At 37.6% G+C, this 115,343-nt stretch carries 107 protein-coding genes, 23 tRNA genes, 6 rRNA genes and 1 pseudogene (1 of these 137 only partly in view); 119 read left to right on the forward strand and 18 right to left on the reverse strand.

From position 1 onward, the window contains the following. The 17 genes from map to LPC09_RS00915 all read left to right on the forward strand — a co-directional run. Positions 1-629, forward strand: partial view of a type I methionyl aminopeptidase gene (gene map / locus LPC09_RS00830; RefSeq protein WP_098798307.1) — the 3' portion only. It extends 118 nt beyond the left edge of the window; the window shows 629 of its 747 coding nt (coding positions 119-747); the start codon falls outside the window, past its left edge; its stop codon occupies positions 627-629. Positions 630-913: 284 nt separating this feature from the next. After that, the gene (gene infA / locus LPC09_RS00840; RefSeq protein WP_003348578.1) at positions 914-1,132 is read left to right on the forward strand and encodes a translation initiation factor IF-1; all 219 of its coding nucleotides are present in this window, start codon (positions 914-916) and stop codon (positions 1,130-1,132) included. 36 nt (positions 1,133-1,168) lie between these two features. Then, positions 1,169-1,282 (forward strand): 50S ribosomal protein L36, encoded by a 114-nt coding sequence (rpmJ, locus tag LPC09_RS00845; RefSeq protein WP_003156543.1) that lies wholly within the window; start codon positions 1,169-1,171, stop codon positions 1,280-1,282. Between the two features lie 22 nt (positions 1,283-1,304). Continuing rightward, entirely contained in the window at positions 1,305-1,670 is a 366-nt protein-coding gene (gene rpsM, locus LPC09_RS00850; RefSeq protein ID WP_098798306.1) for a 30S ribosomal protein S13, read from the forward strand. 22 nt (positions 1,671-1,692) lie between these two features. After that, positions 1,693-2,082 (forward strand): 30S ribosomal protein S11, encoded by a 390-nt coding sequence (gene rpsK, locus LPC09_RS00855; protein ID WP_098798305.1) that lies wholly within the window; start codon positions 1,693-1,695, stop codon positions 2,080-2,082. A gap of 176 nt (positions 2,083-2,258) precedes the next feature. Then, positions 2,259-3,203: a DNA-directed RNA polymerase subunit alpha gene (locus LPC09_RS00860; RefSeq protein WP_098798304.1), complete on the forward strand. Its 945-nt coding sequence runs from the start codon at positions 2,259-2,261 to the stop codon at positions 3,201-3,203. Positions 3,204-3,305: 102 nt separating this feature from the next. Further along, positions 3,306-3,701, forward strand: coding sequence for a 50S ribosomal protein L17 (rplQ, locus tag LPC09_RS00865; protein WP_098798303.1), 396 nt, complete (start codon positions 3,306-3,308; stop codon positions 3,699-3,701). Between the two features lie 165 nt (positions 3,702-3,866). Next, a complete protein-coding gene (locus LPC09_RS00870) occupies positions 3,867-4,706 on the forward strand; it encodes an energy-coupling factor ABC transporter ATP-binding protein (RefSeq protein WP_098798302.1) in 840 nt (279 codons plus the stop codon). Next, positions 4,682-5,548: an energy-coupling factor ABC transporter ATP-binding protein gene (locus LPC09_RS00875; protein ID WP_098798301.1), complete on the forward strand. Its 867-nt coding sequence runs from the start codon at positions 4,682-4,684 to the stop codon at positions 5,546-5,548. The genes LPC09_RS00870 and LPC09_RS00875 overlap by 25 nt, the downstream gene beginning before the upstream one ends. After that, a complete protein-coding gene (locus LPC09_RS00880; RefSeq protein ID WP_098798300.1) occupies positions 5,545-6,342 on the forward strand; it encodes an energy-coupling factor transporter transmembrane component T family protein in 798 nt (265 codons plus the stop codon). Before LPC09_RS00875 ends, LPC09_RS00880 begins: the two co-directional genes overlap by 4 nt. A 9-nt stretch (positions 6,343-6,351) precedes the next feature. Continuing rightward, positions 6,352-7,092: a tRNA pseudouridine(38-40) synthase TruA gene (gene truA, locus LPC09_RS00885; RefSeq protein ID WP_098798299.1), complete on the forward strand. Its 741-nt coding sequence runs from the start codon at positions 6,352-6,354 to the stop codon at positions 7,090-7,092. Between the two features lie 155 nt (positions 7,093-7,247). Continuing rightward, a complete protein-coding gene (gene rplM, locus LPC09_RS00890) occupies positions 7,248-7,685 on the forward strand; it encodes a 50S ribosomal protein L13 (protein ID WP_098798298.1) in 438 nt (145 codons plus the stop codon). 22 nt (positions 7,686-7,707) lie between these two features. After that, complete coding sequence (gene rpsI / locus LPC09_RS00895) at positions 7,708-8,100, forward strand: 30S ribosomal protein S9 (RefSeq protein ID WP_098798297.1); 393 nt, start codon at positions 7,708-7,710, stop codon at positions 8,098-8,100. Positions 8,101-8,273: 173 nt separating this feature from the next. After that, complete coding sequence (locus LPC09_RS00900) at positions 8,274-8,534, forward strand: CotD family spore coat protein (protein WP_176551138.1); 261 nt, start codon at positions 8,274-8,276, stop codon at positions 8,532-8,534. Between the two features lie 194 nt (positions 8,535-8,728). Next, positions 8,729-9,166, forward strand: coding sequence for a DUF2521 family protein (locus LPC09_RS00905; RefSeq protein WP_098798295.1), 438 nt, complete (start codon positions 8,729-8,731; stop codon positions 9,164-9,166). Positions 9,167-9,241: 75 nt separating this feature from the next. Continuing rightward, entirely contained in the window at positions 9,242-9,955 is a 714-nt protein-coding gene (gene cwlD / locus LPC09_RS00910; RefSeq protein ID WP_098798294.1) for an N-acetylmuramoyl-L-alanine amidase CwlD, read from the forward strand. 86 nt (positions 9,956-10,041) lie between these two features. Further along, entirely contained in the window at positions 10,042-11,103 is a 1,062-nt protein-coding gene (locus LPC09_RS00915; protein ID WP_098798293.1) for an Mrp/NBP35 family ATP-binding protein, read from the forward strand. Between the two features lie 29 nt (positions 11,104-11,132). Here LPC09_RS00915 and gerD read toward each other — a convergent pair whose 3' ends face one another. Continuing rightward, a complete protein-coding gene (gene gerD / locus LPC09_RS00920; RefSeq protein ID WP_098798292.1) occupies positions 11,133-11,765 on the reverse strand; it encodes a spore germination lipoprotein GerD in 633 nt (210 codons plus the stop codon). 146 nt (positions 11,766-11,911) lie between these two features. Here gerD and LPC09_RS00925 point away from each other — a divergent pair, with 146 nt between their 5' ends. Further along, entirely contained in the window at positions 11,912-12,517 is a 606-nt protein-coding gene (locus LPC09_RS00925; protein ID WP_098798291.1) for a KinB-signaling pathway activation protein, read from the forward strand. Positions 12,518-13,131: 614 nt separating this feature from the next. Here the strand turns inward: LPC09_RS00925 and pdaB are convergent. Beyond that, positions 13,132-13,896 (reverse strand): polysaccharide deacetylase family sporulation protein PdaB, encoded by a 765-nt coding sequence (pdaB, locus tag LPC09_RS00930; protein ID WP_098798290.1) that lies wholly within the window; start codon positions 13,894-13,896, stop codon positions 13,132-13,134. Positions 13,897-14,008: 112 nt separating this feature from the next. On the opposite strand from pdaB, the gene LPC09_RS00935 reads away from it, so the two are divergent. The 20 genes from LPC09_RS00935 (at position 14,009) to glmS (ending at position 27,925) form a co-directional block, all read left to right on the forward strand. Beyond that, positions 14,009-14,203 carry a hypothetical protein gene (locus tag LPC09_RS00935; RefSeq protein ID WP_098798289.1) on the forward strand — a complete coding sequence of 65 codons (195 nt, stop codon included), beginning with the start codon at positions 14,009-14,011 and terminating at the stop codon, positions 14,201-14,203. A gap of 265 nt (positions 14,204-14,468) precedes the next feature. Then, positions 14,469-16,019: ribosomal RNA gene (locus LPC09_RS00940) — 16S ribosomal RNA — on the forward strand. A 178-nt stretch (positions 16,020-16,197) separates the two neighbouring features. Beyond that, positions 16,198-19,129 (forward strand): 23S ribosomal RNA (locus LPC09_RS00945). 119 nt (positions 19,130-19,248) lie between these two features. After that, positions 19,249-19,364, forward strand: a 5S ribosomal RNA gene (rrf, locus tag LPC09_RS00950). The 16S, 23S and 5S rRNA genes sit together here with 10 tRNA genes alongside, the layout of an rRNA operon. Before the next feature lie 10 nt (positions 19,365-19,374). Further along, positions 19,375-19,449: transfer RNA gene (locus LPC09_RS00955), tRNA-Asn, on the forward strand. 2 nt (positions 19,450-19,451) lie between these two features. Next, a tRNA-Thr gene (locus LPC09_RS00960) sits at positions 19,452-19,524 on the forward strand. Positions 19,525-19,544: 20 nt separating this feature from the next. Further along, a tRNA-Glu gene (locus tag LPC09_RS00965) sits at positions 19,545-19,619 on the forward strand. Between the two features lie 62 nt (positions 19,620-19,681). Continuing rightward, positions 19,682-19,757 (forward strand) — tRNA-Val (locus LPC09_RS00970). Between the two features lie 36 nt (positions 19,758-19,793). Then, positions 19,794-19,866, forward strand: a tRNA-Thr gene (locus tag LPC09_RS00975). An 11-nt stretch (positions 19,867-19,877) separates the two neighbouring features. Next, positions 19,878-19,961, forward strand: a tRNA-Tyr gene (locus LPC09_RS00980). 270 nt (positions 19,962-20,231) lie between these two features. Further along, positions 20,232-20,306 (forward strand) — tRNA-Gln (locus LPC09_RS00985). A gap of 3 nt (positions 20,307-20,309) precedes the next feature. Next, positions 20,310-20,382 (forward strand) — tRNA-Lys (locus LPC09_RS00990). A 6-nt stretch (positions 20,383-20,388) separates the two neighbouring features. After that, a tRNA-Gly gene (locus tag LPC09_RS00995) sits at positions 20,389-20,463 on the forward strand. Between the two features lie 11 nt (positions 20,464-20,474). After that, positions 20,475-20,550, forward strand: a tRNA-Ala gene (locus LPC09_RS01000). 252 nt (positions 20,551-20,802) lie between these two features. Beyond that, positions 20,803-21,366, forward strand: coding sequence for an RNA polymerase sigma factor SigW (gene sigW, locus LPC09_RS01005; RefSeq protein WP_098798136.1), 564 nt, complete (start codon positions 20,803-20,805; stop codon positions 21,364-21,366). A 13-nt stretch (positions 21,367-21,379) separates the two neighbouring features. Continuing rightward, positions 21,380-21,991: an anti-sigma factor family protein gene (locus LPC09_RS01010; RefSeq protein ID WP_098798135.1), complete on the forward strand. Its 612-nt coding sequence runs from the start codon at positions 21,380-21,382 to the stop codon at positions 21,989-21,991. 212 nt (positions 21,992-22,203) lie between these two features. Beyond that, the gene (gene cdaA, locus LPC09_RS01015; RefSeq protein WP_098798134.1) at positions 22,204-23,025 is read left to right on the forward strand and encodes a diadenylate cyclase CdaA; all 822 of its coding nucleotides are present in this window, start codon (positions 22,204-22,206) and stop codon (positions 23,023-23,025) included. Continuing rightward, a complete protein-coding gene (locus tag LPC09_RS01020) occupies positions 23,018-24,265 on the forward strand; it encodes a CdaR family protein (RefSeq protein WP_098798133.1) in 1,248 nt (415 codons plus the stop codon). Before cdaA ends, LPC09_RS01020 begins: the two co-directional genes overlap by 8 nt. Positions 24,266-24,293: 28 nt before the next feature. Further along, positions 24,294-25,640, forward strand: coding sequence for a phosphoglucosamine mutase (gene glmM / locus LPC09_RS01025; protein WP_231308806.1), 1,347 nt, complete (start codon positions 24,294-24,296; stop codon positions 25,638-25,640). Positions 25,641-26,119: 479 nt separating this feature from the next. Next, entirely contained in the window at positions 26,120-27,925 is a 1,806-nt protein-coding gene (glmS, locus tag LPC09_RS01030) for a glutamine--fructose-6-phosphate transaminase (isomerizing) (protein ID WP_098798131.1), read from the forward strand. A 925-nt stretch (positions 27,926-28,850) separates the two neighbouring features. On the opposite strand, the gene LPC09_RS27530 is transcribed toward glmS, so the two are convergent. After that, complete coding sequence (locus LPC09_RS27530) at positions 28,851-28,931, reverse strand: YnfA family protein (protein ID WP_311226016.1); 81 nt, start codon at positions 28,929-28,931, stop codon at positions 28,851-28,853. Between the two features lie 1,241 nt (positions 28,932-30,172). On the opposite strand from LPC09_RS27530, the gene LPC09_RS01040 reads away from it, so the two are divergent. From LPC09_RS01040 to LPC09_RS01055, 4 genes are all read left to right on the forward strand, one after another. Continuing rightward, the gene (locus LPC09_RS01040) at positions 30,173-30,994 is read left to right on the forward strand and encodes an MIP/aquaporin family protein (RefSeq protein WP_098799332.1); all 822 of its coding nucleotides are present in this window, start codon (positions 30,173-30,175) and stop codon (positions 30,992-30,994) included. Positions 30,995-31,026: 32 nt separating this feature from the next. Beyond that, complete coding sequence (gene glpK / locus LPC09_RS01045) at positions 31,027-32,553, forward strand: glycerol kinase GlpK (RefSeq protein WP_231308807.1); 1,527 nt, start codon at positions 31,027-31,029, stop codon at positions 32,551-32,553. 167 nt (positions 32,554-32,720) lie between these two features. After that, a complete protein-coding gene (locus tag LPC09_RS01050) occupies positions 32,721-34,412 on the forward strand; it encodes a glycerol-3-phosphate dehydrogenase/oxidase (RefSeq protein ID WP_098799330.1) in 1,692 nt (563 codons plus the stop codon). 14 nt (positions 34,413-34,426) lie between these two features. Further along, positions 34,427-34,978, forward strand: a complete 552-nt coding sequence (locus LPC09_RS01055) for a glycerol-3-phosphate responsive antiterminator (protein WP_098799343.1) — start codon at positions 34,427-34,429, stop codon at positions 34,976-34,978. 999 nt (positions 34,979-35,977) lie between these two features. Here the strand turns inward: LPC09_RS01055 and LPC09_RS01060 are convergent. Beyond that, the gene (locus tag LPC09_RS01060) at positions 35,978-36,301 is read right to left on the reverse strand and encodes a thioredoxin family protein (RefSeq protein WP_231308808.1); all 324 of its coding nucleotides are present in this window, start codon (positions 36,299-36,301) and stop codon (positions 35,978-35,980) included. A gap of 253 nt (positions 36,302-36,554) precedes the next feature. Between LPC09_RS01060 and LPC09_RS01065 the strand changes: the two genes are divergently transcribed. From LPC09_RS01065 to LPC09_RS01080, 4 genes are all read left to right on the forward strand, one after another. Continuing rightward, positions 36,555-37,310, forward strand: a complete 756-nt coding sequence (locus tag LPC09_RS01065; protein ID WP_098797574.1) for a GTP cyclohydrolase II — start codon at positions 36,555-36,557, stop codon at positions 37,308-37,310. Next, positions 37,303-38,400, forward strand: coding sequence for a bifunctional diaminohydroxyphosphoribosylaminopyrimidine deaminase/5-amino-6-(5-phosphoribosylamino)uracil reductase RibD (gene ribD, locus LPC09_RS01070; protein WP_098797575.1), 1,098 nt, complete (start codon positions 37,303-37,305; stop codon positions 38,398-38,400). Before LPC09_RS01065 ends, ribD begins: the two co-directional genes overlap by 8 nt. A 156-nt stretch (positions 38,401-38,556) precedes the next feature. Then, positions 38,557-39,333 carry an alpha/beta hydrolase gene (locus LPC09_RS01075; RefSeq protein WP_231308809.1) on the forward strand — a complete coding sequence of 259 codons (777 nt, stop codon included), beginning with the start codon at positions 38,557-38,559 and terminating at the stop codon, positions 39,331-39,333. Between the two features lie 233 nt (positions 39,334-39,566). Beyond that, positions 39,567-40,052 carry a GNAT family N-acetyltransferase gene (locus LPC09_RS01080; RefSeq protein ID WP_231308810.1) on the forward strand — a complete coding sequence of 162 codons (486 nt, stop codon included), beginning with the start codon at positions 39,567-39,569 and terminating at the stop codon, positions 40,050-40,052. Positions 40,053-40,164: 112 nt separating this feature from the next. On the opposite strand, the gene LPC09_RS01085 is transcribed toward LPC09_RS01080, so the two are convergent. Then, positions 40,165-41,148, reverse strand: a complete 984-nt coding sequence (locus LPC09_RS01085; protein WP_231308811.1) for a DMT family transporter — start codon at positions 41,146-41,148, stop codon at positions 40,165-40,167. 186 nt (positions 41,149-41,334) lie between these two features. Here LPC09_RS01085 and LPC09_RS01090 point away from each other — a divergent pair, with 186 nt between their 5' ends. Then, entirely contained in the window at positions 41,335-41,853 is a 519-nt protein-coding gene (locus LPC09_RS01090) for a YfiT family bacillithiol transferase (protein WP_231308812.1), read from the forward strand. A gap of 152 nt (positions 41,854-42,005) precedes the next feature. Then, complete coding sequence (locus LPC09_RS01095; RefSeq protein WP_231308813.1) at positions 42,006-42,629, forward strand: LysE family transporter; 624 nt, start codon at positions 42,006-42,008, stop codon at positions 42,627-42,629. 316 nt (positions 42,630-42,945) lie between these two features. Here the strand turns inward: LPC09_RS01095 and LPC09_RS01100 are convergent, their stop codons facing one another. Further along, entirely contained in the window at positions 42,946-44,385 is a 1,440-nt protein-coding gene (locus LPC09_RS01100) for a DDE-type integrase/transposase/recombinase (RefSeq protein ID WP_098795475.1), read from the reverse strand. Positions 44,386-44,549: 164 nt separating this feature from the next. Here LPC09_RS01100 and LPC09_RS01105 point away from each other — a divergent pair, with 164 nt between their 5' ends. Then, complete coding sequence (locus LPC09_RS01105; RefSeq protein ID WP_231308814.1) at positions 44,550-45,158, forward strand: class I SAM-dependent methyltransferase; 609 nt, start codon at positions 44,550-44,552, stop codon at positions 45,156-45,158. 53 nt (positions 45,159-45,211) lie between these two features. Here LPC09_RS01105 and LPC09_RS01110 read toward each other — a convergent pair whose 3' ends face one another. Together LPC09_RS01110 and LPC09_RS01115 are read right to left on the reverse strand one after the other, a co-directional pair. Further along, positions 45,212-45,667, reverse strand: a complete 456-nt coding sequence (locus LPC09_RS01110; RefSeq protein WP_331275792.1) for a divergent PAP2 family protein — start codon at positions 45,665-45,667, stop codon at positions 45,212-45,214. A gap of 142 nt (positions 45,668-45,809) precedes the next feature. Continuing rightward, positions 45,810-46,391: an LOG family protein gene (locus LPC09_RS01115; protein WP_231308815.1), complete on the reverse strand. Its 582-nt coding sequence runs from the start codon at positions 46,389-46,391 to the stop codon at positions 45,810-45,812. Positions 46,392-46,656: 265 nt separating this feature from the next. Between LPC09_RS01115 and LPC09_RS01120 the strand changes: the two genes are divergently transcribed. The 5 genes from LPC09_RS01120 (at position 46,657) to LPC09_RS01140 (ending at position 52,860) form a co-directional block, all read left to right on the forward strand. Beyond that, on the forward strand, positions 46,657-47,409 hold the full coding sequence (locus LPC09_RS01120; RefSeq protein WP_231308816.1) for a class I SAM-dependent methyltransferase: 753 nt from the start codon (positions 46,657-46,659) through the stop codon (positions 47,407-47,409). Positions 47,410-47,630: 221 nt separating this feature from the next. Further along, positions 47,631-48,713: a D-alanine--D-alanine ligase gene (locus tag LPC09_RS01125; protein WP_098797584.1), complete on the forward strand. Its 1,083-nt coding sequence runs from the start codon at positions 47,631-47,633 to the stop codon at positions 48,711-48,713. 111 nt (positions 48,714-48,824) lie between these two features. After that, positions 48,825-50,189: a UDP-N-acetylmuramoyl-tripeptide--D-alanyl-D-alanine ligase gene (locus LPC09_RS01130; RefSeq protein ID WP_231308817.1), complete on the forward strand. Its 1,365-nt coding sequence runs from the start codon at positions 48,825-48,827 to the stop codon at positions 50,187-50,189. Positions 50,190-50,253: 64 nt separating this feature from the next. Then, positions 50,254-50,967, forward strand: a complete 714-nt coding sequence (locus LPC09_RS01135; protein WP_231308818.1) for an alpha/beta hydrolase — start codon at positions 50,254-50,256, stop codon at positions 50,965-50,967. Positions 50,968-51,339: 372 nt separating this feature from the next. Further along, positions 51,340-52,860, forward strand: coding sequence for a degradosome RNA helicase CshA (locus tag LPC09_RS01140; RefSeq protein ID WP_098797587.1), 1,521 nt, complete (start codon positions 51,340-51,342; stop codon positions 52,858-52,860). Positions 52,861-52,903: 43 nt separating this feature from the next. Here LPC09_RS01140 and LPC09_RS01145 read toward each other — a convergent pair whose 3' ends face one another. Beyond that, positions 52,904-54,079 (reverse strand): DUF418 domain-containing protein, encoded by a 1,176-nt coding sequence (locus LPC09_RS01145; RefSeq protein ID WP_231308819.1) that lies wholly within the window; start codon positions 54,077-54,079, stop codon positions 52,904-52,906. A 159-nt stretch (positions 54,080-54,238) separates the two neighbouring features. On the opposite strand from LPC09_RS01145, the gene LPC09_RS01150 reads away from it, so the two are divergent. From LPC09_RS01150 to LPC09_RS01165, 4 genes are all read left to right on the forward strand, one after another. Next, entirely contained in the window at positions 54,239-55,891 is a 1,653-nt protein-coding gene (locus LPC09_RS01150; protein WP_231308820.1) for a hybrid sensor histidine kinase/response regulator, read from the forward strand. Positions 55,892-56,472: 581 nt separating this feature from the next. Further along, positions 56,473-57,438, forward strand: coding sequence for a UV DNA damage repair endonuclease UvsE (gene uvsE / locus LPC09_RS01155; protein WP_231308821.1), 966 nt, complete (start codon positions 56,473-56,475; stop codon positions 57,436-57,438). Positions 57,439-57,603: 165 nt separating this feature from the next. Next, on the forward strand, positions 57,604-58,083 hold the full coding sequence (locus LPC09_RS01160) for a PH domain-containing protein (RefSeq protein WP_098797592.1): 480 nt from the start codon (positions 57,604-57,606) through the stop codon (positions 58,081-58,083). Then, complete coding sequence (locus LPC09_RS01165) at positions 58,073-59,512, forward strand: PH domain-containing protein (protein ID WP_098797593.1); 1,440 nt, start codon at positions 58,073-58,075, stop codon at positions 59,510-59,512. Before LPC09_RS01160 ends, LPC09_RS01165 begins: the two co-directional genes overlap by 11 nt. A gap of 168 nt (positions 59,513-59,680) precedes the next feature. On the opposite strand, the pseudogene LPC09_RS01170 reads toward LPC09_RS01165, so the two are convergent. Continuing rightward, a pseudogene (locus tag LPC09_RS01170) lies at positions 59,681-60,274 on the reverse strand (rhomboid family intramembrane serine protease); the annotation flags it as partial. A gap of 133 nt (positions 60,275-60,407) precedes the next feature. Here LPC09_RS01170 and acpS point away from each other — a divergent pair. From acpS to LPC09_RS01245, 15 genes are all read left to right on the forward strand, one after another. Next, positions 60,408-60,773 (forward strand): holo-ACP synthase, encoded by a 366-nt coding sequence (gene acpS, locus LPC09_RS01175; protein WP_098797595.1) that lies wholly within the window; start codon positions 60,408-60,410, stop codon positions 60,771-60,773. A 216-nt stretch (positions 60,774-60,989) separates the two neighbouring features. Next, positions 60,990-62,009: a LolA family protein gene (locus LPC09_RS01180; RefSeq protein WP_269217413.1), complete on the forward strand. Its 1,020-nt coding sequence runs from the start codon at positions 60,990-60,992 to the stop codon at positions 62,007-62,009. Positions 62,010-62,275: 266 nt separating this feature from the next. After that, positions 62,276-63,421 carry an alanine racemase gene (gene alr / locus LPC09_RS01185; protein WP_231308823.1) on the forward strand — a complete coding sequence of 382 codons (1,146 nt, stop codon included), beginning with the start codon at positions 62,276-62,278 and terminating at the stop codon, positions 63,419-63,421. Between the two features lie 328 nt (positions 63,422-63,749). Beyond that, entirely contained in the window at positions 63,750-64,031 is a 282-nt protein-coding gene (locus LPC09_RS01190; protein ID WP_098797598.1) for a CopG family ribbon-helix-helix protein, read from the forward strand. 4 nt (positions 64,032-64,035) lie between these two features. After that, the gene (gene ndoA / locus LPC09_RS01195; protein ID WP_026562078.1) at positions 64,036-64,386 is read left to right on the forward strand and encodes a type II toxin-antitoxin system endoribonuclease NdoA; all 351 of its coding nucleotides are present in this window, start codon (positions 64,036-64,038) and stop codon (positions 64,384-64,386) included. 335 nt (positions 64,387-64,721) lie between these two features. Next, a complete protein-coding gene (locus LPC09_RS01200) occupies positions 64,722-65,564 on the forward strand; it encodes an STAS domain-containing protein (RefSeq protein WP_231308824.1) in 843 nt (280 codons plus the stop codon). Further along, entirely contained in the window at positions 65,564-65,926 is a 363-nt protein-coding gene (locus LPC09_RS01205) for an STAS domain-containing protein (RefSeq protein WP_098797600.1), read from the forward strand. Before LPC09_RS01200 ends, LPC09_RS01205 begins: the two co-directional genes overlap by 1 nt. A gap of 3 nt (positions 65,927-65,929) precedes the next feature. Beyond that, positions 65,930-66,331, forward strand: coding sequence for an anti-sigma regulatory factor (locus LPC09_RS01210; protein ID WP_098797601.1), 402 nt, complete (start codon positions 65,930-65,932; stop codon positions 66,329-66,331). 10 nt (positions 66,332-66,341) lie between these two features. Then, positions 66,342-67,349 carry a PP2C family protein-serine/threonine phosphatase gene (locus LPC09_RS01215; protein ID WP_098797602.1) on the forward strand — a complete coding sequence of 336 codons (1,008 nt, stop codon included), beginning with the start codon at positions 66,342-66,344 and terminating at the stop codon, positions 67,347-67,349. A 55-nt stretch (positions 67,350-67,404) separates the two neighbouring features. After that, positions 67,405-67,737, forward strand: coding sequence for an anti-sigma factor antagonist (locus LPC09_RS01220; protein WP_098797603.1), 333 nt, complete (start codon positions 67,405-67,407; stop codon positions 67,735-67,737). Continuing rightward, a complete protein-coding gene (gene rsbW / locus LPC09_RS01225) occupies positions 67,734-68,216 on the forward strand; it encodes an anti-sigma B factor RsbW (protein WP_098797604.1) in 483 nt (160 codons plus the stop codon). Before LPC09_RS01220 ends, rsbW begins: the two co-directional genes overlap by 4 nt. Further along, a complete protein-coding gene (gene sigB, locus LPC09_RS01230) occupies positions 68,182-68,973 on the forward strand; it encodes an RNA polymerase sigma factor SigB (RefSeq protein WP_098797605.1) in 792 nt (263 codons plus the stop codon). Before rsbW ends, sigB begins: the two co-directional genes overlap by 35 nt. Next, a complete protein-coding gene (locus LPC09_RS01235) occupies positions 68,970-69,569 on the forward strand; it encodes a PP2C family serine/threonine-protein phosphatase (protein ID WP_098797606.1) in 600 nt (199 codons plus the stop codon). The genes sigB and LPC09_RS01235 overlap by 4 nt, the downstream gene beginning before the upstream one ends. 145 nt (positions 69,570-69,714) lie before the next feature. Next, positions 69,715-71,877, forward strand: coding sequence for a Tex family protein (locus tag LPC09_RS01240; RefSeq protein WP_098797607.1), 2,163 nt, complete (start codon positions 69,715-69,717; stop codon positions 71,875-71,877). 147 nt (positions 71,878-72,024) lie between these two features. Next, entirely contained in the window at positions 72,025-73,482 is a 1,458-nt protein-coding gene (locus LPC09_RS01245; protein ID WP_231308825.1) for an IS1182 family transposase, read from the forward strand. Between the two features lie 123 nt (positions 73,483-73,605). Here LPC09_RS01245 and cmpA read toward each other — a convergent pair whose 3' ends face one another. Then, on the reverse strand, positions 73,606-73,719 hold the full coding sequence (cmpA, locus tag LPC09_RS01250) for a cortex morphogenetic protein CmpA (protein WP_098799762.1): 114 nt from the start codon (positions 73,717-73,719) through the stop codon (positions 73,606-73,608). Positions 73,720-73,812: 93 nt separating this feature from the next. On the opposite strand from cmpA, the gene LPC09_RS01255 reads away from it, so the two are divergent. The 22 genes from LPC09_RS01255 (at position 73,813) to tsaD (ending at position 85,337) form a co-directional block, all read left to right on the forward strand. Beyond that, positions 73,813-74,277 (forward strand): SprT family protein, encoded by a 465-nt coding sequence (locus LPC09_RS01255; protein WP_231308826.1) that lies wholly within the window; start codon positions 73,813-73,815, stop codon positions 74,275-74,277. A 125-nt stretch (positions 74,278-74,402) separates the two neighbouring features. Further along, positions 74,403-74,477: transfer RNA gene (locus LPC09_RS01260), tRNA-Asn, on the forward strand. A 3-nt stretch (positions 74,478-74,480) separates the two neighbouring features. Then, a tRNA-Ser gene (locus LPC09_RS01265) sits at positions 74,481-74,571 on the forward strand. 9 nt (positions 74,572-74,580) lie between these two features. Beyond that, positions 74,581-74,652: transfer RNA gene (locus LPC09_RS01270), tRNA-Glu, on the forward strand. Positions 74,653-74,794: 142 nt separating this feature from the next. After that, positions 74,795-74,871 (forward strand) — tRNA-Asp (locus LPC09_RS01275). A gap of 100 nt (positions 74,872-74,971) precedes the next feature. Continuing rightward, positions 74,972-75,046 (forward strand) — tRNA-Gln (locus LPC09_RS01280). A gap of 175 nt (positions 75,047-75,221) precedes the next feature. Further along, positions 75,222-75,297 (forward strand) — tRNA-Lys (locus LPC09_RS01285). A 12-nt stretch (positions 75,298-75,309) separates the two neighbouring features. Further along, positions 75,310-75,395, forward strand: a tRNA-Leu gene (locus LPC09_RS01290). A 30-nt stretch (positions 75,396-75,425) separates the two neighbouring features. Continuing rightward, a tRNA-Leu gene (locus tag LPC09_RS01295) sits at positions 75,426-75,511 on the forward strand. Between the two features lie 95 nt (positions 75,512-75,606). After that, positions 75,607-75,683 (forward strand) — tRNA-Arg (locus LPC09_RS01300). Between the two features lie 4 nt (positions 75,684-75,687). Then, positions 75,688-75,764 (forward strand) — tRNA-Pro (locus LPC09_RS01305). A gap of 13 nt (positions 75,765-75,777) precedes the next feature. Further along, positions 75,778-75,851, forward strand: a tRNA-Gly gene (locus LPC09_RS01310). Between the two features lie 106 nt (positions 75,852-75,957). Then, positions 75,958-77,509, forward strand: a 16S ribosomal RNA gene (locus LPC09_RS01315). 178 nt (positions 77,510-77,687) lie between these two features. Then, positions 77,688-80,619, forward strand: a 23S ribosomal RNA gene (locus LPC09_RS01320). 346 nt (positions 80,620-80,965) lie between these two features. Beyond that, positions 80,966-81,081 (forward strand): 5S ribosomal RNA (rrf, locus tag LPC09_RS01325). 170 nt (positions 81,082-81,251) lie between these two features. Further along, positions 81,252-81,328 (forward strand) — tRNA-Met (locus LPC09_RS01330). Positions 81,329-81,384: 56 nt separating this feature from the next. Then, positions 81,385-81,461 (forward strand) — tRNA-Asp (locus LPC09_RS01335). Positions 81,462-81,699: 238 nt separating this feature from the next. Beyond that, positions 81,700-82,686 carry a thiamine-phosphate kinase gene (gene thiL, locus LPC09_RS01340; protein ID WP_098798899.1) on the forward strand — a complete coding sequence of 329 codons (987 nt, stop codon included), beginning with the start codon at positions 81,700-81,702 and terminating at the stop codon, positions 82,684-82,686. Positions 82,687-82,699: 13 nt separating this feature from the next. After that, positions 82,700-83,173: a tRNA (adenosine(37)-N6)-threonylcarbamoyltransferase complex ATPase subunit type 1 TsaE gene (tsaE, locus tag LPC09_RS01345; RefSeq protein ID WP_098798900.1), complete on the forward strand. Its 474-nt coding sequence runs from the start codon at positions 82,700-82,702 to the stop codon at positions 83,171-83,173. Next, positions 83,154-83,843, forward strand: coding sequence for a tRNA (adenosine(37)-N6)-threonylcarbamoyltransferase complex dimerization subunit type 1 TsaB (gene tsaB, locus LPC09_RS01350; RefSeq protein ID WP_098798901.1), 690 nt, complete (start codon positions 83,154-83,156; stop codon positions 83,841-83,843). The genes tsaE and tsaB overlap by 20 nt, the downstream gene beginning before the upstream one ends. Before the next feature lie 13 nt (positions 83,844-83,856). Further along, positions 83,857-84,309 carry a ribosomal protein S18-alanine N-acetyltransferase gene (gene rimI, locus LPC09_RS01355; RefSeq protein ID WP_442920009.1) on the forward strand — a complete coding sequence of 151 codons (453 nt, stop codon included), beginning with the start codon at positions 83,857-83,859 and terminating at the stop codon, positions 84,307-84,309. After that, the gene (tsaD, locus tag LPC09_RS01360) at positions 84,306-85,337 is read left to right on the forward strand and encodes a tRNA (adenosine(37)-N6)-threonylcarbamoyltransferase complex transferase subunit TsaD (RefSeq protein WP_098798903.1); all 1,032 of its coding nucleotides are present in this window, start codon (positions 84,306-84,308) and stop codon (positions 85,335-85,337) included. The genes rimI and tsaD overlap by 4 nt, the downstream gene beginning before the upstream one ends. A 440-nt stretch (positions 85,338-85,777) precedes the next feature. Here tsaD and LPC09_RS01365 read toward each other — a convergent pair whose 3' ends face one another. Continuing rightward, a complete protein-coding gene (locus LPC09_RS01365) occupies positions 85,778-87,712 on the reverse strand; it encodes an ABC-F family ATP-binding cassette domain-containing protein (RefSeq protein ID WP_098798904.1) in 1,935 nt (644 codons plus the stop codon). Between the two features lie 224 nt (positions 87,713-87,936). On the opposite strand from LPC09_RS01365, the gene moaC reads away from it, so the two are divergent. From moaC to tatC, 4 genes are all read left to right on the forward strand, one after another. Beyond that, positions 87,937-88,425, forward strand: a complete 489-nt coding sequence (gene moaC / locus LPC09_RS01370; RefSeq protein ID WP_231308827.1) for a cyclic pyranopterin monophosphate synthase MoaC — start codon at positions 87,937-87,939, stop codon at positions 88,423-88,425. A gap of 73 nt (positions 88,426-88,498) precedes the next feature. Beyond that, positions 88,499-89,143, forward strand: a complete 645-nt coding sequence (locus LPC09_RS01375; protein WP_098798906.1) for a redox-sensing transcriptional repressor Rex — start codon at positions 88,499-88,501, stop codon at positions 89,141-89,143. A 29-nt stretch (positions 89,144-89,172) separates the two neighbouring features. Continuing rightward, complete coding sequence (locus LPC09_RS01380) at positions 89,173-89,367, forward strand: twin-arginine translocase TatA/TatE family subunit (RefSeq protein WP_098798907.1); 195 nt, start codon at positions 89,173-89,175, stop codon at positions 89,365-89,367. A 16-nt stretch (positions 89,368-89,383) separates the two neighbouring features. Then, complete coding sequence (tatC, locus tag LPC09_RS01385) at positions 89,384-90,133, forward strand: twin-arginine translocase subunit TatC (RefSeq protein WP_231308828.1); 750 nt, start codon at positions 89,384-89,386, stop codon at positions 90,131-90,133. A gap of 15 nt (positions 90,134-90,148) precedes the next feature. Here the strand turns inward: tatC and LPC09_RS01390 are convergent, their stop codons facing one another. Beyond that, complete coding sequence (locus tag LPC09_RS01390; protein ID WP_231308829.1) at positions 90,149-90,352, reverse strand: YdiK family protein; 204 nt, start codon at positions 90,350-90,352, stop codon at positions 90,149-90,151. Continuing rightward, a complete protein-coding gene (locus LPC09_RS01395; RefSeq protein WP_231308830.1) occupies positions 90,349-91,074 on the reverse strand; it encodes a CPBP family intramembrane glutamic endopeptidase in 726 nt (241 codons plus the stop codon). Before LPC09_RS01395 ends, LPC09_RS01390 begins: the two co-directional genes overlap by 4 nt. Before the next feature lie 313 nt (positions 91,075-91,387). Here LPC09_RS01395 and groES point away from each other — a divergent pair, with 313 nt between their 5' ends. The 14 genes from groES to LPC09_RS01465 all read left to right on the forward strand — a co-directional run bounded on the left by groES (position 91,388) and on the right by LPC09_RS01465 (position 103,674). Further along, positions 91,388-91,672 (forward strand): co-chaperone GroES, encoded by a 285-nt coding sequence (gene groES / locus LPC09_RS01400; RefSeq protein WP_026561982.1) that lies wholly within the window; start codon positions 91,388-91,390, stop codon positions 91,670-91,672. Between the two features lie 54 nt (positions 91,673-91,726). Next, positions 91,727-93,361: a chaperonin GroEL gene (gene groL, locus LPC09_RS01405; RefSeq protein ID WP_121664262.1), complete on the forward strand. Its 1,635-nt coding sequence runs from the start codon at positions 91,727-91,729 to the stop codon at positions 93,359-93,361. Between the two features lie 336 nt (positions 93,362-93,697). Next, positions 93,698-94,060 (forward strand): YwqH-like family protein, encoded by a 363-nt coding sequence (locus LPC09_RS01410; RefSeq protein WP_176551190.1) that lies wholly within the window; start codon positions 93,698-93,700, stop codon positions 94,058-94,060. After that, complete coding sequence (locus LPC09_RS01415) at positions 94,057-94,344, forward strand: DUF5344 family protein (RefSeq protein ID WP_098798913.1); 288 nt, start codon at positions 94,057-94,059, stop codon at positions 94,342-94,344. The genes LPC09_RS01410 and LPC09_RS01415 overlap by 4 nt, the downstream gene beginning before the upstream one ends. A 3-nt stretch (positions 94,345-94,347) precedes the next feature. Beyond that, the gene (locus LPC09_RS01420) at positions 94,348-95,820 is read left to right on the forward strand and encodes an LXG domain-containing protein (RefSeq protein ID WP_098798914.1); all 1,473 of its coding nucleotides are present in this window, start codon (positions 94,348-94,350) and stop codon (positions 95,818-95,820) included. A 35-nt stretch (positions 95,821-95,855) separates the two neighbouring features. Then, positions 95,856-96,101, forward strand: coding sequence for a hypothetical protein (locus tag LPC09_RS01425; protein WP_098798915.1), 246 nt, complete (start codon positions 95,856-95,858; stop codon positions 96,099-96,101). Beyond that, positions 96,094-96,393, forward strand: coding sequence for a DUF4176 domain-containing protein (locus LPC09_RS01430; RefSeq protein WP_098798916.1), 300 nt, complete (start codon positions 96,094-96,096; stop codon positions 96,391-96,393). Before LPC09_RS01425 ends, LPC09_RS01430 begins: the two co-directional genes overlap by 8 nt. Next, positions 96,390-96,779, forward strand: coding sequence for a DUF4176 domain-containing protein (locus tag LPC09_RS01435; protein ID WP_098798917.1), 390 nt, complete (start codon positions 96,390-96,392; stop codon positions 96,777-96,779). The genes LPC09_RS01430 and LPC09_RS01435 overlap by 4 nt, the downstream gene beginning before the upstream one ends. A gap of 282 nt (positions 96,780-97,061) precedes the next feature. Beyond that, positions 97,062-97,631: a Uma2 family endonuclease gene (locus LPC09_RS01440; protein ID WP_231308831.1), complete on the forward strand. Its 570-nt coding sequence runs from the start codon at positions 97,062-97,064 to the stop codon at positions 97,629-97,631. Positions 97,632-97,937: 306 nt separating this feature from the next. Continuing rightward, positions 97,938-98,789, forward strand: coding sequence for a DegV family protein (locus LPC09_RS01445; RefSeq protein ID WP_098798919.1), 852 nt, complete (start codon positions 97,938-97,940; stop codon positions 98,787-98,789). Positions 98,790-99,701: 912 nt separating this feature from the next. Further along, positions 99,702-100,649: a carbohydrate ABC transporter permease gene (locus tag LPC09_RS01450; RefSeq protein WP_098798920.1), complete on the forward strand. Its 948-nt coding sequence runs from the start codon at positions 99,702-99,704 to the stop codon at positions 100,647-100,649. Continuing rightward, entirely contained in the window at positions 100,650-101,489 is an 840-nt protein-coding gene (locus LPC09_RS01455; RefSeq protein WP_098798921.1) for a carbohydrate ABC transporter permease, read from the forward strand. It begins immediately after the preceding gene. Between the two features lie 34 nt (positions 101,490-101,523). Continuing rightward, on the forward strand, positions 101,524-102,156 hold the full coding sequence (locus LPC09_RS01460) for a YesL family protein (protein WP_098798922.1): 633 nt from the start codon (positions 101,524-101,526) through the stop codon (positions 102,154-102,156). A gap of 183 nt (positions 102,157-102,339) precedes the next feature. After that, on the forward strand, positions 102,340-103,674 hold the full coding sequence (locus tag LPC09_RS01465) for an ABC transporter substrate-binding protein (protein ID WP_442920010.1): 1,335 nt from the start codon (positions 102,340-102,342) through the stop codon (positions 103,672-103,674). Positions 103,675-104,048: 374 nt separating this feature from the next. On the opposite strand, the gene LPC09_RS01470 is transcribed toward LPC09_RS01465, so the two are convergent. From LPC09_RS01470 to LPC09_RS01485, 3 genes are all read right to left on the reverse strand, one after another. Continuing rightward, positions 104,049-104,939 (reverse strand): manganese catalase family protein, encoded by an 891-nt coding sequence (locus LPC09_RS01470; protein ID WP_098798923.1) that lies wholly within the window; start codon positions 104,937-104,939, stop codon positions 104,049-104,051. A gap of 23 nt (positions 104,940-104,962) precedes the next feature. Then, a complete protein-coding gene (locus tag LPC09_RS01475) occupies positions 104,963-105,169 on the reverse strand; it encodes a YuzF family protein (protein ID WP_098798924.1) in 207 nt (68 codons plus the stop codon). Positions 105,170-105,728: 559 nt separating this feature from the next. Further along, positions 105,729-106,112 carry a hypothetical protein gene (locus LPC09_RS01485; protein WP_098798925.1) on the reverse strand — a complete coding sequence of 128 codons (384 nt, stop codon included), beginning with the start codon at positions 106,110-106,112 and terminating at the stop codon, positions 105,729-105,731. Between the two features lie 255 nt (positions 106,113-106,367). Here LPC09_RS01485 and LPC09_RS01490 point away from each other — a divergent pair, with 255 nt between their 5' ends. The 3 genes from LPC09_RS01490 (at position 106,368) to LPC09_RS01500 (ending at position 110,243) form a co-directional block, all read left to right on the forward strand. Further along, positions 106,368-107,324: a glycine-rich domain-containing protein gene (locus LPC09_RS01490; protein WP_098798926.1), complete on the forward strand. Its 957-nt coding sequence runs from the start codon at positions 106,368-106,370 to the stop codon at positions 107,322-107,324. 242 nt (positions 107,325-107,566) lie between these two features. Further along, positions 107,567-109,000, forward strand: a complete 1,434-nt coding sequence (locus LPC09_RS01495; protein WP_098798927.1) for a glycoside hydrolase family 1 protein — start codon at positions 107,567-107,569, stop codon at positions 108,998-109,000. Between the two features lie 289 nt (positions 109,001-109,289). Then, the gene (locus tag LPC09_RS01500) at positions 109,290-110,243 is read left to right on the forward strand and encodes an alpha/beta fold hydrolase (protein WP_098798928.1); all 954 of its coding nucleotides are present in this window, start codon (positions 109,290-109,292) and stop codon (positions 110,241-110,243) included. A 206-nt stretch (positions 110,244-110,449) separates the two neighbouring features. Here LPC09_RS01500 and LPC09_RS01505 read toward each other — a convergent pair whose 3' ends face one another. Continuing rightward, the gene (locus tag LPC09_RS01505) at positions 110,450-111,634 is read right to left on the reverse strand and encodes a DUF4317 domain-containing protein (RefSeq protein WP_098798929.1); all 1,185 of its coding nucleotides are present in this window, start codon (positions 111,632-111,634) and stop codon (positions 110,450-110,452) included. 253 nt (positions 111,635-111,887) lie between these two features. Between LPC09_RS01505 and LPC09_RS01510 the strand changes: the two genes are divergently transcribed. The 3 genes from LPC09_RS01510 to LPC09_RS01520 all read left to right on the forward strand — a co-directional run bounded on the left by LPC09_RS01510 (position 111,888) and on the right by LPC09_RS01520 (position 115,317). Further along, positions 111,888-113,459, forward strand: a complete 1,572-nt coding sequence (locus tag LPC09_RS01510; RefSeq protein WP_231308832.1) for a sensor histidine kinase — start codon at positions 111,888-111,890, stop codon at positions 113,457-113,459. Between the two features lie 19 nt (positions 113,460-113,478). Beyond that, positions 113,479-114,159 carry a response regulator gene (locus LPC09_RS01515; RefSeq protein ID WP_098798931.1) on the forward strand — a complete coding sequence of 227 codons (681 nt, stop codon included), beginning with the start codon at positions 113,479-113,481 and terminating at the stop codon, positions 114,157-114,159. Between the two features lie 186 nt (positions 114,160-114,345). Then, positions 114,346-115,317, forward strand: coding sequence for a tripartite tricarboxylate transporter substrate binding protein (locus LPC09_RS01520; RefSeq protein ID WP_098798932.1), 972 nt, complete (start codon positions 114,346-114,348; stop codon positions 115,315-115,317). Positions 115,318-115,343 lie beyond the last annotated feature (26 nt).

Genomic DNA, 115,343 nt, shown 5'->3' on the forward strand with positions numbered 1-115,343 from the left:
TGGATGTAATTGCCGAAAAATTTATTCGTGCACATGATGCAATTCCTTCATTTAAAGGGTATAATGGTTTCCGCGGAAGCATATGTGCTTCAGTAAATGAAGAGCTCGTTCACGGAATACCGGGTGATCGTGTATTAAATGACGGGGACATCATTAGTATCGATATTGGTGCGAAATATAATGGATATCATGGTGACTCAGCTTGGACCTATCCTGTTGGTAAGATTTCTGATGAAGCTCAAAGATTATTAGATGTTACTGAAGAATCTTTATTCAGGGGTCTTAAAGAAGCAAAGCCAGGCGATCGATTATCTAACATTTCTCATGCTATCCAAACATATGTTGAAGAGCATGGCTTCTCAGTTGTGAGAGAGTATGTTGGTCACGGTGTCGGGCAGGAGCTTCATGAAGATCCTCAGATCCCTCATTATGGTCCACCAAATAAAGGTCCTAGGTTAAAACCAGGAATGGTACTAGCGATAGAACCGATGGTTAATGCAGGTACCCGTTATGTAAGAACCTTGGAAGATGATTGGACTGTTGTAACAGTTGATGGAAAATACTGTGCTCATTTTGAACACACTATTGCTATTACTGAAGATGGTTTTGAGATTCTGACTAAGGCATAATCGATAGGTGACATTGCTTAAAATGATCCGATTATCGTTACCACGTGTGTTTAGTTGACTAAGCAAATTGTTTGATCAGCTATAAAAAATGCGCCAAGATAAGAGGGATATCGTTTTAGCTGACGGAGAAAGCGAGAGTTTTTCTTCATCACCAAGAATGATCTATTAGCGTATCTCCAGAAGTTCAGAACAGTATATTAGAAGCAGGTCGTGTGACAATTAGGTAATTAATCCTGAGTTTGTCGATGAGCAAGTTACTGATTTGAAGAAGGGAGAACAGTTCAATGGCGAAAGACGATGTAATTGAAGTAGAAGGAACTGTTGTTGAAACATTACCAAACGCAATGTTTAAGGTAGAACTTGAGAACGGTCATACGGTATTAGCGCATGTATCCGGAAAGATTCGCATGCATTTCATTCGTATTTTACCTGGAGACAAAGTTACGGTAGAATTATCTCCATATGATTTAACTCGTGGTAGAATTACGTACCGTTTTAAATAATTTAGCACTCCGTACTACTAAGGAGGTATTAAAATCATGAAGGTCAGACCATCTGTTAAACCGATCTGTGAGAAATGTAAAGTTATCCGCAGAAAAGGCAAAGTCATGGTTATATGTGAGAATCCTAAACATAAGCAAAAACAAGGTTAATATATAAGGAGGTGCAAGCATAATGGCTCGTATTGCAGGTGTTGATATTCCTCGCGACAAACGTGTTGTTATTTCATTAACGTATATTTTCGGGATCGGACGTTCTACTGCTGAAAAAGTTCTAGCTGAAGCTGGAGTTTCTGAAGATACTCGTGTACGTGATTTAACTGAAGAAGAGTTAGGGAAAATTCGTGATGTAATCGATAAGCTTAAAGTTGAGGGTGACCTTCGTCGTGAAATCTCTCTTAACATTAAACGTCTAATCGAGATCGGTTCATTCCGTGGTATCCGTCACCGTCGTGGCTTACCAGTTCGCGGACAAAACACGAAAAACAATGCTCGTACACGTAAGGGACCACGTCGTACAGTAGCAAACAAGAAAAAATAAGGTAAAAGGAGGTTAACCAATAATGGCACGTAAAACGAACACTCGTAAACGTCGTGTGAAAAAGAATATTGAAAGTGGTATTGCTCATATCCGTTCAACATTCAATAACACGATCGTTACTATTACTGATACTCATGGTAATGCAATTTCATGGTCAAGTGCTGGTGCGTTAGGTTTTAGAGGTTCTCGTAAATCCACTCCTTTCGCTGCACAAATGGCTGCAGAAACAGCTGCAAAAGCATCTATGGATCACGGTTTAAAAACTCTAGAAGTTACTGTTAAAGGACCAGGTGCAGGACGTGAAGCTGCAATCCGTTCTCTTCAAGCTGCAGGTCTAGAAGTAACTGCAATCAGAGATGTTACTCCAGTACCACATAATGGATGCCGTCCACCAAAACGTCGTCGTGTGTAAATTTTCTGTATAGATTTTGTATCCCTGTCAATAATGGGTTATGATACAGTATATAAGTTCTAGCAGAAACATTCTGTTGTTGTGCACATTCGGGAACTTTTGAATGAGGAATTTCGGTTAGACATGAATCTATAGAGTCTAGCCGGGGTTTCGACGTTTTGAAGGAGGGTTTATAGATGATAGAAATTGAAAAACCAAAAATCGAAACGGTTGAAATCAGCGATGATGCCAAATATGGTAAATTCGTCGTCGAGCCACTTGAGCGTGGATATGGTACAACTTTGGGTAACTCCTTACGTCGTATTCTTTTATCCTCACTCCCTGGTGCCGCTGTAACATCGATCCAAATAGATGGCGTACTTCATGAGTTTTCAACGATCGAAGGTGTTGTTGAAGATGTTACTTCGATTATCTTAAACATTAAAAAGCTTGCTCTTAAAATCTATTCAGATGAAGAAAAGACGCTTGAAATTGATGTTCAAGGCGAAGGTAGTGTAACTGCATCCGATATTACTCATGATAGTGATGTAGAGATTTTAAATCCAGATCTTCATATTGCAACTCTAGCTTCAGATGCTAGCTTTAGAATGAGGCTAACAGCTAAGCGCGGACGTGGTTATACACCAGCTGATTCAAACAAACGTGAAGACCAGCCGATAGGGGTTATTCCTATTGACTCTATCTTTACACCAGTAGCGCGTGTTTCCTACCAAGTAGAAAAAACACGTGTAGGTCAAGTTGCTAACTATGATAAGTTAACGTTAGATGTTTGGACAGATGGAAGTACAGGGCCGAAAGAAGCAATTGCTTTAGGTTCTAAGATCCTAACAGAACACCTTAATATCTTTGTAGGGCTTACTGATGAAGCTCAAAACGCAGAAATTATGGTTGAAAAAGAAGAGGATCAAAAAGAAAAAGTTCTTGAGATGACGATTGAAGAATTAGATCTATCTGTCCGTTCATACAACTGTTTAAAACGTGCTGGAATTAATACAGTGCAAGAGTTAGCTCATAAAACAGAAGAAGATATGATGAAGGTTCGAAATCTAGGTCGTAAATCTCTTGAAGAAGTTAAGGCAAAATTAGAAGAACTAGGTTTAGGTCTTCGAAAAGACGACTGATGACTAGTTTGTAAAAACTAGCATTTTCGTATGCTATCGGTAAAAATAGCTTGCCTCTATTAAATAACAACATACATTATACAACGAAGGAGGGGACATCTCATGTCATACAGAAAATTAGGCCGTACTAGTGCTCAACGTAAAGCAATGCTACGTGACTTAACTACTGACTTAATCATTAGTGAGCGCATTGAAACAACAGAAGCTCGTGCAAAAGAATTACGTTCTACTGTTGAAAAGATGATCACACTAGGAAAGCGCGGAGACCTTCATGCTCGTCGTTTAGCTGCAGCTTATGTACGTAATGAAGTAGCTGAAGTTGTATCTGTTACAACTGAAGAAGGTAAAGAAAAGGATAAGCCAAAATATGCTTTAGAAAAACTTTTCAGTGATATCGCTCCACGTTACGAAGACCGTCAAGGTGGTTACACTCGTATTATGAAACTTGGACCTCGTCGCGGAGACGGTGCTCCAATGGTCATCATTGAATTAGTTTAATAAGTTTCTTACAAGGGCGTGACAGTTTCATAACTGGATCAATGCCCTTTTTTTATAGGGAAGGAAAATACATTAATAGATTCATCATTAATCACTTTCCTTCCCTTGATGCTGTACGAAGAGCTGTGGTCATGATCACGTATAGAAAGATTAGGAGAGACGAGGATGGGTCAGACAATCATCGATGTTGAAAATATAACATTTCACTATCATCAAGAAGCTGCTCCTGCGTTAGAGAATGTATCTATACAGGTTAATAAGGGAGAATGGCTTGCTATTGTTGGTCACAACGGCTCAGGTAAATCAACTCTAGCACGTATATTAAATGGACTATATGTTCCTGATAAAGGAAAGGTTCGAGTATGTGGAATTGAATTATCTGAAGAGACGATTTGGGATATACGGAAACATGTTGGAATGGTTTTTCAGAATCCTGATAATCAATTTGTTGGCACCACTGTTAAAGATGATGTAGCCTTTGGATTAGAGAATCACGGAGTTGCTAGGGATGAAATGGTAAGGAGAATTGATTGGGCGACAAAAAAGGTTAGCATGGATCAATTTCTTGAACATGAACCGCATCATCTTTCAGGTGGACAAAAACAACGTGTTGCTATTGCAGGAGTCATAGCAGTTCAGCCGGATATCATTATTCTTGATGAAGCCACTTCAATGTTAGATCCATTAGGAAGAGATGAAGTTATTCAAACTGTTCGTGATCTTAATGCTCAAGGAACATTAACGGTTATCTCAATCACACATGATTTAGAGGAAGCATCTAAAGCCGATCGAATCATTGTAATGAATGGTGGTAAGAAGTTTGCCGAAGGAACTCCAGATGAAGTGTTTAAACTTGATGATGAGTTAGTTAAAATCGGTTTAGACTTACCATTTCCCCTACAGTTAAGCAAAAAGTTAAGAGATCAAGGTATTCCAATTAAGGGTAACCATTTGACTGAAGAAGGGCTGGTGGAAGAGCTATGGACATTACGTTCAAAGATGTAGAACATCGTTATCAAGCAAGAACCCCATTTGAACGACTTGCACTATATGATGTAAACCTTTCTATTAAAAAGGGAACCTATTTGTCCATTATAGGTCACACTGGCTCAGGAAAGTCCACCATTCTCCAGCATTTAAATGGGTTGTTAAAGCCTACTGTTGGTTCTGTTCAGATTGGTACTCACATTATTGAGGCAGGTAAAAAACAGAAGAACCTTAAGGAAGTAAGAAGGCTAGTAGGAATTGTATTTCAATTTCCTGAACATCAGCTTTTTGAAGAAACTGTTGAGAAAGATATAGCTTTTGGTCCAATGAATTTCGGTGTAAGTGAAGAGGATGCTTTTAAGAAGGCAAAGAAATCACTAGAAATAGTAGGATTACCTGAATCGATTTTACAGAAGTCACCGTTTGATTTAAGTGGTGGACAAATGCGGAGAGTTGCTATTGCTGGTGTTTTAGCTATGGGTCCTGAGGTTTTAGTTCTTGATGAACCTACTGCGGGTTTAGACCCTAAAGGTCGTAAAGAAATGATGGACTTATTCTATAGACTTCGTCGTGAGCAAAATCTAACGATTATTTTGGTTACTCACAGCATGGAGGATGCCGCAAAATATTCTGACGAAATTATTGTTATGCATAAAGGCACCATTGAAATGAGAGGAACTCCAAGAGAGATTTTTAGTCAAGGAGAGAAGCTTTCAGCATTAGGTTTAGATTTACCTGAAACAGTTAAACTCCAGCAAAAGCTTGCTGCAAAAGGAATACCTTTAGGTGATATTCCACTAACATTAGAGGAAACAGTTGATCAATTGACCTCTCTTATGAAAGAGGTGGGGCAGGTTTGATGAACAATATCATTATTGGTAAATATGTACCAGGCTCTTCTCTTATTCACAGAATGGATCCTAGGGCTAAATTAATCCTAATTTTTGCTTTTGTGTTTATTGTATTTATTGCCAATAATTTTCTCACTTATGCTCTATTGGGAGTTTTTACCCTCTTCGTTGTTATGATGACAAAGCTACCTCTTAGGTTTTTAATAAGGGGACTTAGACCTGTTTTATGGATTATTCTTTTTACCTTTATTCTGCATCTTATAGTGACAAAGGAAGGCGAAGTCTTGATTGACTTAAGATTTCTTAAGATTTATGAAGAGGGGCTAAAACAGGGTATATTTATTTCACTAAGATTTTTATATCTTATTTTAATTACCACTATACTAACTTTAACTACAACTCCAATTGAAATTACTGATGGTATGGAAAGTCTTTTAGGTCCATTTGGTAAACTTGGATTACCTGTTCATGAACTTGCTTTAATGATGTCGATTTCTTTAAGATTTATTCCAACATTAATGGAGGAAACGGATAAAATATTAAAAGCGCAAATGGCAAGAGGTGTAGACTTCACAGGAGGCCCTTTAAAGGATCGATTTAAGGCTGTTGTTCCTTTGCTTGTCCCTCTCTTTATTAGTGCCTTTAAAAGGGCTGAGGAGCTTGCTACAGCCATGGAAGCTCGTGGATATAATGGAGGAGAAGGACGAACAAAGTTGCGTCAGTTGAAATGGGGGTTAATGGATACCTCTCTTTTAGCACTCTTAGTAGTTTTAGGACTAGTCTTACTATATTTACGGGCATAGGAGCAAAAGATGAGAGTAAAATGCATTGTATCTTATGACGGAACACAATTCAGTGGATATCAGGTACAACCAAATAAAAGAACAGTTCAAAGTGAAATAGAGAATTCTCTATTAAAACTTCATAAAGGGCAGGCTGTTAGAATTTATGCGTCTGGTAGAACAGACGCACAGGTACATGCATTAGGCCAAGTTTTTCACTTTGATACAAATTTAACCATACCTGAGGGAAAGTGGCCATATGCATTAAACAGTTTGCTGCCAGATGATATATCAATTAAAGAGGCTGTATATGTAGATGATGATTTTCATTCTCGGTTTCATGCGCTAAAGAAAGAATATCGTTACCAAATTAATACTGCTAAGATCCAAGATGTATTTAAACGACATTATATGTATCATTTCCCATATCACTTAGATGTGGAGTTAATGAGGAAAGCATCTCAATATCTTTGTGGTACGCATGATTTCACGAGTTTTTGTGTAGCAAAAACAGAAGTGGAAGATAAAGTTAGAACCATATTTTCTATAGATATTGTTAAAGAGGAATCTGACATTATATTTTCTTTTATTGGAAATGGCTTTTTATATAATATGGTGAGAATTTTAGTAGGAACATTATTAGAGGTAGGCCAAGGGATAAGAACCCCTGAAAGTATATCTTCAGTAATAAAAGGAAGAGACAGGAGTTTAAGTGGAAAAACTGTCCCAGGTCATGGTTTATATTTATGGAAAGTTTACTATGACAACTAAACCAGGTGTAACATTCCCTTGACATTAGGTTATATACAGTATATTATATCTAATGGTATGTATTTCAACCCCACGAATAAGCCCCGGAAACTTATCGTGTTATGAAATAGAATAGGAACCATCTTTTATTTTAACTAACTAGGAGGAAGAAAATAATGCGTACAACGTTTATGGCAAACGCTGCAAATATCGAACGTAAATGGTACGTAGTAGATGCTGAAGGCAAAACTTTAGGTCGCCTTTCAAGTGAAGTTGCATCTATCCTACGTGGTAAGCACAAACCAACTTACACACCACACGTTGACACTGGAGATCATGTAATTCTAATCAACGCTGATAAAATTGAATTAACAGGTAAAAAATTAACTGATAAAATTTACTACCGTCACAGCCAATTCCCAGGTGGTTTAAAATCTAGAACTGCTTTGGAAATGCGTACGAACTATCCTGAGAAAATGCTTGAATTAGCAATCAAAGGAATGCTTCCAAAAGGTTCATTAGGTCGTCAAATGGCTAAGAAATTACATGTATATGCTGGTAGTGAACATCCACACCAAGCACAACAACCTGAAGTTTACGAACTTCGCGGATAATTATTAAGAGGAGGTAATTAATTTGGCACAGGTTCAATATTACGGTACTGGTCGTCGTAAAAGCTCAGTTGCTCGTGTACGTCTAGTTCCAGGCGAAGGCCGTATCGTTGTAAACAATCGTGATATTAAAGAATATATCCCATCAGCTGCACTTATCGAAGATATTAAACAACCATTACACTTAACTGAAACTGCAGGTAACTATGATGTTCTTGTTAATGTTTCAGGTGGTGGATATGCTGGTCAAGCAGGCGCTATCCGTCATGGTATCTCTCGTGCTTTATTAGAAGCAGATCCAGAATACCGTGCATCACTTAAACGCGCTGGTTTATTAACTCGTGACGCTCGTATGAAAGAACGTAAAAAATACGGTCTTAAAGGCGCTCGTCGTGCACCTCAGTTCTCAAAACGTTAATATTACGTTTCAAAGACTCTCAACCAATTGGTTGGGGGTTTTTTTATTTGTCTAATCGACAACTATCTGGGGGCAACTTTGCTAAATAAATTCTAAGCATAGTTTTTCTGCATATACAGCTTCTTTCAATTAAGCATACATTGTAATATCTTACTTGAAAGGAGCTGTTTCTTTTGTTTAGAGGCCCTGCTAAAAAAGTTGTTTATCCTACCAGAGTCAATGTAAGAGATGTATTCTACCCCCAAACGATTCAACATATTAAACCAGTTGAGACAATCGTTCGTCACAATTATATTAATCGTCACCAATCTTTATATCCTCATACTGTAAGAAATGTTGCGACAGTTAGAAATGTAACATTACCACCAAGGTCTTGGTTTGCTGGTAATAGTCCAGGAAGAGGTTTTACTGGTCCCCGACGTGGATTCTTCTAAATTCTGAAAAGAAGAACTATTCTTTATGAATGGTTCTTCTTTTTTTATATAACACTTCAATTAGTAAACAGTTTTATTCATTTCTTGGGAAATAATTTTTATTTCTCATTTCTTAATCTTAGCTGAAATTGGCAGCATTTTTACGAATGAGAAACAGGTAGTGATAAACAATACATATAAGGGAGGCATCTACTATGAATGAAATTATTTCTTTAAAGCAGAAGAGACATCAGAAAGAATTAAAATATGAAAGAAAGATGTTAAGAGAACTTTCTTTAACAGAGATTAAAGGAAAAATTGACGATTGTTTTGGAAGCTTTAATAGTAATTTTAAAAAATCAGTGGTTGAAGATGGTTGTATCGATTTTGCAATAGAGGCATTTTTACTCGGTGCCAAGTACAGTAAGTTTGGCTATTACGGTGAATCTATGCAATCAGCCCATAAAAGATGTCAATTAGAAGAAAAAAGATTAATCGATGATTTATTTGACTACTTTCTTACATGGGGCAAAGTAAAAGAAGGAGATCTATCCTTTGAAGAAATTCACTTAGCCTGTGAATATTATATTCATATTTGGTGGAAAGAAGGATATTTAAAAGGTGAAAAAAGATACAAATTAAGACTTCATTAGTTTCTAATAAGATTAATCATATTCCCATCGGTTGTCCCATATATTGAAATTGAGGACGAGCAGGAGGGAATAGGGATGGATAAAAAAATAAAATGGTTAAGCTTTATTGGGGGCTTTGTTTTATTACTTATACTATTTCAGTGGCAATTTTCGGATAACAAATCGTTTGAATCATGGAATTTACCGCTCACTGGTAAGGTGATTTATATTGACCCTGGTCATGGAGGACCAGATGGGGGGGCAGTTGGAAGTGATACCTTAGAAAAGGATATATCTTTAAGTATTTCGTTAATTATAAGAGATTACCTCCAAGAACAAGGTGCACTTGTATTGCTTACGAGAGAAGAAGATGTAGATTTAGCAGATGAAGATACCTCAGGATATAGTCGGAGAAAAGCCGAGGATCTAAAAAAACGGGTAAAGATAATAAATGAATCTGAAGCAGATTTATTTTTGAGTATTCATTTAAATGCAATTCCTTCAGCAAAGTGGAGTGGAGCTCAAACTTTTTATAGCGGAAGATATATTGAGAATGAAAATATTGCAAAGTATATACAAGATGAATTAAGAAGAAATCTTGAAAATACAGAGCGAGTTGCCAAGCCAATTGATGGAGTATATCTTCTTAAAAATCTTGAAAAGCCAGGTGCTCTAGTTGAAGTAGGGTTTTTATCAAATCCGCAAGAAGAAAAATTACTTCAGACCAAGAGTTATCAAGATAAAGTTGCTGCCTCTATCTATAATGGAGTTTTAAGATATTTTTCAAATGAGAAAAATCCTCCAGAATAATGAGCATAGCTAAGCCCTGATTTCTTACCTTATCAGAAAATTATGTTATACTGATGTAAACGACTTCATAATAAGGGTGGAATATTATGCTAAGAGAAGAAGCAATAAAAACAGCAATAGGAAAACTAGAAGATCCCTTCTTACATATATCATTAGAAGAATTAAATGCTATTGAGGAAATAAACATAAAGCAGGAAAAACAACATGTTAGCCTGAGAATAGGCATTTCAAAACTAAATACAGCAGAGCAACTTCAATTACAACAAAAGGTTGTTGCGATAGTAAAAGAGCTAGGAGCAGAATCAGTTGGACTTCGCTTTCACGAACTTTCTCAAGAAACAATTGCTGCCTATCAAGATACTAATGGAAATCAGTCAGATTCTTTATTATCCCCTGGAAATAAAACAACATTTCTTGCGATCGCAAGCGGTAAAGGTGGAGTAGGAAAATCAACAGTGTCGGTTAATCTTGCTGTATCTCTTGCACGTCTAGGGAAAAAGGTAGGATTAATAGATGCAGATATATACGGATTTAGTGTACCTGATATGATGGGAATAACAAAGAGACCTGCTGTTAAAGGTGAGAAAATCATCCCTGTTGAGAGATTTGGAGTAAAGGTTATTTCAATGGGATTTTTTGTGGAAGATAACGCACCTGTTATTTGGAGAGGCCCAATGCTTGGGAAAATGTTAAATAACTTCTTTAATGAAGTTGAATGGGGAGATTTAGATTATCTCTTATTAGACTTGCCTCCAGGAACAGGTGATGTTGCATTAGATGTTCACTCAATGCTTCCTTCATGTAAAGAAATCATAGTGTCAACGCCTCATCCTACTGCAGCATTTGTAGCCGCTAGAGCGGGGGCTATGGCATTACAAACTGATCATGAAGTAATTGGTGTTGTAGAAAATATGGCTTATTTTGAAAGTGCCAAAACAGGCGAAATAGAATATGTATTTGGCCGTGGCGGCGGTGAGAAATTAGCTGAAGAGTTAAGAGTACCCCTACTAGGGAAAATTCCTTTACAACAACCAGACTGGAATGACGAAGATTTTGCTCCATCTGTATATGCTGCAGACCATCCGATAGGAAAGATATACGATTCCATTGGACAACAATTGACTAAGTTAATTCCAGTTAAAGCATAAAAAAAGCGCTATATAAGCGCTTTTTTATTTTAACTTCCTCCACCGCCACTTTCTTCTCCACTTCCACCACTTTGTCCGCCGCCACCTTGCTCAGCTTCTTTGCCACCACCACTTTGTTGGCCTGCTTCTTCTGCTGCTTTTAACAGAGTTTCCTGAATTTGTGCCTTATATAGTGGACTAGAAAGGGTTTCTGTAATGACTTCTTGAAGATGTTTTCTGAATTCTTGACTTTTAGCAGCGGTAAGGAAATTCTTTTCCATTTCTGGATCTTTAAATACATCGATAAGCAATTTCTGATAGTCAGGATCTTTCATTAGTTCTTTAATAACCTTCTCGTGTTCATCCTTAATACTTGTAGCAAAGCTTTCTACAAATTTTGGATCTTCAAATACTTTTTGCCAAAATTTAGTTCCTTCTTCAGAAGTTAGCGTTGTTTTAATCGTTTCTTTCACAACGCTTTGGTCCATGATTAAGACCTGTTTCATTTCTTCATCTTTCATGACTTCCTGTAACGCCTTTTTCCCATCGTCTGTTTTTAATATATCAACAACCATCTTTTTAGTTTCCTCATAGTCCATCTGTGTGCCTGATTCTTCTCTTGGAGCACACCCAGACATAAAGATAAAAACAGCTAAAGTCATGAGGAGCGAGTATCTCTTCATGGTAATCCAAGCTCCTTTCTATTTGCGTGATACTATTTATATTTTGATTTAGATGAGAGAATTTATACGAGGAAAATCGTTACGTATGGCTTTTTTAATAAAGGATTGGTAAAATCATAAGGAGTAATATGATGGAGGATATATAAGTGAAAAGTAGAAATTGGGTTCGATTATTTTTAAGTACTTTGCTAGTTGGTGGAGTAGCTACAAGTATTATTGGCTTTCTCTTGAAATGGGAAGAATATAAAGAATTATTTATTACTTTTGATGTACTTGAGATTCTATCTGTTTTATTCTGGTTATTCGGAGTAGGTTTAATTTTTAGCGTTATATCTCAAATGGGTTTTTTCGCTTATTTAACCATACATAGGTTCGGGTTAGGAATATTTAGATCAACTTCTTTATGGAATATTGCTCAGCTCTTTTTAATTATTTTTGTTTTATTTGACCTAGTTTACTTCAGATATCAGTTATTCAGTAAAGAGAATGAAGCGTTAACATCTTATATCTTAATAGCAGGTTATGTCTTTATTGTTGGACTTATAGTTGCTTTCATGAAAAGAAAAGATACGAATAAAGAGGCATTTGTACCTGCTTTATTCTTTATGATTGTCGTAACTGTTATTGAATGGTTTCCAGCATTGCGCGTTAACGAAGAGGACTGGCTACTACTCATGCTTATTCCTATTCAAATCTGTAATGCCTACCAGTTATTAATGCTTCCTAAATTTCTTCAGCAAAAAAGGAGCTAACTCCCAGTTTAGGATCTAACTCTAAGGTAAAGGGATACAAATCACATGATTTGTATCCCTTTTATTTATAATGGCATTTTGAGGGATGATAATTAAACATAAAGGGGATGAAGACCAGAATTAGTGTGAGGAACAAGAGAAATGGTCTTCATAAGGGAGATGAAGACTAAAAGTAGTATGAGGAACGAGAGGAATGGTCTTCATAAAGGGTATGAAGACTAAAAGTAGTATGAGCAACGAGAGGAATGGTCTTCATAAGGGAGATGAAGACCAGAATTAGTGTGAGGAACAAGAGAAATGGTCTTCATAAAGGGGATGAAGACTAGAAATAGTATGAGGAACGAGAGGAATGGTCTTCATAAGTGAGATGAAGACCAAAAGTAGTATGAGGAACGTAAAAAATGGTCTTCAAAAGGAGATGAAGACCAAAGTCAGCATGAAGTCCAAGGGAATGGTCCTCATAAAAGTCATATAGATCTATAATTAATTAAGACTAACTTCAGCGCCTTCATACTGAAGCGGATAGTCCCATTATACATAACTTTAAATAAAGTAATCGCTCAACGCTTCTTCACATGAAACTAAGAAGAAACGCAATATACTTTAAAAAGAAACTATTTAACTTCAGAAGACTTTGTTTGAGCATTAGCAATTAATTCATCGACTGTAACATTTTTTAATCCTTTACTTCTTATTTCCTTAATAATTGTGGGAAGAGCCTCATTTGTTTGTTTAGCTGAATCAGATGCATGCAATAGAACAATATCTCCACCTTTAATAGAAGAAGTAGCGTTCTGTACAATTGCTTCAACACCAGGGTTGGTCCAATCATCTGAATCAACACTATAATGCACTACTGTATACCCTTGCTGTGAAGCAATTTTAAGAACATCTTTATTAAAGCCTCCACTTGGTGGGCGGAGCAATTTAATATCCTTTACACCAAGTTTAGTGAATACCTCTTGAGCCATGGATAGGTCTTTTCTCACTTCATTTGGCTCCAAATCTCGATAATCTTTGTAGTTATATCCCATGCTTCCAATCTGGTGCCCATCTTCTTTAATCCGTTTTACAACATCAGGATGTCTTTCAGCCCATGAAGCAGATAAAAAGAATGTGCTATTTTTTATGTTCTGCTTTTTTAATGTATCAAGAATACTCTCGGCTTTAACATCTCCCCAGCTTATATCAAAGGTTAAAGCAATTTCATTGTTTTTCGTTTCTCCTCGATAAATCGCTTTTGGGCCATCTGATGTTGAGAAAACAGGATAGTTTAATACATTCTCAACATATAGAATTCCGGCAGTGAAAAATGCAGCCAACATAATTAAGGCCAATTGTTTAATTTTCTTAATATGAAATACGTGAAATTGATTCATAACGGTCCTCCTCAGACAACATACTCTTGAGACAAGTCTATGCTTGGACTCTTATTTACATGATTAAAAATAAAATTATATAGAAAGAATGAGTAGGTAGGAGGAGAAATGAATGATCTACTACTTATTTCATGAGAAGGAAAGGCAAGAAATTGAGCAAATGTTAATAAGGGAGTTATCGGAATTAGATGAGCTTATATACATTAGAGCGTCACTCAGTGAGGGAAACTGTGTAAAAGAAAGAGCATTAAAAGAAAAAAGAGATATACTAGTAAATGTGATGTCTAAAATAACAAAAAAACTTTAATGATTTTGTTGACCTTCTTTCAAAATGGTGATATATTATAAAACGTCGCTGCTGAGCGACAGTGTTTATCTCTTTTATAAAAAAACTTTTTTAAAAAGATGGTTGACACTAACTTAGTTAAAATGTTATATTAATAAAGTCGCTTCTGAGAGAACGACATTAAATGATCTTTGAAAACTAAACAAAACCAAGCGTGCAAATGTTAATTTCGATTAACAAAAAAACGTACTATATAGTACAAACTTTTATGAGCTATATCAACTCTTTATTGGAGAGTTTGATCCTGGCTCAGGACGAACGCTGGCGGCGTGCCTAATACATGCAAGTCGAGCGAACCAATGGGAGCTTGCTCCCTGAGGTTAGCGGCGGACGGGTGAGTAACACGTGGGTAACCTGCCTGTAAGATTGGGATAACTCCGGGAAACCGGAGCTAATACCGGATAACATTTTGAACCGCATGGTTCGAAATTGAAAGACGGCTTTTAGCTGTCACTTACAGATGGACCCGCGGCGCATTAGCTAGTTGGTGAGGTAACGGCTCACCAAGGCGACGATGCGTAGCCGACCTGAGAGGGTGATCGGCCACACTGGGACTGAGACACGGCCCAGACTCCTACGGGAGGCAGCAGTAGGGAATCTTCCGCAATGGACGAAAGTCTGACGGAGCAACGCCGCGTGAACGATGAAGGCCTTCGGGTCGTAAAGTTCTGTTGTTAGGGAAGAACAAGTACCAGAGTAACTGCTGGTACCTTGACGGTACCTAACCAGAAAGCCACGGCTAACTACGTGCCAGCAGCCGCGGTAATACGTAGGTGGCAAGCGTTGTCCGGAATTATTGGGCGTAAAGCGCGCGCAGGCGGTTTCTTAAGTCTGATGTGAAAGCCCACGGCTCAACCGTGGAGGGTCATTGGAAACTGGGGAACTTGAGTGCAGAAGAGGAGAGTGGAATTCCACGTGTAGCGGTGAAATGCGTAGAGATGTGGAGGAACACCAGTGGCGAAGGCGACTCTCTGGTCTGTAACTGACGCTGAGGCGCGAAAGCGTGGGGAGCGAACAGGATTAGATACCCTGGTAGTCCACGCCGTAAACGATGAGTGCTAAGTGTTAGAGGGTTTCCGCCCTTTAGTGCTGCAGCAAACGCATTAAGCACTCCGCCTGGGGAGTACGGTCGCAAGACTGAAACTCAAAGGAATTGACGGGGGCCCGCACAAGCGGTGGAGCATGTGGTTTAATTCGAAGCAACGCGAAGAACCTTACCAGGTCTTGACATCCTTCGCTACTTCTAGAGATAGAAGGTTCCCCTTCGGGGGACGAAGTGACAGGTGGTGCATGGTTGTCGTCAGCTCGTGTCGTGAGATGTTGGGTTAAGTCCCGCAACGAGCGCAACCCTTGATCTTAGTTGCCAGCATTAAGTTGGGCACTCTAAGGTGACTGCCGGTGACAAACCGGAGGAAGGTGGGGATGACGTCAAATCATCATGCCCCTTATGACCTGGGCTACACACGTGCTACAATGGATGGTACAAAGGGCTGCAAGACCGCGAGGTCAAGCCAATCCCATAAAACCATTCTCAGTTCGGATTGCAGGCTGCAACTCGCCTGCATGAAGCCGGAATCGCTAGTAATCGCGGATCAGCATGCCGCGGTGAATACGTTCCCGGGCCTTGTACACACCGCCCGTCACACCACGAGAGTTTGTAACACCCGAAGTCGGTGGGGTAACCGTAAGGAGCCAGCCGCCTAAGGTGGGACAGATGATTGGGGTGAAGTCGTAACAAGGTAGCCGTATCGGAAGGTGCGGCTGGATCACCTCCTTTCTAAGGAAAATGGAGCACGCTTGGTATTTTGTTTAGTTTTGAGAGATCATATTGATCTTTCTTTACTATGTTCCTTGAAAACTAGATAACGAAAACAATTCAAGTAATTCACTGAGTTTAAACGCTTAGTTTAGTGATTCTCTTAATAATTGATTTAAACGACATCTTCGATGTCAAAGGTTAAGTTGTTAAGGGCGCACGGTGGATGCCTTGGCACTAGGAGCCGATGAAGGACGGTACTAACACCGATATGCTTCGGGGAGCTGTAAGTAAGCTTTGATCCGGAGATTTCCGAATGGGGAAACCCACTGCTCGTAATGGAGTAGTATCTTCACCTGAATTCATAGGGTGATGATGGCAGACCCGGGGAACTGAAACATCTAAGTACCCGGAGGAAGAGAAAGCAAACGCGATTTCCTGAGTAGCGGCGAGCGAAACGGAAGAAGCCCAAACCAAGAGGCTTGCCTCTTGGGGTTGTAGGACACTCATGTACGGAGTTACAAAGGAACGGAGTAAATGAAGAGGTCTGGAAAGGCCCGTCAAAGAAGGTAACAACCCTGTAGTTGAAACTTCGTTCCCTCCAGAGTGGATCCTGAGTACGGCGGGACACGTGAAATCCCGTCGGAAGCAGGGAGGACCATCTCCCAAGGCTAAATACTCCCTAGTGACCGATAGTGAACCAGTACCGTGAGGGAAAGGTGAAAAGCACCCCGGAAGGGGAGTGAAAGAGATCCTGAAACCGTGTGCCTACAAGTAGTCAAAGCCCGTTAATGGGTAATGGCGTGCCTTTTGTAGAATGAACCGGCGAGTTACGATCCCGTGCAAGGTTAAGTTGATAAGACGGAGCCGCAGCGAAAGCGAGTCTGAATAGGGCGTGCATAGTACGTGGTCGTAGACCCGAAACCAGGTGATCTACCCATGTCCAGGGTGAAGTTCAGGTAACACTGAATGGAGGCCCGAACCCACGCACGTTGAAAAGTGCGGGGATGAGGTGTGGGTAGCGGAGAAATTCCAATCGAACTTGGAGATAGCTGGTTCTCTCCGAAATAGCTTTAGGGCTAGCCTTGAAATGAGAGTCTTGGAGGTAGAGCACTGATTGGACTAGGGGCCCCCATCGGGTTACCGAATTCAGTCAAACTCCGAATGCCAAAGACTTATGTTCAGGAGTCAGACTGCGAGTGATAAGATCCGTAGTCAAGAGGGAAACAGCCCAGACCACCAGCTAAGGTCCCAAAGTATACGTTAAGTGGAAAAGGATGTGGAGTTGCTTAGACAACCAGGATGTTGGCTTAGAAGCAGCCACCATTTAAAGAGTGCGTAATAGCTCACTGGTCGAGTGACTCTGCGCCGAAAATGTACCGGGGCTAAACGTATCACCGAAGCTGTGGACTGTTCTTTTAGAACAGTGGTAGGAGAGCGTTCTAAGGGCTGTGAAGCCAGACCGTAAGGACTGGTGGAGCGCTTAGAAGTGAGAATGCCGGTATGAGTAGCGAAAGAGGGGTGAGAATCCCCTCCACCGAATGCCTAAGGTTTCCTGAGGAAGGCTCGTCCGCTCAGGGTAAGTCGGGACCTAAGCCGAGGCCGAAAGGCGTAGGCGATGGCCAACAGGTTGAAATTCCTGTACCACCTCCTCACCATTTGAGCAATGGGGGGACGCAGAAGGATAGGGTAAGCGCGCTGTTGGATATGCGCGTCCAAGCAGTTAGGCTGACAACGAGGCAAATCCCGTTGTCGCGAAGGCTGAGCTGTGATGGCGAGGGAACTATAGTACCGAAGTTCCTGATTCCACACTGCCAAGAAAAGCCTCTAGCGAGGTGAGAGGTGCCCGTACCGCAAACCGACACAGGTAGGCGAGGAGAGAATCCTAAGGTGAGCGAGAGAACTCTCGTTAAGGAACTCGGCAAAATGACCCCGTAACTTCGGGAGAAGGGGTGCTTTTTAGGGTGAATAGCCCGGAAAAGCCGCAGTGAATAGGCCCAGGCGACTGTTTAGCAAAAACACAGGTCTCTGCGAAGCCGCAAGGCGAAGTATAGGGGCTGACGCCTGCCCGGTGCTGGAAGGTTAAGGGGAGAGGTTAGCGCAAGCGAAGCTTTGAACCGAAGCCCCAGTAAACGGCGGCCGTAACTATAACGGTCCTAAGGTAGCGAAATTCCTTGTCGGGTAAGTTCCGACCCGCACGAAAGGCGTAACGATCTGGGCACTGTCTCAACGAGAGACTCGGTGAAATTATAGTACCTGTGAAGATGCAGGTTACCCGCGACAGGACGGAAAGACCCCGTGGAGCTTTACTGTAGCCTGATATTGAATTTTGGTACAGCTTGTACAGGATAGGTAGGAGCCTGAGAAGCCGGAGCGCTAGCTTCGGTGGAGGCGTCGGTGGGATACTACCCTGGCTGTATTGAAATTCTAACCCACAGCCCTGATCGGGCTGGGAGACAGTGTCAGGTGGGCAGTTTGACTGGGGCGGTCGCCTCCTAAAATGTAACGGAGGCGCCCAAAGGTTCCCTCAGAATGGTTGGAAATCATTCGTAGAGTGTAAAGGCACAAGGGAGCTTGACTGCGAGACCTACAAGTCGAGCAGGGACGAAAGTCGGGCTTAGTGATCCGGTGGTTCCGCATGGAAGGGCCATCGCTCAACGGATAAAAGCTACCCCGGGGATAACAGGCTTATCTCCCCCAAGAGTCCACATCGACGGGGAGGTTTGGCACCTCGATGTCGGCTCATCGCATCCTGGGGCTGTAGTCGGTCCCAAGGGTTGGGCTGTTCGCCCATTAAAGCGGTACGCGAGCTGGGTTCAGAACGTCGTGAGACAGTTCGGTCCCTATCCGTCGTGGGCGTAGGAAATTTGAGAGGAGCTGTCCTTAGTACGAGAGGACCGGGATGGACGCACCGCTGGTGTACCAGTTGTCTTGCCAAAGGCATAGCTGGGTAGCTATGTGCGGAAGGGATAAGTGCTGAAAGCATCTAAGCATGAAGCCCCCCTCAAGATGAGATTTCCCATCACATTAGTGAGTAAGATCCCTGAAAGATGATCAGGTAGATAGGTCAGAGGTGGAAGCGCGGTGACGTGTGGAGCTGACTGATACTAATCGATCGAGGACTTAACCTAATTAAAGTGTAAGCTTAGTGAATTGAATTGTGATTCGTTATCTAGTTTTGAAGGAATATATAAGTGAAAAAACACTTGAAATCTTCTTATAATTTAGTATAATAGTTTTTGTCACATTGTCTGGTAATGATGGCGAAGAGGTCACACCCGTTCCCATGCCGAACACGGAAGTTAAGCTCTTCAGCGCCGATGGTAGTTGGGGGTTTCCCCCTGTGAGAGTAGGACGTTGCCTGGCTTTGGATTGTTCCGCAGTAGCTCAGTGGTAGAGCTATCGGCTGTTAACCGATCGGTCGCAGGTTCGAGTCCTGCCTGCGGAGCCATTGCTTCCATAGCTCAGTTGGTAGAGCACTTCCATGGTAAGGAAGAGGTCACCGGTTCGAGCCCGGTTGGAAGCTTAGATGAAAAGATTAAATATGGCCCATTGGTCAAGCGGTTAAGACACCGCCCTTTCACGGCGGTAACACGGGTTCGAATCCCGTATGGGTCACCATAGTTTTTCGCGCTAGCGGAAATAACTTGCCTTAATGAAATTCATAAATTATATGTTATTTTGGAGGATTAGCTCAGCTGGGAGAGCACCTGCCTTACAAGCAGGGGGTCGGCGGTTCGATCCCGTCATCCTCCACCATATTTTTTTCGCACTAGCGAAAAAAACTTTCCATATGCCGGTGTAGCTCAACTGGTAGAGCAACTGACTTGTAATCAGTAGGTTGGGGGTTCAAGTCCTCTCGCCGGCACTCTTACAAATGGAGGGGTAGCGAAGTGGCTAAACGCGGCGGACTGTAAATCCGCTCCTTAGGGTTCGGCAGTTCGAATCTGCCCCCCTCCACCATTTTATAGATAGACAGCAAAATGGAGACATTTGAAGTTTATCGTAAAAATGTTTCATGGTTTGTGAATAATTTCACTAACGAGTGGAAATAATGAAATTAAAGTAATAAAAACTGAAGTGAAATATTGAACAACAGTATAAAAAGCTATAAACAATACTTAGTTGTCGACGATATTTCGCAATATTTACTGCCAGAAATATTAAAAATATTCTCTTGCGGTGAGGATTCATGAAGAAGTTTCGAAGAAGCTATTCATGAAGGTTAATCATTGGGCTATAGCCAAGCGGTAAGGCATCGCACTTTGACTGCGACATGCGTTGGTTCGAATCCAGCTAGCCCAGCCATTAGAGCCATTAGCTCAGTTGGTAGAGCATCTGACTTTTAATCAGAGGGTCGAAGGTTCGAGTCCTTCATGGCTCATTATTTGCGGAAGTAGTTCAGTGGTAGAACACCACCTTGCCAAGGTGGGGGTCGCGGGTTCGAATCCCGTCTTCCGCTCCATACGGCACCATGGGGCCTTAGCTCAGCTGGGAGAGCGCCTGCTTTGCACGCAGGAGGTCAGCGGTTCGATCCCGCTAGGCTCCACCATAAATTTAATAATTATAACTTTGATACAAAAAGCGATAAACACTGTTTATCGCTTTTTTAATGTATTAGAAGCTACTCTAAACAATTTGAAAGAAGAATACTGAAAAAGTATATCTAAATAGCAAAAAAACTAGAAACTTTTCTCCTTTCATTCTCCAAAATTTGTTAAAATAAGGATTGTGAAAAAAAGTGAAACCTTAGTGGTTTTTAATTCGTATAAAAAGAGACCCGCAGAGTGCGGAGGTATGATAAATGGAGACAATAGTAAAAAAACGAATTAAACAGGTGAAAAAAGGTGATCAAAATGCTTTTGCTGAGATTGTCGATTTGTACAAGGATAAAATCTATCAACTTTGTTACAGGATGCTAGGAAATGCGCATGAAGCAGAAGATATTGCACAGGAAGCCTTTATAAGAGCATATGTAAATATTCACACATATGATATGAATAAAAAGTTTTCTACATGGTTATACCGTATTGCAACGAATCTTTCTATAGACCGTATTCGTAAAAAAAAGCCAGATTATTATCTGGATGCTGAGGTTTCCGGAACAGATGGTTTAAATATGTATTCACAGGTAGCTGCCGATGTAACACTACCTGAAGAGGAACTTGAAACATTGGAATTGCAAGAGACCATTCAAAAGGAAATATTAAAGCTTCCGGATAAGTATAGAACTGTAATTGTCTTAAAGTATATAGATGAGCTTTCTCTTATAGAAATAAGCGAAATCCTGAATATACCTGTTGGAACCGTTAAAACTCGTATACATCGAGGTAGAGAGGCTTTAAGAAAACAATTAAGGCACTTATGATGAGGTGATGATAATGAGCTGTTCTTCAGAATATGTTCAACTATTGCATAAATATTTGGATCTTGAATTAACATCAAGTGAGGAAAAAATGGTTAAGGACCATCTTCATACATGTGAGTCTTGTTATCAACATTTTCATGAACTTGAAAAGGCTGTTGCTCTAGTCAAAAGCACATCACATATTGAAGCTCCTCTTAATTTTACTGAAGCTGTTATGAATAATCTTCCACGAGAAAAAAGAACTGTTTCATGGAATCGTTGGTTAAAAAGTCACCCACTATTAACGGCAGCTTCTCTTTTTATTGTTTTGATGACAGGGAGCTTGCTTTCTGCTTGGAATGAAGATCAACATTTTAGTGTATCGAGACAAAGTAATTTAGTTGTTGAAAATAGTAAAGTGATCGTTCCTAAAAATGAAGTTGTTAAAGGTGATGTAATTGTTAAAAATGGAACATTAACGATTGAGGGTACAGTTGACGGAGATGTGACAGTTATAAATGGAGAGCAATACATGGCTTCGGCTGGTCAAGTGACTGGAGAAATTGAGGAAGTTGATGAAATGTTTGAATGGTTATGGTATCACATGAAATCTGTTTCTAAAGAAGTCGTAGAGGTTTTTAACTAGAATGTTGTAATGGTTGGAATATAGGATTCTTCCTGCCACTGCCTATGAGAAATAAATACACATGGTTTAACAAGGATATATAGTAAAGGTCATCCACTTGGTGACCTTTTTACATTACTAATAATGAAGTGATATAATAATAAAGTTACATACACAACAAAAAATAGACAATGTCTATTCATAATTAGAGTGAACTCATGGAGGACGAGTGAATGGGTTATGAGGATTTACCAATATTGCAATACCTCCGTATAGCTGTTGACATTCTCCTTGTATGGTACGTTATCTATAAATTAATAATGGTAGCAAGGGGAACTAAGGCTGTACAGTTGTTAAAAGGAATTACCGTGATTATCGTTGTTCGAATGCTTAGTCATTATTTTGGGCTAAGTACTTTGCAATGGTTAATGGACCAGGCAATAACATGGGGATTTCTAGCTATTATCATAATATTTCAACCAGAGCTTCGTAGAGCCTTGGAACAATTAGGAAGAGGCCGCTTATTTTCTAGAAGTGGTCAGCCGGGTGAAGATGACCCTGAAATAATAGTCGAGTCTATTGTGAAGGCAACAGACTATATGGCAAAACGTCGCATTGGGGCACTTATGTCAATAGAGAAAGAAACTGGGATGAGTGATTACATAGAAACAGGAATTGCCTTAAATTCAAGAATCTCATCTGAGTTATTAATTAATCTCTTTATCCCTAATACACCTCTTCATGATGGTGCTGTTATTATTCAAAAAAATCAAGTAGCTGCGGCAGCATGTTACCTGCCTTTATCAGAAAGTCCATTCATATCCAAGGAATTGGGTACACGACATCGTGCAGCACTTGGAATCAGTGAGGTTACTGATAGTCTTACAATTATAGTTTCAGAAGAAACAGGAAGCGTTTCTGCTGCTAGAAACAGTGAGCTGCATCGAAACTTAAATCAAGATGAATTAAGAGAGATTTTACAAAAAGAATTACATTCTACAACAAAAACCGTTTCCTCAAACCGTTGGCATTGGAGGGGGAAAAAAGATGGATAGGTTGATGAATAACCATTGGGTAATGAGGATAATTGCCTTGTTCCTCGCAATCATGCTGTATGCATCTGTTAACATAGAATCTGGATCTCAAGGAGGAACCCAATCAACAAATCCTTTTAGTTCTTCTCCCTCATTGGATAAGGCAACTGTCACGGATGTGCCAGTCGTTACATACTTTGATCAAGAAAATCTTGTTGTTACAGGGGTACCAGAAACAGTTAATGTAACATTAGAAGGTCCAACGGTTGCATTGACAAAAGCAAGGACAGTTAAAGACTTTGAGATATATGCTGATTTAAATAATTTATCTATAGGTACTCATCGTGTTCAACTTAAAATTAAAAACTTATCCGAGGATTTAGAGGCAAGTATTAATCCTTCTACTATCACAGTTTCAATTGAAGAGAAGGTTACAAAGGATTTCCCAGTTGAGGTTGATTTTACTAATGAAGATAAATTAGAGGAAGGTTACACACCTGATCAGCCAATTGTAAATCCAAACAGTATTCGCGTTACGGCATCAAAAGAGGTTATTGACCGTATTGAAACAGTTCAGGCAACAGTGAATTTAGAAACTGCCAAGGAAACGATTAACCAGGAATCTAGAATTACGATTTATGATAGCGATGGAAACATTCTTCCAGTGGAAGTAGAACCATCTGTTGTAGATGTGACAGTACCAATTAAAAGCCCAAGTAAAACTCTCCCTTTTAAGATAAGCAGGGAAGGAGAGCTTGAAAAGGGTTTAAGTATCTTAAGTATAGAACCTAATCCGAAAGAAATTACGGTATACGGACCACTTGATGTTCTTGAAAAATATGAATTTCTAGATGGTATAAAAGTAGATCTTTCAGAGATCCAAAAGGATACAACTATAGAAGTTGATGTCCCGGTACCGGAGGGCATCACGAAAGTTAGTCCAGAAAAAATTAAGATCGAAATAGATGTGGAAGAGCAACAAGAAAAGGTGTTTTCCAGTCAAAAAATACAGGAAGTAGGGCTTTCTGAAGGAAAGGTCTTCGACTATATTGATCCTGATTCAGGAGCGATGGACCTTACCGTTTACGGTGCTACGAGTGTGATTAATGAGATAAAATCAGATGATATTGAATTATATATAAACCTGTCAGATTTAGCGGATGGTGAACATGAGGTGGAAGTTCAAGTTAATGGTCCTCAAAATCTTACTTGGTCATTGCAAAAAGAAAAGGTAAAAGTGAGAATTTCTTCAGCCTCTTAAGGCAGATTTGTATAAAGGAGCGAAACCAATGGGAAAGTATTTTGGTACAGATGGAGTACGAGGAGTTGCAAATAGTGAATTAACACCTGAATTAGCCTTTAAAATTGGTCGATTTGGTGGATATGTTCTAACAAAGGATAAAGAAAGACCAAAGGTTATTATCGGCAGAGATACTCGTATCTCAGGTCATATGTTAGAAGGGGCTCTTGTAGCAGGACTACTGTCAATAGGAGCCGAGGTGATGCGTTTAGGTGTTATCTCAACACCAGGTGTAGCTTTCTTAACCAAGGCTCTTGGTGCTGAAGCAGGGGTCATGATTTCAGCATCACATAACCCTGTAGAAGACAATGGAATTAAATATTTCGGTCCAGACGGTTTCAAACTTTCTGATGAGCAAGAGCTTGAGATCGAAAGACTAATGGATGAAGAAGAAGATACATTACCTAGACCTGTTGGTAAAAATTTAGGACAAGTAAATGATTATTTTGAAGGTGGCCAAAAGTATTTACAATTCCTAAAACAAACAGTTGATGAAGACTTCACTGGTATACATGTAGCATTAGATTGTGCACATGGAGCAACATCATCTCTTGCTACTCATTTATTTGCAGATCTTGATGCTGATGTTTCTACGATGGGAACATCGCCTAATGGGTTAAACATTAATGACGGTGTAGGATCGACACATCCAGAAGCACTGGCTGAATTCTTAAAGGAGAAAAATGCTGATATTGGTTTAGCATTCGATGGAGATGGTGATCGCCTCATTGCTGTTGATGAAAACGGTGATATTGTTGATGGTGATCAGATTATGTACATTTGTGCAAAATTCTTAAATAGTGAAGGCCGTTTAAAAAAGAACACTGTTGTTTCAACGGTTATGAGTAACTTAGGCTTTTACAAAGGGTTAGAAGAGCATTCTATTAATAGCATTCCGACTGCTGTTGGAGACCGTTATGTTGTAGAAGAAATGAAAAGAAATGATTATAACCTCGGTGGAGAGCAATCAGGTCATATTATCTTCCTTGACTATAACACAACGGGTGACGGTCTTCTTACGGGATTACAATTAGTTAATATTATGAAGTTAACAGGTAAAAAATTATCTGAACTTGCAAATGAAATGACAAAGTACCCACAGTTGTTGATAAATGTAAAAGTAACGGATAAATATAGAGTAACTGAAAATGAAAAGGTAAGTGAAATCATTTCTGCTGTTGAAGAAGAAATGAACGGAAACGGCCGTATATTAGTACGTCCTTCAGGAACAGAACCACTTGTCCGTGTTATGGCTGAAGCTCCAACAGAAGAGCAATGTCGTGACTATGTTAATCGAATTGTTGCTGTAGTAAAAGAAGAAATGGGTATGGAATAAAAGACGGGGAAACCCGTCTTTTTATTTAATTTTTATCGAAACTTGAAGACAAGTTTATGTTAACGTTTATAGGTTATTGAACATATACTTAATATATAACAGCTCAAAAGAGTTGTTATCGATTGGAAAAACAATTGACGATTGTTTTTAACTTGTGTATTATTAATTTTGTTAAAAATACTCATACTAGAAAGGAGTACATTTTATTTAATAGTAAAGTATCACTCAAAGCGCCTGAACTAAGTGGTCGATAAAACTTAGTTGACGAGGATGGAGGTTATCGAAAATATCGGCGGATGCCTCCCGGTTGTTCTTGGTTACAGCCGTAAGCTATTCCTTAAAACAAAAAGGTAACTTTTTGAACAAAGGGAATGGTATAGCCTTCCAATAAAAAAGACATGTGTGAGGGGACAGTGATGTCTCCGTTTGTTTAAAAAAGACTTCCTGTCCCTGTAGCACGCTATGGGAGGAAATGAATTATGTGCGGAATCGTTGGTTATATTGGCAAACAGGACTCTAAAGAAATTTTATTAAAAGGTTTAGAAAAATTAGAATACCGTGGATATGATTCAGCAGGTATTGCTGCTATGAATCAAGATGGCGTTCATATTTTTAAGGAAAAGGGTCGTATTGCTAAGCTACGTGAAATCGTTGATGAAAAAGTTGAAGCAACTACTGGGATTGGTCATACTAGATGGGCAACACATGGTGTTCCAAGTCAAGTAAATGCACATCCACATCAAAGTACTTCATCAAGATTTACACTTGTTCATAATGGTGTTATTGAGAATTACTCAATCATAAAGCGTGAACATTTAACTGGTGTTGATTTTAAAAGTGACACAGACACAGAAATTATTGTTCAAGTGATTGAGAAATTTGTTCATGAAGGATTAGAGGTTGAAGAAGCGTTCCGTCAAACGTTATCAATCTTAAAAGGCTCATATGCAATTGCGTTATTAGATGAGCAAAATCCGGATATGATCTATGTAGCTAAAAATAAAAGTCCACTACTTGTTGGTTTAGGAGACGGTAGCTTTAATGTTGTTGCTTCAGATGCAATGGCAATGCTGCAAGTAACAGATCAATACGTAGAAATTATGGATAAAGAAATGGTGTTCGTTGAACGCGAAACAGTTACGATTAAAGATTTAAAAGGTAACGTAATTGAACGTGCTCCTTATAAAGCAGAGCTTGACGCAAGCGATATTGAAAAGGGCACATATCCTCACTACATGTTAAAAGAAATTGATGAACAGCCATTAGTAACTAGAAAAATCATTGCTAAATACCGTAATGAAAATGGTGGGCTAACGGTTGATGAAGATATCGTAAATGCAGTTAATGCAGCAGATCGAATTTATATTATTGCAGCTGGAACTAGTTACCATGCTGGTTTAATTGGAAAGCAGTTTATCGAAAATTGGGCTAAGATTCCAGTAGAAGTGCATATTGCAAGTGAGTTTTCTTATAATATGCCATTATTATCAGCAAATCCATTATTTATCTTTATCTCACAAAGTGGTGAAACGGCAGATAGCCGCTCAGTACTAGTACAAATTAAAGAACTAGGTCATAAGGCGTTAACGGTAACGAATGTGCCTGGATCTACTTTATCTCGTGAAGCGGATTATACGATGTTATTACATGCAGGTCCTGAAATTGCTGTTGCTTCTACAAAAGCATATACAGCACAATTAGCTGTTCTTTCCATTCTTGCAGCAGTTGCAGCTGAAGGAAAAGGCCGCTCATTGGAATTTGATTTAACAAAAGAACTTGGTATTGTAGCAAATGCAATGGAAGTACTTTGTGATCAAAAAGAAGAAATGGAAGAAATTGCGAAAGAATACTTTGCAACAACTCGAAATGCTTTCTTTATCGGACGCTCTGTTGACTATTATGTTGGCTTAGAAGGCGCGTTAAAGCTGAAAGAAATCTCTTACATTCAAGCAGAAGGTTTTGCTGGTGGAGAATTAAAGCATGGTACAATCGCTCTTATTGAGAATGGTACACCAATTATTGCTTTATCAACTCAAGAGCATGTAAACCTAAGTATTCGTGGGAATGTAAAAGAAGTTGTGGCACGTGGTGCAAATCCATGTATCATTTCTATGAAAGGCTTAGAAGAAGAAGACGACCGCTTCGTTCTTCCACTTGTTCATGAACAGCTTGCACCTCTAGTATCAGTAGTACCACTACAACTGATCTCTTACTATGCAGCATTACACCGTGGTTGTGACGTTGATAAGCCACGTAACCTTGCTAAAAGTGTTACAGTTGAGTAATTTTAAATAGACAAAAAGAAAACCCAGTTTTTAAAACTGGGTTTTTGTTATGTAGGTGTACACCCTTAAAAAACATTGGGTTTACACAATAATGTATGTCCTTAAATAAAAAAGTTTGGTCAAGACTGGAGGAAAATCAGGTGAAAACCTGGTGTTGAATCAGAATAAAGTTTGCAGAATGAGAAAAAAGTCTGCATAAGAAGAAAAAAGTTTGCACGAAGTCTCGTGGGTGTATCCATAGTATGGGTATATTCACGGGGTTTTTTTATGTTTTTTATAGGCTAGCAAAGGTTTTTCGTGGGGGTTAAGGTATCCCTTTCGGGTTAGATAATATCTAAGAATAAAGACATCACAAGGGGTGTTCGTGTATCACTTTGAATGAGTAGTAATAGAACCAAACCAATTAAGGAAAGCCCACGTCCAGCAACGTGCAACACGCCACAAGCAAGGTTCTCGCCCATAAAAAAACAAATAAATATATAAATAATTAGGCATAGGTCAATTTGGTAAGTATGGGGAATGGCGGTGGTACAGGGGAAACCGCAAGGTATAGTAGAGTGCTCCATCTTTCAAGGGAAGCCCACGTCCAGCAACGTGTAACATGCCCCAAGCAAGGTCCTCGCCCTTAAAAATAAATATATATAAATAATTAGGTATGGGGTCAGGAGGTAAGTATGGAAACGGCGGTGGTACAGGCAAAACCGTAAGGTATAGTAGAGTGCTTCATCTTCCAAGGAAAGCCCACGTCCATGAAGGTATACCGTGCTTCAGACATAAGCACTCGCCCATAAAGAAATTATTAAAAAATAAAAATAAATAATTATGTATGGGTAACGTGGAAAGTATGGGATTGACGGTGGTATATGAGAAACCGTAAGGTGCTATGTATGAGGCCGATGGATTAAAGGTATCTTCGATACCTCATTTATTGGCGAGGTGCGAATATCATTACTGAAACACCCACTAAACAGATACCAGCATCTATCCAATCGTATAAATAAGGTATACCCCATCCTCAAATACGGAAGGACTCCTCCATAGCAGCATATACTCCGCATGGGAATGTTCGAAATGTAGTAATTACCACCTTATTACGCCAAGGCAACTCCTCCGAAAACACCCCATTAATGGCTTATCTTCTCTTAACCATAGCCAATTAAGATCCCCCTCCACCAATTTCGGCAATTCCAACAAATTTAAAAAATACAATTGCATAGGCACCAGATTAGAAGGCAAGAATCGGTTATGGTACAGGGGGCACCGTTAGGTGCCCTAATTGGGTTTTGGTCACTCCCCTAGTATGGTGGTCTCTCCACTATGTTTAAGCAAACTTTATTCTTATCTTTTTTACTTTTAGAGTTACTTTTCGGCTGAAAATGGGCAAATCTTTGAGCAAACTTTATTCTCATGAAATAAGTTGGGTAATGCCTTTGAAGTCAGATGTGGCAAGGGGTGAACGTGATTCCTCGCTTCTGCAAACTTTATTCTAATTTAACACCTGGTCGCCCTTCGGTCTTTTTTGTATGAAAAAAGGCAGGAGAAAAAGCGAGGATACGTACCGTTGGTATGTTAGCAAGATTTAATCAAACGTTTGATTAAAAGCCTGAAAAATACCGATAAACCAAGTGTTTGGGTAGGAAAGTGCATGAGAAAAATGGCGAAGAAAGTCAGGAGAAAATGCAGGAGGAAGACAAGAAAGGCAGGGGAAAAAGCGTGAGAAAAAGCAGGAGAAATACAGGATGTTTGGACAAAGTTTTTTATGTCTGAGACCTTGAAAATTCGGTACAAGTTTGAGCAAAAGTGGGGGAAAAGGAAGGACAAACTTTTTTGTATTCCAGAAGATGGAGAAAGGGCGTGAGCCTAAACAGGACAAGGATTTGAGGGGGAGAAGGCAGGAGGAAGAGAAGGGACATTGTTTTTTATGTGTGAACAGTAGGCGGTTCATTGTTTACTTATCGAGAAAAGACTGCTTTTTACCTTTTTCACAATAAAAAGAGGGTAAAACTAGTGTATTCTTATTCAGTCAATCTATTAGTATATAATTTTTTTGTAAAAAAGCGTTTACAAAATAAACCACTACACTTATAATAATGTTAACAAGTTAAGAATCGTGCTGATGAGTTATTGAGAGACAGCCATTTGCTTTAATAGGGGATTTTGTATCCTATTAATGCAGGTGGCTGTCTTTTTCTTTTCAGCACAATGCATTCAAGTTTTTTTATAAAAGAAAATGAAGGGGGATTCACAGTGTCAGCATTTTTAGGGGAAGTTATAGGAACAATGATTTTGATTATTTTCGGTGGTGGTGTAGTAGGTGGTGTTGTGCTTAATAAATCAAAAGCACAGGACTCTGGTTGGATTGTCATTACTCTAGGTTGGGGGTTTGCAGTAGCATTTGGAGCTTATGCGGTTGGAAGTGTAAGCGGTGCACATTTAAATCCAGCGGTTACAATTGGTTTCGCCTCTATTGGCGAGTTCCCATGGGCAGATGTTCCATCATATATCGCGGGGCAAATGATCGGGGCATTTCTAGGTGCTACGATTGTATGGTTATACTATTACCCGCATTGGCAGGCAACAGAAGATAAAGCTGCAAAATTAGCAGTGTTTTCTACAGACCCAGCCATTGCACATACACCTTCTAACTTTATAAGTGAAGTGTTAGGTACAGCTGTTTTAATTTTTGGTCTCTTATCTATTGGTGCTAACGAGTTTACAGAAGGGTTAAATCCAATTATAGTTGGTTTCTTTATCACAGCCATTGGATTATCACTAGGTGGTACAACAGGGTATGCCATTAATCCAGCACGTGACTTAGGTCCACGTATTGCACACTTTTTACTCCCGATTGCAGGGAAAGGCTCTTCTAACTGGAAATATGCTTGGATTCCTGTTATTGGTCCAATCGTTGGTGGTGTTCTTGGTGCTCAATTTCATCACGCTGTGTTTGTTGGTGGAACTAATAACGCCCTTTATATTTTAATAGGAATATTAGCAGTTATTGCGTTAGTTGTAAAAGTATCTCACACAAATAAAGGATTTGAAGCAAAAAAACAAGAAGTAATGTAAATATATAAACTACGAATATCGGAGGTAATCATATGGAAAAGAAGTATATTTTATCATTAGATCAGGGTACAACAAGCTCTAGAGCTATTCTATTTAATAAAAAGGGTGAAATTGTTGAGGTAGCTCAAAGAGAGTTTCCACAATATTTTCCTAAACCAGGCTGGGTGGAACATAATCCACAAGAAATTTGGAGTTCGATCTTAGCAGTTATTGCAGAAGTTCTTGCTAAAAAGGATATTTCGCCAAAAGAAATTGCTAGTATTGGAATTACAAATCAACGGGAAACAGCTGTCGTATGGGACCGTGAGACTGGCAAGCCTGTCTACAATGCTATTGTCTGGCAATCAAGGCAAACTGCGGACATTTGTGAAGAGTTAAAAGAAAAAGGTTATAATGATCTTTTTCGTGAAAAAACAGGATTATTAATAGATGCCTATTTTTCAGGAACAAAGGTAAAGTGGATTTTGGATCATGTTGAAGGTGCAAGAGAAAAAGCGAACGAAGGGAAACTTTTATTTGGAACAATTGATACATGGTTGATATGGAAACTATCAGGTCGGCAGAAGCATGTTACTGACTATACAAATGCGTCTAGAACACTTATGTATAATATATACAGTCTAGAATGGGATAAAGAAATCCTAGACATTCTAGATATTCCACAATCAATGCTACCTGAAGTTTGTTCTTCATCAGAAGTTTACGCAGAAACTGTTGATTATCACTTTTTTGGTGAAGCTGTTCCAATTGCAGGGGTGGCAGGTGACCAGCAGGCTGCATTGTTTGGGCAGGCCTGCTATGAAAAAGGAATGGCGAAAAACACATATGGAACAGGCTGCTTTATGTTAATGAATACAGGTGAAAAAGCAGTTCCATCAGCAAATGGATTGTTAACAACAATCGCTTGGGGCATTGATGGGAAAGTGGAGTATGCTCTAGAAGGAAGTATCTTTGTTGCAGGGTCTGCCATTCAATGGTTACGTGATGGAATTAAAATGATTGAAAATGCTCCACAATCTGAAGACTATGCTTCAAAAGTCGATTCGACTGATGGCGTATATGTGGTTCCTGCTTTCGTAGGATTAGGTACACCTTATTGGGATAGTGATGCACGTGGTGCAGTGTTTGGTTTAACTCGTGGAACAACGAAAGAACATTTTGTACGTGCAACCCTTGAATCTCTTGCTTATCAAACAAAGGATGTTTTAACAGCAATGGAAGCAGACTCAGGAATTGAACTGAAAAAGTTACGCGTAGATGGTGGAGCAGTGAAAAACAATATGCTCATGCATTTCCAAAGTGATCTTCTCAATGTTCCAGTAGAACGTCCAGTAATAAATGAAACAACAGCTTTAGGAGCTGCATATTTAGCAGGTTTAGCAGTAGGCTTCTGGAAGGACCGCGAAGAAATTGCCTCACAATGGAAGGTAGACCAATCATTTGATCCTACTATGGATGAGGATCAAAGAAATGAGTTATATGAAGGCTGGCAGGAAGCAGTAAAGGCAACAATGAGCTTTAAGCCAAATAAAAAGGGTAAAAGCAAACAACTTAATTGAAAATTAAGAAAAAAACTGCTATACTATATATAACTAAAAGTTAATAAATAATTGGTCTTGAGACGTTTTGAGGGGACCACAACAAAGCTGTAAAAGGATTTCTTTACAGTTCATGTTGTGGTCCCCTTTTTTGTTGTTTTACCTACAATTTGAAAGGATGATAAACAATGACACAGTTTTCTAGCATAAATCGTTCAAAATATTTAGAAGAAATGGAAGCAAACTCTTTGGATCTACTAGTTATCGGTGGGGGAATTACAGGAACAGGAATTGCTTTAGATGCCCAGGTTCGTGGTTTAAAAACAGGGTTGATTGAGATGCAGGATTTTGCTGCAGGGACTTCTAGCCGATCTACTAAACTAGTACATGGAGGCTTGCGCTATTTAAAGCAATTTGAGGTAAAGCTTGTAGCAGAGGTTGGGAAAGAGCGGGCAATTGTCTATGAAAATGCCCCTCATGTCACAACACCTGTTTGGATGATGTTGCCGATCATTGAAAATGGAACATTCGGTAAGTTTTCCACTTCTATAGGCCTAAAAGTTTACGATTATTTAGCCGGAGTTAAGAAGGTTGAAAGAAGGAAAATGCTGAACAAAACAAATTCAATCGAACGCGAGCCTCTCTTACGTGAACAGGGTTTAAAGGGATCCGGAGTGTATGTTGAGTATCGAACAGATGATGCGCGACTAACATTAGAAGTAATGAAAGAAGCGGTAAACAGAGGGGTTTTGGCTGCAAATTATACAAAAGCAGAAGAATTTATTTATAACAAAGGAAAAGTTGTTGGAGTTCACATTCAGGATTTACTAACTGGTGAAAAGCGGAAGATTTACGCAAAGAAAATCGTAAATGCTGCAGGTCCATGGGTTGATACGTTAAGAGAAAAAGACAAATCAAAGAAAGGGAAATATTTACACTTAACAAAAGGTGTTCATCTTGTTATTGATTCGTCACGTTTTCCTCTAAAAGAAGCAGTGTATTTTGACACCCCTTTTAAAGACGGTAGAATGATGTTTGCTATACCACGTGATAACAAAGCGTATGTAGGCACAACTGATACAAATTACAAAGGCTCAATTAGCCACCCAAGAATGACAGTAGAGGACAGAGATTATATTCTAAAAGCTACTAATTATATGTTTCCCAATCTAAACTTAACAACGAATGATGTTGAGTCAAGCTGGGTAGGCTTACGTCCACTTATTCACGAAGAAGGAAAAGATCCTTCAGAGATTTCTAGAAAAGATGAAATCTTTGTCTCACCATCTGGCTTAGTGACAATTGCTGGAGGGAAGCTAACAGGTTATCGTAAAATGGCGGAAGGTGTTGTAAACCTTGTATTAGAAGAACTAAGAGGAAAAAATTACCCTGCATGTACCACAGACCAGATTGTTCTTTCGGGTGGAGATGTTGGTGGTTCTAATCAGTATCCTACTTTCGTGAAAGAACAGGTTCAAAAAGGGATAAATTTAGGTTTAACAGAGGAAGAAGCAACGAAGCTAGTAAAACGATATGGATCAAACATTTCTGCCCTCTATGAAGTAATCAAACATAGTGGACATGAAGCGGAGGCTGCTGGACTTTCGTTAGAAGTATATGCATCCCTTATTTATGGAATTGAACAAGAAATGGTAGGAACACTATGTGATTTCTTCATTAGAAGAACTAGTGCCCTTTTCTTTGATATAAATTGGGTGATCAAGTGGAAAGAACCGGTTACAAAGTACATGGCAACTATTTTCTCTTGGTCGCTTGAAGAAGAACAACGTTTCCGCGATGAGTTAGAAAAGCACATATATGATGCAACTGTTCCTGTAGAATATGATGAAGATGAACACCCACATGCTAAAAGTGTATAGAAAGGGTGAGGTCCCTGATGTTTGAAAATCAACAGGTGTTACCCGCGACTAAATCAATGAAGGACTTTGAGCAGGTCCTTTCTAATAGAAATGTAGAGTTTATCGTTATGCTAGAAGTGCATATTGCTCAATTAGATAATATTATGAAGCTAGCTAAGACATATCATAAAAAAATCCTCTTACATGCAGACTTAATTCAAGGTTTAAAAAACGATGAGTACTCAGCAGAATTTTTGTGTCAAAAAATAAAGCCTGATGGAGTTATTTCAACAAGAGCAAGTGTATTAAAGACAGCCAAGAAAAATGGTATTTTATCGATTCAGCGGCTATTTTTGCTTGATACGTTGGCAATTGATACAAGTTACAGCTTAGCGCAAAAGGTTCAGCCTGACTTTATAGAAGTTCTACCAGGCTGTGTACCACATTTGATTCAAAAAGTAAGTCAGGAAACAAATATTCCTGTAATAGCAGGCGGTTTAATAACAAGTCATGATGAAGTAACTAGTGTGTTAAAAGCGGGGGCACATGCTGTAACAACGTCCCGAAAGGAATTGTGGAGGATATGATTTGTAAGGAGGGAGATTTACCTCGATTTTTATTGGAAATAATGATATTAAAAATAGCCTGAAAAGTTGCTACGATATAAGCGGAATCGGACACAAATGCAGTAAACAAGCTAAGATCTGTCTCGATACAAGAGGTATCGGGACATAAATGGACCAATAAGCGAAGATCTGTCTCGATACAAGAGGAATCGAGACACAAAAGGATCAAACAAGCGAAGATCTGTCTCGATACAAGAGGAATCGGGACACAAAAGGATCAAACAAGCGAAGATGTGTCTCGATACAAGCGGAATCGGGACATAAATGGATCAAACAAGCGAAGATCTGTCTCGATACAAGAGGAATCGGGACATAAATGGACCAAATAAGCAAAGATCTGTCTCGATACAAGAGGAATCGGGACATAAATGGACCAAATAAGCAAAGATGTGTCTCGATACAAGAGGAATCGAGACACAAAAGGATCAAACAAGCGAAGATCTGTCTCGATACAAGAGGAATCGGGACATAAATGGACCAAATAAGCAAAGATCTGTCTGGATACAAGAGGAATCTAGACCCAAAAGTATCAAACAAGCGAAGATGTGTCTCGATACAAGAGGAATCGGGACATAAATGGACCAATAAGCGAAGATCTGTCTCGATACAAGAGGAATCGAGACCCAAAAGGATTAAACAAGCAAAGATGTGTCCCGATACAAGAGGAATCGGGACACAAATGCAGTAAACAAGCAAAGATCTGTCTCGATACAAGAGGAATCGAGACCCAAAGGATCAAACAAACAAAGATCTGTCCCGATACAAGCGGAATCGAGACCCAAAAGGATCAAAGAAGCAAAGATCTGTCTCGATACAAGCGGAATTAGGACAAAAAACATCAAACAATCAAAAAGCTGTCCCGATACAAGCACAGCCGGGACAGCTTTCTGTATTTAAAAAATTCATACCTCTTCAATAAACCTCTAGTACAGACAACATAAAAAAATTCTTAATTAAGGATTATTTATTTAGAGATTCCGATAAAAAATCAATCACTTGATCTGGAGTTTTTGCATTTGCGCTATGTAAGTGTGCTTGTTTTTCACCATTTTTAAATACTAATAAACTCGGAATACCCATTACATCATATTTTTCTGCAATTTCGGGAAGGTCATCTTTGTTTATTTCATACATTGATACATTTCCTACCTCTTCGAATACAGTTGGTAGAAACATGTCCATTCTTTTACAGTCAGGGCACCAGTCTGTAAAAAATTTAAGGACTACTGGTTCATTACCATTAATAAGCTCTTGAAATTGATCTTCTGTTTTTACGTGTTCCATGCTATCACCTCTACACTTATTTTATCCAATACTGGACGAAAAAACAGTAGTTTGTTTACTTAAACTAAATATAGGAAAAAACTAGATGGTCATCCACCTATCATAGCTTGATTCTTTAGAAAGTAGGGTATAAAGTATTGATGACAAAAGAATAGCTCAGTTCAAGTTAGTTGACGACATTCCATTTCAACCTTATACTCACTTACAATAAGTAAGTTTAAAGAATAGACAGCCTATAAAGGGGAGAAACCTAATGGTAGAAACAATAAAAGATATCCCTCTAAATATAATAAAAGAAAAAGTAAAGATTGTTCCTCATAAAGAAGGAGCTACGTATATTGTGGGACCAATTAACCTCCCAATTCAACTAGATGGCAAAACAGAATTCTTCAAGTGGTATTGCTGGATGGAGGCTGAGGCCGAACAGGATTCAGCTGAAACATTTGAATCAATCATAAGAAAATTACCTAGTGCAGACTTAGCTAAGCATCAGCAATCAAGTGTGCTTGTTTATGGTGACTTTGCTCAGAATGATGAAGCACTAATACGTATGCATAGTATATGTCATACAGGTGATATTTTTGGAAGTAAAAGATGTGATTGTGGATATCAGCTTAATCAATCTTTAAAAATGATTACAGAACATGGTACAGGAGCTTTATTTTATCTTGCTGATCATGAAGGTAGAGGTATTGGTTTATTCAGTAAGGCTCTTGCTTACCTTCTACAAGAAGAAGGCTTAGATACAGTTGAGGCAAATGAGGAGCTTGGCTTCTCTGATGATCAAAGAAAATATGATGATGCGATTCGAGTTTTGAAAACTCTTCGTCAATTACCTGTAACGCTAATTACAAATAACCCACTTAAACTAAAGGCTTTGCAAGATTCAGGTGCAAATGTTACAGACCGTATTCCTTTATGGGGAGATGTATCAAGCTTTAATCAACGTTATTTAGAAACAAAAATGGAAAAGGCTGGCCACTTTAGAGGAGGCTATACCGTTGAATGAACATGAGTTTTACATGAAGTTGGCAATCGAAAATGCGGCAGCTATGAAGGGGCAAACAGACCCGAATCCATTGGTAGGGGCTGTGATTGTAAATCATAATCGAATTGTTGGTGTAGGAGCTCATTTAAAGGCTGGAGGACCACATGCAGAAATACATGCACTAAATATGGCAGGAGAGCAGGCAAGAGGAGGCACAATGTACGTAACGTTAGAACCATGTTCTCATTATGGACGTACAGGACCATGTGCTGTTGCAATTGTTGAAGCGGGAATAAAGAAAGTATATGTGGCTACTCTTGACCCTAACCCTATTGTTGCTGGAAATGGAGTTAGCATTCTAAAAGAAGCAAACATAGAAGTAGTAGTGGGAATTTGTGAAAAAGAATCACGTGAAATGAATGAAGTGTTTAATAAATTTATTGTTTCAAAAATGCCTTTTGTGACGTTAAAATCTGCTACAACATTAGATGGTAAAATTTCATCTTTTACATCTGATAGCAAGTGGATTACTTCTGAAGAAGCACGTAAGGATGTTCATCAATTACGTCATGAACATACCGGGATTTTAGTAGGGGTCCAAACGGTGATAAAAGATGATCCTGAATTAACGACTAGAATTGAACATGGTCGTAATCCGGTTCGAATTATCTTAGATAGTCAATTACGAACACCACTTCATTCAAAAGTTGTAAAGGATCAAAAAGCTGAAACATGGATTTTCACTTCCAAAAAATATGATAAAGAAATAAAAAATGCGCTTGAAGACCATAATGTGAAAATCTTCGTAACAAACGGTGAAGAGCGTGTAAACATCCAAGAAGTGCTAAGAATACTAGGGGAGAATTCTATTTCCTCTGTGTTAATTGAAGGCGGAGGAGAAGTGAATGCTTCTTTTTTAGCAGAGCAGTTAGTTGATAAATTAGTTGTTTATATGGCTCCAAAAGTAATCGGTGGAAAGCAAGCTCCAGGCTTTATCGGGGGACAAGGAATTGAAAAGATGGCCGATGCCATTGATCTGCAGAATTTAGATATCATAAAAATTGGGACAGACTATAAGTTTGTAGGGTATCCTCACTATAAAAAAGCATGATGTTATACGCATCATGCTTTTTCATTATCTATTTTGTTTGTTAATCATTGTTGTGAAAAGTATTAGAATAGGTTACAATAAAACCAAGTAATCTTATGTGAATTATAAAATATAAATAAAATAAATTTATCTACAGTAGCCTAAGGGGGATTATAGATGAAAACAGAATTATATCCAGTTGTAAAGGGTGCCGATAGCTTGTATTTCTCTGGTAATAAAACAGGAATTTTATTATGTCACGGATTTAACGGCACACCACAAAGTATGGAGTATATAGGGAAGCAACTTGCTAAGCTAGGATACACTGTGTCAATTCCTCGTCTAAAAGGTCATGGAACTAATGTTGAAGATATGAAAAATTGCATTTATAACGAATGGATTTCAGATTTACAATTAGCTTTTGATGAGTTAAAAAAGGACTGTGACCATGTTTTTGCAGTCGGACAATCCATGGGCGGTGCCCTAACAATTCAACTTGCTGCTAATACAAACGTGAATGGAATCTTCTTAATTAATGCGGCTGTTACAGATGTTGCTTACAAACAATACCGTGATGAAACAAAGCCAAAAATGATTGAAGAAGGGGAACCAGACATAAAAAAGCCTGCTGTACATGAAATAACGTATGAGTCTGTTCCATTAGAGGCTGTGCATCAATTGTTAGACTTAATGGATGATACAAAAAATAAAATAAAGAATATCACAACCCCTACTATTATTTTTAAATCATCAGTTGATCATGTTGTTCCACCAGCAAACTCTGATTTTATTTATCAACAAATTTCTTCAGCTGAAAAGAAGATAATAGAATTAAAAAACTCCTATCATGTTGCATCAATGGACTATGATGCACAGCTTATTGTGGATAACATAAATCAGCATATTCAGAGTTTAAATGCTGGTATATCAATAACGGAACTGGTAAATAGCTAATGATTTGAAAAGGTAAAGTGGATAACTCTCGAGTTATCCACATACTTTTCCACATATTAAAGAAGTTATTAACAATTGTGAAAACGTTTTAAATAAATGACTATCTTTCATGAGATATTAAATATTTGTCTATTAAAAGTTGTATACGTTTGCAAAATTGTTCGAATTTATATAGAGAAATGCTATAATTTGTAATTATATAAAGTGAAAAATTAATTGCAGAGGGAGATTACATGACGATAGCTATTCGGAAGATGAATGAAGGAGATATAGAACAAGTACAACGTGTTGCTAGATCGAGTTGGCGGACTACATATAAAGGAATTATACCTGATTCTATTCAAGAGAATTTTGTTGCAACTGCATATTCTTCTGAAATGTTACTTAAAAGACTAAATGAAACACTTTTTTTAGTAGGAGAAGACGAAGATAAAATTATTGGCTTTGCTAATTTTACTCCTCTAAAAGATGAGAGAAAAGTAGAATTAGGGGCTATTTATCTTTATGAAGAATACCAGGGAAAGGGTATTGGTACTGTCTTATTAAAAGCGGGGATACAGCATTTAAACGATGTTAAGAAAATATATGTAAATGTTGAAAAAGAAAATCTGGCTGGTGTCCATTTTTATAAATCTAAAGGGTTTATAATTGAAACGGAATATGAGGATTTGTTTGATGGTCATATATTACAAACTGTAAGAATGGCCTTAGAGGTTTGATGAATTTCACATCATTTTTAATAATATTGAGTATTAGTGCTCAGGGAGTCTTTTTGGTAAATAGGCCAAGTAAGGGTCTCCCTTTGACACTAAATATAATCTCGCAGAACAGCTATGAAAGCTGCCTAGATGGGTCTGGTTTAATTGTTTGAGCAGGGCGGTTGCTTCTTGATATGTAACTATGCAACACCATGCCGATCATAACAAAGGCCATTCCTAATAAAGACATACCTGTAGGAAGAGGTGAAGCAAGAAAAATAATCTCTCCAATTAGTACAAAAAGTACCTGAATCGACTGAGTTGCCTCTACAGCTGCTAGTTGAGCCATATTATGTTGAACTAAACTTGTTGCTTGGAAGAAAAGTAGAGTAGCAATTAAGCCCGAACACATTGCAACCCAAAATGATTGGATTGTCTGCGTTTTACTTGGAAGGCCTGTCGTAAAGATAGCAATAATAGCAAAAATAATCCAAAGTGGCAAGCTTCCAATTGTCATCCCCAATACCCTTTGAAATACATCCAATCTGCCCTCACAAATCGCCATCATTTTCCGATTTCCTAGCGGATAAGCAAAGGATGCAATTAGAACTGGAATGATCGTTAATAATACAGGCATGATTGATAACTGACTTGCATGCTCAAACTGCATCAATGCTACCCCAAAAATAATGATAAGTGACATGCTTAAGCCCCTTAACGGAATCTTTCCTCTAACCTTTACAGATCCATTGACTGTTTGGACTTTTTCATAAAAAAGTGGTGCAAGTAGAGAACCTGAAAGGATTGTCATTTGCCATGTGGCTGCAATTAGCCATCCTGGTCCATAAGCGCCTGCAAAGCAAATAGGTGCATAGAATAAACCGAATCCTACTGTTCCCCATAAAAGCCACTTTAGTGGATTTTTTTTCATCTCTATAAGAAGAGGCTGCCATTTTTTTCTCAAAATAACGAAAAGAAGTAAAAAAGGAAGCATAAAAAAATAACGCAAAGATGAACTCCATAACCAGCTCCCTCCGGAAAGCTCCATGGAACGATTTAACACAAACGTAAAAGCAAAAAAGAAAGAAGAACAAACTCCTAATAAGATTGCCCGCATCGCGAAGCCTCCAATCTTCTCCATTAATTGGTAAGTTATGTTTAACATAATATAACATACAATTGTTTAATTTAGTGTGTTTTTTTATAAAATTATGATACTTTCTTTCAATATAAAAATATTGTCCACAAGATCATTCGTCCATATAATGAAAATAACAAAGTAAAATAAAGGGAGAGTGTAGTGATGAGGAAAAGCCTTCAATATCCTATTGGTGAATTTAAGGAGCCAAAGCAAGTTTCTCTGAAAGAGATCGAAGGATGGATAGAAGATATAGAGAACACCCCTAAACAATTGAAGTTAGCTCTTGAAGGTCTTTCAGAACCATTGCTAGACACTTCTTATCGTCCAGGTGGATGGACGGTTAGACAAGTGGTCCATCATCTAGCGGACAGTCATATGAATAGCTATATTCGGTTTAAACTGGCCCTAACTGAAGATCGTCCGACTATTAAAGCATATGATGAAAAAACATGGGGAGCTTTACCTGATACTGAATTACCATTATCAATCTCTATTAATCTCCTGGAATCTTTACATCAGCGATGGGCATATTTATTAAAATCAATGTCTATGTCTGACTTTGAAAAAACATTCTTTCATCCTGAAACAAATAAGGAAATCTCCTTGTCTACTAATGTTGCACTATACTCGTGGCATGGAAAGCATCATATAGAACATATAAAATTAGTAAGAGTCCACTAAAATAGCAAGCAGTCCTATGATCATGTAGGGCTGCTTTTTTAGTAAGCTTAAAGGAGGTGCAAAATCATAGAAAACAAGTTTTACTGCCAACATAATTCCTCACCAAGCTGAATATGATGTACAAGCATATATCAATATTGGGGGTAAAGAATTTGAATTTCTTATTCAGCTACGTATTTCTAGGGGTTTCACTAGCAGCACCCATAGGTCCTGTAAACGCGGGTCAAATTGACCGGGGCATAAAAGGAGGATTCCTTCATGCCTGGCTGTTTGGTTTAGGGGCAACAACTGCTGATGTTGTATATATGGTGTTGGTGTATTTAGGGTTTGTAAACTTTTTGCAAATCCCGACAGTGAAAATGTTTCTATGGTTTTTTGGCTTCTTTGTTTTAGTGTATACGGGTATTGAGAGTTTAATGGCGGCAAAAAAACATACGTTCACAACTAGTAGAGTAAACCTCCGCTATTCTAAATCCTATTTTTCAGGCTTTTTTATGTCTTTACTTAACCCTTTAAGTATTTTATTTTGGATAGGAATTTATGGGGCAATCCTCGCTAATACCACAATTGGAAGTGGTGGAACACAGCTTCTTATTTGTAGTGCTGCTATCCTTTCGGGAGTTTTACTGTGGGATTTAACGATGGCGATGTTTGCAAGTGTATTAAGAAGATATTTAACAACAACCCTTCTTGCTGTTATATCTACCATTTCAGGAATTTCTTTAATTTTGTTTGGCTTATACTTTGGCTATCAAGGGTTCCTATTGCTTCTTTAAATTGCGAGCTCTCCGTTTCGTTTAAAGAAAGAAAATCAGGGTATTAAGAATGAAAAACGAGGTAGTGTCAAAAGATTTATGAAAACTACCTAAAGGGTTAGCTTCTCTCCTATTTACTGGATGGAGATGCGCCGCAATCTCTCTTGACAAACACGCCAATGGTTTGTGGATTGTTTAACAAGGGCGAAGGGAACAAAAGAAGGCATACCAAATAAGCCCTTGGTTGTTTCCATTTTAAACCATTGGCAAGTTCGGTTTGTCAAGAGTTCGCTCCGCCGATTGCTGAATTAGCTTAAGGGCTCAGCTAAACAAAAAGTTAGGCTTGTCTTTGTTCTACTATCCATTGTTGTGCTAATCCAATGAGCTTTGTCCAACGTGCTGGCATTGTTGGAAGCCCCTTGAGTTCTGGATTCACTACGGGCACTTTTCCTTCTAAGGCGGCATGCGGACGCAAAAAGTTAAAGTAGGCCGTAAATAAGGTGACGTATGAAATGGAACCATGTTCAGAGCCGAATCCATGAGTGGAGCGATAATTGCCCTTAAAGGTGCGGTTAAGTCTCTCAATTATTTGTTTCATTGGTCTATATTCGGTTGAAACAGGGTCCTCATTGGTTAATCCAATGACCTGCTTCACATCGAATAAAATCTCATGTTGAGCGAAGAAATGTTGGGCTAAAAGATAGATTGGATTCCCGTCTACCACAAAGGTCAGATTTTCTGGAATCTCTTTCATCTTGATTAAGACCTCATCAATTGCTCGAATGGCTGTTGCTGTGTCTCGATTAGGCGACACCGGATACGAAAGAATAATCTTTTTCACGGCGTCAAAAAAGAAAAATAAATAATGCCATCGACCGTTTACTCTGATATACGTTTCATCACCGCAGAATTGGTCTGAAAGTTCATAGGGATAGTGATCCACATAAGGTTTAAGTAATAAAGCTACGCTATTTTCGTAGTTCAATACAGTCTGATGTGAAATCATCACTCCGTGTACGTCCTGCATAATCGCAGCTGTTTTACGGGCCGAAAGGCCATAGTTTACATGATAGGTTAGGATCAATCCTAATGTATGTGGGGATGCATAAATCTTTGATAAGTCCACGGCCGGCAGTTCTGGTGATTCCTTAGATAACGGCTGGAAATCGATATAAAACTGACGGAAAATGTATCTCAATTTAAATGCTTGAGGGTCCTTTTTGAACCTTTTCTTTTCTTTTGAAGTCATCCCATTGAGCTTCTTTTGATAATAAGAACAGTCATTGTTCTTGCACTTAAACACGTGAAAATCTTTTCTTTCTTTTATTTTCTCGAGAGTCTTGGAACAATGAGGACACTTCAGGATGGCCTCCTTAGAGTAACGGTTCTTTTCACTGAAAAGTTCTGTACACACCTTGCATTGATACTGACCTTTATCTCCATTGTTGGCATAAAGATAATCCGATGGAGCACCACACTTTGGACAGTTCATGGCTTTAGGTACGGAAACTTTTGCATTCTTACGCCTTTGAACAGGTTTGAGAGCTTTCCCGTTCTTCTCTAGATATTCACTAAGAAGAACTCGATAATCAAGCTGTTCTAGAACTTCAATGACCGGAAGGTCATCCACTTGAAGTTTTCGATAAGGTTTATTTACGGGCTGTTCAGTAGGTTTATCGAACATGCTTTTACCAATCAATAAAGTAAGCAATGTTCGAATGAGTTGTTCTTGATAGTTTATAAAAGTTAATAAATAGGTTATAATTTGAGGGTACAAATTGTCACTTCCATTCTTGGTTGTTGGGTGTGTGGTAACCTCAATTATCCAAAGAATTTAGGGGGTGGCAATTTTTTTGCCTATAAAGCCCTCTATGGAGATATTTTATAACCTATTTCTTATAGAAGTTTTGACAATACGAAAAACGATACCGGGGTGCCGACATGATTAATTCGTTTAAAAAACAATTTAGCGTTCCTAAGGGCATACTTGGAAGAGTTGCTGGAACCATTATGGCTATTGAGAATAAGAAGCTAAACAAATGGACTCTTTCTCAATTACAAATAGATAACAGTGATTGTATTCTAGAGGTTGGTTATGGATCAGGAAAGTGTATAGAGTATATGTTAAAAGCCAATAAACTGATCAAAATTGACGGTCTTGATGTATCGAAAACAATGAAAGCCCAGGCGGAACAAAGACTGGATAATTATGTTAGGAATGAACAAGTAACTCTTATGGTAGGTGATGTTGAGAATACAGAGTTGGAGGAGCGGAAATACGATAAAGTAGTCACAGTTAACAATTATACCATCTGGTCTCATCCTGAAAGGGGATTACAACGTCTCCATCAGGCGATGAAAGCTGGAGGGAAAATTGCCATTACGATGCAGCCTAGAGAAGAAAATGCTAGCTCAATTAAAACAAGAATGTTTGCGAATCAAATTTATAAGGACCTATCCCATTGTGGATTTACTGAAATGAAAATTTCTTTTAAGCGTATCCATCCAGAATTAGCAGTTTGTGTAACTGCCACTAAGCTGGATAAATAAACATGAGTGAAAGGTAACAAGCCGCCATTCACTCATGTTTTTTTCTTTCGTCTTCATTTTTCCATCATGCTGCTAACCAAACCAATTAGTATACCTAAAAGAGCTCCCCCAGCAACTTCAGCAGGTTGATGTCCTAGCAGCTCATTTAATTCTTTTTCCTGCTTTACATGAAATAAACCCGGCATATGTCCGGATAATACCTCAATGTCTGCATCAATATCATTTACAATCTTTGCGATTTCACCTGTATGACGACGGATGCCTTGTGCGTCATACATAACAATAATTCCAAAAATAACAGCTAATGCAGTATCAGTGGAATTAAAGCCCTTTTTCGTTGCAACATAAGTTGCCAAAGCAGATACACCGGCTGAGTGAGAACTTGGCATGCCACCTGTTTGAAAAATCGGACGCCAGTCCCAAACATTGTTTTCCTTTTTATGTGTAAAAATTTTAAGCCCTTGTGCGATTCCAATGGCAGATAAAGCTGTCCAGATTCCTCGATTCATTTCTCTCACCTCTATGTATGTAGTCTTTAACAAAATAAATTCTATATACAATGATGGTTAAAAAAATCGAAGGAATAATACCAAATAGGAAAGTGCTTAAATGTAGTCTCAATATAAAACAAACATAGAAGACAAAAGCCTTCTATGTTTGTTGTGGAGTAATCCATTTTGTTAAAAGTGGAGGTTCATAAGAACGAAATTTCTGAATTAGCTGCTCGGGATCAGAATCTACAATAACCATTGATCGATATTCAGGCTTTAAAAATTGCTCTTGAATCATATGGTCAAAGAAAGCAAGAAGTTTATCATAATAATGGTTACTGTTCATCATTCCAATTGGCTTACTATGTTCTCCTAATTGAGCCCAAGTATAAACTTCAAAAAACTCTTCCATTGTCCCAGGTCCACCTGGTAAAACAACAAACCCATCTGATAGCTCTTCCATTTTTGCCTTACGCTCATGCATGGAATGAACAATAATAAGCTCAGAAAGACCAGGGTGAGCAAGTTCCCGTTCCATTAACATTTTAGGTATAACACCAATCACTTCTCCGCCCGCTTGCAGAGCTGCATTTGCTACAACACCCATAATTCCTACTTTTGATCCACCGTATACAAGCGTAATTCCCTCTTTAGCTAATTGAGCACCAAGTTTTGCTGCATCCTCTGAATATAAATCTGAAGCGCCTGGACTAGATCCGCAAAAAACACAAATTCTTTTCATGTTATCCCCTCCTTGAGTTAGTGTGTGAAAAGGGTTGTAAAAAAGGACTATTCTTTAAAATGAAAAATATACATCTTATTTTAGTTTAGATGGTTTTTCATTATTTGAAAATAAAAAGTAATGGAATTTACAACATCTTTATAAAGGATTTAGGTTCATAATGACCGAAAAGAAATTAAGCTTCTTAATTCAGTTTGAATTTACATAAATTTCTTGTATAAGTGGGACCTTAGATACGTACAGAATGATATTAGGAGAGATGATAGTGAAATTAGATCTCAGGTGGTTTGTAATGGAGGCGCTAGAAGCATATATTCAAGAATATGAATTAAAAAGTGCGTTAGACTTTTATGAACAACAATTAATAAATAAAAAGGGAAAAATTCTAGAGATAGGTCAAAGTCATTTATTTCTTCTTCCTGAACTTTTGAATCGTGGCCTCCAAATGGAGGGACTGGTGGATTCCAAGCAAGGAGAGGAAGCTTGTAAACAAAAATGTGAGGAGTTAAATCAGACTGCTACCATCTATCAATTGAGCCTAAATGAGTTTAAAAAACCTACTCGTTACGATGCCATTATAATACCTTTTGGATCGGTCGTAACTGTAGAAGAAAGGCTTAAGTCAATAAAACTTTTAAAAAATGTCTATGATCATCTAAAAAGCAAGGGCACCATTATTGTTGATCTTTTTATACAGGATGAATTTCTTGTTCAGCAAAAGCATAGTATGGTTCAAGAATTTATGAGTGATCTGTATGTTTGTGAAAAACAATTAATCAAGCTAGATATGCTCGAACAATCAACAACATATTTGTTATCAGTTGAAAGGATAAAAGAAGGCAAGATGATTGAAAAAGAGCAAAAATTACAGCCCTTTATATGGTATGGAATAAAAGAATTTAAGTTGATTTTGGAGAGAATCGGGTTTACTAATGTCAACATATATAACAACTACTCTACAACAGAATCAACTAAATCATCCGATAAAAAGGTATTCACATTTACAGGTGAAAAATAATCAAATACATAGTAGAAAAACTATTTACCTCCTTAGATCAAGCAAATCATCCTTCTTAAATGAAAGAAACGAAATTAAAATCAAACCGTATGATAGAACAAGAGGGCAAAAAAAGCAGAAAATGTTCGAAAACTTATAACAGAAATAAGGAAACGTTAATAACAATTTTGCCCTAAAGTGATAAAATAAGAATGATGAAAGAGCTGAGGAGGAAAATCCGGATGAAAATGAAGTTAGGCTTAATTTATGGTGGGAAATCTGCAGAGCACAATGTTTCTTTGCAAACAGCCCTAGCCGTTATCAATGCACTGGATATGAGTAAATTTGACATACATCCTATATACATTAAAGAAAATGGAGAATGGGTAAGAGGAAAGGCATTAGATGCTCCTGTAAAAGAAGTCAGTACATTAAGATTGCAGGAGAACGGAGATTCTATTTCCCCCGTTACATTAAATACTGAGTTATTTCCTGCAAAGGTTGAAGAACAGGAAAAAATTGATGTGATCTTTCCGTTGCTACATGGACCAAATGGTGAAGATGGAACGGTTCAAGGATTACTTGAATTATTGAATATCCCGTACGTAGGGAATGGAGTATTAGCTTCAGCTGCTGGTATGGATAAAGTTGTCATGAAGAATTTATTTGCACAAGCTGGCTTAGCTCAAGCAAAATATGTATCTTTTATAAAAAGTGATTATGAGCAATCACCAGCTGCCAAATTTGAGGAAATCGAAGCTGAATTGGGTTATCCATGCTTTGTAAAGCCTGCAAATTTAGGATCAAGTGTTGGTATTAACAAGTGTAAAGATAGAGAAAGCTTAGAGGCGGCTATTAAGGAAGCATTTGAGTTCGATCGTAAGGTGATTATTGAAGAATCAATTGTTGGAAGAGAGATTGAAATTGCCGTTATTGGTAATGATCATCCGGAATGCTCAGTAGTTGGTGAAATTGCTCCTAAAGTGGAATTCTATGATTATAAAGCTAAGTATGAAGATGGAGAAACAGATTTAATTATTCCAGGTAACGTAACGGAAGAGGAATATGAGAAGATTAAAGAGATGGCCATCACATCCTTTAAGGCAATAGACGGATCAGGCCTAGTTCGTGCAGACTTTTTCTTAACAGAAGACGGCAAAGCTCTTATTAATGAGGTTAATACAATGCCTGGTTTCACTCCATATAGTATGTTCCCACTAATGTGGAAGCATTCAGGCCTTGAATACCCTCAACTAATAGAAAAACTTGTTGACCTTGCATTGGAGCGCTATGAACAAAAGCAACAAATTAAACATTCTTTTTAATCAACTAAGCTTACGAAATTCTTAATTTTATTTAAAAGGAACTGAATATAGCATAAATCAGTTCCTTTTTTCTTTTAGCACATAAAGATTCCTTAAATAGGAGAGGATTTAATGATTACAAGAACACTACTTGATGTACAAAACATGGTGAATGGAGAAGGATTAGAAGAAAAATATCAACACGTTGAAATTTCAGGCGTAACAACTGATTCACGTAATGTTGAAAATGATAATTTATTTTTTCCACTTGTTGGTGACGTATTCAATGGGCATGAGTTCGTTGACAAAGCAATAAGTAACGGAGCAAAAGCAGTTATTTGGCAGAAATCCGAAAAAAACCCTCCAAAAGAAGTGCCAATCATTTTAGTTGAAGATACTTTAGTGGCGCTTCAAGCTCTTGCAACAGCATATATTAATGAATTACCTAACCTGAAAATTATCGGTATTACAGGTAGTAACGGTAAAACAACAACAAAGGATATGGTTGCAGCCATTTTAGAAACAACATATAAAGTACATAAAACACAAGGGAATTTTAATAATCATATAGGTTTACCATTAACCGTTTTAAGTATGAGTGAGGATACAGAAATAGCGGTTTTAGAGATGGGGATGAGTGGTAAAGGAGAAATTGAACTATTATCTGAAATTGCGCATCCGGATGTTGCGGTCATTACAAATATCGGTGAAGCACATTTAATGGATTTAGGATCTAGAGAAGGAATTGCAGAAGCTAAGCTTGAGATTACAAAAGGCTTAAAAAAAGACGGATTATTTATTTTTCACGGCGATGAACCACTTTTACAAGAGAGAGTGCCAGGACTGTCTTTAAAAACAGCTACTTTTGGAGAAGCAAGTTCTAATGATTATTACCCTGCAAAGATTATTCAAGAACCAACAGGAACATTATTTGAAGTGAACAATGAGGAATACTTTATTCCTGTACTTGGAAAACATAATGTGTGGAATGCTTTAGCAGCCTATGCAGTGGCGGATTATTATGGCGTTGAAAAGGATGCCATAAAAAAGGGATTTTCGTCCATGAAGTTAACTGGGATGCGTTTAGAGTTAATTCAAGCTAAAAATGGAGCATCAATTATTAATGATGCTTATAATGCAAGTCCTACTTCAATGTTAGCAGCAATTGACCTTATTGAGAATTTAAAAGACTTTGATCAAAAGATTGTCGTTTTAGGTGATATGCTTGAATTAGGTGATGATGAAGTAGAATATCACCAACAAGTAGGAAGAGAAATAAGACAAAATAATATTTCCCACATCTTCACTTATGGAAAACTTGGTAAAGAAATTGCAAAAGGTGCAAAAGAAAATCAACCGGTTGATACAGTTCATCATTATGATAATAAGGATGAATTAATTAAGCATCTACAGTCTATCGTGAAAGAAAAGGATATTGTTCTTGTAAAAGCCTCAAGAGGAATGAAGCTGGAAGAAGTCGTAAATTCAATTGTATAATAGAGAAGGTAGGGATTAAGGATGTAACCTTTCCAAGTTGAACGGTAAAGGAGGTTTCTATCATTTGAAAGGATGTCTCTTTATTCATGGTTTCACCGGAGCACCTTATGAGGTGGAGCCACTTGCCAGCTATATAAAAAAGCAAACTGGTTGGATTGTAAAAGTTCCCACTCTGCCTGGACATGGAGTAACTCTTTCATTAAAAGGGCATACATATAAAGAATGGATTTCTCATGCTGAACAAGAACTTCTTTTATTAATGAAAGAGGTGGATGAGGTCTATGTTATTGGTTTTTCAATGGGAGGAGTTATTGCTTCGTATTTAGCTGCTAAATACGAAGTGAAAAAGTTGGTCCTATTAAGTGCTGCTGTTTATTATGTGAATCCTAAACAATTAGCAATGGATATAAAAAATATGATAAAAGATTTATTTGTTGGGAAAATTAATAATAATGAACTATTTAACCGGTATAGGAAAAAGATAGTCCAAACACCTATATCATCAACTATTGAATTTAGAAAGTTAGTGAAAGAAATAAGGCCTTACATTCAGAAATTAAACATGCCAGTACTAATTGTTCAAGGTGAATGTGATGGAATAGTTCCGGTTAAAAGTGCGTTTTATTTGTACAACACCATTCCCTCTAAACAAAAAGAACTACACTTACTCCCATGCTCTAAACATCATGTTTGTCATGGTGATGATTACGAAGATTTGAAGGAATATGTTGAACGCTTTTTAGAAAATCAACATGAAGAAAGTGCTATTTATAGTTAGCAAGCTGTTCTGACATTAAGTTGAAATAAGAAACCGGTAGTGGTATGATTACATTTAAAGTGTTTGCGGGCTTTAAATAAGGTAAACTGCTGCCCTTGTTAAATAAGGGCATTTTTTGTTGGCAAATAATCAGAACGGTTTTACTATCTTCTAAGTGTGGGTAGTATAAGAAGAGCAGGCACAATGTTGCCGGTTTTTTAAACATCTGACTGTTTTTCATGATGACACAACAGTTGATAATCTACATTAAGCTCGGCTGATCCCCGAGCATATAGGATTCATTTAAACATCGTTTCATTATGAATACGATATAGATTACCTATAAGGTCTGTAAATATTTACAGCAAACGATATAGAAGGAGTATGAATACATTGACATTAACGTTTCAAGATTTAGGTTTAAGTACGTCATTGATGGAATCAATAAGTAAAATGGGATTTGAAGAACCATCACCAATTCAAGCACAAACGATCCCGTTAGGTTTGCAAAAGAAGGATGTTATTGGACAGGCGCAAACAGGTACTGGTAAAACAGCTGCATTTGGTATTCCGCTTATTGAAAAGATTGATGTGAAAAGTAACAACATTCAAGCTGTTGTTGTTGCTCCAACTCGTGAACTTGCTATTCAGGTATCAGAAGAACTATACAAAATTGGTTATCACAAGCGCTCTCGTGTTCTCCCTATTTATGGTGGTCAAGATATTAACAGACAAATTCGTTCATTAAAGAAAAACCCACATATTATCGTTGGAACACCTGGACGATTATTAGACCATATTAATCGTAAAACCCTTCGTTTAAGCGGCGTTCATACAATTGTATTGGATGAAGCAGATGAAATGTTAAACATGGGCTTCATTGAGGACATTGAGGCGATTCTTTCAAATGTACCAGAGGAGCGTCAAACATTACTTTTCTCAGCAACAATGCCGGATCCAATCCGTCGTATCGCAGAGAAATTTATGAAAGACCCTGAGCTTGTAAAAGTAAAAGCAAAAGAAATGACAGTTCCAAATATTACACAATACTACCTTGAAACACACGAAAGAAAGAAATTCGATGTTTTAACAAGATTACTTGATATTCAATCTCCTGAACTTGCGATTGTTTTCGGTCGTACAAAGCGTCGTGTTGATGAATTATCTGAAGCATTAACGTTAAGAGGTTATACAGCTGAAGGTATTCATGGTGACTTAACACAGGCTAAACGTATGTCTACTCTACGCAAATTTAAAGAAGGTGCAATTGAAGTACTAGTTGCAACAGACGTTGCAGCCCGTGGACTAGATATTTCAGGTGTTACACATGTTTATAATTTCGATGTACCTCAAGATCCAGAAAGCTATGTTCACCGTATTGGACGTACAGGTCGTGCAGGTAAAACAGGTATGGCGATGACTTTCGTTACACCTAGAGAATTAGACATTGTAAAAAACATTGAGCGTACAACAAAACGCAAAATGGATCGCATGAAGCCACCAACTGTTGATGAGGCGATTGAAAGTCAACAACAAATGACAGTGGAAAAAATTCGCTCAATCATTGAAGGTGAAAACCTTTCTTTCTACAAACGTACAGCAGAAGAGCTTCTTGAAGAGTTCGATGCACAAGATGTAGTAGCTGCTGCAATTAAATTTATGACAAAAGAGCCAACTGCTGTTGAGGTTAAACTAACAGAAGAAGCTCCGTTATACTCAAGATCTAAAAACAAAGGTGGCCGCTCTTCTGGCAATAGAAGAAAAGGTGACTACAATCGCGGCGGCGGCGGTGGTGGACAAAAGAATCGTTCATCATACGGTAACCGTGACCGTGACCGTGACCGTGATCGTGATCGTGGTGGTAAAAGTGGGCAAGGCGGTAATAATAAACGCCGTTACTCAAACTCAAAATAATATCGAAAAAGCCGACCTAAATGGGATCGGCTTTTTTGCATATTTAAAGCGAAATCGTTTCTTTCTTTTTAAGTGTTGACTTAAAAGAAAAATTTGTAACAACGCGAAGTACTCTTTCAACTGGTCCTTGCGATGATATCTTTAAATAAAACGTACTGGCAATTACTTGTAGACAAAAAATACAAAGAGCCAAAAGGATGCCGCTGAACAAGTTCGTATGACCGAAAAGACCAAAGCCATATCCGTAATAAATGGTTGTGCAAATGACAGTTTGCATTAAATAATTTGTTAGAGAAAGCTTCCCAACATTGGCAAAGGCATTCTTTACTTTCTTTCCTTTTAAAATATGAAAAAGGAAGGCGAATAAAAAGATATAACCAAGAGACAGCAGGTTAGCGCCTAGCATGCCTAGGACTCCTGACCAGTTAAAGTCAGGTGAGAAAATGTTAAAGCTTTTTAATATTAAGCCAATAGGAACAAGAACCATACCAATGATATATTGCCTTTTTTCGAGTGCTGGCTGTGTAAAGAGACCTATTTTTGCACTGTATATACCAAATAAAAAAAGCGGTGCAGACATAAATGGAATAAAGGCCAAAATGAGGATCAGCAAGCCTGGTGAAACATCCATTGGCAATTCATTGTTTCGATGATCCATAATTTCTGTGTATGAACCCGAACTATAGGTTTGGATTGTATCTAATACATACTCTTCCATTTGAGCTTGTTCTTGTTTTGTTTCTTCTAACTGTCCATAACCAATTAGTGGTGTTAAGCACAATAAAATAATTGCCCAAATAAAGATGGTTTTCAATCGACGATTTAAAAAGAGTAATAAGAAAAACCCCATCATACCATAAAAAGTTAAAATATCTCCTTCCCATAAAAAGGTACTGTGTAAAATACCAAGCAACAGGAGCATAAGAAATCTTCTTACAAAATATCGTTTGTATTTAAGATGATGATTCTCGAGTTTTTCCTTTAATTTCACCATGGAATACCCAAATAAAAAGGTGAAGATTGGCATAAAGCTCCCCTCTATAAATACCTTTATAAACTTGTAAGCAAAAGTATTTGAGTTCGAAAGGCTATATAATTGTATTTCATCTTTTCCCCACATTCCAAATTGAAAAATTAAAATATTAGCAAGTAAGATACCAAAAAGACTGGCTCCTCTCAAGGCGTCGATAAGTGTTATCCTAGTTATGCTCTCCTTCATGATATTTCTCCTTTTCGTTTGTTTAGTTATGTAAATTTACTATAATTCTCTTTTCTTAATTTAAGGAAATCTAGAGATTAACAATAACTTAATTGTTCAAAAAGGAAATTAATGTTTTGGTAATGTTTGTATGATACGATCGGAATGAGGTGAGCTTGAATGCAAGAAGCAAATATTTTATTGGTAGATGACGAAACATCCATTGTGAAGATGGTTGAAATGGTTCTGAATAAAGAAGGATTTATAAATATTTTTAAAGCATATACAGCCAGGGAAGCACTGGAAATTGTTCAGCAGCAAGATATTGATTATATCGTTCTAGATGTCATGCTTCCGGACTTATCAGGCTTTGATTTATGTCCAAAAATAAGAGATATTTCGAATGCCTATATTTTATTTTTAACCGCAAAAGTGTCTGATTTAGATGTGTTAACAGGTTTTGCAATTGGTGGAGATGATTATGTGACAAAGCCATTTAATCCACTTGAAATTGCAGCAAGAATAAAAGCAACATTGAAAAGAAGAACTTTACCTGAAAGGACCTCATTTACAAACTTATTAGAGAAGGAAATGGGTAAATCCAATACTCTTCACTTAGTGAATGAGGAAGGAAAAGTAGTCCAATCTTTTGGAAAAGATCTTAACATTGAACATTATAATCCAATTGAAATCCTCACAAGAAAAAAAGCCCCAGGCTTATATAACACAAGGGTATCAGTTATCCATGATCAGAAGACAAACCGAATTTGGGTTCTTCACTCCAAAAATAACATGAAAGAAGCTTATACTGAGCAAACATTTTATCGTGACATCTTAATTGCGTTTATCATAGTTGGGGTCATTATTCTGCTGATTACCATTAGTATTGCTGTGTGGCACGGGTTTAGATACGGTCGCCCCATCATCATTTTTACTAGTTGGCTAGAACGAATGGAACATGGTCAATATCAGGAAGTTCTTACTGAAAATGAAAGGAAAAGAATTTTTCGTAAAAATGGAAAAGTTAAAGTGCGTTATCGTCTTTACCAGGAAGTTTTTCAAGCCTTCTACAATATGGCAGAAACACTAAGTTCAACAGAAAAAGAAAGAAAACGACTGGATCAAACAAGGGAAGAGTGGATGACAGGAATTTCTCATGATTTAAGAACACCTCTAGCATCTGTGCAAGGTTATGGTCATTTACTTGAAAGTGACAAATATGAATGGTCCAATGATGAAATAAAAGATATGGGTAAGGTGATCAGAGAAAAAGGGGAATATATGCTTGGGCTTGTGGAGGACTTTTCATTAGCCTTTCAATTAAAAAACAACTCTCTGTATTATTTAAAGGAAAGAATACTGCTTAATGATTTCCTTAAGGGTGTTGTGCAGAAATATAAGAATGATCGAATGCTTGGGAATGTGAATATTTCTTTTGTGGAAGAGGCTAAAAACATAGAACTTGCTATTTCAAGGAAATGGTTTGAGCGTATTTTTGATAATTTAATTATGAATGCCATCAAACATAACCCTCCTAATACAGCTATTTTTGTGACACTCAAAAAAGCAATTGATCCACAATTTGTAGAAATAGCTGTTGAAGATCAGGGTGTTGGTATGAACGAAGAGATGCAAGAAAATCTTTTTGAACGATACTTTAGGGGCACTAACACAGAGGAAAAGGTCGATGGAGCAGGCCTGGGAATGAGTATTGCAAAGGAAATCGTCAAGTTGCACAATGGTGAGATTCATGTAACCTCGGCCGTTGGGGAAGGAACGGTTATTAAGCTTAGGTTTCCTGTCCATGCTAAGCCTGTTGGGCAGGATGAGTAGTGTATTGTTATTGTTTCGCTTGAGGTGGAATTGGGATGATATGAGCTTGATGAACGGCATAAGCGGTAAGTGGGGAGTGGATAGTGTCGTTCATGAGGTGGATGAACGATAAAAGAGGTGAGGTGAGAGAGGGTAGTGTCGTTCATGAGCCGAATGAAGACCAAACCCTGCAAAGAAACTCGCGCTAACGTACTTCATAAGCGGAATGAAGACCAAAATCCGCAAAGAAACTCGCGCTAACGTACTTCATAAGCGGAATGAAGACCAAAATCCGCAAAGAAACTCGCGCTAACGTATTTCATAAGCGGAATGAAGACCAAAATCCGCAAAGAAAAGCGCGCTAACGTACTTCATAAGCGGAATGAAGACTAAAATCCGCAAAGAAATGCACGCTAACGTACTTCATAAGCGGAATGAAGACCAAAATCCGCAAAGAAAAGCGCCTAACGTTCTTCATAACCCAAATGAAGACCACCCCCCGCATGAAACCGTCCCATCCCCCCAACACCCCAACTCAAATCAAAATCATCTACTTAGGGCAAGCTATACCTACACACACTATTCCTTAAGAGGTGACAAACATGACAATTGTACGGTTAGGGTATGTGGCAATGAGTATGAACTTGCAAAATTGCTCCCCTTCTCAAACCATGACTTTTACACAGTTTCAAAAAATTAAGGACAGGGAAGCTGCGATAGCGAAGTTAGAAAAAATAGCTCAATCAAATATTCAAAACTGTTTAAGGCTGCTAAAGCATAATGTGGCACATCATATTCATTTTTTTCGTTTTAGCTCAAAGCTGATTCCTTTGGCTAATCATGAAGAACTTCGAGATTGGAAATATATGAGCAATTTAGATGAATCCTTAGCTGAAATAGGAGAGTATCTTAAAAAACATCCTATTCGTGTTGGTTTTCATCCTGACCATTTTGTTGTATTGAATTCTACACAAAAGGAAATTATGAAAATGTCTTTAAAAACTTTACATATGCATGAGATGCTATTGGAAGGAATGGGAATAGATCCTGAGCATAGATGTGTGATTCATATTGGCGGAGTATATGATGACAAACTAAAATCCCTCGAGCAATTTATTCATAATTGGGGATTGATTCCACTATCATTACAAAGAATGCTTATCTTTGAGAATGATGACACCACCTTTGACTTAAGTGATGCTCTTTATTTATGTGAAAAATTAGGTGTTCCGCAGGTTTTTGACTATCACCATCACTTAGCTTTCCATGAGGATTCTGATTGGGAAAAGCATTGGGACCGTGTTGTTGGGACCTGGAAGGAATCAAGTCTTCCGATTAAAATGCATATCTCTAGTCCCAAAAATGAAAAAGATTTTCGAGCACATGCAGATTATATTGATCCAAACATGTTCCTAACGTTTTTACACACTGTAAAAGGAAGTGTTGATCAAATTGATTGCATGATTGAAGCAAAACAAAAGGATAATGCCCTCTTTCAGTTAGTGTCCGATTTGAAGTCTCATTCAGAAATAGAATGGATTGATCAATCATCTTTCAAGATAAAATAAAGGAATTATTTACATGGTAGTAACAAATAGAAAGATCCCATTATGCTATAATAAATGGGATTATTTTCATTTTAGTAATGCTATAAAACAATTGTTGGAACGGCCTGCTTTTCTACAAGCAAGTACGTAATTTTCATTATAATTTTAAAAAAGGGAGAGAGAGGGTTGAGAGAACAGCCGAAAAATCAAATTAGTAAAAGGGCATTAACGGCCTGGAAGATGGGTGCTTTAATTAGTGCAGGTTTTTGGTTACTAATTGTGGTCGCCATTGGAGTAGGTATTTATTTTCTGGAACTTTCGTATTGGTTCTTAGGAGTAGCTGTAGCTATTTGGGTGGTTTATACAATCATCAGTGTGTTGGTCATCCCGAGGGTGAGGCATCGAGTTTGGAGATATGAAGTTCATGAACATGAAATTGATTTGCAGTATGGACTGTTTGTGATAAAAAGAGTATTAATTCCAATGGTTAGAGTTCAACATGTTGATACTCATCAAGGTCCTTTGTTACGGAGATATAAATTAGCTTCAATTGAAATTTCTACTGCTGCAACTAAGCATGAAATACCAGCTTTGGATTTAGAAGAAGCAGATCTTATGCGGGATCATATCTCAAAGTTGGCGAGGGTGACAGACGATGATGTTTGAGCCTAAAAGAATTCACCCAGTAGGGATGATTTTAAGCTTTGCAAGAATGATAAAGTCATATATAATCCCTGCTATTGTTTTCTTCTTTGTTGGTAGTAATGACCGGTTTGATCTTTACTTTATCATAGGTGGATGCTGTTTAGCCCTTCTTATTGTTGTAACAAGTATATTAGAATGGTGGAAGTTTACATATTGGTTTGAAGATGGTGAATTGAGAATCAAGCATGGCATTTTTGTGACAAAGAAAAGGTACATTCCTATTGAACGAATTCAAACTATTAATATTAGTGCAGGGATTGTTCAACAACTGTTTCGACTTGTAAAGGTCCAAGTTGAAACTGCTGGAACTGGAATGGAAGCTGAAGCCGTATTATCTGCCATAAAAAAACAAGATGCCGACAAAATTCAAGAAGTTTTAGCAGAATATAAGCAGGAAATAAAAAAGCCTTCTCTAATAGAAGAAGATCAAACTATTCAACAAGTGCAGACAGTTTATAAAATGAAAACGAAAGATCTTTTAGTTGCTGCATCTACGTCTAGTGGAATCGGAGTTATTATTTCAGCAGTTGCTGCTTTTGTCTCACAATTTGATGAATTGATCTCGTTTGAGGAAATTTTTGAGCGATTTGAGTTTCTTACACATGCAAGTATTACTTTGTATGCCATCTTAGTATTTATTGGTTTTTTTATCGCTTGGATCTTAAGTATTATTGGTGTGTTATTAAAATATGCGTACTTTACAGTTGTGAAAGAGGAAGATGAAATAAGGATTTCTCGAGGAATCTTTGAAAAAAGCCAAGTATCAATTCCGTTAAAACGAATTCAAGCGATTAAAATTGTGCAAAACCCACTAAGGCAACTGCTTGGCTATAAAACTGTTTATATAGAAAGTGCAGGAGGCAGTGCAGTTGATGAGGGCACTTCCACAATACTGTTTCCAGTTGTCTCTAAGCATGAAGTTTCAACTTTAATGGAACAGTTTGTACCATTATTCAAACAAAGTAGCCGGTTGCATCGTTTACCTATAATATCAAAGAAAAGGTATATGATAAGGAAAGTGTTACCTGCAATTGCTATAATACTTCCGCTTCTTTATTTTTTTCAACCATGGGGATATAGTTCACTTATTCTCATTCCAATTTGTTTAGTGTGGGGGTACTATTCATATAAAGATGCAGGCTGGAATATAGAAGGCGATCAGCTGCAGTTAGCATTTCGAAGGGTTTCTAAAACGGATATACTTGTATATCGTAATCGTCTGCAGTCTGTGAAAACGAAAACCTCCTATTTCCAAAAGAAATATTCACTCCAAACATTTGAGTGTACGATAAAAACCGGACTGGTTGGAAACAGCTTTCCCGTCAAAGATATGGATGAACATGATACGGACAAAATCATTTCTTGGTATTCATATGAAACGGGAAAATAAACAGACACAGCCGCGATAGGCTGTGTCTGTTTTTACTCTAAACTAAAATCTAAAAAACAATCCAATTAAAATTAGGATACTAAAAATAATCCAAAAGAGTGTTCTGTAGTTGAAAGAAAAAACATTTGTCTTCCGAGCTGTGTTAGGTGTGTAAAAAGATTGGTAAGAATAATGTCTTGGTTTTTTTATCAAAATAGGTGAAAGTAAAAAACCGCCTATCATCCCAAAAATGTGTGCGACAACATTTATATTTGTATTGATAAAAGTCATAATAAGACCGATGACTAAAATGCTAATTATAATTTGAGTGTTCGCTTGATCAATGATCCCTTTTCTGAAATACACCATAAATAAGTAAGCTCCAAATAAACCGAAAATAGCACCGGAAGCTCCGATATGGGAGTATTGAAGGGGCTCAATAATATAAGTTGCAACACTTGCAATAACTCCGGCACCTACATATAAAAGAATAAACCTGGCTTTCCCAAGCATCTTCTCAAGGGCAGGTGCAAATAAAATAAGTGAGATTGTATTAAAAAACAAATGGCCGAATCCAATATGAAGAAAGATTGGTGTAAGTAGTCGCCAATACTCTCCATTTGCAATTCCCGCGTTAAAGCCATCTAATAATCCCAATAATATTTGCAACTGAGGAATTGGCACTTGAAAGAGAACCCAAAATAAGATGTGAATGCCAACAATAATGGAAACAATAGGATATAATTGTAAAAAGGTGCGGAAATTCTCTGTTCTAGTAAACATAAATGTCCTCCTTTGGATCATTTCAAATATGTTGTTTTGATTATTAATGTTCAAGTATGCTTTTATACTAACACGAATATGTACGAGTTCTAGGAAATAGTACTATTAAGGCTTGGAAGGTGTTGTTATACATATGATTACAGGAATTGGTTTAGATATCATTGAATTGGATCGCATTAGAAGAATTGTTGATCGTCAGCCAGGTTTTATTAAGCGAATATTAACAATGAATGAAATTGAAAAGTTTTCAACTTTATCTAGGGAAAGAAAAGTAGAGTTTTTAGCTGGACGTTTTGCTGTAAAGGAAGCATATTCAAAAGCGTTAGGAACTGGAATTGGTGAAGAGATTGGATTTCAAGACATAGAAATAACAAATGATGATAAAGGAAAGCCGAGTATTGAAATACTAAAGGATACAGCTCGGGATTCTGTTGTTCATGTTTCAATTACCCATTCAAGACAATATGCTGCTGCTCAAGTAATAATAGAAGGTAAATAAAAGATCCTATGCTTTTTGAATAATTTTATAGCTAGTCTGCATATTCGGAAAGTTTGTCTCATATATTTGGTAATGCGATAGGGAAGACAAGTTGTTTTTAAGAATTCATCTTTCATCTTTACTAGGGATTAATGGAGTCTGGTAGTTGAAAGACATGAGATCTAGCAAAACATTTCTTCCTTTTTAACGTTATATGAGGCAAAGGGGTTGAAAAAGTTGAAAAAAAGCTTTGTGTTATTATTAGTAGGGCTTTTAACAGTACTTGTTCTAGCGGGATGTGGTGAAAAATCACAGGCAGATGTAGTTCAGGCGTTAGAAAAGAAGATTGATGAAATGTCAGGGTATAAGGCAAAAGGAAAGATGACACTTCAAACAGGTAGTGATCCACAGGAGTATGAAATTGAAATTTGGCATAAAAATCCTTCTTACTACCGAGTGAACCTTAAGAATTCGCAAAAAGAGCAAAGTCAAATGATTTTGCGTAATGACGAAGGGGTATTTGTATTAACTCCAGCACTAAATAAAAGCTTCCGTTTCCAAAGTGATTGGCCACAAAATAGCAGTCAGGCATACTTATATGAATCTTTAGTAAATGATATTTTAAAAGATGCTGAAGCAAAGTTTTCTGCTGCTGAAGAAAAGTATGTTTTTGAAACGAAAACAAATTATCAAAACAATAAAATGCTACCTGCACAAGAAATTACATTTAACAAGAAAGATTTATCTCCAACAATGGTCAAAGTGATGGATACAGACCGAAATCCACTTGTTGTTGTAGAATTCTCAAGCTTTGAATTCAATGCATCTTTTGATGAAAATTCTTTTGATGTAGAGAAAAATATGTCAAGTGCTCAAATTGAAGTTCCAACAATGGCTACTGGTGACCGTGAACCATTCGCTGTTAAGTATCCTTTAGAACAACCAAACGGTGTAAAACTACTTGAGGAATCAGAAGTTGAAACTGAAAATGGTAAACGTGTTATCTTATCTTTCGGTGGAGAAAAGTCATTTACGCTTATTCAAGAAACAGCTGAAATTGCAACACCTGCATCTGCTTCTACATCAACATACGTAGATGGTTATCCGGCAGATTTAGGATTCACAATCGGTGCTATGTCAGAATCTACATTAACATGGTCACATGATGGGGTAGATTATATGTTAGCATCTGAAGATTTAACAGAAGATGAGATGTTAATGGTTGCTAAATCTGTACAAGGTCAAACAGCCAAATAATCTTTTTCGGGTGGGGAATCCACCCGTTTTTTTAATCATTCTCCACTACATGAACTTGCCCAACTTAGGCAAGTTTTCTATATGTTCCAGAAGTTAACCCTAAATTCCAAGGTTAATTTACCCCTTTTTGATATTTTTACTCCTATTAATTTGACAATTCTGTCCTTTAGTCGAGATAATCACAATATAAAGTAAAATAACTGGTGGATAAACTGTACAAAATTAAAATGTTTTCTTAACAGTCGATTACGTAAGGAAGTGGAGTCATGCAACCGGGTTTTTTTCGTGATACATGGGTTGAAGTAAATCTAGATGCAATTGAACATAATGTTCGTTTAATGAAACAACATATAGGTGAAGAGGTTCATTTAATTGCGGTAGTAAAGGCAAATGCTTATGGTCATGGGGCTAAGCAAGTGGCGGAGACTGCATTAATATCTGGTGCAACCATGCTTGCAGTTGCTTTTTTAGATGAGGCAATATCATTGCGCAGGCAAGGTATACAAGCACCAATTTTAGTAATGGGAGCCATTAGATCCTCAGATGTTGACATGGTTGAAAAGTATAACCTAACAGTAACTGTATTTTCGTTAGGTTGGCTAAAGGAAGCAGAAGGATCTATTCAAAATTTTATTGATCTTCATATAAAAGTAGATACAGGTATGGGGCGACTTGGCGTTCAGAATGAAAATGAACTTATAGACATTTTTGATTTTGCACAAGAATCAAATCGGTTTCATGTTAAAGGCATTTATACACATTTTGCAACAGCAGATGAAGATGACCCAACTTATTTTCTAACTCAATATGATAGGTTTGAAAAAATGGTTTCAACTATACCAAATCATCGTTTACTCGTTCATTGTGCAAACAGTGCTACAGGATTAAAATTTCCATCAAAGGTATATAATGCGGTCAGATTTGGGATATCTATGTATGGGTTATCTCCTTCACCGGAGATGAAAAGTGAACTTCCATTTCCACTACAAGAGGCATTTTCTTTACAAACAAAAATAGTTCACGTAAAGAAAGTTACAAAAGGAACGAAAATTAGCTATGGAGCAACATATGAAGCAAAAGAAGATGAATGGATTGGAACTTTGCCAATTGGTTATGCTGATGGATGGATAAGAAAGTTAAAAGATGCAGAAGTAATTATTCAAAATAAGCGTGTACCTTTAGTGGGACGGATCTGTATGGACCAATGTATGGTCAAGCTTCCATATGAAATACCTGTAGGAACAAACGTTACGTTAATTGGTAAGCAGGATCAAGAGAAAATCACGATAGATGAGATAGCAAAGCGTCTTGATACAATAAATTATGAGGTGCCATGTACAATTACTTCACGAGTTCCCCGTATGTATATAAAAGATGAGTGTATAATTGAAGTGAGTAATCCTCTTTTATGAAATATGCCCAACGAATAGAAACTTTTCAAATGATATCAAAAAAATGAATAATAAACCTTTACATGACCATAATAGAGAAGGGTAAATTTTCAGTTTGGTGTCTCTGTTATCTTCTCTATTGTTAAATAAATTTGTGATAAAAGAGTAAAACAGTCATATAGTCATTAGAGTGAGCCTTCAAAAATCGAAAAGTAGTATGTATTTATGCCTAAAAGACTTTACAAATGCCGCTTTCTAGTGAAAATACTTTGCATCTTTGAAAGTAAATGTTATTATTAAATTTGGAATGAATATAATAGGATGGTAAGTTTGGTGGAGGTGTATGTTTGTGTCTGAATCCAGCGCAACAACAGAAATTTTAATTCAGTTACCTCAAGCATTAGTATCAGAATTGGATGTATTGGTAAAACAAGAGAACGGGAACAGAAACGAGCTTATTTATCAAGCGACAAAAATGTATATTCGTGAGCGTAAAAAGCGCCAAATTCGTGAGTCTATGAGACGTGGTTACATGGAAATGGCAAAAATCAATTTGAATATTGCATCTGAAGCATTTTTGGCAGAATCTGAGGCTGACCATACCGTTGAACGCTTAGTCAGCGGGGGTTAATCATTTGATTGTTAAACGAGGCGACGTTTATTTTGCCGATCTTTCTCCAGTTGTAGGTTCAGAGCAAGGTGGCGTGCGTCCTGTATTAATTATTCAAAACGATATTGGGAACCGCTTTAGTCCTACAGTTATTATAGCGGCAATTACGGCCCAAATTCAAAAAGCAAAATTGCCAACTCATGTTGAGATTGATGCTAAGCGTTACGGGTTTGAAAGGGATTCGGTTATCCTGCTTGAACAGATTCGAACGATTGATAAACAAAGGCTTACTGATAAAATTACCCATCTAGATGATGAGATGATGGATAAAGTTGATGAAGCCTTACAAATAAGCTTAGGACTTATCGATTTTTAAATATCCTTATACAATAGAATATATGATTTAAAAACTAAAAAGGTTGCCCGAAAAGCATCCTTTTTTATTTTTTGGCTTTGTTAAAACACCATTATAGATGACAGAAGACTCTTTGTATGAAATAACAATTGTTTAACAGAGTCTTTATTTTTTGTTTTGAAGGTTCTTTTGTATACGATTTTATCGTATCTATGTATACATGTTTGTCTTACTAATGGGAAAATCCCTATAGCACTTAAAAGAGTATTCTGTGTAGTGCTTTTTTTTGTCCAAAGAAATCTGTATAATTAAAGCGATGACATTGACCGTGAATTTTAAGGAGGAGTAACAGAACGATGAGTCAAGATTCTAATCCATTTTTGACATTTATTCAAACAAACAGAGAAGAACTGATTATAAAATGGGAAGAAAAAATGAAGAACGTGGATGACCAGAAGGTATCAAACGTTATTTCTGATCAAGTATATACAAACATTTGCAATGAATATATTAATATACTATTACAATATTTTAGAAAGTCAGATGATGAAATTAATAGTAAGATTTCTGAGTTTTCACAAAGAGTTGTTCAATTAGGGTGGTCTCTTCGTTTTATTTCAACAAGTTTACAGGAAATGAGTAAGCTTTTATTTGAGATGATGACAGTTGAGAACACTGATGAGGAGAAAATGGCGTTAGTCTGGGCATTTGATAAATGGATTGCTCCAATTAACAGTGAAGTTCTTTATCACTATGCATCTTCTTGGGAGCGAACTGTTTCTCTTCAAAAAATAGCTTTACAAGAATTATCTGCACCGCTTATTCCGGTTTTTGATAATATTACCGTTATGCCCTTAGTAGGAACAATTGATACTGAGAGAGCAAAACGGATAATGGAGAACTTGTTGCAAGGTGTTGTTAAGCATCGTGCTGAGGTTGTGTTAATCGATATTACGGGAGTGCCAGTTGTTGATACAATGGTTGCTCATCATATTATTCAAGCATCGGAGGCAGTAAGATTAGTTGGTGCAAAATGTTTATTGGTTGGGATAAGACCTGAAATTGCTCAAACAATTGTCAATCTGGGGATTGATCTAAGTCAAGTTATTACAAAGAATAGTCTTCAAAAAGGAATAGAATCTGCATTGGAAATGACAAATCGTCAAATCGTCAAATCGTATCCTTGGAGGAATAACTAATGAATGCTAGAATACCAATCTTAAAGCTTCATAATTGTTTGCTAATCTCAATTCAGTGGGAGTTAGATGACCAAACTGCTCTACAATTTCAGGAAGATCTCCTTCATAAAATTCATGAGACAGGTGCAAATGGGGTTGTTATTGATTTAACATCAGTTGATGTTATTGATTCTTTCATCGCAAAGGTCCTGGGTGACGTAATTAGTATGTCGAAGCTTATGGGAGCAAAAGTTGTATTAACAGGAATACAGCCTGCTGTTGCCATTACATTAATTGAGTTAGGCATCCAGCTTGAGGATGTACAAACAGCTTTAGACCTAGAAAAAGGGCTTGAAACATTACAGCGGGAGTTGGGGGAGTAAAGCATGGAAAACCAATCCTGTGTTAAAATTGTCACCGAATGGGACATTGTAGCAGCCCGCCAACTTGGTCGGAATGTTGCAAAAGAGCTTGGCTTCGGTACAGTGGATCAAGCGAGAATTACTACTGCTATATCCGAATTAGCTCGTAATATATATCTATATGCAGGGCAAGGGGAGATGCGTATTGAACGCATTAATGACCTTGGAAAAAGTGGTTTGAAAATAACAGCCATTGATAATGGACCGGGAATTCCTGATATTCGAAAAGTGATGGAAGACGGGTTTTCTACTTCTGGAGGTTTGGGTGCAGGTTTGCCGGGAGTCAAACGTCTAATGGATGAATTTGATATTTCTTCCACAGTAGGTGAAGGAACAGATATTCAGGCGGTGAAATGGCTTCGGTAGGAGGACGTAAATGGATTATCGTGATTTTCTTGAGACAAAATATTCGGAGCTATTAAGAAATTACTTAAATGAACAAACAGAAACAGCACTTTATCAAGGACAAAAGTTCAGTCGAAAAACGATTGAACATCAGATTCCACCTGAAGAAATCATTAGTACACATAGGAAAGTTCTTCAAGAGCTTTTCCCTGATATACAGCAAGAGGTTTTATCTTCATTAGACTTCCTGCTTGAGGTGATGATGGGATACGGATTAGCCTATCAAGAACATCAGAGTTTGAGAGACCAGCAGCTAGAGATTAGATCTGAAATCCAAATTGCCGCAAATGTTCAGCAAACACTGTTAGAGACATCTGTTCCTGCTATTGATTCTCTGGATATTGGAGCGATAAGTGTTCCTGCAAAGCAAATGAATGGAGATTATCATCATTTTGTTCAGGATGAACAAGGAATAAGTATCGCGGTGGCAGATGTTATTGGAAAAGGAATTCCGGCAGCTTTGTGCATGTCTATGATTAAATATGCAATGGATAGCTTTCCGGAATCACGTAAAAATCCAAATCAAATCCTGGAAAATTTAAATAGAGTGGTTGAACGGAATGTAGATCCGAGCATGTTTATTACGATGTTTTACGGAATGTATAATACAGTTGACCACTTATTCACATATGCTTCAGCGGGACATGAACCGGGGTTTTATTATCATTCCTCAACCGGAGAGTTTGAGGATCTTACTGCTAAGGGTCTTGTTTTAGGGATCGATCAAAACTTCAAATATAAGCAGTATCAGAAGAATGTTAAACCTGGAGATATGGTAGTCCTATTATCAGATGGAGTAACAGAATCTAGGACTGACGAAGGGTTTGTTGAAAGATCAGCAATTACAGATTTAATTCATCAGAATATAGATCTAACGTCTCAGCAAATTGTAGAAAAAATCTACAGGCATTTTGAAAAAATGCAGGATTTCCAATTAAGGGATGATTTCACATTAATAATTATTAGAAGAATGGTTTAGCAGTATCTTTTACAGGGTATGTAATAGCATAAAAGTTCTTTTGAGGTGATAACGGGTGAATTTAAAAGTTGAAATAAATAAACTTGGAGATCAAGCGATTGTCTCCGTCGCAGGTGAAATTGATGCTTATACAGCACCTAAGTTAAGAGAAGCCATCATACCATTAGCGGAAGAGCCGAATCCTAATATTACAATTAATTTAAAAAATGTATCTTATATGGATAGTACGGGTTTAGGTGTGTTTGTTGGTTTGTTGAAAAGCGTAAGAAAAAACGGCGGGCAGTTAAATTTAGCAGAATTATCAGATCGTCTGGAGCGCTTATTTAGTATAACTGGACTAAGTGACATCATTGATATATCTTCAAAATCAGAGGGTGGGGTACAATGAAGCAATTAGTAGATTATATAGAGATGAAGGTTCCAGCCAAACCAGAATATGTAGGTATCATTCGTTTAACCCTCTCTGGGATTGCTAGTAGAATGGGATATTCATATGATGATATTGAAGATTTGAAGATTGCTACAAGTGAAGCTTGTACAAATGCTGTTCAGCATGCATATAAGACCAATGAAGAGGGCGAAGTGGTCGTTGGATTTGGTTTATATGAAGATCGATTAGAAGTAATGATTGCTGATAATGGCAAAAGCTTTGATTTTGAGAAAACTAAAGATGAACTTGGTCCTTATTCTGCTTCAAGTCCAGTAGACCAACTTCCTGAAGGAGGTTTAGGTCTCTATTTGATGGAAACGCTCATGGATGAAGTCCGTGTCCATGTTAACGCTGGGGTAACGGTCTTCATGATCAAGTATTTAAGCGGGGAGCGAATAGATCATGGCACAACCATCTCAAAATATGAAGCTAACTAAAGAAGAGGTGAACGAGTTAATACTAGACTTTCAGAAAACAGAAAGTAAAGTAGCCCAATTGGCACTCGTTGAACACTATACCGGTTTAGTTGAAACCTTAGCGAAGAAATATTCCAAAGGGAAAAGCTTTCATGAAGATCTTAGACAGGTGGGCATGATTGGTTTACTGGGCGCTATTAGAAGATATGACCCTACTGTTGGAAAGCCGTTTGAAGCTTTTGCCATTCCAACCATAATCGGAGAAATCAAACGTTTCTTAAGAGACAAAACATGGAGTGTTCATGTTCCGAGAAGGATTAAAGAATTAGGACCCAAGATTAAGGCTGCTGTAGACAAGTTAACAAATGAAAATCAACGATCTCCACAAGTTAGGGAGATAGCGGAATACCTAGATGTAACTGAAGAGGAAGTATTAGAAACGATGGAAATGGGGAAAAGCTACCAGGCTTTATCGGTCGACCATTCTATTGAGGCTGATTCTGATGGAAGTACTGTTACCATTCTTGATATTGTTGGTTCGCAAGAGCAGGGGTATGAAAAAGTGAATCAAAAACTAATGCTTCAGAGTGTATTGCATGTTTTATCAGATCGAGAAAAGGAAATTATCGAATGTACGTTTATTTTGAATAAAAGTCAAAAAGAGACTGGTGAACAGTTAGGTATCTCTCAAATGCATGTATCAAGGCTACAAAGGAGAGCTATTCAAAAATTAAGAGAAGCACTGTCAAAAGACATGCCCCCGGAGTTAAATAAATGATTGTTCAAGATTATAATCAACATGTTCATACATTAGCATTTCAGTTACCGAAAGCAGGGAAATCGTGTTGTGGTGATAGCTTTTTTATAAAAGCAACAGATGAATATTTAATCTGTGCCTTAGCCGATGGGTTAGGTAGTGGGGAACGGGCAAATGAATCCTCCGCAGCAATAAGTTCGTTAGTCGAAAAGAATGATGATAAAGATGTAGAAGATTTAATGAAATTATGTAATGAAGAGCTGAAAGATAAACGGGGAGCAACTGTTTCTATCTTAAAGGCAGACTTTAAGACAAGAGAATTTACCTATAGCTCCGTTGGTAATATACGATTTATTCTTTGTGCGCCATCCGGGACTTATATATATCCTCTTCCGATATTAGGATATCTTTCTGGTAAACCTCAAAAGTATCGTACACAAACCTACACATATGAACAAGGCTCTAAGTTTATCATTCATACTGACGGATTAGTTCTTCCGGGGATAAAGGCACTATTAAATAAAGGTGAATCTGTTGAAGATCTATCACGACAACTTGAAGAATATACAAAAACATTAAATGATGATTTAACATATATAGTCGGTCAGCTATTCTAAGGAAATAGTGAGCCGACTATTTTTAATTTATAAACTAGGACAATATTTTAAACTTAATATGGCCATTTATTTTAATAGAACAAATATATTTGGTAAAATGTTTACATGTGCTTGAAGGAATATAACTCAGTTGGAGGATTCGGATATGGAAGAAAAACAAACTAAAATCATGCAGCATATCAGCAAGGAGCTTGCGATCAATATAAAACAGGTTGCGAATGTTATTTCATTATTAGAAGAAGGCAATACAGTTCCATTTATTGCCCGTTATCGAAAAGAGCAAACTGGTGCATTGGATGAAGTGCAGATACGTGATATATCCGAGAAATGGACATACATACAAAACCTTGAAAATCGTAAAGAAGAAGTATTGCGTTTAATTGAAGAACAAGGGAAGTTAACTGAACAACTTGCTGTTGATATTAATAAAGCAATGAAGCTTCAACAGGTAGAAGATTTATATCGACCATATAAGCAAAAGAGAAGAACGAAGGCGACTGTTGCAAAGGAAAAAGGGTTAGAGCCACTTGCAACTTGGATTCTAAGTTTGCCAAGTGAAGGGGATATCCAACTCAAGGCAAAAGGATTTATAAATGAAGAAAAAGGTGTAACATCAGTAGAAGAGGCCATACAAGGTGCAAAAGATATTGTAGCAGAACAAATCTCAGATCAGCCAAAATATCGCCAATGGATTAGAGAGTTAACGTTCCGAAAAGGATCTATTTCTTCTGTAGCAAAGGATGAAGAAAAAGATGAGAAGAATGTTTATGAAATGTATTATGAGTATGAAGAGCCAATCCAGAAAATTGTTCCTCACCGTGTTTTGGCGATTAACCGAGGTGAAAAAGAAGATATATTGCGCATATCCCTTCAGTCGCCAACTGATCAGATACTAGATTACCTTCAAAAAGAAGAGTTGAAGGGGAAAAAATCGGTTGTGAATGATTTGGTGATTGAGACAATAGAAGATGCGTATAAGCGTCTTATTCAACCATCAATTGAGCGTGAAATCAGAAAAGAGTTATCAGAAAAGGCGGAGGACCGTGCAATACATATTTTTTCAGAAAATCTAAGAAATTTACTCCTTCAACCACCATTAAAAGGAAGAATGGTGCTAGGTGTTGACCCTGCTTTTAGAACAGGCTGTAAATTAGCAGTTGTAGATCCAACTGGAAAAATGCTTCATATTGGGGTGGTATATCCTCATCCGCCTGTTAATAAGAAAGAACAAGCAAAAGAAAAGGTAGTAGATGTTATAAAACAATTTAATATAGAGGTTGTTGCAATCGGAAATGGAACAGCATCAAGAGAAACAGAGCAATTCATTGCAGACATTCTAAGAGAATTAGCCGGAGATATATCATATCTTATCGTTAACGAAGCAGGAGCAAGTGTGTATTCAGCATCAGAACTTGCTAGGGAAGAGTTCCCAAATTTACAGGTAGAAGAAAGAAGTGCTGTTTCTATTGCAAGAAGACTTCAGGATCCTTTAGCTGAACTAGTTAAGATTGACCCTAAATCAGTTGGTGTAGGCCAATATCAACATGATGTTTCACAAAAGAAACTAAATGAATCACTAACGTTTGTTGTTGAAACAGTTGTAAACCAGGTTGGAGTTAACGTAAATACTGCATCATCTTCCTTACTTCAGTATGTAGCTGGACTCAGTAAGGCAGTTGCAAACAATGTTGTGAAAAAAAGAGAAGAGTTAGGGAGATTCTCTAACCGTAAACAACTAAAAGATATCCCTCGTCTAGGAGCAAAAACATATGAGCAATGTATTGGCTTCTTACGAGTTCTTGATGGAGATCATCCTTTAGATCGGACAAGTATTCACCCTGAACGCTATGGGGAAGTTGAGAAATTATTGAAGCAATTAAATGTTTCTTTGGCCGACTTAGGAAGCGAAGTATTAAAAGACAAAGTGAAAAGTTTAAATCTAAAAGAAACAGCTGATGTATTATCAATTGGGGAGCTAACTTTAAAGGATATATGTGATGCATTAATTCGTCCTGAGCGGGACCCCCGCGATGAAGTTGCTAAGCCTTTGTTAAAGAAGGATGTATTAAAACTGGAGGATTTGCAGCAAGGAATGGAGCTTCAAGGAACAGTTCGCAATGTTGTCGACTTTGGAGCATTTGTTGATATCGGGGTAAAACAAGATGGATTAGTGCATATTTCTAAACTTAGTCGTTCTTTTGTAAAACACCCATTAGATGTTGTATCTGTTGGTGACGTAGTAACAGTTTGGGTGGATGATGTGGACTTCAAGAAAGGTCGAGTAGCACTTACTATGCTGAAGAGCTGAAGGTGAGTGAAGAAACCAAAAAGAAACACTGCTTTTAGGGAGGCCACTGAAAAAGTCCAAGTAAAAGGTAGAAAGATTCACTTAGGTGAACTTTTCTACCTTTTTTACTTTATAATTAAAATTATAAATATAAGTGGGTGGTTTCCAATGATACAAAAACAACAAACAATGATGTTTAGTCCATATGTGGCTCTATATGATATCGTCGTTCCTCAGGATAATATGTTACGAAGAATTAAGGATCTAATTGACTTTTCTTTTATTTACGAAGAATTAAAGGATAAATATTGTCTAGATAATGGGCGGAATGCGATAGATCCTATTCGCATGTTTAAATATTTGTTTTTGAAAACCATTCATGATGTTTCAGATGTTGATATTATCGAGCGTTCAAAATATGATATGTCCTTCAAATATTTTTTGGATATGGCTCCGGAGGAAGCCGTTATTGATTCAAGTTCTTTGACAAAGTTTCGTAAGCTTAGGTTAAAAGACATGAACTTATTAGACATGCTTATCAATAAGACAGTGGAGATTGCCATTGAGAAAGAGATTATTAAAAGCAAGTCCATTATTGTAGATGCCACCCATACAAAGGCGAGATATAATCAAATGACTCCAAAAGAAATACTAATGGAGCGCTCCAAAAACCTCAGAAAAGCAATTTATAAAATTAACGAGAGTATGAAGAAGAAATTCCCCGTAAAGCCAAACAATGATCTACTTGAAGATGAGATTACTTATTCCCAAGAGCTCATTGAAGTGATTGAAAAGGAAGAAAGCCTTTTAGAGTATCCAAAAGTCAAGGAACATCTTAATCTCCTGAAAGAAGCCGTTGCAGATGATATCGAACAGCTACAGTCCATGAATGATCTAGATGCCAAAGTCGGACACAAAGCAGCTGACTCATCATTCTTTGGCTATAAAACTCATCTGGCGATGAGTGAAGAGCGAATTATTACAGCCGCAACGATTACAACCGGAGAAAAAAATGATGGAAAAGAGCTACAGACACTTGTTGAGAAAAGTATAGATGCAGGAATGGAAATTGAAACGGTTATTGGGGATACTGCGTATTCTGAGAAAGACAACATTCAATATAGTAAGGAAAATGGAATTAAACTGGTCTCAAAATTAAATCCTTCCATAACTCAGGGTACCCGAAAAAAAGAGGATGAATTTGAATTCAATAAGGATGCGGGCATGTATGTCTGCAAGGCAGGGCATATGGCTGTACGGAAAGCTAGGCAAGGTAAAAAAGGAGTAGGCAAAAACCAAGTTGATACCTACTATTTTAATGTTGAAAAATGCAAGAGATGTCCTTTCAGAGAAGGGTGCTACAAAGAGGGAGCCAAAAGTAAAACATATTCTGTTTCCCTTAAGTCTGATCAACATTCATCCCAAGCACAATTCCAGAAAAGTGTATATTTTAAGGAAAAGTCTAAAGAGCGTTATAAAATTGAAGCGAAAAATAGTGAATTAAAACACAGACACGGGTATAATGTGGCAAAATCCTCGGGTCTAATTAGCATGGAGTTGCAAGGCGCCATGGCTATATTTACGGTAAACATTAAAAGAATTCTAAAGCTACTAGGGGAAAATTAGAGAAAATATGTGGCTAATGCAAAGAAAGAGCCGACTTTAATTCCTAAAAAAGGAAAAAAAGTCGGCTCTTTTTAAACTCACATGAATAATCTTTAAAATCGTCAGATTTTCAGTGGCCTCCTTTTAGGAGCAGTGTTTTTCTCTATAGAAAAACCAGCATTGATTAAGTAATTTTATTTGATAGCGATTTTTTTCTAAAAACGCCCGCTGCATTTGATTTTGTAACCAAGATGGCATTGCTCATACCTCCTTAACTATTATAATGGAGTATGGGTGTTTATAATGTATGCATTGGGCAAGTGTGGTGTTACATATATGGAGGAATTTTTTATGAATGATGAAAAACTGCAACAATTGGTGGAAGACATTTCAATAAGCTTATTTAGAAAACCATTTAAGCATAAAGTAATCTTTAACAAAAGATTGAGAACAACTGGTGGGAGGTACATGCTAAGCACCCATAACATTGATATTAATCCAAAGTATTATCTTGAACATGGACTGGAAGAAATGATTGGGATCATCAAACATGAGCTTTGTCACTATCATCTTCATATAGAAGGAAAGGGATATAAGCACGGAGATCAAGATTTTAAATTATTATTAAAAGAAGTAGGTGCACCTAGATTTTGTACGTCTTTAAAAACTGATTCTAAAAAAAGACACGCCTCTCTCATCTATAAGTGTTCAGCTTGTCATCATGAGTACAAAAGAAAAAGAAAAGTAGACACAACACGTTTAGTTTGCGGTAAGTGTGCTGGTAAAATCTATCTTTTAAAAGGGGTTGACTCTTAAGTTGATACTATGTTAAATTATAAAAGCCGTCGTTGATGGCTGTTAAATAAATAAAGGTAAATACGATGAATTCTTGACAAGACATGCTTTAATAAATATAATTAAAGAAGTCTGTTAGAAATTGTTCCGCAGTAGCTCAGTGGTAGAGCTATCGGCTGTTAACCGATCGGTCGTAGGTTCGAGTCCTACCTGCGGAGCCATATGGGGAAGTACTCAAGAGGCTGAAGAGGCGCCCCTGCTAAGGGTGTAGGTCGCGTGAGCGGCGCGAGGGTTCAAATCCCTCCTTCTCCGCCATATTATAATGGCCCATTGGTCAAGCGGTTAAGACACCGCCCTTTCACGGCGGTAACACGGGTTCGAATCCCGTATGGGTCATAATTATATTGTTAGAGAGTAGGAAGTGGGCACACTTGTAGCTCACCTCCTATTTTTTCTCGGATATGATTAATGTTACTAGGGTAATGAAGCTTAAAACTTAAAGTCAAGGTGAGTTATTTTCACTACGTGAAAAAACTTTGGTCCGGTAGTTCAGTTGGTTAGAATGCCTGCCTGTCACGCAGGAGGTCGCGGGTTCGAGTCCCGTCCGGACCGCCATTATTTACTGTTATTAATTACTAGTTGAAATTACTTTATTAGTTTGATATCATTAGATTCTTGTTGCTCAAGACATAAATGTTTTGTAACATAACTTCAATGGGCTATAGCCAAGCGGTAAGGCATCGCACTTTGACTGCGACATGCGTTGGTTCGAATCCAGCTAGCCCAGCCATTTATATTCATTTGTTTATAAAATGAAGAGCCATTAGCTCAGTTGGTAGAGCACGAACGAATAAGCTTCGAAGCATTACATCAGCACACAAATTGAGCTGCGGCTTGAATAAGCTTACTGAAATTTGGGTGTCGATTACAAGAGAATAACTAAATATTATTACTCATTATAAGATGAGCCATTAGCTCAGTTGGTAGAGCATCTGACTTTTAATCAGAGGGTCGAAGGTTCGAGTCCTTCATGGCTCACCATTTACACACCTTGCGGGTGTGGCGGAATTGGCAGACGCGCTAGACTTAGGATCTAGTGTCCTTGTGACGTGGGGGTTCAAGTCCCTTCACCCGCACCAATGTTTTTTTATATCAGTAAAACTGATTTCGCGGTCGTGGCGGAATGGCAGACGCGCTAGGTTGAGGGCCTAGTGGGGGCGACCCCGTGGAGGTTCAAGTCCTCTCGGCCGCACCAGAAGAACACATAAAAAATATTTTAAAAAAGTATTGACTTGTTAGTTCTTAAGGTGTTACTATTGTAAAGTCGCTCGTTAAGATAAATTAAATTATGCGCCCGTAGCTCAATTGGATAGAGCGTTTGACTACGGATCAAAAGGTTAGGGGTTCGACTCCTCTCGGGCGCGCCATATACGGGAAGTAGCTCAGCTTGGTAGAGCACTTGGTTTGGGACCAAGGGGTCGCAGGTTCGAATCCTGTCTTCCCGACCAGTCGAGTCACCTTGCGGGTGTAGTTTAGTGGTAAAACCTCAGCCTTCCAAGCTGATGATGAGGGTTCGATTCCCTTCACCCGCTCCAAATAATGATCTTTGAAAACTAAACAAAACCAAGCGTGCAAATGTTAATCTCGATTAACAAAAAAACGTACTATATAGTACAAACTTTTATGAGCTATATCAACTCTTTATTGGAGAGTTTGATCCTGGCTCAGGACGAACGCTGGCGGCGTGCCTAATACATGCAAGTCGAGCGAACCAATGGGAGCTTGCTCCCTTAGGTTAGCGGCGGACGGGTGAGTAACACGTGGGTAACCTGCCTGTAAGATTGGGATAACTCCGGGAAACCGGAGCTAATACCGGATAACATTTTGAACCGCATGGTTCAAAATTGAAAGACGGCTTTTAGCTGTCACTTACAGATGGACCCGCGGCGCATTAGCTAGTTGGTGAGGTAACGGCTCACCAAGGCGACGATGCGTAGCCGACCTGAGAGGGTGATCGGCCACACTGGGACTGAGACACGACCCAGACTCCTACGGGAGGCAGCAGTAGGGAATCTTCCGCAATGGACGAAAGTCTGACGGAGCAACGCCGCGTGAACGATGAAGGCCTTCGGGTCGTAAAGTTCTGTTGTTAGGGAAGAACAAGTACCAGAGTAACTGCTGGTACCTTGACGGTACCTAACCAGAAAGCCACGGCTAACTACGTGCCAGCAGCCGCGGTAATACGTAGGTGGCAAGCGTTGTCCGGAATTATTGGGCGTAAAGCGCGCGCAGGCGGTTTCTTAAGTCTGATGTGAAAGCCCACGGCTCAACCGTGGAGGGTCATTGGAAACTGGGGAACTTGAGTGCAGAAGAGGAGAGTGGAATTCCACGTGTAGCGGTGAAATGCGTAGAGATGTGGAGGAACACCAGTGGCGAAGGCGACTCTCTGGTCTGTAACTGACGCTGAGGCGCGAAAGCGTGGGGAGCGAACAGGATTAGATACCCTGGTAGTCCACGCCGTAAACGATGAGTGCTAAGTGTTAGAGGGTTTCCGCCCTTTAGTGCTGCAGCAAACGCATTAAGCACTCCGCCTGGGGAGTACGGTCGCAAGACTGAAACTCAAAGGAATTGACGGGGGCCCGCACAAGCGGTGGAGCATGTGGTTTAATTCGAAGCAACGCGAAGAACCTTACCAGGTCTTGACATCCTTCGCTACTTCTAGAGATAGAAGGTTCCCCTTCGGGGGACGAAGTGACAGGTGGTGCATGGTTGTCGTCAGCTCGTGTCGTGAGATGTTGGGTTAAGTCCCGCAACGAGCGCAACCCTTGATCTTAGTTGCCAGCATTAAGTTGGGCACTCTAAGGTGACTGCCGGTGACAAACCGGAGGAAGGTGGGGATGACGTCAAATCATCATGCCCCTTATGACCTGGGCTACACACGTGCTACAATGGATGGTACAAAGGGCTGCAAGACCGCGAGGTCAAGCCAATCCCATAAAACCATTCTCAGTTCGGATTGCAGGCTGCAACTCGCCTGCATGAAGCCGGAATCGCTAGTAATCGCGGATCAGCATGCCGCGGTGAATACGTTCCCGGGCCTTGTACACACCGCCCGTCACACCACGAGAGTTTGTAACACCCGAAGTCGGTGGGGTAACCTCACTGGAGCCAGCCGCCTAAGGTGGGACAGATGATTGGGGTGAAGTCGTAACAAGGTAGCCGTATCGGAAGGTGCGGCTGGATCACCTCCTTTCTAAGGAAAATGGAGCACGCTTGGTATTTTGTTTAGTTTTGAGAGATCATATTGATCTTTCTTTACTATGTTCCTTGAAAACTAGATAACGAAAACAATTCAAGTAATTCACTGAGTTTAAACGCTTAGTTTAGTGATTCTCTTAATAATTGATTTAAACGACATCTTCGATGTCAAAGGTTAAGTTGTTAAGGGCGCACGGTGGATGCCTTGGCACTAGGAGCCGATGAAGGACGGTACTAACACCGATATGCTTCGGGGAGCTGTAAGTAAGCTTTGATCCGGAGATTTCCGAATGGGGAAACCCACTGCTCGTAATGGAGTAGTATTTTTACCTGAATACATAGGGTATTAAAGGCAGACCCGGGGAACTGAAACATCTAAGTACCCGGAGGAAGAGAAAGCAAACGCGATTTCCTGAGTAGCGGCGAGCGAAACGGAAGAAGCCCAAACCAAGAGGCTTGCCTCTTGGGGTTGTAGGACACTCATGTACGGAGTTACAAAGGAACGGAGTAAATGAAGAGGTCTGGAAAGGCCCGTCAAAGAAGGTAACAACCCTGTAGTTGAAACTTCGTTCCCTCCAGAGTGGATCCTGAGTACGGCGGGACACGTGAAATCCCGTCGGAAGCAGGGAGGACCATCTCCCAAGGCTAAATACTCCCTAGTGACCGATAGTGAACCAGTACCGTGAGGGAAAGGTGAAAAGCACCCCGGAAGGGGAGTGAAAGAGATCCTGAAACCGTGTGCCTACAAGTAGTCAAAGCCCGTTAATGGGTAATGGCGTGCCTTTTGTAGAATGAACCGGCGAGTTACGATCCCGTGCAAGGTTAAGTTGATAAGACGGAGCCGCAGCGAAAGCGAGTCTGAATAGGGCGAATAAGTACGTGGTCGTAGACCCGAAACCAGGTGATCTACCCATGTCCAGGGTGAAGTTCAGGTAACACTGAATGGAGGCCCGAACCCACGCACGTTGAAAAGTGCGGGGATGAGGTGTGGGTAGCGGAGAAATTCCAATCGAACTTGGAGATAGCTGGTTCTCTCCGAAATAGCTTTAGGGCTAGCCTTGAAATGAGAGTCTTGGAGGTAGAGCACTGATTGGACTAGGGGCCCCCATCGGGTTACCGAATTCAGTCAAACTCCGAATGCCAAAGACTTATGTTCAGGAGTCAGACTGCGAGTGATAAGATCCGTAGTCAAGAGGGAAACAGCCCAGACCACCAGCTAAGGTCCCAAAGTATACGTTAAGTGGAAAAGGATGTGGAGTTGCTTAGACAACCAGGATGTTGGCTTAGAAGCAGCCACCATTTAAAGAGTGCGTAATAGCTCACTGGTCGAGTGACTCTGCGCCGAAAATGTACCGGGGCTAAACGTATCACCGAAGCTGTGGACTGTTCTTTTAGAACAGTGGTAGGAGAGCGTTCTAAGGGCTGTGAAGCCAGACCGTAAGGACTGGTGGAGCGCTTAGAAGTGAGAATGCCGGTATGAGTAGCGAAAGAGGGGTGAGAATCCCCTCCACCGAATGCCTAAGGTTTCCTGAGGAAGGCTCGTCCGCTCAGGGTAAGTCGGGACCTAAGCCGAGGCCGAAAGGCGTAGGCGATGGACAACAGGTTGAAATTCCTGTACCACCTCCTCACCGTTTGAGCAATGGGGGGACGCAGAAGGATAGGGTAAGCGCGCTGTTGGATATGCGCGTCCAAGCAGTTAGGCTGACAACGAGGCAAATCCCGTTGTCACATAAGGCTGAGCTGTGATGGCGAGGGAACTATAGTACCGAAGTTCCTGATTCCACACTGCCAAGAAAAGCCTCTAGCGAGGTGAGAGGTGCCCGTACCGCAAACCGACACAGGTAGGCGAGGAGAGAATCCTAAGGTGAGCGAGAGAACTCTCGTTAAGGAACTCGGCAAAATGACCCCGTAACTTCGGGAGAAGGGGTGCTTTTTAGGGTGAATAGCCCGGAAAAGCCGCAGTGAATAGGCCCAGGCGACTGTTTAGCAAAAACACAGGTCTCTGCGAAGCCGCAAGGCGAAGTATAGGGGCTGACGCCTGCCCGGTGCTGGAAGGTTAAGGGGAGAGGTTAGCGCAAGCGAAGCTTTGAACCGAAGCCCCAGTAAACGGCGGCCGTAACTATAACGGTCCTAAGGTAGCGAAATTCCTTGTCGGGTAAGTTCCGACCCGCACGAAAGGCGTAACGATCTGGGCACTGTCTCAACGAGAGACTCGGTGAAATTATAGTACCTGTGAAGATGCAGGTTACCCGCGACAGGACGGAAAGACCCCGTGGAGCTTTACTGTAGCCTGATATTGAATTTTGGTACAGCTTGTACAGGATAGGTAGGAGCCTGAGAAGCCGGAGCGCTAGCTTCGGTGGAGGCGTCGGTGGGATACTACCCTGGCTGTATTGAAATTCTAACCCACAGCCCTGATCGGGCTGGGAGACAGTGTCAGGTGGGCAGTTTGACTGGGGCGGTCGCCTCCTAAAATGTAACGGAGGCGCCCAAAGGTTCCCTCAGAATGGTTGGAAATCATTCGTAGAGTGTAAAGGCACAAGGGAGCTTGACTGCGAGACCTACAAGTCGAGCAGGGACGAAAGTCGGGCTTAGTGATCCGGTGGTTCCGCATGGAAGGGCCATCGCTCAACGGATAAAAGCTACCCCGGGGATAACAGGCTTATCTCCCCCAAGAGTCCACATCGACGGGGAGGTTTGGCACCTCGATGTCGGCTCATCGCATCCTGGGGCTGTAGTCGGTCCCAAGGGTTGGGCTGTTCGCCCATTAAAGCGGTACGCGAGCTGGGTTCAGAACGTCGTGAGACAGTTCGGTCCCTATCCGTCGTGGGCGTAGGAAATTTGAGAGGAGCTGTCCTTAGTACGAGAGGACCGGGATGGACGCACCGCTGGTGTACCAGTTGTCTTGCCAAAGGCATAGCTGGGTAGCTATGTGCGGAAGGGATAAGTGCTGAAAGCATCTAAGCATGAAGCCCCCCTCAAGATGAGATTTCCCATCACATTAGTGAGTAAGATCCCTGAAAGATGATCAGGTTGATAGGTCAGAGGTGGAAGCGCGGTGACGTGTGGAGCTGACTGATACTAATCGATCGAGGACTTAACCTAAATAGAAAAGCGGAAGAAGCTCGTTCAAATCCATAGGGAATTGGAGCGATCGAGATGAAGTCGTTCTTTGACTTCTTCGAGAGAGTGAAATTACCGTAGGATTTAGCTTCTGGAGCTGGACATGTAAGAACGTTAAACTCAGTAGTGAATATGAATTGTAAATCGTTATCTAGTTTTGAAGGAATATGTATTCCTGAAAACTTTATACAAAGTGAAAGGGTTTCGAGGAACGAACAGTTCAAGGAATCGATTGAGGAGACACCGGAGCGTACTTCAGTACGTGAGGATGTTGACGAATGAGATGACGCAGAAATGTGAAGTTCATCGGAAGCCGTAAACCACATTATTTGGTGATGATGGCGAAGAGGTCACACCCGTTCCCATGCCGAACACGGAAGTTAAGCTCTTCAGCGCCGATGGTAGTTGGGGGATTCCCCCTGTGAGAGTAGGACGTCGCCAAGTAGTTTAATTTTCTTCTTATTATCGCGGGGTGGAGCACGATTGAATATGCTTCATTGAATGACTTCAGCGTACCGATTGAGCAGCATCTTGAATAATCATCCTGAAATCGGGACGGTCAGTATACGCAATAGTAAAAGTGCATAGAATACTATAAGTTTTCTTCTTATTATCGCGGGGTGGAGCAGTCTGGTAGCTCGTCGGGCTCATAACCCGAAGGTCGCAGGTTCAAATCCTGTCCCCGCAACCAAATTATCATAAAATATTATGTTAAGGTAAGTTATTTTCACTTCATGAAAAAACTCTGGTCCGGTAGTTCAGTTGGTTAGAATGCCTGCCTGTCACGCAGGAGGTCGCGGGTTCGAGTCCCGTCCGGACCGCCATATATTGATTGCTTGCGAAACAATGATGTTTCGTTTTTTTTATGTTTATTCATAATATTTTTGTACATAGATAAGAATTTAAATAATACCACCATAAAGCCTTATATGGTACGATAGAATAGATAAAACTTGGTTAAACTAAGTTTAAATGCTTACACGCTAACAGTGACTCCTTAGGAAACAATTCCTAAGGTTTTTTCGTAATATTAGCGAATAACTAAAAAAGATGGAGTATGAAATGGATGAATTTGATTTTATTCTTAAAGTAAAACCAAATCGTACTTTTCAAAAGAATGTAAAAGTAGCAATTGGGGATGATGCAGCTGTTTACGAACCGAGTCTGAATCGCAACCAAGTTGTTTGTGTAGATACTATGGTAGAAGGAGTTCACTTTCTTAAACATTTATCTACTCCTTTTGAAATAGGCTATAAAGCATTGGCAGTTAATATTAGTGATATTGCTGCTATGGCAGGTATCCCTCTTTATTATCTAGTTTCTATTACTGTTCCCTCTAGTTGGAAAGAAGAGGAACTAGTAGGGATTTATAAAGGCATGGACGAGCTTGCAAAGGAATATAAAATGGATCTATTAGGTGGAGATACAGTTTCTACATCTGACAAACTTGTTATATCGGTTACTGTTATAGGAGAAGTTGAACAAGAAACACAGACTCTTAGAAACAAGGCTTGTGATGGAGATATTGTTTTTGTAACAGGTAATGTAGGAGATTCATCTGCAGGTTTAGCTATTTTATTAGATCACGTACAAATACATAATCAACAATCGAAAGAATACCTTATAAACCGTCATAAAAAGCCTACACCTCGTGTAAATGCAGGTAGACTTATAGGTGGATTATATCGCGCTTCATTAAATGATGTTAGTGATGGGCTAGCTAGTGAATTAAATGAAATTAGTGAAGCAAGTAATGTTGGTATAACAGTCTTTAAAGATCAGCTTCCTGTCAGTGATGAACTTTTATCATTGAGTTCATCAAATGATATTTACAAATGGATTCTTTATGGTGGCGAAGATTTTGAATTAGTCGGGACCACCTCACGGAACTCATGGGAAAAGTTAAAACAAACTTGTGATAAAATGGATTTGAAAATAACACAAATTGGTTTAGTAGATCAAAAACATTCTGGAGTTATGCTACAGACTGTTAATCAAGAATTAGTCAGAATTGAAAAATCAGGGTATAACCACTTCAGAAATAAGTAAGGTGAGTAGAAGAGTGGAAAAATATGAGTTTATAACAAAAAGTACTGAAGATACAACTATGATTGCCATAAATCTTTCAAAAAAACTAGAGCCCAATGCTGTCATTACTTTAGAGGGAGATTTAGGTGCCGGTAAGACTACTTTTACTAAAGGCTTGGCAAGGGGGTTGGGGATTAAACGTAATGTTAACAGCCCGACATTTACTATTATAAAGGAATATCATGATGGACGACTGCCTTTATATCACATGGATGTTTATCGAGTAGAAGATTCTGATGAGGACCTAGGTTTCGATGAGTATTTTCATGCAAGTGGAGTTACTGTTGTAGAATGGGCTCATCTGATAGAAGAACAGTTACCTAGTGAACGGTTAGATATAAAAATTCTTTATGTAGATGATACAACAAGAACGATTATCATGAGTCCTAAGGGATCTTATTATGTTGGACTGTGTAAGGAGTTAAATGATGAAAGCATTAGCCATTGATACAACCAATAATGTGTTGGGAATCGCAATTGTTGAAGAAGATAAAGTCATTGGAGAATATATCACAAATTTAAAGAAAAACCATTCTGTACGAGCAATGCCAGCTGTTGAAAGACTTTTAAGTGATTGTGATATAACACCGAAACAGCTAGATAAAATTATTGTAGCAACTGGTCCTGGGTCTTATACTGGTGTTCGGATTGGTGTTTCAATTGCTAAAACAATGGCATGGGCCCTTCAACTTCCCATTGTAGGTGTTTCAAGCTTGGAAATATTGGCGGCAAATGGGCGTTTCTTTAATGGACTGATCTCTCCAATATTTGATGCTAGAAGAGGACAAGTTTACACAGGTTTATATCAATATGATAATCAGGAATTAGTTACTGTGGAGAATGATCAAAATTTATTGTTAACAGATTGGTTAGAGATGTTAAAGTCTAAAAATGAGCGTATTCTATTTCTAGGTAATGATCTCCCTATACATGAGAAAGCAATTACACATGTACTTGGTGAAATGGCGGAAAGTGCACAAGTAGCTCTGCATAATCCGAGACCAAGTGAGTTAGCAATTATAGGGCTTAAAAAGAATGCTGAAGATGTTCATAGTCTTGTACCAAATTACATAAGACTAGCTGAAGCTGAAGCGAAATGGCTAGAACAGCAAAAATAAGATGGTGGCTATTGTGGATAACGAGTTTACAATAAGAAAAATGGTAAGAGAAGATATTGAAGAAGTATATCAAATAGAGTGTCAATCTTTCTCAGCACCATGGACGAAGGAATCTCTATATTATGAGCTTGAGCAAAATTTATTTGCCAAATATCTAGTAGTTGAACTGGATGGTAAAGTGGTTGGCTATTGTGGCTTATGGGTCATCATGGATGATGCCCAAATAACAAATATAGCAGTTCACCCTGAATACAGAGGGAGAAATATAGGTGAAGCTCTTTTAAGATTTACTATTCAATTAAGTAGAGAAATGAATGCAAAAAGACTATCTTTAGAGGTTAGAGTGTCTAATCACATCGCACAGTCCCTATACAAAAAGGTGGGATTTTTACCTGGTGGTATAAGGAAGCGTTATTATACAGATAATCAAGAAGATGCTTTAGTAATGTGGGTGAATTTAATATGATTGAAAAAGACCAATATATACTGGGAATAGAGACAAGCTGTGATGAAACTGCTGCTGCGATTATTAAAAACGGCCGTGAAATTGTCGCAAATGTTGTTGCATCACAAATTGAAAGTCACAAACGGTTTGGTGGGGTAGTTCCAGAGATTGCTTCCCGACATCATGTTGAGCAATTAACAATTGTTTTTGAGGAAGCAATGAAACAAGCAGATCTTACTTTTGCGGATCTATCAGCAATTGCAGTTACTGAAGGACCTGGACTAGTAGGAGCACTATTAACAGGCATTAATGCAGCAAAAGCCTTAGCCTTTGCACAGGGTATTCCTTTAATAGGAGTCCATCATATTGCCGGCCATATTTATGCTAATCGACTTATTCATGAATTGGAATTTCCTTTACTTGCTCTGGTGGTTTCCGGTGGACACACAGAATTAGTATATATGAGAGAGCATGGAGATTTTGAGGTAATTGGTGAAACTCTCGATGATGCTGCCGGGGAAGCTTATGACAAGGTCGCACGAACTCTTGGCCTTCCATACCCGGGTGGTCCTCATATTGATAAATTAGCTCATGAAGGTCAAGCCTCTATCGATTTACCAAGGGCTTGGCTAAGTGAAGGGTCCTTTGATTTTAGCTTTAGTGGCCTTAAATCTGCCGTTATTAACACACTCCACAATGCAAAACAAAAGGGGATTGAACTTGATCCCAAAGATGTGGCAGCAAGCTTTCAAGCAAGTGTTATCGACGTTTTAGTCACAAAGACTGCACAAGCTGTGGATAAATATCATGTTAAACAGTTGTTATTAGCAGGCGGTGTTGCAGCTAATAAGGGTTTAAGAACTGCTTTAGAAAAAGAATTTTCTTCAAGAGATGGATTAACATTAACAATCCCACCACTATCTTTATGCACAGATAATGCTGCCATGATTGCTGCTGCTGGAAGCATTTTATATGAAAAGGGAGTAAGAAGTGATTTGGCACTAAATGCAAATCCCGGCTTAGAATTAACATCTTATCAACAAAAGTGAATAAATAAATAAAATAAAACAGGATCTGAGGGTCCTGTTTTTTCTATTTCTTTTGACAAAAGCTGAGTGTATTCACAGAGAATCTCCTAATTTCTATAAAAATAGGATTATTCACATAGTTATCCACAGAATGTACACGATTTTTGTAGAATTGTGTAAAACTATTTAAAATGCTGTCAAATCAATGTTTTTTAGAATGTGTATAACTTAAACAAATTAAAGAAAATATGTGGATAATGTGTATAAGTCTGTTGATATGTTGGAAATAAAGGATTTGTAGTGTGGATAAAAAGTGTAGATGTGAATAAATAATAGTTATTCACATGAACTTAAGAGAAGATTGTCGAATACGTTTTTGAGATCTTACTTTTCTGAATGAAACAATAAAAAAACAGCGAGGAACCCGCTGTTTATTAAATATTACGTTGATTACCTAAAAATTAATGTAATTGCTCCCATTCTGCCATTAGATCTTCTAGTTTGGAATGAATTTGTTCATTTTCTTCGTTAATTTTTTGTACTTTTTCATGATCTTGATAAACATCTGGATCACAAAGCAGGGCTTCGTTACCTTCAACTTTTCCTTCAAGTTCACTTATTTCATTTTCAATTTCTTCAATTCTTCTTTGCTTTTGTCTTTCAAGTTTTTTTAATTCTTTTTCTTGTTGATAACTTAATTTCCCCTCAGGTTCTTGTCCTGATTTTTTTTGTGTGGGAGAGTTATTTCCTTCTTGCTCTAATCGTTCATGTTCAAGTTGTTCTTCCTTTTTTGTAAGATAATAATCATAATCTCCTAAGTACTCAGTAAGATGAGTGCTAGAAAGCTCATAAACTTTTGTGGCAATTCTATTAATAAAGTATCTGTCATGAGAAACAAAAAGGATTGTACCTGGAAAGTCAATTAAAGCATTTTCTAAAATTTGCTTACTATCTAAATCAAGATGGTTTGTTGGCTCATCAAGAATTAGGAAGTTCGCTTTTTGTAGCATCAGTTTAGAGAGTGCCACTCTTGCTTTCTCTCCTCCACTTAGAGCAGAAACAGGCTTTAATACATCATCACCAGAGAATAGAAAGTTTCCTAGTATTGTTCGAATTTCTTTTTCGGTCATTTGTGGATATTCATCCCACAGCTCGTCTAAAACTCGTTTATTTGATGTAAGATCGGCTTGTTGCTGGTCATAGTAACCTATTTGTACATGTGAACCAAGAGAAAAGGTACCAGTCAACGAATCTAATTTCTGAATGATTGATTTTAGTAAAGTTGATTTACCTATTCCGTTTGGTCCGACTAAGGCAATGCTATCACCGCGAGATATAGAAAAGGAAATGTTTGAGATAACAGGATGAACATTGTCATAGGAAACAGAAATGTGATCGGCTTTTAGCACATCGTTTCCACTTTGTCTGTTAATATCAAACTGAAAGCTTGCTGATTTTTCATCGCCAAGGGGTTTGTTCATTAACTCCATCTTTTCTAGCTTTTTCCTTCTACTTTGGGCAAGCTTTGTTGTTGAGGCACGAGCTAGGTTTCGTTGAATAAAGTCCTTTAGCTTGGCAACTTCTTCTTGTTGTTTTTCAAAGCTTTTTAACTCTTTTTCATATAAGTCAGCTTTTTGTTTTAAGTATCGACTATAATTTCCAATATATCTTGTGCTTGTATGACGGCTGATTTCATATACTTGTGTAACAATCTTATCTAGGAAATATCGATCATGGGAAACAATTAGAATTGCTCCAGGATAGTTTTGTAAATATTGTTCTAACCAGGTTAATGTTTCAATATCAAGATGGTTTGTTGGCTCGTCCAATATTAATAGATCTGGCTTAGTAAGTAATAGCTTACCTAAAGCAAGCCTTGTTTTTTGGCCACCGCTTAGAGAAGAAATTTTTGTCAGCGGATCAAAATGATGAAATCCAAGGCCATGAAGAACAGAACGTATATCAGCTTCATATTGATATCCGCCTTCTTCCTTAAATCTAACTTGAAGGGTGTCATATTCTTTTAAAAGTTGTTCAAACTTTTGTGTTTCATTACTTGGATCAACTGTTGCCATTCTTTGTTCTAGATTTCTCATTTCTTGTTCCATTGATTTGAGATCTTTAAATACTAAATTCATTTCGTCCCAAATCGATAATTGAGATTCTAGTCCGGTGTCTTGAGCTAAATATCCAATTGAAACATCTTTAGGCTTAATAATTTCACCAGAATCATGGGACATGGCTCCTGAAATTATTTTTAAAAGTGTTGATTTCCCTGCTCCATTGCGACCAACAATCGCAACTCTATCTCTAGTTTGTACTTCCAACTTAATATTCGATAAAATAGGGTCAGCACCAAAGTATTTACTAAGTTGATTTATTTGTAACAATATCATTGTTTTCACCTCTACTAATGCTTTAAGTGTAGCTTAGTTTTGGGGTGCCTGTCACCACCCGAATTTTGTCGACGGAAAAGAAAAGTGCTCTTGATTCAAGTGTGTCATATACTCTTAGATGTTAAACGGGTGATTCTTGCTTTTTGTATCCATATAATTGTCACAATAACAAAACAGACAGAACCTAAAAAATAGTGTATAGTCTAATTTAAGGAGATTTGTATATGTCAGAGTTTACTCATTTTAATGAACAAGGCCGAGCGAAGATGGTTGATATCTCGGCTAAAGAAGAGACTGTTAGAACAGCTCAAGCTAAGACAAGTATTCAAGTAACAAAAGAGGTTTACGAAAAAATTACTAATCATGAAATAGGAAAGGGTGATGTATTATCAGTTGCACAAGTAGCTGGAATTATGGCTGCTAAGCAAACATCGCAGGTCATTCCTATGTGTCATCCGATTTCAATAAAAGGTGTAAACATTGAGTTTGATTGGGATGTTCGTGATAATCATTATACTTTATTGATCTCAGTTACTGTGAAAACAAAAGGAAGTACAGGTGTTGAAATGGAAGCGTTAACCTCTGCTAGCATAACAGCACTAACTGTTTATGATATGTGCAAAGCAGTGGATAAAGGAATGATTATAGGCCCAACCTATTTAGTAGAGAAAACAGGTGGTAAAAGCGGCGATTTCTTAAGAAACGAAATATGACATGGATTTTACTAGTATCTCCAAAATCCTTTAAGCATTGTCATATGTGTTTGTGTGAATGTGAGGGATAAGATTGAATATAGACCAAACGAAAATACCGCAGGCAACTGCTAAGAGATTGCCTTTATATTATCGGTTTTTAAAAAATTTACACTCGTCAGGAAAGCAACGTGTCTCATCCGCCGAGTTAAGTGATGCAGTAAAAGTAGATTCCGCTACAATCCGCAGAGATTTTTCATATTTTGGAGCTCTTGGAAAAAAAGGATATGGATATAATGTGAATTATTTGTTATCCTTTTTTAGAAAAACATTAGATCAAGATGAGATAACGAAAGTATGTTTAATTGGTGTAGGAAATTTAGGAACGGCCTTTTTACATTATAATTTCACTAAAAATAACAATACAGTTATTTCTCTAGCTTTTGATGTAGACGAAGATAAGGTAGGTAGTGAGATTGGTGGGGTACCGGTCTTCCATTTAGATGAGATGGAAAACCATCTTCCTGATGATGTTACAGTTGCAATCTTAACTGTACCAGCGCCAGTTGCACAATCAATAACAGACCGTCTCATTACAAAGGGAATTAAAGGAATATTAAACTTTACACCAGCACGATTAAACGTGCCGGATGAAATAAGAATTCATCATATCGATTTAGCAGTAGAGCTACAGTCTCTAGTATATTTCTTAAAACATTATCCTCATGAGGAGAAATAAATAATAGCCCAGAAAAGGAGGTGGATTCGATGCCAACAGTAGGAATCGGAAGCCTTTTACTTATCGTATTTGTAGCATTACTTATCTTTGGACCAAAAAAGCTACCTGAACTTGGAAAAGCAGCAGGTAATACACTTCGCGAATTTAAAAATGCAACAAAAGGTTTAGCAGACGACGATGATGAGCAAGACAGCAAAAAAGAGAAAAAGGAAGAAGTCAAGTAAGATAGGATGAACCGATATGAAACATGATGAAATGTCGGTCATGGAACATATAACCGAACTAAGAAAACGACTCGTTATTGCTGTCGTTTTCTTTTTCGTAGCGGTTATAGCTGGATTTCTACTTTCCAGACCGATTATTATTTATTTGCAACAAACAGACGAAGCAAAATCATTAACATTAAATGCTTTTAATTTAACAGATCCATTAATGGTTTATATGAAGTTCGCTTTCATAATAGCATTTGTTATTACTTCACCGATTATTTTGTATCAGCTATGGTCGTTTGTTAGTCCAGGTCTATATGAAAAAGAAAGAAAAGTAACATTGAGCTATATTCCTATTTCACTTTTGTTATTCCTTCTCGGGATTTCCTTTTCTTACTTTATCCTGTTTCCGTTTGTAATCGACTTTATGGAAAGAATATCAACTGACTTGGATATAAATCAAGTTATCGGAGTGAATGAGTATTTCTCGTTCTTATTACAGCTAACGGTGCCATTTGGTATACTGTTTCAATTACCGGTTGTAATAATGTTCCTGACTAGATTAGGAATTGTTACCCCTATGTTTTTATCAAAGGTTAGAAAATACGCATACTTTGTATTGTTAGTTATTGCAGCTTTAATCACACCGCCTGAACTAGCGTCCCATTTGATGGTTTCCATACCGTTGTTTATTTTATATGAAATTAGCATCTGGATTTCCCGTATTTCCTATCGAAAGGCACAAAAGGCGCGGTTTGAAGAAGAGAACATAAAAAAATGAGACTCGTGATAAGTCTCATTTTTTTATGTTCATTTTTTTTATTTTTCTTGATAAAGTAAACATTCGAATCGCAACGCCGATATCAAAGGTTGCGATCAGCATTAATAAAATAGTTGGAAAGGTAAAGATCCCATTCTCGGCACTGTTTATTGCTAAGTAAGTAAATAGCAACCCCATAATTAAATAAAAAATGGCCATGGAAATAGGATTAGTTCTCATGATAAAAAGCCTCCAATAATTACTTGCATTTGTTCCATTTGCTTCATCATTCTTTCTATATCTTCCTGGAATACAGTCTGGATAATAACGACCATTGTATTCATAGCGACATGAGCAAAGATTGGGACGAGTATTCGTTTTGTTTTAACATAAAGAAATGCAAACGTGAATCCCATTGAACCGTACAATAGAACATGCTGTGGTTCACCATGTAATAGTGAAAAAATAAGTGAACTTATAATAGCAGCAATAAAGAAGTTTGTTTTAGTATAAAGTACCCCAAAAAGTATTTTTCGAAAAATAATTTCCTCAAGTATAGGACCCAAAATTGAGGTGACAATGATAACCAGGGGTGAAACCTTGATAACATTAACAATCATTTGAGTGTTCTCAGACCCGGCTTCGACCCCAAATACATTTACCTCTATATTTGCTGCAACACTTTGTACAAATAAAGCTAAAAAGAAACCTGCAACAGCCCAGCCGATTGAAGCTCCAACAGAAGATGGTTCCCCACGGAAGCGACTTTCTGCATGGCGGTCGTGTCTTAAAAGAAAGAGAATAATGAAGAAAGCCAATGTAAAGCTGAGGATTGTCCAATATGCAAACCTCTCAACTGTGGTTTCTCCTATATTTAATAGGTCTAATAACCTTATTCCTAGAAACGATGATAGCTGTAGTAGCATATATGTTAATAAAATAAACCAATAATGCCTTTTCATATTAGCCTCCTTGTAAACCATCGGTGATATAACAACGAATAATTATACCAAACTTTATTGTAACATACCCACATTCAATCTTATGTATGATATCTCTTTTCATGAGACAAAATGGTGAAATAATAACGTTTTCGATAAGAAGTTAGCCGAGTCGAAAAATAATAGAAAAAGTTCTCAAAAAAATTAAGCTTCATACTTGAAATTAAAAAGGAACTTATATAATATATTAATTGTGTTAGCACTCATGAATAGCGAGTGCTAATAAAAAGGAAAAATTAATCAATTATTTATGAAATTGAGGAGGTTGTTTCACTTGTTAAAGCCATTAGGTGATCGCGTTATTATCGAGTTAGTTGAATCAGAAGAAAAAACTGCTAGTGGTATCGTCCTTCCTGATAGTGCGAAAGAGAAGCCACAAGAAGGTAAGGTAGTTGCTGTTGGTACAGGTCGTGTACTAGATAGCGGAGAAAAAGTGGCGCTTGAAGTAGCAGAAGGCGATCGTATTATCTTCTCAAAATATGCTGGTACTGAAGTGAAATATGAAGGTACTGAATACTTAATTTTACGTGAAAACGACATTTTAGCTGTTATCGGTTAATAGAACAGCCCTATATCATAGAACATTTTATAATCTTGAGGAGGTTATGTAAAAATGGCAAAAGATATTAAATTTAGCGAAGAAGCTCGCCGTTCAATGCTTCGTGGTGTTGACGCTTTAGCAGATGCTGTAAAAGTTACATTAGGACCTAAAGGACGTAACGTAGTATTAGAAAAGAAATACGGTTCACCTTTAATCACAAACGATGGTGTAACAATTGCTAAAGAAATTGAATTAGAAGATGCATTCGAAAACATGGGTGCAAAATTAGTAGCTGAAGTTGCTAGCAAAACAAATGATGTTGCTGGTGACGGTACAACTACTGCAACGGTTTTAGCTCAAGCAATGATCCGTGAAGGGTTAAAGAACGTAACAGCTGGTGCTAACCCAATGGTAGTTCGTAAAGGTATTGAAAAAGCTGTAGCTGTTGCATTAGAAGAGCTTCAAGCTATTTCTAAACCAATCGAAGGTAAAGAATCAATTGCACAAGTTGCTGCGATTTCTGCTGCTGATGATGAAGTAGGTCAATTAATCGCTGAAGCAATGGAGCGCGTTGGTAACGACGGTGTTATCACAATCGAAGAGTCCAAAGGTTTCTCTACTGAATTAGAAGTAGTTGAAGGTATGCAATTCGATCGTGGATATGCATCTCCATACATGGTAACTGATTCTGACAAAATGGAAGCAGTTCTTGAAAACCCATATGTATTAATTACTGACAAAAAAATTACAAACATTCAAGAAATCCTACCAGTATTAGAGCAAGTGGTACAACAAGGTAAACCACTATTACTAATCGCTGAGGATGTTGAAGGTGAAGCATTAGCAACTTTAGTTGTGAACAAGCTTCGTGGAACATTCAATGCTGTAGCTGTTAAAGCTCCAGGATTCGGTGATCGTCGTAAAGCAATGCTAGAAGACATTGCGATCTTAACTGGCGGAGAAGTGATCACTGAAGAACTAGGCTTAGATCTTAAATCAGCTAACATCGATCAATTAGGACGCGCTTCTAAAATTGTTGTAACAAAAGAAAACACAACAATCGTAGAAGGTGCTGGCCAAGCTGATCAAATCGCTGGTCGCGTAAGCCAAATCCGTTCTCAATTAGAAGAAACAACTTCTGAGTTCGATAAAGAAAAATTACAAGAGCGTCTTGCTAAATTAGCTGGCGGTGTAGCAGTTATCAAAGTTGGTGCTGCAACTGAAACTGAATTAAAAGAGCGTAAACTACGTATTGAAGATGCCCTTAACTCTACTCGCGCTGCAGTAGAAGAAGGTATCGTTTCTGGTGGTGGTACTGCTCTAGTGAACGTATATAACAAAGTTGCTGCTATTCAAGAAGAAGGTGACACTCAAACAGGTGTTAACATCATCCTTCGTTCTCTTGAAGAGCCAGTTCGTCAAATCGCTCACAACGCTGGTCTTGAAGGATCTGTTATCGTTGAGCGCTTGAAAAACGAACAAGTTGGCATCGGCTTCAACGCAGCTAACGGCACATGGGTAAACATGTTCGAAGCTGGTATTGTTGACCCAACTAAAGTTACTCGTTCTGCACTTCAAAACGCAGCATCTGTAGCAGCTATGTTCTTAACAACTGAAGCTGTTATCGCTGACAAACCTGAAGAAGGCGGCGGCATGCCAGATATGAGCGGCATGGGCGGCATGGGTGGAATGGGCGGCATGATGTAATAACGCCCTCAAACCAAGTTATTACTAACATTGAGGTTTTAATAGAGGCTCCTCATAAGTTGACCAAACTTATGAGGAGCTTTTTTATTATTCCTAAAGGTAACTTTTCCGCGATCTGATTAATCATCCGAATAACTCTTCAAGATTTACAGCCTACATAAATTCCTTAGAGGGAAACTAGGCCTCCTATTCTTATTCTATATTTAGGTATTTCGAATGATGAATAAAACTCACAATTCAATAAATGGTTTTTATTACCCATTTATTATAATAATTACCATTTGATATCATAAACACGAAACAACTTCCGAATTATTCATGGAAGGAGCATATGATATGTCCTATTTATCCTATTTGCTTCAGCAATTAATTGAGAAAAGGGAACAGCTTATTAGACTTAAAAATACGAAAACTACTATACTAAATCTTCAAGATATACTTGTTAAGCAGGAATTATCGGTTGATGAACCTGCATTAACTGCTTCTCTATGGAATGGGAATACAGCTAGGAGCTTTGTTGATAAACGTGAAGTTGTAAAGTCTTCCTATATAGACATTACCTATTCGCAAGTAGGGAATGCAATTAAGGTGATTGATGATAAAATTTCCTCAATTCAAGTAGATATTCAAACATTAGAAATAAAAATAGAAATGGAGAAAGCTCGGATTGAAAATGAAAGGAGAGTTGAAAATCGTTGAATCAGCCAATCAAGGTTGTATACGAAGACGTCATAAAGTTAGTCTCGAATATCCAAAACGCTAATGAGCATTTTGATACATCAATCAAAGATGATTTTGCCCTACAAAATGAATTGGAAGTTGTGAAAACAATAAATGGACTAAATCAAATGTTAGAGAGAATTCGGGAGGAATATAAACACATACTTTTACAAAATAATCAATCAGCTATTCAGGCTGTTGAGTCAAATAAAGAAACCGATCAATCAATTTCTCAATCTTTCTTTCTAAACTCTGGAGAATAACATATGAAATTATTAGATAACCATTCATTACAATATAGTATTTCTGATTTAATATCCAAATTAGATTCTCAAAAAGCGCAATTGAACCAAGTAATCATTTCGATAAATGAACTTTTTAACTATCAAGATTCTTTTACTGGCAAAACCGCAGACGCAATAAGGCTATTCTATCAGGATATACATATCCCCTTCCTTACTTTTTATTCTACTCTTCTTGAAGATTATAAAAAAGTACTTATAACACTAAAAGATCGTTCTTTAGATTTAGAAAATGAGCCTAATGGTCTTATTAAACAAAGTTTCTTAGAAGGGGAACTAAGTGATGGGTTAACTCAATCGGAAAAATCCTTGGTGAAACTAGTTAATGAAACTAATGAGAACTTAAACACTATTGAAGATATTGTTCATGTACCTAGAGTCAATGATCAAGATTTTCTAAATGCTACGGAAGATGCCCATAAAGAGATTAATCAAACAGTTACTGATTTGATTAGCTTTGATACTGAAAATAGTAAAAACTTAGAAACCGTGGGTAAGGATATCCATATGATGGAACAGTATATCCTTGAAATGCAGAGTATTTTAAGATCAGGCAGAATAAGTGTGGGGAATTATTCCACCGTTCAAACAAGTGTATTCACCCAACGTTTGTCTTTACTTCAATCACTACATCAAAAGCAAAATTTTGACTATATGTTATTGCGTAGTACAGTTCCAAGTGAATATGAATCTATGCGTAAGCTCCTCTATCTAAATAATAATAGCTTCTATAGAATAATGACTAACTCTGAGGACATAGCGATTTCTGGTACAGGAGTTGCTCAGAATCCCGATGGAGCAGGTACTAAAAGGAAAAGTGATAACATTATAACTATTGAAGATAAAGTAGAAGATGGTTGGGGTTCGGATGGAGTTGGTAACGCAGGCTACTCACTTGAAGCTGATATAGAAGAAAGAAATATTCAGGGAGAAATTGGCGCTTCAGTCGTTAACACTGATAATATGGATGATATTCCAGATCATGTTAGCCAGAAAATCTTATATGGCGATATGGGAATTTCTGTTCCTTATGGTCTGGAATCTTTTACCAAAAGTACAATTTATGGGCAAAACATTGGATTTAAGTCAGAGGCAGGAGTGGCGAAGTCTTCTTTTTCGCACGAAAACTCACCATTAAATGGTACATTTAATTTTGCTCAAGGAGAAGCAAAATTAAATTACGAAGATTATACATATAGTGCAGGAGCTGGAGTTTCAGCAGCAAAAGTAGAATTAAAGGTGGAGCCACTAAATTTCTTTGGCTATGAGCCACTAGAGGAATGGTTTGGATTTAATTATGACCCGTTTGTTGGTGTAGATATTTCATTAGGAAGCATAGGTGTAAGTGGTTCAGTAGGTTTAGAGACTAGTATCTATGCTGCATACGGTGTAGGTGTTGGCGTAAAAGCAGGACTAGAAAAAGATGAGAATGAGTAATTATAAAAGTGTTTAATAAGGTGGAGATTTATAACATGTTTCCAAATAAGCCGCAGGTAAAAAAAGCAACAAGGTTTGCGTTATTATTTTATAGTATTTTTATGGGGATTAGTGGAACAATCTTCTTATCAGTACTGATATTCTGGGGTATACCAAAAGACCAACTTTCTGATCTTTTTGTTCCTTTACTTTTTATGTTTATTCCTTTATATGGAACATGTATAGCGGCTTTAATCATCCGTGCAATATTTTTTAAGAAAGAGGGGATTTCTAGTGACTGACTTATCATTAGACCTTTTACCAATAGGAACGGTTGTAAAATTAAAAGATATCACAAAGCCTGTCATGATCTACGGAAGGCATCAGATACAAACTAAAACGAAAGAAATCTATGATTATATTGCTGTTCCATATCCAGAAGGGAATCTATCGGAGGAATTTAATGTATTCTTTAACAGGCAATTAATCGAGAAAGTTATATATAAGGGTTTCATCTCTCCAGAAGAAAACCTGATGAAAGAAAAAGTGGAACATGATTTGAAAATAGGTCAAGGAAATGGTGTAAATATATGAAATCAAAGTTCTTTTTTTTATTTATTATTTTAGTACTTACACTGATAGGCTGTAGCGAACAAAAGGCAAGTCAAAAAGTCGAATCGGAAAAGGAAGAGGAACAAACCGAGAGTCTCGACCCTGCTAAGCTGGTTCCGATTGGTACCGTCGTAAAATTAAAAGAAATGGATAAGCTTGTCATGGTTTATGGCTATAATCAAATTCAGACAAGTACTGGTAAGCAATTTGACTATATTGCAGTACCATACCCTGAAGGAAATATCTCACCAGATTATAATGTCTTTTTTAACAGAAATATGATCAAAGATATAATACATAGTGGTTATGTCACTTCAGAGGATAAAGAAAATCGTGAAAATGCTGATAGTGAAGGCCATACATATTGATCCAAAATAAGGAAGATTTTAATGTGTTAGCAGATCATTGAAATCTGCCCCTTAAACCCTTGATATGAAAGGGTTGAAAGTCATTTGCTAACAAAATGCTAACATTCGGTTTATAAAAGAGGCTTCTCAATTAGTTGATTAAACTTATTGAGAAGCCTCTTTCTTTAGTAAACGGACCAGTTGGGGCAAGACTTGTTATATTATGAGTGCTTGAAGTGAATCTGTGTAATGCTCTTGAATATGCTAAAATATGATTAAGCATGAATTGAAAGGGATGATTTAATGGCCATTCCGGATAAAAAAGAGAAGTATTCGTATGCCGATTATCTAACATGGGACGAAGGCGGAAGATTCGAATTAATTAATGGGGAAGTTTTTAATATGTCTCCTGCTCCATCACGAAGGCATCAACAGGTTCTCCGAGAGCTATCTACAGCTTTTTCGATTTTCTTGCGAGAAGAAGAATGTGAAGTTTTTTTTGCACCTTTTGATGTACGGCTGTTAGTGGAAAATAAACAAGATGATGATATAAATAATGTTGTTCAACCCGATTTATCGATTGTGTGTGATCAGAAAAAGCTTGATGACAAGGGATGTAATGGAGCACCTGATTTGATTATTGAAATCCTTTCACCTTCATCTGTTAAGTTAGATCGTTGGAAAAAGTTTCAACTTTATGAAAAAGCAGGGGTGAAAGAGTATTGGCTTGTTGACCCGGTTAACGAATCTGTAGAAATATATCTTTTAATCAATGAGCAATACAAATTTCAAGGAGTCTTTACAAAAGTTGATAAAATTTCTGCAAATATATTAACCGGATTAGAATTAGACCTAAATCAAATTTTTGAATAAATTAAAGTGACTGCCCACAGTACTTTAACACTTTATCGTACTGGAGATTGCAGGCCCCTTTTCCCATTTTAAAATTTATCACAGCGACAGCCTGGATAACTTTGTTCCATTAGTTGGTGAAAATTATAGGAAACCTTTTGAAAATGTATAGACTACTTCCTGATTTGAGGAGATAGTCTCTTTTTGTTTAATTTTACCTTCCGAGAACTCTAGGATGCCAGACGCTATAAGGCTTTCTCGTGTATAATTAAAACGCAATGTTGGAAGAGTAAACGCGGACCTTAATATACTCAAGGGGGAAATAGAATGCGAAGGATCATCTTATCGACCGAAAGCGGTGCCGACGTACCGAGTGATTTAGCTGAAAAGTACGATATTCAAATAGTTCCAATGCATATCATTATGGATGGAAAAGATTATTTAGATGGTTATCTTCCAGTACAGGATATTTATGACTATTACGGACGTACGAAGAAAATACCCTCTACTACCTCCACAAATTCACATGAGTATCAAGAGTTCTTTGCAAATATAAGAGAGAGTATCCCAGATTGTATTATTGTACATATTGGTTATACATCAAAAGCTTCTTCTTCTTTTCAAAATGCTGTTATTGCTGCGGAAGAATTTGAAGATATTTTTCTCATTGATGCTCTGAACGTTACTGGAGGATTAGCTGCGATTGTACTGTATGCTGCTGAGTTACTAGAAAGGGAACCTTCCATTGAACCGGAACATTTAGTTGAAAAAGTAGAGGCAATCGTTCCTAAATCAAGATTGGTTTTCATCCCAGGGAGTCTTGAGTTTCTTAAAGCAGGAGGACGAGTAAGTAATATGGCTTCTTTGATTGGGACTTTGTTGAAAATAAAGCCATGCATAGAGTTGAAGGACGGAAAGCTTATGTCTACAAAAAAGTACCGCGGGAATATGAGTGGAGCTACTGAAAAACTTTTTAGTGATTACTTAAATACATACAACATCGATAGAAAGCAGCTATATTTTATTTACTCAATAGGGTTTGATGAAAGAATCAAGCAGCGGATGGACGAGATTGCCAAAGAAAATGGATTCCACAATATAAGATGGATCCAAGCGGGCGGTATGATTTCAACACATTCTGGAGCTGGGGGCTTCGGGGTAGCGGGATTGGAGCGATAATACGGGAGAGAGATTATATGCCAATAAGCAATTGATTGAAATGATTGGAATTATGAAAATTAAAGTGTAGAAAAATGAGAAAAGTATCTTCTCTAACTGCTAATATCTTGCTAACGGTCTAGTGAAAAACGGTTAATTCTGTTAAAGATGTTACAGTAGGAATTTAATAATACATTGAATATTGTACTCTATCCACACCAAATAAGAGAGGCTTTTCATAAGTTGACTAAACTTGTGGGAAGCTTTTTTTGCTATTTGATCATTGCACTTGTTTTGAAATTTTTCTAACTTCAAAAGTGCAATGGAATAACTTAATTTATCGGTTCAGCCTTGGCTTATAAGAAGGGTTCAATCTCCACAATAACTTCAACCCAGAGTGTGGTTTTTAGTAGGAGATATATGTATTGGTGAACATATACTTACAAGTTAAATATGGTAAATGTAGTTGTCATGATGAATAGTTAAATGCTGGTTTTATTTTAAGGGCATGCATAAATAGTCCTAAATATAGCCGAATAACAAGATTAGACAAATTTTTCATTATATACAAAATAATCAGAAAGTACTTGAAATTAAATGTTCAGTTATTTATAATCAAGATGTACCTAACATATGCGTATGAGTGGGTGAGAAATTATCTTTATATTTGTTCGTACAAAATTAATTACATTATTATTGGTACGTATGTAATATTTTTTGGTTAGTAGTGTAAGCGTTGTTAATTTTAATCTCAAGGGGAGGTCGTTTAATGTAATTCAAATATTATAAATAACATGACTTTCATACTTTTATTCTAGAACTCATTTCTATCTCGCTTTAAACAGTCTTAGGCCATGATGAAAATGTATTGTGTGTTTTTGGCATGCTCCTAAGAGGTTTTCAGCTACTATGTATCAAAGGGAGGTTTTTTACATGTTACCTACTTCGAAGAATACATCACCTGAAATGACAGTAACAGCAAATAGATCAAATAAAGTGTTGAAATTTCTCAATTCAAAAAAAGTAGTACCGTATATTTTTGTCTCTCCGTTTATCCTTTCTTTTTTGGTTTTATCTTTATATCCTTCAATACAAGCAATCATCATGAGCTTTCAGCGAGTACTTCCAGGACAAACAACATTTATAGGAATGTCTAATTATTCGCGGGTTCTTAATCCAACCTTTTATAAGGCACTATCAAATACATCAATCTACGTTTTACTAACCGTTCTCATTTTAGTCATAACACCAATCATTTTAGCTGTATTACTAGATTCAAAGCTTGTTAAATTTAAAACATTTTTCAGGGCATCTTTGTTTTTACCTGCATTAGCTTCAACGATTGTAGCTGGTATGGTGTTTAGACTTATGTTTGGTGAAACCGATGCAGCAGTGGCTAACCAAATTTTAAATTGGATAGGTTTAGAGTCTGTTGATTGGAGATATAACGCTTGGTCAGGCATGTTTCTCATGGTTCTTCTATGTTGTTGGCGTTGGATGGGTGTGAACATTCTTTATTTCTTAGCTGCTCTTCAAAATGTTCCTAAAGAATTATACGAAGCAGCAGAAATGGATGGCGCATCAACAATCAAGAAGTTTTTCTATGTCACATTGCCATTTTTAAAGCCGGTGACAATCTTTGTAACAACCATTTCCGTCATCAATGGTTTTAGAATGTTTGAAGAAAGCTTTGTTTTCTGGGAAGCAGGTTCTCCAGGAAATATTGGATTAACAGTTGTTGGTTATTTATATCAACAAGGGATTCAGCAAAATGATATGGGGTTTGGTGCAGCAATCGGGGTTGTTTTAATGTTAATCATCTTTGCGGTTAGCTTCATTCAACTTATTTTAACTGGAGCCTTTAAGAAAGGGGATGAGTAAATGAAAAAGAAAAAAAGTTCACTAGTCGTTTGGTTAATAAACATTGGCTTTTGCATCATTTCATTTATTGCGTTGTTCCCTATTTTAAATTTGTTAATTTCATCACTAAGACCTTCGTCCGAATTAATGAGAAATGGAATTAGCTTGGTTTTTGATCCTAGTACACTAAGTTTTAATAACTACACGTATATTTTTACACAAGCTGGTAATTATTGGGGCTGGTATATGAACAGCTTGACCATTTCAGCGATTACGATTGTACTATCGTTATTTTTCTCTTCAATGGTCGGGTATGCACTTGCGTTATATGACTTTAAAGGAAGAAATCTAATTTTTGGGTTTGTGCTATTTATTTTAATGGTTCCATTTGAAATTCTTATGCTTCCACTCTTCCAATTAATGATTAGTATGAATTTAATTAATACGTACACAGCTGTTATTCTACCTGCTGTAGTTGCACCGATAGCAGTATTCTTCTTCAGACAATATGCCATTGGTCTTCCAAAAGAATTAATGGATGCGGCAAGGATTGATGGAGCTACAGAGTATGGAATTTTCTTTAGGATTATGCTACCGCTTATGGGGCCATCAATGGCAGCAATGGCAATTCTTCAGGGATTAGGAAGCTGGAACAATTTCTTATGGCCATTAATTGTTTTAAGATCGAACGATATGTTTACATTACCAATCGGCTTAGCAACGTTACTAACACCTTATGGAAATAATTATGATGTGCTCATTGCAGGTTCTGTTATGACCATTATTCCAATCATTATTCTCTTTGTCTTTTTCCAACGGTACTTTGTTGCAGGACTTACAGTTGGTGGAGTGAAGGGATAAACCTATTTCGGATCTAAAGAGGTGGAGTATTGATATGAATGGGAAAGAAATTGTATCAAAATTAGATTTTATACTTCAATGGATTTTCCGCCTTGTTGTGCTGAATGTAATGTGGATTTTCTATTCAGTTCTTGGACTAATTGTAGCAGGTATCTTTCCATCTACTGCCGCTATGTTAAGTGTAGCTCGAAAGTGGATTCTGGGTGAACATGATATCAAGATTTTCCAAACATTTAAGAAAACATATCGTCAAGAATTTGCTACAGCCAATATATTGGGATGGATTTTAACAATAACTGGAGTTATTCTGTATTTTAATTTTCAATTAATGAAGAATTCGGTAAGTGTGTTCTCTATTGTAACTCCTTTTGCCTTTTATTTAATGGTTTTCTTCTATATGATTCTATTAATTTGGGCTTTTCCAATGCTTGTTCATTATAAAGCTACCTGGAGACAGCATCTTAAGAATGCCATTATTGTAGGTTTATCAAAACTTCATTATACCCTCATGTGTGGTTTGAAGATTTTTTTTGTATTGTATCTATCTTTAAGTTATCCGGGAATCATTCCATTTTTCACGATTAGTGCCTTAGGGATAGGGGTGATGTGGGTTACGTTGCGAGTCTTTACTAAAATGGATCAGGGAGTAAAGGTGAAGTCGCTATAAAGTGCGGAGGTTTCTATTATTTTCTACCTAAGTGAAAATACTTTCAGCTATGAGTATGCATAATTGTTAATTTGTAAGCGCTTATCCTGTAGTTAGCAAACTTAAGGGAGGTGAATCTATCGAATTAATTCTGTTATGAAAAAACTCTAGGCTTTTAAAAATGATAAACAAGGGGGAAGAAAATTGAAAAGGTCGTTATCGGTACTTTTAGGATTACTTATGTGTTTTGTATTAGCGGCATGTAATGGTGGAGGAGACTCGGCATCTGGTGAGGCAACTGAAAAGGAAGTTATAGGTGGAGATGTTGAAGATGCAACCGAATTAAAGTATTGGACATTTGTTGAACTGCACATGGATTTCTTTAAAGACGCGGTTCCTCGTTGGAATGAACTTCACCCAGATAAACCGATTAAACTTGTTGCTGAAACATTCCCTTACGATCAAATGCATAACAACTTATTATTAGCGCTACAGTCTGGTAAAGGTGCACCTGATATTTCTGATATTGAAGTTGGTCGTTTTCCGAACTTTTTACAAGGTGAACCACAGCTTTTACCTATGAATGAATATGTTGAACCAGAAATGGATAACTTCATCCAATCAAGATTTGACATATATGCTAAGGATGGTAATTACTACGGTATGCCTACACATGTTGGTGCGACTGTCATGTATTATAACAAAGAAATTATGGACCAAGCTGGTGTTGATATAGATTCAATCAAAACTTGGGATGACTATGTAGAAGCGGGTAAAAAGGTCGTTGAAAACACTGATGCTGTTATGACAACAGTTCATACGGGTGATGCAACTACTTTCCAGCAAATGATCAGTCAACAAGGTTCTGACTTATTTGATGATGAGGGTAATTTAACAATAGATAGCCCTGAAAACATCAAAACACTTTCTTTGTTGAATGATATGCTTAATACACATAAAATTGCAGAGTTAACACCTGGTGGCGAGCCACATGCTGAAGAGTTTTATGCATTTATGAATGAAGGAAAAGCGGCATCTATCTCTATGCCAATGTGGTATATGGGACGTTTCACAGATTATATGCCTGACCTAAAAGGTAAAATGGTGATACGACCAATGCCTGCTTGGGAAGAAGGTGGAGATCGCTCGGTAGGTATTGGTGGAACTGGTACCGTTGTTACAAATCAAACTGAGCATGCTGAGCTTGCAAAGGAATTCCTGGCATTTGCAAAACTTTCTAAGGAAGCAAATATTAAACTATGGACAGTTCTGGGCTTTGATCCACCTCGTTGGGATGTGTGGGAAGATCCGGCGGTTCAAGAGGATAACAAATTCTATCAATATTTCGGTACGGATATTTTTGATACATTACTTGAGATCAAAGACGAAATTAATGGTATTAACGTAACAGAACAATATCCAGATGTTCTAACCGAGTTAAATACCAATACATTAAATAATGTACTAAGACAGAAATCTGAATCTCCTGAAGATGCTTTAAAGAAAGCACAGGAAACAGTTGAAGCAAATATGCAGTAGGTATTTTTTAAAGGGTTGGAACACTTTCGTTTCAGCCCTTTTGGGTGTTATAGAATTAGATTGTTGGTGAAAGTCAGTTTAGAGTTAGCACCAAGATTCACCACCCATTTACTATGTAATTATATAATTATGAATCCTAAAATTCTATAATGCGTACTTCGACCATGAACAATTAGTAACACCTAGTGGTATAAAATTGGCTATGGTTGCCCTAAATGAATTGAAAACAAGGAAAAACTGTCATAAGACGACTTCAAACTGATTCTATCAAAGTGTCAAATTGGATTGTTGAAGTATGAATGAAAATAGCGAACAGTGGCTGCTGCCGTTCGCTAAAGAAATCCAAATTTCATTAATATTTCCTGCAAAATTCATTATAACTTTTCCATTAGACGTTTTTTGATTAATTCATAATCGTCCCTAGTAATACCAGGAGCAAATTCTTCAGGTAATTCCTCTAAGTCTGGTATGGGTCCCCCCTCAGGAGCACCAATTTTCACTTCCAGTGGATGCCCATTTTCCGGATTAGTTCCTTTCCAAATCATTCCAATATCCCTGTATTCTGTTTCGCTCCATGTGTAAAGCACATTGCTTAAGCCTTTTTCTATGAATGGCCTAGCATAATCAAATTTTGAGTTATCAAGATTTGGAACTGGAAGCATTTTCGTTAAGTCTACCCCTGTCACAATTTCGATTGCTTTCGCATAGGCGAGGACATGTGTTCCTCCACGAACAAGTAAATACCCAATCATTTCTCGAGCAACTGGGTTATCAGTCATCTCATAAACTCTCATTTTATGTGTACGTGCACCAATTTCTAGAAAAAAGTTATGTGTTAAATCTAAAACCAGATTACCACTATTAAATACATTATCACCAGTCCAAGGTCTTCCCATCGAATCACCTGGTATAGCCGTTTGAGCAGTAGAGATAAAGTGGTGGGTGTTTCTAGCATCCTTCCCATTTTGGAGTGGAGTGATATCCGGATCCCCCGGAAACGTATTACCTACCGATAACAAATTAATTGTATTAGAAACAAGTTCTACATGACCAATTTCTTCTGCTGTAATGCTAGCTACTAACTCATAGAATGGTTTTAGCTTTTTTTTATTTCTGAAGTTAAAAGACTGAAACATATAGTTATTTAAGGTAGACATCTCCCCAAACTTGCCACCCAAGAGCTCTTGTACTGCAGCAGCAGCATTCATATCACCGTGTTCAGGTATAGGAAGTTCAATTGGCAATTTATTTATTCTTTTAAACATTATTTTCCCTCCACTTCTATTTGTTAACCAGGAAAAACCCAAATAATTTGCTGGGTTCGAATAAAAAAGGGAGTTCCGTTAGATTCGACAACAATGTGATCTGGCAATACATTTTTCAGGGAACCACGAACGCTACCTCTTATGGTTTGAACTGTAACCATCTTACCAACAATTGTTGTTAATGTCTGATAAACATAGGGATCATAAAAGGATAACATGTTGTTTGTCATTTAGATTCTCCTATTCTAATGTCATTCTTACTGAGTATATGTTTCTCGATATGAAAAAAGACTGAAAAACAACGGTTCAATTGACTGTTTTTTTCGAAGGTGCAAAAGTATTACTTAGCTTTACATTTCTTATAGACGTTCATGAGGAGATAATGGCAGAGGGAAAAACAATGGTAGGTGTTATTGAAGGAGATGCTGTGCCTCAATTAGCGGAGTATTATAAAAAAGGGATGTTTCCATTAGATAAAATTAGTAAAGTTCTATGAGTTTGCGAAGATTAATGAGGATTTTGAGGATTCTAAAAAGGTATGGCCATCAAACCGATTGTGCAATTAGGATGATGCACCTCTGTTCGTTTTGCTTATGGAACTAGTGTAATGATATTAATACTTAATAATGACCTTTTGTTTGTCTCTTGGAAGGAGAAATTGTCTTAACTTCAGGAGAAGGTCTTTCATCAGTTTATAAAACTCTTTGAAGACTTTTTCTTCATTTTAGTGACTTTAAATCTTCAATTTTATACTAATACCTGATATCCAAGACCTTGTTAACTTAGATTTTAAGGGATAAACTCTCTGTCCCCCTCGGATAAGATTTCGATTCCACCCTTGGCCTCTGTTGCTGCCCCAGCTGATTGTAATAAATCACCTAAAATGACCATTCTTTGAGCGTTTAATATAGATCTATTGTCAGATAAAGAAACCTGCTTGCTAACGCTTAATGTTTCTATTATTTGTCCGATGGTTTGTACCCATAAACCAGTTTCAATTTTCCTTTCGCTTATGTTTTCTTCCTTCAAAGAAAGCAATTTTGAATAAGAAATTGCTTCGGTTAATATACCAATTACTTGAATCCAAAGGCCCGCTTCTATTTGCTTTTCTAGCTGTAGGATAAGTTCATCTTTCGTATGATCTGTCCGCTTCTCCTTTTTATATTTAGACATAGCATGACCTCCAATATTTAGGAATAAAGTGATTTGATGAAATTATATTCTTATCTTTTCAATAGGTTACATTTCAGCCTCTATTTACATAGAATATGTGTATTTGTGTATATGTGGGGGAGGAAATGAATTTGCCAGGATGTATAGAGTATTTACCACTGAATATACGACAATGAAACTTATTTATAATTAAAACGTATAAATAAGGTAATTAAGAGGGTTCTTTAAAGTCATTTGCGAAAAGGGGAGTGAACCATGGAGTTATTTATCGGCTTTATTATCATTGCATTCTTTATTATTCTCGGAAGTACGTTATTTTCAACAAGAAAGAAAAAATCTTTAAAGAATGACCCAATCCCAAAACAGTTAGGTATACAGAAAGCAGAAGGAATCCCGATTGTAAAAAAGCTCGATCAATCCTTAACAAACTCGTATATTGATAATGTGAAAAACCGTGTTCTACAGGAACATCCGAAATGGAAGGACCATGAATTTGATTGGGGTATGTTTGAGTTAAAGCGTTATTTCTTAATGAATAGCTTATTAAAGTCAGTTCCGATGTTTAGCCATCATGTAGATGAAATTTGGCATGAGATGTTAATGTTTACAAGAGATTATGACAAGTTTTCGAAGGATTTTTATCATGATACACTGCACCACACTCCGAATATGGATATTACACCGATTCCTGGTGAACGAGCCTTTTTTGATTGGGTATATATTAGTTTATTTGAAGTAACTACGAACAGCAGAGTGATTTGGGGGCGCTTTTTACAGAATCCAATTAAGCGTGAAATAATAGACGATTTTCGCCAATTATCTGAAGATGAGTTGCTCTCAAAATATTTTAGGAAAAATGAAGACTGGCTAGAAGTAAAGACATATTTAATTCGTAAAATGAAAAATGAGATTTTTGAGGCAGAGCAGCAAAATACTGACTCAAAAAAGTTTACCCCACATACATCAACGAGTGATACCAATATTTATTCCTATGCAGCAATGGCGGCTATCTTTTATTCGTTATATGACGAAGATCAATTTCATGAGCATATGAGTGAAGTAGTACCTGAAGAATATGATAAAGGTGTTCCGTACAGTGGTGGCTCTTCTTGTTCTGGTTTTGCTTGTAGCAGTGGTTCAGGCGACTCAGGTGGCGGTGGAGATTCAGGAGGTTCCAGCTGCTCCAGTTGTGGAGGAGGTTGCAGTAGTTAAGATATTGTATGAAATCCTTTACATTTCATTGAGAGATTGATATATTAGAATCAAAGTTTATATTAATTTATGGATTGTTACTGATAAAGCAGGCAAAACCTAAGTTGCTTAGAAATAGAGGAGGAAATCCTTCTGTTTTCTTGAGCAATTTAGGTTTTTTTTATGCAAAAAATGACTTTTATTAGTGATGAACTATTTCATTTTTTAACAATGTTTCAAAATTTTAGATGAGGTGATAAATAATGACTAGTAAATTTCCAGAAGGTTTCTTATGGGGCGGCGCAACAGCAGCTAATCAGTTAGAGGGAGCATACCAAGAAGGTGGAAAAGGTCTTAATTTAGCGGATGTACTTCCAGGTGGAAAAGGAAGACTTAAGCTTTTAACTGATACTGGATTTGATTTTGAAATTGATCACTCAAAATATGTGTATCCTAATCATGAAGGAATCGATTTTTATCATCGATATAAAGAGGATATCGCATTATTTGCGGAAATGGGCTTCAAAACGTTTCGTTTAAGTATTGCTTGGTCTCGGATTTTTCCAAACGGTGATGAATTAGAGCCAAATGAAGAAGGTCTGGCATTCTATGATCGAGTGTTTGATGAACTAGCAAAATACAACATTGAGCCATTAGTAACGATTGCACATTACGAAACACCATTGCACTTAATAAAAGAGTACGGTGGCTGGAGAAATCGTAAATTAGTAGAATTCTTTGAGCGTTATGTAACAGTTCTTTTCAATCGCTATAAAGATAAGGTGAAATATTGGCTTACGTTTAATGAAATTAACGGAGCAACACATATGCCATTGTTTGGTCTTGGTTTTTCACCAGAAAGTGAAGAAACACGTCTTCAAGACAGCTTCCAAGGGCTTCATCATCAATTTGTTGCAAGTGCAAAAGCTGTTCAACTAGGACATGAAATCATTCCAGGTTCACAAATTGGCTGTATGCTTATCTATGCACCTGTTTATTCTTTTGATAGTAATCCTGAAAATATTATGTACGCACAGCAAGAGGCTCGTATTTTCAATAATTTCTGTGGAGATGTACACGTTCGCGGTGAATATCCAAGCTTTATTAACCGTTACTTCAAAGAGAATGACATTAACATCAAAATGGAAGACGGAGACCTTGAAATCATAAAAGAAGGTACAGTGGACTTTATTTCATTCAGCTACTATATGTCACGTACTGATAAGAAGAACAAAACTCCTGAAGAAATTGGTCAAGGAAACTTGATTGGCGGGGTGAAAAATCCATTCTTAGATGCAAGCGATTGGGGCTGGGAAATTGACCCTGTTGGTCTTCGTATTGCTTTAAATGAACTGTATGGACGATATCAAGTGCCTTTATTCGTTGTTGAAAACGGTCTAGGTGCTTACGATAAGGTAGAAGAAGATGGTAGCATTAACGATGATTATCGCATTGATTATTTAAGAGAGCATATTAGAGCAATGCGTGAAGCGGTAGAAGATGGTGTAGAATTAATGGGGTATACTGCTTGGGGATGTATTGACCTAGTAAGTGCTTCTTCAGGTGAAATGTCTAAGCGCTATGGTTTCATTTATGTAGACAAGCATGATGATGGAAGTGGAAGCTTAGAGCGTAGTAGGAAAAAATCATTCCATTGGTATAAAAATGTTATCTCTACTAATGGAGAAGAGCTTTAAGAATGATAACAGGTATGGTCAGGGAGGTTTCTATGTGATTTTTACATAGAAACCTCTTTTTTAATTGTTAATAATGCAAAGAAATAGCTTCATCAATTCTCAACTTGTTTATCAAAAGGTAATAATTGTTCTTTTTCTCAAGAATCATTCTGTAAAAAACGTGTTTTCTCACCTTATATCCTATAAATTTATACCATCTAAACAAACAAAAATAATAATAAAAAATTAACGTAATGAAAATATTTTAAAAATAACACGATGGTATAATTTTACAAAAGGTGGTGGAGAAATGGAGAAACAAATTCATGTAAATGTAAAGAAGAAAAGGTTCAGTTTTTTAAGATGGTTTGGGGTTTGTCTAGGTATGCTAATGTTAATTTGTTTTACTTATCAGCAAATTATGACTAGAGTAACAGCTGACATGTATCCTCCGGTAGGTGAAATCGTTGATGTAGGGGAATATAAATTACATTTGTATGCTATTGGGGATAAAACAAACCTTCCAACGATTATTCTTGAATCTGGTTTGGGCACACCATCTTCATATAAAGACTGGGAAGATATACAAGTGGAACTATCAAAATACACGAGAGTTATTTCATATGATCGCGCAGGATATGGCTGGAGTGAGTCTGCTTCAAATGAGCGAACAGCAGAACAAATTGCAGATGATTTATTTAGGCTGCTTGAAAAGGCAGAGGAAAAGGGTCCGTTTCTTTTGGTCGGCCACTCTTTTGGTGGGTTTACATCACAAGTATTTGCACATAAATACAAAGAGGATATGGCTGGACTTGTGCTTATAGATTCTTCACATGTTGATCAAGAGGGGGGATTTTCAAAAGGAGAAAGTTACCTAATCAGAGGGTTAAAAGAGTTAGGTGCCGGAAGAATATTAGAGTTGATTAATATGATGCCTATCTATTCAAATGATGAACTATCTGTTCACTTTTTTCATCAACATTTTTATAACGATAATCAAATAAGTGAACTTGAGTATATGATGACCAAATCAGTAGAACAGGTTCGTGTCGCTCAAGCGAAAGGCTTCGGTAATATCCCGTTATTTGTTTTGTCAGCCGAGCATGAAGAATACCCAGAGTGGTCTGAACTGCAAGCCCAAACTGCTTCGTTATCTTCAGATGGTAAACATATCGTTGTTAAGGATGCTAGTCATTATATCCACAAAGATGAACCGCAGATCGTTATTGATTCAATTATGAGCATGATCAAAAAAATACAATAGGTTAATGAGTAGAGGTACTCACTAATAACCATTTATGAAAAATCAGCTAGCGGGTTAGATAATAGACAAAAGGAAATGTGAAATGGTGGGTACATTTCCTTTTGTCTATGGCTCTATTTCACGAAATCTTATTATGTTATGCTTACATTTATATAGAAAAACATGATCAATTCATAGTCGAAAAGGCGCTCGTTTCAAAGTAAAGGCTATTCTTCCGTTTGTTCCCCACCAAAAGCCTCAGGGATCATTGTAAAGCCTTCTATCACGGTATCTTCTTCCACTTCAATCATCAAATAACGTTTGCCACCTAACTGTACTTGTTTAACATACCTTAAATCTTGTGGACTAATAGAAATGTTCGCTATTTTTGTATTGATTTTTATTGATTTTGAAGTGAACTTTGGTAGAACACTGTTTGCTTTTATCTCATACTTGTCATCATCAATTATTTTCTTGAAAGCTGTTTCTACCTTTTCAGTGTTTATATCTTCCAGACCGCTCATTTTTAAAACTCGTTCAACATCTTTTGTATCTAACTTTGGTAGTTCTTCCTCTTCATTTTCTACAATCATACGGTTTATTTCTTCATAAACATTTGAAAGAGTAGATGTACTTAGTTGATCACCGGTTACGTCTTTAATAATTTCTTCAAAAACAATTTTATCGTCTTTTGCGGTCATTGTTTCTTCGCCGTTTAACACTTCTTCTATGAACTGATGATCTGGCTCATGTACCTTACCTGCTGAATACAGAATGTGATTAACATCAGCTGCATTGTCCGTAAAGCACGGAAACAGAAACCCAGCAATTGGAGCATTAAGGTTAATAATCGGATCAACAACAAAATTATATTTGAACTCCCTCTCAACATAATCAAACAGTAGTTCTTTCTTTGGCTCTTGTGTGTTATTAATACTGCACAAAATAAAGGGATGAGAATAAACAGTATCTCGATCACTTTCCTCAGCTTCATCGCTTCGTCGTTTTGTTGGCTTGAGGTATTCTCCTTTTATAAATGTAACAACTATGTCCATCTCATATTGTCGTATAAGCAGCATTTTGCCTACTATTTGCAGCATTTGCTCTTTCCAGCCTTCAACATCATTACTAAGTAATCCTTGATGTAAGATAAGTTGGCTATTATTTTCAGTATTTCTTTGAAACTTTAATTCAAATAGCTTTTCATCCAGCTGGCCAGCTAGCAATTTTTTGAAGTTATTCATAAATAACTCCTGTTGATCTTGATCTAGCATTTCAAATGGTTGACTTTGGTGATGATAAATCTCACTTGATTCTTTCATAATATAAACATTAAAAATGTCAGAGATCTTGAGTAAATCATTATCTATTTTGAATTGTTTTCGTATAAGTGCAACATCTTTTTTGTTCATGACTTTCCACTCCTAAGCTACCTTAAGGTATTCTCACCTGTTTCGTAATTCATATATTTTACCATATTGTATTAGTGTTATTAATTATAATGGAATATTTAAGGTCTTTCATTGGCTTACAGTGAAAGACCTTTTCAATTTTTTTCGAAAGTTCATTTGAGTCAAAATATTCATTCATGTATTATAAATATAAATATCTCAAATTATATTATTTTGTTTAATCTAGTAGTTTACAAGTAAAATGGAGGTTGATATGAAGGTTCAGTTTACATTACAAACTAAAATTTTAGGTCTCATTTTCTTTCTTATTTTACTTGTTATTGGAGTTCTTACAGCTACATTTGCGTTCAATGAAACAAAAGAGGATGTGAAACAGGCAGAAGAATTGGCCCTTCAAACAGCTCAAACTCTGTCGTTTATGCCTGCAGTCCAGGAGGGTTTTCGAGAACAAAATGCTAATAGGCAAAGTATGAATTTGGTTATAACTAAAATGATGAATCAAGTAGATGCTACAAGTATTTTTGTTGAAAATCGGGAGAAAAAAATAATTGCTGGAGAAAAGCCTATATCAGAATCTCATGAAACATATAAGGCTCTTGTATTTGGTAGTTCATATGTTACTCATGTTGGGAAGGAAGAAGAAGAGGTTTTAAGAGGGATAGCTCCGATCATTCTTAATCATGGTGATTATACAAAGGTAGAAGGAGCAGTAGTTGTTGAGTTTCAGATGCTAGAAATCCGAGACCGTATTTCAGGTGAAGTAAAAGGAATGGTGATGACTTCTGCAATTGTATTAATAATAGGAGTTATCGGAAGTATTGTTCTTGCACGTAATATTCGAAAAGATACTCTTGGGCTGGAGCCTTATGAAATCGCTTTATTATTTAGAGAGCGTAATGCCATTTTACAATCAGTCAAAGAAGGTATTATTGCCATTGATCAATACGGCAGGGTTACGATGATGAATAAATCAGCTCAACAAATTTTAGACATTTCAAGTCGAGATGAAGTTCAGAGAATTAATGAAATGATCTCATCTGATACTATTTTAAAACTAATGGAATCAAAAAAAGATGTTGTAAATGAGGAAGTGCAGTACAAGGATCGAACTCTTATCGTTAATACTCAGCCAGTTTTAGAGGATGGGGAAAGAGTTGGAACAGTTGCCACCTTTAGAGACAAAACGGAAATGAAAAAGATGGTTGACGCATTTTCTGAGGTGAAGCAGTATTCAGAAGATTTACGGGCACAAGCACATGAGTTTACAAATAAGCTTTATGTCATATTAGGATTAATTCAACTTGGTAAAAAAGAGGAAGCCATACAACTCATTCAAGAAGAAACAAAATCACAAGAACATCATGGTGAACTAATCTTTAATTCAATACAAGATGAGAAAATTCAAGCAATTTTACTAGGAAAACTTGCTAAGGCATCTGAAAAGAAAATTGTCTTTCATATTGATGAAGAGAGTTCACTATCTCCTCTATCAGAAAAATTTAAACTTGCACCGCTAATTATTATTCTAGGAAATATACTAGATAATGCGTTTGATGCAGCTGCTGATAGCAAAGAAAAAAAAGTTTCTTTTTTTGCAACCGATTTTGGGAACGATGTTTTGTTCGAGATAACAGATAGCGGCAAGGGAATACCAGATGGCATGGAAGAAGCCATATTTGATAAAGGTGTCTCATTAAAGGGAGAAAAAAGAGGGTATGGCCTTGCGAATGTGAAAGAGGAAGTGGAGCTTTTAGGTGGCTTTATTGAATTGACAAGTACGGAAGATGAGGGGACTGTATTTTCGGTATTTTTACCAAAGGAATAGATAAAGAGGGGGAACGGGTATGATTAACGTCATCATAGCTGAGGATGACTTTCGGGTTGCTCAAATTCATGAGGCATATTTAGCAGAAGTTAAGGAGATGAATTTAGTAGGAAAAGCAAGCAATGCTAAGGAAACGTTTGAATTATTGGAGAAACTAGATGTTGATTTACTTTTATTAGATGTGTATATGCCTGACCAGCTAGGCACAGAGCTTTTAGCCAAGGTAAGAGAAAACTATCCTGAAGTTGACATCATAATGATTACAGCGGCAACAGACAAAACCTTTATAAATAAAGCACTAAACTATGGAGTAGAACATTACTTAATAAAGCCGATCACCATTGAACGATTTAAAGAAGTAATGGATCAGTATAATAAGAAAAAAGAGTTGTTGAAGTCTGTAACGGATGTGAATCAAGATTTTCTTGATTCTCTATTTGGAGCAGGTGAAAAACAAATAGAAAAGCCTTTGCTTCCTTCAGGCATTGATTATGTTACATTAAAAAAAGTAAAAGAAATCATTGGACTTGAATTCGATGGAATAACATCAGAGAAAGTCGGCAAAAAAATGGGTGCTTCACGAACAACGGCGAGGAGATATCTCGAATATTTAGTTGGAACGGGTGAAGCTATATCAGAGCACGTGTATGGAATTGTTGGAAGACCAGAGAGACGTTACTACTCGAAAAAAGCGGAGTAGTAGCGTCTCTCTGCTGCTTGGTGAACAAAATGAACAAAACTAAATTTAATTTATTTATTACTCAATATTTTGAAAACGTTTACATAAAAAAGCTTAATCGATACGATATTCATAGGTAAAGCAACACACATTTTATAGCAAGAGGGTTTGTGTATCAAAAATTGTTAATAAGGGGTGTTAGTTTTTATGAAAAAGATAGGAATCTTACTTTTATTAATGGCGATTTTAACAGCATGTTCAAATTCAGCCTCAGGCAACAAGGAATTTCCAAATAAAAATATTGAAATCGTTGCTCCTGCATCACCAGGTGGTGGATGGGATTTAACGGCAAGATCTATTCAGCAAGGTTTAAAAGATAATAGTTTAGTAGATAGCAATATAAATGTAATCAACAAGCCTGGTGGCGGAGGAGAAGTTGGTTGGAAGTACTTAGAATCTAAGGATGCTCACTTCTTATCTGTAAATTCAAGCTTACTTCTTACAAACAACTTACTAGGACAAAGTCAGTTAACACACAAGGAATTTACACCAATAGCAACACTTGCAACGGAATGGATTTCGATTGCTGTTCCAGTTGATTCGGAATTTAAATCAGCAGAAGAAGTGATGAAAAAGTTAAAAGAAGATCCTAAATCATTAAAAATTGGAGTAGGTCCAGCACTAGGAAATAATGACCACTTATCATTTGTTCAAGCTTTTAGTGAATACGGAGGAGATCCTTCTCAACTTGATTTTCTTGTTTATGAAGGTGGCGGAGATGTTGTAACAGCATTACTAGGAAATCACGTAGATGTGATTACAACTGCATTATCTGAAGTAAAAGATCAGCATTTAGCTGGAAAGCTTAAAATTCTAGCTGTTTCATCTGAGGAAAGAGTAGAAGAGCTTGATGATGTCCCAACATGGACAGAACAAGGAGTTGACATGGTTTTCCCTCACTGGAGAGGAATCATGGGACCACCTGATATGACTGAAGAAGAAATTGCGTACTGGGATGAAAAAATTGGTGAACTGGTAAAAACAGAACAATGGCAAAAAGTACTTAAAAATAATGATTGGGACGATTTTTATAAAAATAGTTCAGAAACAAAAAGCTTCTTAGAAGAACAAGAAAAATCATATACAGAGTTAGTGAATGATTCTGGACTTGTAAAATAATTAAAAAGTTAACCTTCCCCATAACG

Origin of the sequence: Metabacillus sp. B2-18 (assembly GCF_021117275.1) — a bacterium.
In the GTDB taxonomy this organism is placed as follows: Bacteria; Bacillota; Bacilli; order Bacillales; family Bacillaceae; genus Metabacillus.

Excerpts from the sequence above, each read along its gene's own strand:
- infA (WP_003348578.1), top strand. The coding sequence starts at position 914 with ATGGCGAAAGACGATGTAATTGAAGTAGAAGGAACTGTTGTTGAAACA.
- rpmJ (WP_003156543.1), top strand. The coding sequence starts at position 1,169 with ATGAAGGTCAGACCATCTGTTAAACCGATCTGTGAGAAATGTAAAGTT.
- rpsM (WP_098798306.1), top strand. The coding sequence starts at position 1,305 with ATGGCTCGTATTGCAGGTGTTGATATTCCTCGCGACAAACGTGTTGTT.
- rpsK (WP_098798305.1), top strand. The coding sequence starts at position 1,693 with ATGGCACGTAAAACGAACACTCGTAAACGTCGTGTGAAAAAGAATATT.
- LPC09_RS00860 (WP_098798304.1), top strand. The coding sequence starts at position 2,259 with ATGATAGAAATTGAAAAACCAAAAATCGAAACGGTTGAAATCAGCGAT.
- rplQ (WP_098798303.1), top strand. The coding sequence starts at position 3,306 with ATGTCATACAGAAAATTAGGCCGTACTAGTGCTCAACGTAAAGCAATG.
- LPC09_RS00870 (WP_098798302.1), top strand. The coding sequence starts at position 3,867 with ATGGGTCAGACAATCATCGATGTTGAAAATATAACATTTCACTATCAT.
- LPC09_RS00875 (WP_098798301.1), top strand. The coding sequence starts at position 4,682 with ATGGACATTACGTTCAAAGATGTAGAACATCGTTATCAAGCAAGAACC.
- truA (WP_098798299.1), top strand. The coding sequence starts at position 6,352 with ATGAGAGTAAAATGCATTGTATCTTATGACGGAACACAATTCAGTGGA.
- rplM (WP_098798298.1), top strand. The coding sequence starts at position 7,248 with ATGCGTACAACGTTTATGGCAAACGCTGCAAATATCGAACGTAAATGG.
- LPC09_RS00905 (WP_098798295.1), top strand. The coding sequence starts at position 8,729 with ATGAATGAAATTATTTCTTTAAAGCAGAAGAGACATCAGAAAGAATTA.
- cwlD (WP_098798294.1), top strand. The coding sequence starts at position 9,242 with ATGGATAAAAAAATAAAATGGTTAAGCTTTATTGGGGGCTTTGTTTTA.
- LPC09_RS00915 (WP_098798293.1), top strand. The coding sequence starts at position 10,042 with ATGCTAAGAGAAGAAGCAATAAAAACAGCAATAGGAAAACTAGAAGAT.
- gerD (WP_098798292.1), bottom strand. The coding sequence starts at position 11,765 with ATGAAGAGATACTCGCTCCTCATGACTTTAGCTGTTTTTATCTTTATG.
- pdaB (WP_098798290.1), bottom strand. The coding sequence starts at position 13,896 with ATGAATCAATTTCACGTATTTCATATTAAGAAAATTAAACAATTGGCC.
- LPC09_RS00935 (WP_098798289.1), top strand. The coding sequence starts at position 14,009 with ATGATCTACTACTTATTTCATGAGAAGGAAAGGCAAGAAATTGAGCAA.
- sigW (WP_098798136.1), top strand. The coding sequence starts at position 20,803 with ATGGAGACAATAGTAAAAAAACGAATTAAACAGGTGAAAAAAGGTGAT.
- LPC09_RS01010 (WP_098798135.1), top strand. The coding sequence starts at position 21,380 with ATGAGCTGTTCTTCAGAATATGTTCAACTATTGCATAAATATTTGGAT.
- cdaA (WP_098798134.1), top strand. The coding sequence starts at position 22,204 with ATGGGTTATGAGGATTTACCAATATTGCAATACCTCCGTATAGCTGTT.
- LPC09_RS01020 (WP_098798133.1), top strand. The coding sequence starts at position 23,018 with ATGGATAGGTTGATGAATAACCATTGGGTAATGAGGATAATTGCCTTG.
- glmM (WP_231308806.1), top strand. The coding sequence starts at position 24,294 with ATGGGAAAGTATTTTGGTACAGATGGAGTACGAGGAGTTGCAAATAGT.
- glmS (WP_098798131.1), top strand. The coding sequence starts at position 26,120 with ATGTGCGGAATCGTTGGTTATATTGGCAAACAGGACTCTAAAGAAATT.
- glpK (WP_231308807.1), top strand. The coding sequence starts at position 31,027 with ATGGAAAAGAAGTATATTTTATCATTAGATCAGGGTACAACAAGCTCT.
- LPC09_RS01050 (WP_098799330.1), top strand. The coding sequence starts at position 32,721 with ATGACACAGTTTTCTAGCATAAATCGTTCAAAATATTTAGAAGAAATG.
- LPC09_RS01060 (WP_231308808.1), bottom strand. The coding sequence starts at position 36,301 with ATGGAACACGTAAAAACAGAAGATCAATTTCAAGAGCTTATTAATGGT.
- LPC09_RS01065 (WP_098797574.1), top strand. The coding sequence starts at position 36,555 with ATGGTAGAAACAATAAAAGATATCCCTCTAAATATAATAAAAGAAAAA.
- LPC09_RS01075 (WP_231308809.1), top strand. The coding sequence starts at position 38,557 with ATGAAAACAGAATTATATCCAGTTGTAAAGGGTGCCGATAGCTTGTAT.
- LPC09_RS01080 (WP_231308810.1), top strand. The coding sequence starts at position 39,567 with ATGACGATAGCTATTCGGAAGATGAATGAAGGAGATATAGAACAAGTA.
- LPC09_RS01085 (WP_231308811.1), bottom strand. The coding sequence starts at position 41,148 with ATGCGGGCAATCTTATTAGGAGTTTGTTCTTCTTTCTTTTTTGCTTTT.
- LPC09_RS01090 (WP_231308812.1), top strand. The coding sequence starts at position 41,335 with ATGAGGAAAAGCCTTCAATATCCTATTGGTGAATTTAAGGAGCCAAAG.
- LPC09_RS01105 (WP_231308814.1), top strand. The coding sequence starts at position 44,550 with ATGATTAATTCGTTTAAAAAACAATTTAGCGTTCCTAAGGGCATACTT.
- LPC09_RS01110 (WP_331275792.1), bottom strand. The coding sequence starts at position 45,667 with ATGAATCGAGGAATCTGGACAGCTTTATCTGCCATTGGAATCGCACAA.
- LPC09_RS01115 (WP_231308815.1), bottom strand. The coding sequence starts at position 46,391 with ATGAAAAGAATTTGTGTTTTTTGCGGATCTAGTCCAGGCGCTTCAGAT.
- LPC09_RS01125 (WP_098797584.1), top strand. The coding sequence starts at position 47,631 with ATGAAAATGAAGTTAGGCTTAATTTATGGTGGGAAATCTGCAGAGCAC.
- LPC09_RS01130 (WP_231308817.1), top strand. The coding sequence starts at position 48,825 with ATGATTACAAGAACACTACTTGATGTACAAAACATGGTGAATGGAGAA.
- LPC09_RS01145 (WP_231308819.1), bottom strand. The coding sequence starts at position 54,079 with ATGAAGGAGAGCATAACTAGGATAACACTTATCGACGCCTTGAGAGGA.
- LPC09_RS01150 (WP_231308820.1), top strand. The coding sequence starts at position 54,239 with ATGCAAGAAGCAAATATTTTATTGGTAGATGACGAAACATCCATTGTG.
- uvsE (WP_231308821.1), top strand. The coding sequence starts at position 56,473 with ATGACAATTGTACGGTTAGGGTATGTGGCAATGAGTATGAACTTGCAA.
- LPC09_RS01165 (WP_098797593.1), top strand. The coding sequence starts at position 58,073 with ATGATGTTTGAGCCTAAAAGAATTCACCCAGTAGGGATGATTTTAAGC.
- acpS (WP_098797595.1), top strand. The coding sequence starts at position 60,408 with ATGATTACAGGAATTGGTTTAGATATCATTGAATTGGATCGCATTAGA.
- alr (WP_231308823.1), top strand. The coding sequence starts at position 62,276 with ATGCAACCGGGTTTTTTTCGTGATACATGGGTTGAAGTAAATCTAGAT.
- LPC09_RS01200 (WP_231308824.1), top strand. The coding sequence starts at position 64,722 with ATGAGTCAAGATTCTAATCCATTTTTGACATTTATTCAAACAAACAGA.
- LPC09_RS01205 (WP_098797600.1), top strand. The coding sequence starts at position 65,564 with ATGAATGCTAGAATACCAATCTTAAAGCTTCATAATTGTTTGCTAATC.
- LPC09_RS01210 (WP_098797601.1), top strand. The coding sequence starts at position 65,930 with ATGGAAAACCAATCCTGTGTTAAAATTGTCACCGAATGGGACATTGTA.
- LPC09_RS01215 (WP_098797602.1), top strand. The coding sequence starts at position 66,342 with ATGGATTATCGTGATTTTCTTGAGACAAAATATTCGGAGCTATTAAGA.
- rsbW (WP_098797604.1), top strand. The coding sequence starts at position 67,734 with ATGAAGCAATTAGTAGATTATATAGAGATGAAGGTTCCAGCCAAACCA.
- sigB (WP_098797605.1), top strand. The coding sequence starts at position 68,182 with ATGGCACAACCATCTCAAAATATGAAGCTAACTAAAGAAGAGGTGAAC.
- LPC09_RS01235 (WP_098797606.1), top strand. The coding sequence starts at position 68,970 with ATGATTGTTCAAGATTATAATCAACATGTTCATACATTAGCATTTCAG.
- LPC09_RS01240 (WP_098797607.1), top strand. The coding sequence starts at position 69,715 with ATGGAAGAAAAACAAACTAAAATCATGCAGCATATCAGCAAGGAGCTT.
- LPC09_RS01245 (WP_231308825.1), top strand. The coding sequence starts at position 72,025 with ATGATACAAAAACAACAAACAATGATGTTTAGTCCATATGTGGCTCTA.
- cmpA (WP_098799762.1), bottom strand. The coding sequence starts at position 73,719 with ATGCCATCTTGGTTACAAAATCAAATGCAGCGGGCGTTTTTAGAAAAA.
- LPC09_RS01255 (WP_231308826.1), top strand. The coding sequence starts at position 73,813 with ATGAATGATGAAAAACTGCAACAATTGGTGGAAGACATTTCAATAAGC.
- thiL (WP_098798899.1), top strand. The coding sequence starts at position 81,700 with ATGGATGAATTTGATTTTATTCTTAAAGTAAAACCAAATCGTACTTTT.
- tsaB (WP_098798901.1), top strand. The coding sequence starts at position 83,154 with ATGAAAGCATTAGCCATTGATACAACCAATAATGTGTTGGGAATCGCA.
- tsaD (WP_098798903.1), top strand. The coding sequence starts at position 84,306 with ATGATTGAAAAAGACCAATATATACTGGGAATAGAGACAAGCTGTGAT.
- LPC09_RS01365 (WP_098798904.1), bottom strand. The coding sequence starts at position 87,712 with ATGATATTGTTACAAATAAATCAACTTAGTAAATACTTTGGTGCTGAC.
- moaC (WP_231308827.1), top strand. The coding sequence starts at position 87,937 with ATGTCAGAGTTTACTCATTTTAATGAACAAGGCCGAGCGAAGATGGTT.
- LPC09_RS01380 (WP_098798907.1), top strand. The coding sequence starts at position 89,173 with ATGCCAACAGTAGGAATCGGAAGCCTTTTACTTATCGTATTTGTAGCA.
- tatC (WP_231308828.1), top strand. The coding sequence starts at position 89,384 with ATGAAACATGATGAAATGTCGGTCATGGAACATATAACCGAACTAAGA.
- LPC09_RS01390 (WP_231308829.1), bottom strand. The coding sequence starts at position 90,352 with ATGAGAACTAATCCTATTTCCATGGCCATTTTTTATTTAATTATGGGG.
- LPC09_RS01395 (WP_231308830.1), bottom strand. The coding sequence starts at position 91,074 with ATGAAAAGGCATTATTGGTTTATTTTATTAACATATATGCTACTACAG.
- groL (WP_121664262.1), top strand. The coding sequence starts at position 91,727 with ATGGCAAAAGATATTAAATTTAGCGAAGAAGCTCGCCGTTCAATGCTT.
- LPC09_RS01410 (WP_176551190.1), top strand. The coding sequence starts at position 93,698 with ATGTCCTATTTATCCTATTTGCTTCAGCAATTAATTGAGAAAAGGGAA.
- LPC09_RS01420 (WP_098798914.1), top strand. The coding sequence starts at position 94,348 with ATGAAATTATTAGATAACCATTCATTACAATATAGTATTTCTGATTTA.
- LPC09_RS01425 (WP_098798915.1), top strand. The coding sequence starts at position 95,856 with ATGTTTCCAAATAAGCCGCAGGTAAAAAAAGCAACAAGGTTTGCGTTA.
- LPC09_RS01435 (WP_098798917.1), top strand. The coding sequence starts at position 96,390 with ATGAAATCAAAGTTCTTTTTTTTATTTATTATTTTAGTACTTACACTG.
- LPC09_RS01440 (WP_231308831.1), top strand. The coding sequence starts at position 97,062 with ATGGCCATTCCGGATAAAAAAGAGAAGTATTCGTATGCCGATTATCTA.
- LPC09_RS01445 (WP_098798919.1), top strand. The coding sequence starts at position 97,938 with ATGCGAAGGATCATCTTATCGACCGAAAGCGGTGCCGACGTACCGAGT.
- LPC09_RS01450 (WP_098798920.1), top strand. The coding sequence starts at position 99,702 with ATGTTACCTACTTCGAAGAATACATCACCTGAAATGACAGTAACAGCA.
- LPC09_RS01455 (WP_098798921.1), top strand. The coding sequence starts at position 100,650 with ATGAAAAAGAAAAAAAGTTCACTAGTCGTTTGGTTAATAAACATTGGC.
- LPC09_RS01460 (WP_098798922.1), top strand. The coding sequence starts at position 101,524 with ATGAATGGGAAAGAAATTGTATCAAAATTAGATTTTATACTTCAATGG.
- LPC09_RS01470 (WP_098798923.1), bottom strand. The coding sequence starts at position 104,939 with ATGTTTAAAAGAATAAATAAATTGCCAATTGAACTTCCTATACCTGAA.
- LPC09_RS01475 (WP_098798924.1), bottom strand. The coding sequence starts at position 105,169 with ATGACAAACAACATGTTATCCTTTTATGATCCCTATGTTTATCAGACA.
- LPC09_RS01485 (WP_098798925.1), bottom strand. The coding sequence starts at position 106,112 with ATGTCTAAATATAAAAAGGAGAAGCGGACAGATCATACGAAAGATGAA.
- LPC09_RS01490 (WP_098798926.1), top strand. The coding sequence starts at position 106,368 with ATGGAGTTATTTATCGGCTTTATTATCATTGCATTCTTTATTATTCTC.
- LPC09_RS01495 (WP_098798927.1), top strand. The coding sequence starts at position 107,567 with ATGACTAGTAAATTTCCAGAAGGTTTCTTATGGGGCGGCGCAACAGCA.
- LPC09_RS01500 (WP_098798928.1), top strand. The coding sequence starts at position 109,290 with ATGGAGAAACAAATTCATGTAAATGTAAAGAAGAAAAGGTTCAGTTTT.
- LPC09_RS01505 (WP_098798929.1), bottom strand. The coding sequence starts at position 111,634 with ATGAACAAAAAAGATGTTGCACTTATACGAAAACAATTCAAAATAGAT.
- LPC09_RS01510 (WP_231308832.1), top strand. The coding sequence starts at position 111,888 with ATGAAGGTTCAGTTTACATTACAAACTAAAATTTTAGGTCTCATTTTC.
- LPC09_RS01515 (WP_098798931.1), top strand. The coding sequence starts at position 113,479 with ATGATTAACGTCATCATAGCTGAGGATGACTTTCGGGTTGCTCAAATT.
- LPC09_RS01520 (WP_098798932.1), top strand. The coding sequence starts at position 114,346 with ATGAAAAAGATAGGAATCTTACTTTTATTAATGGCGATTTTAACAGCA.